The organism is Bacillus sp. AK128, assembly GCF_053903075.1.
Map to the genome: position 1 here is coordinate 4,437,647 of NZ_CP096379.1, position 115,343 is coordinate 4,552,989.

Here is a 115,343-nt window from a genome sequence, read left to right on the forward strand (position 1 = left end):
AAAAATCTATTCTTTACATGTCAATTGCCACTTATTCTAGATAACCTTTCTACTATATTTTAAACCTTTAACATACAATATGTAGAATACTTAGAGCAGCGCTTAAATAAATAATTACTTCATTTTCTTTAGTTTCTTTTATGAGCCTTCCAATCACCCATTCATCCCACCAAGTGGTATCGTTATTTAGTAAATGTAATTATATGATACAATACGGTTGGGAAATGTAAGCTAAAAGGAGAATTAACATTGGAGAAACGGCATTTTTATGTAGTTCTAACGTATATTATCATGCAGTTTTCTAGTTTATTAGGAGTTCCATTACTAGTACAGCTCGGAATCGCCCAAAGAGAAGTAGCTGTTGCCTACTGGCTAATCTTTAGTTTTTTTACCGCTCTAGTTATCATACTATTCCTCCTACGTGAGGATATGAGGATTACTACCCGAGAAGATCGGAGTTCGATACCTATTGCAGTATTCTGGTCCTTTGCCGGAGTATTTATGGCATTATTTGCTCAAGGAATAGCAGGCACGATTGAAAATAGAGTCTTTGGTATTGAGTTGGGCTCGGAAAACACTGAATTTCTTGTTGAGATTGCTTTAACTACCCCACTATTTATTGTAGTAACTTCTATAATTGGTCCAATCTTAGAGGAGATTATCTTTAGAAAAATATTATTTGGCACATTATATAAAAGATATAACTTTTTTATAGCTGCACTTTTAAGCTCAGTTATCTTCGCAATGGTACATATGGATTTCAAACACCTGTTAATATATTCTGCAATGGGCTTTACGTTTGCATTTTTATATGTAAGAACCAACCGAATCATTGTACCAATTATCGCACATGTTGCGATGAATACCTTTGTTGTACTAGTTCAGGTCGTGTTTAAGGACAAGATTGAGGAATATCAAGAGCAGGTTGAGTCCATGCAAGCTATGATTCATATGATTTGGATTCACTTTATGTAATTGGAGGCTTTAAGTAATATGCGAACATCACCCTTTTTAATGGGCATTCTATACTTTGGAATGGGGATTATTTTTACGGTTTTGGCCATTCAAAGTAAAACAGAGGATATATGGAGCTTCCCTACCATTCTCCTCATTGTTGTCGCAACATTCGATTTCGGTGTAGGAATCAGAATGTTTGCGTTAAATAAGAAAATAAAACAAATAAAAAAATAAGACTCAGGTTGCTGAGTCTTATTTTTTATTCTCCCTTATTCATCTCGGCTTCTGCCATCATTCTCTTTCTATATGCACTTCTTGAAATAAGAATGCTGATCTCATATAAAATAAATAACGGGATCGTCACCATCATATGTGATAGTAGTTCTGGTGGGGTAATGAAAGCCCCAATGACTAATAAAATGAAATAAGCATATTTTCGTACCTTTGACAAAAAGATTGGAGTCACAATCCCTAAACGTGTTAAGAACATAATCACCACTGGGAGCTGAAACAATAATCCAAACGGGAAAGTTAATTGAACGAGGAATTCAAAGTATTCGTTAATTCCAATCACTTGTTCAATATGCAACCGTTCAGACAGCCTTGTCATAAAGTCCACTACAAACGGAAATAAAATGAAGTAGGAAAAAGAAATTCCGGCAAGAAATAAGAATAAGGAGATCGGAATATAGCTTAAAGTGACTCTTCTTTCCTTTTCATATAAACCTGGACTAATAAATGCCCAAAGCTGAAATAAAATAATCGGGAAGGTCATAATAAACGCGATAATAAACGCAAATTCCATATATACTTTAATAGGGTCTGTCAGTCTAAAGGCATTCATTGTTAGCTCTTTAGCTTCATCGGCATTCTGTAAATAGACAATAAGAGGTTCGGCTAAAAAGAAGCTCCCTACCATTGCAAACATGAAGAAAACGACTACGATAATCAGTCGTTTTCTTAATTCACCGATATGATCATAGACAGACATTTCATTTTGATGACTCATCATATCTCATCCTTACCTTACTTGTTACCTTCTTTTTTCTTGTCGTCATCATCATCATCATCTGCTAAACCTTTTGTTGCATTTTTGAATTCACGTAATGTATTACCTGCAGCCTTACCTAGTTCAGGCAGCTTTCTTGGTCCAAAAATTAATAGTGCTACGAATACGATTAATAATAGGCTTCCAATTCCAACGTTTGGCACACCCATCACCTCCTTTTAGTCAAGTGGATATGTTTTTAAAAAGTAGATTAAAGATTGTAATTCGATCGACAAATCAATATGATGAATTCTCACCGTATCTGGAACGTTCAGTCGTGCAGGCGTGAAATTTAAGATTCCTTTTATTCCTTTTGCAACAAGGCGATCTGTGATCGGTTGAGCAACCGAAGCCGGAACGGTTAAAATCGCAACCGATACGTCTGGGCCAATCCGTTCTTCCAGCTCATCTAAATGGAAAATGGGTACACCACCAATTTCACTACCAACAAGCGTCTCTTCCACGTCAAATGCCATTTCAATTTTGGTACTATTATTTTTAAGGAAGTTATAATTCAAAAAGGCAGTCCCTAAATTCCCTACACCGATTAACATGACCTTCGTTAATTCATCTTGATCGAGTGTTTTTCGAAAGAAGGTTAATAAATACTGGATATTATAACCGTATCCCTTTTTTCCAAGTGCCCCAAAATAAGAAAAATCTCGGCGAATCGTTGCCGAATCCACCTTCACTGCTTCACTTAGTTCAGCCGATGAGACCCTTTGTTTTCCTGATAAATATAAATTCTTTAAAAAACGATAATATAACGGTAAACGTTTAGCCGTAGCTTGTGGTATTTTTGATTGTTCTTCGCTCAATAGTATCACCCATATATTCTACGATCTTTGATAATCCCCGCTTTTGCCTCCAGTTTTGGTCATTAAATAAGTCGGGCCAATAATCATTCCTTTATCGACTGCCTTACACATGTCATAAACAGTTAGAGCACAAGCAGAAACAGCTGTTAATGCCTCCATCTCCACACCAGTACTTCCCTTTGTTTTGACTTCACCTTCTATAAGCAATTCGTAAGCGTCTCCCTTTTGATTCCATGTAAATGATATATTAACACCTTTAATGGGAATGGGATGACACATTGGGATTAGATCGGGGGTTTTTTTAGCAGCCATAATTCCAGCTACCTGTGCAACCGCTAACACATCTCCCTTTTCAATTTCCGAATCAACTATTCTTTGATAGATCTCCTTGGAAACTTCAACACTAGTTCTGGCAACCGCAGTGCGGACTGTATCCGTCTTAGAAGTGATATCGACCATCTTTGCATGACCTTGATCATTAAAGTGGGTGAATTCTGCCATTCGTTAACTCCTCCAAAACTTGTATTCCTACCTATGACTATACACTATTTTATACTAGTTGTCGCATTCCTTTGTGAACAATTTATAACTTCTATCAGTGTTCATCTATTGCCCCTTATCCCAAAAATATATACACTATTAGTAGGAACTTGAGGTGAATACAATGATTGTATTGCAATTAAATCAAATTACAAAATTTTATGGCTCAGAGCCTATCTTATCGAATATAAAGCTAGAAGTACAATCGAAAGATCGAATCGCTCTTGTCGGTCGAAATGGTGCAGGTAAATCTACTCTTTTAAAGATCATAGCAGGCATCCATTCGCAGGATAGTGGAGAAATCATTAAGCCAAAGGATGTTACGATTGGATATTTAGAACAGCACTCTGGCTTAGAAACAACACTCTCCATTTGGGAAGAATTACTAACTGTATTCTCCCATTTAAAGAAACAGGAAAAAGAGCTCCGGCTTATGGAAGAAAAAATGGGAGATCCTGCTTTATTTCAAGACCAAGCGCGGTACGAACGGGTCTTAAAGGAATATGACTTATTACAGGAGCAATTTAAACAGCAGGGTGGCTATCAATATGAATCTGATATGAGATCCATTCTCCATGGTTTAGGTTTTGCCAATTTCGATATTGCTACACCTGTATCTAGTTTAAGTGGTGGCCAAAAAACAAGGCTAGCTCTTGGTAAATTATTACTATCGAGGCCAGCACTTCTCATCTTGGACGAGCCCACTAACCATTTAGATATGGAGACTCTCTCCTGGCTTGAGCAATATTTAAACTCTTACCCAGGTGCTATTTTAATTGTCTCCCATGATCGTTACTTTTTAGATAAGGTTGTAAGTCAGGTCTATGAGCTTGCTCGAACCTCTATGTCTAAATATCACGGTAATTATAGTCAATATCTCATTCAAAAAGCAGAAAACTATGAACGTGAGCTGAAGCAATACGAAAAACAGCAAGAAGAGGTCTCGAAGCTTAAAGACTTTATCCATCGTAATATCGCAAGAGCCTCGACAACCAAACGAGCACAAAGTAGAAGAAAACAGCTAGAACGAATGACCTTGATGGATCGCCCAAATGGTGATGAAAAATCTGCTTCATTCCGTTTTGATATTACTCGACAAAGTGGAAATATGGTGTTAAGGGTTGACGAGCTTGCCATCGCTTATGAAGATCACGATCCTACTATAAAAAATATTAGTTTTGCCCTTAACCGTGAGGATAGCGTTGCACTAATAGGTCCCAATGGAATAGGTAAATCTAGTTTACTAAAAGGTATTATAAATAAACTCACACCAAAAAAAGGTACCATCCAGTTTGGGTCAAATGTGACAATTGGTTACTATGACCAAGAACAAGCAAACTTGAAATCAAATAAACGCGTGTTAAATGAATTATGGGATGACTATCCACATATCCCTGAAAAGGAAATTCGAACAGTACTAGGTAATTTCCTATTTTCAGGTGATGATGTACTAAAAGAGGTTTCAAGTTTAAGTGGTGGAGAAAAGGCAAGGCTAGCTTTATCAAAGCTCATGATGCAAAAGGCAAATTTCTTAATTCTCGACGAACCTACTAACCATTTAGATCTAGACAGCAAGGAAATTCTTGAAAACGCCTTAATTGATTACCCTGGAACGATTCTATTTGTCTCACATGACCGTTATTTTATTAACAGAATAGCGTCCAAGGTTTTAGAGTTAGAACCAACTACGATTACTGAGTTTCTAGGTGACTACGATTATTTTATAGAAAAGAAGCAAATGCTTGCTGAACTAGAAGAGCTTGAAAAGAGTAGCGTTAAACAACCTGTTCAGGAAGCTAATAAGGTAGAGAAGCGTAGTTTTGAAGAGGAAAAAGAGCTTAAGAAGTTGGAGCGTCAACGTAAACGCCGTATTGAAGAAATTGAAAAGGAAATTGCCGAACTAGAAGAACTAATTTCAACCAATGACGAAAAGCTATGTGACCCTGAGGTTTATCAGGATCATGAAATTGTCCAAGAGCTCAATAACGAAAACGATCAGGCAAACGAGAAGCTAGAAAAACTAATGCTCGAATGGGAGCAATTATTAGAACAAACAAATTAACCAGTGAATTTTTTCACTGGTTTTTTTATTCACATATTCACAAGTTTATCCACATTATTAACACTTATATTCTCAAGGATTCTTTAACTTTTCCACATTATCCACTCAACATTACTAACATATCCACAATGTTATCCACAGAAAAAGTAAACTATATAAAAACCACTCGTTTCTTTGTGTACAACTACTCACTACTGGGTTTGTTCCTTATTGTTTATCAACATTTTTTCTGAAAACTCATATTTTTTCAAATGACTTATCCACAAAAATGTATTTAATTTATTTCTCTATCATAATATCCGGATTAAAAGGAACCGTGATGGGAGAATATGAAAGAAGTGAAGCGGCATAACTTATGAAAGCCAAAAAAGAAAAGCGTGTATTGATGAAGAATCATCAAAACACGCTTTAAAAAACCAAATTATTAATATGATATCAACTCTAACCCTGGATTGGCATTTAAGCTTAAAGGTGACCTTTTCCCCTTTGTAAAAGCAATACTGCCAGCCGCTGCAATCATCGCTGCATTATCCGTACATAATGAAAGAGGGGGGATGACTAGCTCCACTTCAGCTCTGTCCTGGAACTCTTGTTCAAGCTTAGCTCGTAACCCTTTATTAGCTGCCACTCCACCTGCCAGTAATACCTGCTTCACTTGGAAATGTTCTACTGCTTTTTTTGTCTTGGTAACCAGAACATCAATTACACTTTCTTGAAAGCTTGCTGCTAGATCTTCAGGCTTAATATCCTCTCCGCGCTGCTTCGCGTTATGTAAGGTATTAATGACAGCAGATTTTAATCCACTAAAGCTAAAATCGTAAGAATCTGGCTCAAGCCATGCTCTTGGCAAATCAATAGATGGTTGTCCTTCATGAGCTAGGCGGTCGATATGTGGACCACCTGGATAGGGAAGGTCTAGCGTTCTTGCCACCTTGTCATACGCTTCACCTGCTGCATCATCTCGAGTCTCACCAATTACCTCAAATGATCCGTGCTCCTTCATGTAAACAAGTTCAGTGTGACCACCAGAAACAACTAATGATAGTAACGGAAATGAAAATTCTGAAACAAAGCGATTGGCATAAATATGTCCTGCGATATGATGAACACCGACAAGTGGAATTGAATGAGCAAACGCAAGTGCTTTTGCTGCGTTCACCCCGATTAACAAAGCCCCTACAAGACCTGGCCCCTCCGTTACCGCAATCGCATCCAGATCCTTAAAGGTAACATCCGCCTGCTTCATCGCCTCCTCTAACACAATCGTTAGCTGTTCCACATGATGCCTTGAGGCTATTTCAGGTACGACCCCACCAAAGCGTTTATGACTTTCAATTTGAGAAGCTACTACATTCGATAAAATCTCATTTCCATTTTTAACGATTGCTACAGCTGTTTCATCACAGCTTGTTTCAATTCCTAGTATGATTTGCTGTTTCATATATATTCACCCACATCACTAAGGCATCTTCGCCATTATCAGTATAATAATTCTTTCTAATTCCACCGTCTTGAAATCCAAGCTTTCGATATAAGGACTGTGCAACATAATTGGTCACTCTTACTTCTAATGAAAGACGCTCTGCTCCTAATGCTTTAGAGAGTTCAATCCCTTGACTCAATAATGCTTCCCCTAGCTTTCTACCACGATATTCAGGTAAAACAGCTATATTGGTTACATGAGATTCCTCTAACACAATCCATAATCCACAATATCCAATAACCCTCTGTTGATCCAACATGACCACATAGCTTGCATAAGGATTACTCGTTAGTTCATTAAGAAACGCTTCCCGACTCCATGGTACCGTAAACGATAAATGTTCAATTACTAAAATTTGATCGATATCAGCTACTGTCATTAAACGAAACGAAATAGACTCATTCACCTTCACTACCTCCTTAACGAGACGTCTCATTAGACGCTAACCAATTAGCTTCTGCTTCTGCTAAACGAAGATAGCTGGGTACAAAGGTATGTAAATCTTCTGCTTCTTTTACTGATCCAATATGAGCTAATAGAGAGGGTCTCGGATTCCAATCTACAAACGAAGAGAATACAGCTTGATCACCAAGCTTATCCTTAATTACCTGCTGATGAATGGGAAGATCATTACCTAGAAGCAATACTCTCTCCTTCTGATCCTTCAGCTTCGTAAGCCAATCTTCTAACAAGATATTCTGATCTTCAATAATAGAATTCAGCATAGAGCCATCAGATTGATACAGCCCTGTAAACAATTGCTGTCTTCTCGCATCCATCAATGGACAAATAACCCCTTCAAACCCCTTGCCATTCCATGCTAATTGTTCAAGGCTAGACACACCAACTAACGGAATATCTAAGCTCCAGGCCAATGTTTTCGCAATAGAAACACCAATTCTTACCCCAGTATATGAACCCGGACCCTTTGCTACTACAATTTTATCTAGCATGCTTGGTGTCCAATCACAATCCTTCATTACTTGCTCAATAGCCGGCATTAGTCTAATCGAGTGGTTTTTCTTCACATTCGTTATATATTCCCCAACTACTTCCTCACCATTTGTTAAGGCAACCCCCATCACATAGGTCGAGGTATCAATTGCTAGTATTTTCATTTTCACTTAACTCCTTGCCCAATTGTACGTATCTTTCACCTACTGCCTGATAGACAACTTTGCGCTGATCGTCACCTTCTCTAGTTATGTTAATTAATGCATACTCTTTTGGTAATTGCTCATTAATCAAGTGAGCCCACTCTACTACCGTAACACCAGTACCATGGAAGTACTCGTCAAAACCTAAGTCTTCACATTCATCCTGAACACGGTACACATCCATATGATATAGAGGAATTCGACCCATATATTCTTTTATAATCGTAAAGGTAGGACTATTGACGTTCCGCTTAACACCTAAGCCCTCTGCCAAACCCTTCGTGAAAGTGGTTTTACCTGCTCCTAGATCTCCTTCAAGAAGAAAAACATCACCAGCTATTGCAAGTTGACCCACTCGATTTGCTAGACGTTTAGTTTCCATCTCACTAGTGGTTATCCAATTAAATTGTTCCATTATGATCACCTTGCTTAAAATGATTATATCCCTGTTTCCTTAACTCAACGACTGAGTCCTCTTTTTTTAGAAAGACTTTTCCCGTTCCGGCTTCAACTCTGCCAACCTTAGTTACCTTGATATTTTTTTCCATGAACTGTTCAACTAGTTTCGGCCAATTCTCTGGTGAAATGGTTCCTATTAATTCATAATCCTCTCCACCATATAAAGCCCACTGCAGAGCTTGTTCCCTTCCAAAAGTTATAACTTCTGTAGATAAAGGTAATAAGGACTCTAGTAGTTCAATGTTAACCCTACTCGCTTCAGCAATTTCAATAGCCTCACTGGCCACCCCATCACTTATATCATTAACAGCTGCTCGGTCAAAATAATGACTCAATAACTTACCTGCCTCAGCTTGAGGGGTTGGTTGCTGATGGCGCTCTATTAAATACTTATTACTATCTTTATCGTTAAGCATGATATGTAAACCTGCAGCAGAATCTCCAACGGTACCTGTGATGAATACAATATCCCCTGGAACTGCATCAGACCTCTTTAGACTCTTACCTTCTTCAACTCTTCCCAATACCGTCACACTCACAACAAGCGGTCCTCTAGTAGAAACCGTATCCCCACCAATTAAGATAGTATTATTAGCGGTTGCGATCGCATCCATTCCCTTATAAATCTCTTGTAACTCCTCTTCTGACCAATGAGGTGGTACAACTAGGGAAACGAGATAATAGGAAGAAGAACCACCCATAGCTGCAACATCACTTATATTCGCAGCCAATGCTTTATAGCCTATATGATAAGGACTCATCGTCTTTCTAGAAAAATGGACATCCTCTACCATTGTATCTGTGCAAGCAATAAGATCCATATTCAAAGATGGCCTAACAACCGCTGCATCATCACCTATCCCAACAATCACATCTGACCCTAGAGGCTGCTTTGGTGTAATCTTTTTAATAAATTCAAATTCATCATGGATACTCATCCTAACACCCACATTTTTATGAAATTAATACAAAAAACCTTAGGAGTTTATCCTAAGGTCCTATAGTTTTATTCTCTTATTATTAAGGTCAAAAAGCAAATAAAAATCAATAATGGCGGTCCCGACGGGAATCGAACCCGCGATCTCCTGCGTGACAGGCAGGCATGTTAACCGCTACACCACGGGACCACTTTGGTTGCGGGGGCAGGATTTGAACCTACGACCTTCGGGTTATGAGCCCGACGAGCTACCAGACTGCTCCACCCCGCGATAATATAAATAATTACTTTTATCTAATGCATGTCATATCTACTATTACAACCATCCCGATTTTGCATGATGTTAAATCAAGAAGAAAAAATCGGTATGCTGATGTGGAATCGATGAAGGTTATTCAGCGTGCTCCACCCCGCGAAGATATAAAATGTTTTCTATAAGTAAAAATGTCACAATAACTATAATATCACTTGATTCTAAAAAAAGCAATAAAAAGAGTCAAATTATTTCTTTGACTCTTTAATTGCTTCAGATAATGTCTCGAGTATATCCTGATCATCTTCAATACCAATAGAAATTCTGATTAATCCTTTTGTAATTCCTAACGCTTTTAATGCCTCTGCATCAAGGGCACGATGTGATGTCGCAATAGGATAGGAAACAGTTGTTTCAACTCCAGCCAATGTCGGGACTAACTTAATCCAACCGAGAGAACGAATAAATTTTTCAATATCACACTGTTCTTCATCCAGTTCAATCGAAACCATTGCTCCATTCCCTTTAGGTGATAAATTAGGTGGATAAAAAACCTTATTAACTCCAGTATGCTTTACCAATCCTTCTGCTACTTTTGCCGCATTACTGGATTGCTTCTCCATTCTTATACTCATTGTCTTTAATCCTCTACAAGCCAACCAACTTTCAAATGGACTTAAATTAGCTCCTAAATTCCCTAGTTTCTGGTTAACTTTTTTGATTAGTTCCTGACTGCCTACAACTACACCTGCTGTCACATCACTATGTCCCCCAATATACTTGGTAGCACTATGAATAACCAGATCAATTCCAAATTCATACGGCTTACACAAAAATGGAGTAGCAAACGTATTATCAATCATTGAGACAAGATTATATTCTTTTGCAACTGCAACAACCTGTTCAAGATCTTCGACTCTTAAAAAGGGGTTGGTTACAGATTCACTATATATTACTTTTGTATTAGGTTTTATGGCATTAATAATCGCTTCTTTATTAGTGAATGATACAAAAGAAGATTCTATCCCCACTTCTTTTAACTCTTTAGCTATTAATTGAAAGGTTCCACCATACAAATCGTCATTAGCAATTATATGGTCCCCTGCTGAAGCTACAGCCAAAATACCTACAAGAACTGCTGATAATCCTGAAGAGGTTGCTACACCAGCCTCAGCACCTTCTAATGCAGCAACAGCATGTCCTAACTCATCTGTGTTCGGATTCCCTACTCGTGAATACAGATAATTCCCATCACCTTCATAAAATGCTTCCAATTCTTGAAGTGATTTAAATGTAAAGGCGGAAGATTGATAGATTGGTGTTACTTTACTATGGATTGCATCCTTTTTCTTACTAGAGAAATGAACATTTTTCGTTTGAAATTTCATTTTTATCCCCTCAATGCTTTAATGTTATCCTTGACTTTACTCCTATCAATTATGGAAGTCAATATAATATTTTTTATAATTCAAATAATTTGGCTTTGCTAATCATATCACATTATTTTTCCTTTTAACTATTGTGTACTTACCTATTAAAAAACTCTCAAGATATTTGCATGTGTGGTATAAACGTGGCTTCTTGAATTCATTTAGACATCAATGACTCAACTTTAAGGGCTTAGGTCCCTTCAAAACCCAATTTAATAGCTATTATAATGATATTTGCTACTATAAATTAAATTCTTTTGTATGGATGTTTGTTTTAACGACCAAATATTCGTGTTTATCAACGGAATTTTAGCTTTATCAACGAAAATAAATCACTTATCAACGAAAATTATGTTTTATCGACGAACTCAACTCGTTTATCAACGAAATTCCTTTTTTTACAAATTAGCGAGCCATTTTGAAAAAACAAACAAAAAAAGCGCAGCTACAATAGCTACGCTTTTTAACATTGCTTGGCGACGTCCTACTCTCACAGGGGCAATGCCCTATCTAAAACTGGCGCTACAGTTTTACCTCTTATGAGATACAACTTGCGAATCTATAACGTTTAGATAATTCCACGAAAAACACATCTAATTCCGCAGTTTTTGTGTTAATTCCATGAAAAGAAACGTTAATTCCGCGATTTTTTCTTTTATTCCACGAATTCCTTTAATAATTCCGCAAAAACTGATTTTGGCTATTGTCCAAAATAGAAATTACTGTATGGCGCTCATTATTCTTACTTATGAACTATCAATAAATTTTATTTACTGATGACAGCCTTATGAACGTCTGGACCTTCTTTTTACATATATGCGAGTCATTTATAATAAAAAACAAAAAAAGCGCAGCTACAATAGCTACGCTTTTTAACATTGCTTGGCGACGTCCTACTCTCACAGGGGCAATGCCCCAACTACCATCGGCGCTGAAGAGCTTAACTTCCGTGTTCGGAATGGGAACGGGTGTATCCTCTTCGCCATCATCACCAGACAATAAGGGAATAATAATTGTTCCCTCAAAACTAGATAATATCGTATGCAAGAATGTCGTTTAAATATGGTTAAGTCCTCGACCTATTAGTATCTGTCAGCTCCACGTGTCGCCACGCTTCCACCTCAGACCTATCAACCTGATCGTCTTTCAGGGGTCTTACTTCAAAGAATGGGAAATCTCATCTTGAGGGGGGCTTCATGCTTAGATGCTTTCAGCACTTATCCCGTCCACACATAGCTACCCAGCGATGCCCTTGGCAGAACAACTGGTACACCAGCGGTGTGTCCATCCCGGTCCTCTCGTACTAAGGACAGCTCCTCTCAAATTTCCTACGCCCACGACGGATAGGGACCGAACTGTCTCACGACGTTCTGAACCCAGCTCGCGTACCGCTTTAATGGGCGAACAGCCCAACCCTTGGGACCGACTACAGCCCCAGGATGCGATGAGCCGACATCGAGGTGCCAAACCTCCCCGTCGATGTGGACTCTTGGGGGAGATAAGCCTGTTATCCCCGGGGTAGCTTTTATCCGTTGAGCGATGGCCCTTCCATGCGGAACCACCGGATCACTAAGCCCGACTTTCGTCCCTGCTCGACTTGTAGGTCTCGCAGTCAAGCTCCCTTGTGCCTTTACACTCTACGAATGATTTCCAACCATTCTGAGGGAACCTTTGGGCGCCTCCGTTACATTTTAGGAGGCGACCGCCCCAGTCAAACTGCCCACCTGACACTGTCTCCCAGCTCGATCAGAGCTGCGGGTTAGAATTTCAATACAGCCAGGGTAGTATCCCACCGACGCCTCCACCGAAGCTGGCGCTCCGGCTTCTCAGGCTCCTACCTATCCTGTACAAGCTGTACCAAAATTCAATATCAGGCTACAGTAAAGCTCCACGGGGTCTTTCCGTCCTGTCGCGGGTAACCTGCATCTTCACAGGTACTATAATTTCACCGAGTCTCTCGTTGAGACAGTGCCCAAATCGTTACACCTTTCGTGCGGGTCAGAACTTACCTGACAAGGAATTTCGCTACCTTAGGACCGTTATAGTTACGGCCGCCGTTTACTGGGGCTTCAATTCAAAGCTTCGCTTGCGCTAACCTCTCCTCTTAACCTTCCAGCACCGGGCAGGTGTCAGCCCCTATACTTCGCCTTGCGGCTTCGCAGAGACCTGTGTTTTTGCTAAACAGTCGCTTGGGCCTTTTCACTGCGGCTCTCTCGGGCTTTCACCCTACCAGAGCACCCCTTCTCCCGAAGTTACGGGGTCATTTTGCCGAGTTCCTTAACGAGAGTTCTCTCGATCACCTTAGGATTCTCTCCTCGCCTACCTGTGTCGGTTTGCGGTACAGGCACCTCTCACCTCGCTAGAGGCTTTTCTTGGCAGTGTGGAATCAAGAACTTCGGTACTATATTTCCCTCGCCATCACAGCTCAGCCTTTATGGTAAGCGGATTTGCCTACTTACCAGCCTAACTGCTTGGACGCGCACTTCCAATCGCGCGATTCTCTATCCTCCTGCGTCCCCCCATTGCTCAAACGGTGAGGAGGTGGTACAGGAATATCAACCTGTTGTCCATCGCCTACGCCTTTCGGCCTCGGCTTAGGTCCTGACTAACCCTGAGCGGACGAGCCTTCCTCAGGAAACCTTAGGCATTCGGTGGACAAGATTCTCACTTGTCTTTCGCTACTCATACCGGCATTCTCACTTCTAAGCGCTCCACCAGTCCTTACGGTCTAGCTTCAACGCCCTTAGAACGCTCTCCTACCAATGTCGTTAGACATTCCACAGCTTCGGTGATACGTTTAGCCCCGGTACATTTTCGGCGCAGAGTCACTCGACCAGTGAGCTATTACGCACTCTTTAAATGGTGGCTGCTTCTAAGCCAACATCCTGGTTGTCTGGGCAACTCCACATCCTTTTCCACTTAACGTATACTTTGGGACCTTAGCTGGTGGTCTGGGCTGTTTCCCTTTCGACTACGGATCTTATCACTCGCAGTCTGACTCCCGAGTATAAGTCTTTGGCATTCGGAGTTTGACTGAATTCGGTAACCCGATGAGGGCCCCTAGTCCAATCAGTGCTCTACCTCCAAGACTCTAAAAACTCGAGGCTAGCCCTAAAGCTATTTCGGAGAGAACCAGCTATCTCCAGGTTCGATTGGAATTTCTCCGCTACCCACACCTCATCCCCGCACTTTTCAACGTGCGTGGGTTCGGGCCTCCATTCAGTGTTACCTGAACTTCACCCTGGACATGGGTAGATCACCTGGTTTCGGGTCTACGACCACGTACTCAATCGCCCTATTCAGACTCGCTTTCGCTGCGGCTCCGTCTTCTCAACTTAACCTTGCACGGGATCGTAACTCGCCGGTTCATTCTACAAAAGGCACGCCATCACCCGTTAACGGGCTCTGACTACTTGTAGGCACACGGTTTCAGGATCTGTTTCACTCCCCTTCCGGGGTGCTTTTCACCTTTCCCTCACGGTACTGGTTCACTATCGGTCACTAGGGAGTATTTAGCCTTGGGAGATGGTCCTCCCTGCTTCCGACGGGATTTCTCGTGTCCCGCCGTACTCAGGATCCACTCAGGAGGGAACGAAGTTTCAGCTACAGGGCTGTTACCTTCTATGGCTGGCCTTTCCAGACCGCTTCACTTACCTCGTTCCTTTGTAACTCCATGTTGAGTGTCCTACAACCCCAAGAGGCAAGCCTCTTGGTTTGGGCTTCTTCCGTTTCGCTCGCCGCTACTCAGGAAATCGCGAATTGCTTTCTCTTCCTCCGGGTACTAAGATGTTTCAGTTCCCCGGGTCTGCCATCATCACCCTATGTATTCAGGTGAAGATACTACCCCATTACGAGCAGTGGGTTTCCCCATTCGGAAATCTCCGGATCAAAGCTTACTTACAGCTCCCCGAAGCATATCGTTGTTAGTCACGTCCTTCATCGGCTCCTAGTGCCAAGGCATCCACCGTGCGCCCTTAACAACTTAACCGTTGTTAAAGATCATTCGATCAATTTCTTGACTTTCTTACATACGAATTATTATCTAGTTTTCAAGGAACATGGCTACTGACTTCAATCACATCATGAATGAACTTCGTAGCATTACTTCATGCTGCCATGCGCTGAGGAATCAATCATCATTGATTAATCTTGCAGACGCAAGCGCAAGGTTAAATAATGAGTTTTTGCGTTAGCAAAAAGTTTCATTATCTAACTGAGAGACAATTCTCTCAAAACTAAACAAAACGTTCAAGCGCTATTTTATGGAAACGAAAGTTTCCAATTTTCCTTAGAAAGGAGGTGATCCAGCCGCACCTTCCGATACGGCTACCTTGTTACGACTTCACCCCAATCATCTGTCCCACCTTCGGCGGCTGGCCCCCTAAGGTTACCTCACCGACTTCGGGTGTTACAAACTCTCGTGGTGTGACGGGCGGTGTGTACAAGGCCCGGGAACGTATTCACCGCGGCATGCTGATCCGCGATTACTAGCGATTCCGGCTTCATGCAGGCGAGTTGCAGCCTGCAATCCGAACTGAGAATGGTTTTATGGGATTTGCTCAACCTCGCGGTTTTGCTGCCCTTTGTACCATCCATTGTAGCACGTGTGTAGCCCAGGTCATAAGGGGCATGATGATTTGACGTCATCCCCACCTTCCTCCGGTTTGTCACCGGCAGTCACCTTAGAGTGCCCAACTGAATGCTGGCAACTAAGATCAAGGGTTGCGCTCGTTGCGGGACTTAACCCAACATCTCACGACACGAGCTGACGACAACCATGCACCACCTGTCACCTTTGTCCCCGAAGGGAAATTCCTATCTCTAGGAAGGTCAAAGGGATGTCAAGACCTGGTAAGGTTCTTCGCGTTGCTTCGAATTAAACCACATGCTCCACCGCTTGTGCGGGCCCCCGTCAATTCCTTTGAGTTTCAGTCTTGCGACCGTACTCCCCAGGCGGAGTGCTTAATGCGTTAACTTCAGCACTAAAGGGCGGAAACCCTCTAACACTTAGCACTCATCGTTTACGGCGTGGACTACCAGGGTATCTAATCCTGTTTGCTCCCCACGCTTTCGCGCCTCAGCGTCAGTTACAGACCAGAAAGTCGCCTTCGCCACTGGTGTTCCTCCACATCTCTACGCATTTCACCGCTACACGTGGAATTCCACTTTCCTCTTCTGTACTCAAGTCCCCCAGTTTCCAATGACCCTCCACGGTTGAGCCGTGGGCTTTCACATCAGACTTAAAGGACCGCCTGCGCGCGCTTTACGCCCAATAATTCCGGACAACGCTTGCCACCTACGTATTACCGCGGCTGCTGGCACGTAGTTAGCCGTGGCTTTCTGGTTAGGTACCGTCAAGGTACCGCCCTATTCGAACGGTACTTGTTCTTCCCTAACAACAGAGCTTTACGACCCGAAGGCCTTCATCGCTCACGCGGCGTTGCTCCGTCAGACTTTCGTCCATTGCGGAAGATTCCCTACTGCTGCCTCCCGTAGGAGTCTGGGCCGTGTCTCAGTCCCAGTGTGGCCGATCACCCTCTCAGGTCGGCTACGCATCGTCGCCTTGGTGAGCCGTTACCTCACCAACTAGCTAATGCGCCGCGGGCCCATCTGTAAGTGATAGCCGAAGCCATCTTTTATTCAGTCACCAGGAGGTGTCTGAAATTATCCGGTATTAGCTCCGGTTTCCCGAAGTTATCCCAGTCTTACAGGCAGGTTGCCCACGTGTTACTCACCCGTCCGCCGCTAATCTCCGAAGAGATTCGCTCGACTTGCATGTATTAGGCACGCCGCCAGCGTTCGTCCTGAGCCAGGATCAAACTCTCCAATAAAGTGTTTGATTGCTCATTACACCGGCAATCTACTGAGTTACTTCACGTTAGCGAAAATAACTAATAGTAGATTTTAATAATTTATTACTTTGCGTTGGTTATAAAACCAACACGCTTGACGTTTTGTTTAGTTTTCAAAGAACTTGGTCTCATGACCGGAAATTAAATATACCATGAATAGTTAATATTATTCAATGCATAATTTTTTCCAGTTGGTTTTAATGGAGCGGGTGATGAGAATCGAACTCACGACATCAGCTTGGAAGGCTGAGGTTTTACCATTAAACTACACCCGCACAATACTTATATTAGATGGTCGGGAAGACAGGATTTGAACCTGCGACCCCCTGGTCCCAAACCAGGTGCTCTACCAAGCTGAGCCACTTCCCGTCTATGGCGCGCCCGAGAGGAGTCGAACCCCTAACCTTTTGATCCGTAGTCAAACGCTCTATCCAATTGAGCTACGGGCGCCTCTCTTCTATTGAAGAAGGTTATATTAAATTATCACGTTCGTTTCATCTCTGCAAGATACAAAGATTGGTGCGGCCGAGAGGACTTGAACCTCCACGGGGTTACCCCCACTAGGCCCTCAACCTAGCGCGTCTGCCGTTCCGCCACGACCGCATATGCAATTTAGGTTTAAATCTCAAAGAAAAATGGTGCGGATGAAGGGAGTCGAACCCCCACGCCTTACGGCGCCAGATCCTAAGTCTGGTGCGTCTGCCAATTCCGCCACATCCGCGTGGCTGGGCTAGCTGGATTCGAACCAACGCATGACGGAGTCAAAGTCCGTTGCCTTACCGCTTGGCTATAGCCCAATATTTAATTTAAGTGAATAATTATCATTTTTGAAAATAGATATAACTATATGGCGGTCCCGACGGGAATCGAACCCGCGATCTCCTGCGTGACAGGCAGGCATGTTAACCGCTACACCACGGGACCATATTTAAAATGTCTTTTAGGGAATAATGGAGAAAGAAACAATTGTTTCTCCCTCCATTATTAAAGTGACCCATACGGGATTCGAACCCGTGTTACCGCCGTGAAAGGGCGGTGTCTTAACCGCTTGACCAATGGGCCGTTATTAAAATTGTATGGCGGAGAAGGAGGGATTTGAACCCTCGCGCCGCGTTAACGACCTACACCCTTAGCAGGGGCGCCTCTTCAGCCACTTGAGTACTTCCCCGTTGGCTCCACCAGTAGGATTCGAACCTACGACCCTTCGGTTAACAGCCGAATGCTCTACCGCTGAGCTATGGTGGAATAACAACTATAATTAGTAATACATCATTAATTACTAATCTTTATCAATCTCGCTATTTAGTAGCGACTTGTATATAATATAACAGGTTTTTACTAATGTCAACTTGTTTAAGTTTGGTAATTTTCTTACTTAATTACCTCTTCTCAAGCGACCGTTTCTATAATTTATCACAACTAATTTGGACAGTCAATACTCATTTCCCATTAATAAGAACGAGCTTACCTCTACATTTTCCACAAACATACCTTTCCGTATTCACCCTTCGTTTTCTTCTATATGATTGAGAACACTTTGAACACTCATATTCTAAAAATGTAGCATTTCTAATTTGTTGAGTAGATTGTAGGGTAGAACAAAACCGAGGGGCCCCCACTAGCTTTAGTAGCTTTTTAAAATCTTCATCACGATGCTTGTATCCTTTTCCCATTAGATGAAGATGATAATGACAAAGCTCATGTTTGATAATTCCAACAAGCTCACCCATGCCCAACTCTTCAAAATACTTCGGGTTAATTTCGATATCGTGGGAACCTAATAAATAGCGTCCACCCGTTGTTTTCAGCCTTTTATTAAAACTCGCTCGGTGAATAAAGGGTCTTTTAAAATAAGTATCGGAAATTTCTACTACTAACATTTGCAGCTGATCATCTGTCATACATAATTCACTCCTGATATACGCACCTATTCACATCATTTTTCATAATTATGTAATACATCCTTCATTATAATGCCTAAGGAGGTATGAACAATGCCTATTTGGTTAAAAAATCAAATGACTCGAGCTTATTATGAAAAAAACAGATACCAAATTAAGCTATTAAACCAGTGTTGGTTCTTTTATAGAAAAAAGAATTTTACAGATTAGCCTTACTTAAATACTATAGAGAAGAAGCTAACCAACAATTGCTGATTAGCTTCTTTGTTAATCATATTAGATGTCTACTTAAAACTAAATTAATTTTCCTGTTCTTTTGGGGGAAGCATTGTTAGCGCTACTCGACCTTTCTTGGAATCTACATCCTCCACCCAAACGGTTACAACATCTCCGACTGAAACAACATCCAAAGGATTTTTTATGAATCCTTTACTTAATTTAGAGATATGAACCAAACCATCCTGTTTCACACCTATATCAACAAAAGCACCGAAATCCACTACATTTCTTACAGTTCCCTGAAGCTCTAATCCTTTTGTAAGATCCTCTAGCTTCAAGATATCTTTTTTCAATAAAGGCTTCGGTAGCTCATCACGAGGGTCTCTTTCCGGCCGTGCTAACGAATCTAAAATATCTCGAAGCGTAAGTTCTCCAATGCCTAGTTCTTTAGAAACAGAGACAACATCAATTTCCGCTAACTTCATTTTCATATCATCTGATCCTAGATCTGAGATGGATGAATTAAGCTGTTTAAGAAGGTCCTTCACCACTTGATAATTCTCGGGATGAATAGGAGTACGGTCGAGCAAATTATTTCCCTCTGGGATTCTTAAAAACCCAATACACTGTTCATATGTCTTGGCACCAAGTCTCGGAATTTTTTTTAACTCTTTTCGATCGGTAAACTTACCATTTTCTTCTCTCTGTTTGACAATATTATTAGCTACCGTTTTACTAAGTCCCGCTACATATTGTAGCAAAGAGGACGAGGCTGTATTTACATTAACACCAACTTGGTTTACTGCTGTCTCTACCACGAAGGAGAGGGAGTCACTTAGTTTCTTTTGTGCTACATCATGTTGATACTGTCCAACCCCTACAGACTTAGGATCAATTTTAACCAGTTCTGCTAGAGGATCCTGAAGTCGACGTGCTATTGAAACAGCACTTCTTTCCTCTACTTGAAAGTTAGGAAATTCTTCTCTGGCTATATCTGATGCGGAGTAAACACTAGCACCCGCTTCATTAACGATCATATAATATACATCCTTTTGACTCTCACGAATTAGCTCTGCGATAAACTGCTCTGTTTCACGAGAAGCTGTTCCATTACCTATCGCTATCATTTCAATTGGGTAGGAGTCTAAAATCTCAAGCATTTTCTTTTTAGCATCTGCTGCTTTTGATACAGGGGGATGCGGATAAATGACACCAATTTGCAGAACCTTCCCCGTTTCATCAATGGCAGCTAACTTACATCCCGTACGATACGCTGGGTCTACCCCCAGAATGGTCTTTCCCTTAAGTGGTGGCTGAAGTAATAGCTTCTTAAGGTTCTCAGAAAATATATGAATGGCACGTTCCTCAGCATGATCCGTGAGCTCTTTTCGAATTTCTCGTTCAATGGACGGCTGGATTAAACGCTTATACCCATCTTCAATTGCTTGGATGATCCATTCGTTTGAAGGTGAATGTACCTTTCCAATTACACGATCAATGATATGTTTAACAAGAAGATCAGCAGGTGCTTCAATAGAGACTTTTAAAACGTCTTCCTTTTCCCCACGATTAATAGCTAAGATACGATGCGGGGCAGCTTTTTGGACCGGCTCCTCGTATTCATAATACATCTCAAAAACCTTTTTTTCGTCCTTCTCTTCATCTTTTGAAGAGGTTACAATTTTACCTTTTTGATGTGTTGCATTCCTGATCCATTGGCGATAGGAAGCTTCGTCTGAGATCATTTCAGCTATGATATCTTGAGCACCTTGTAACGCCTCTTCTACTGATCCAACTCCGTGTTCCTCTGATATGTATGTAGATGCTTCATTATATACATCTTCTTTATTTTGCTGTAATAACCACAATGCTAAAGGCTCTAATCCTTTTTCCTTTGCAATGGTAGCCTTTGTTCTACGCTTTTGCTTATATGGTCTATATAGGTCTTCAACAGTCTGTAGTTTTTCTGCCTTTTTTATTGATTGGCGCAACTCGTCCGTTAATTTCCCTTGTTCATCTATTAAACGAATTACTTCATCCTTACGCTTTTGTAAGTTTTGAAGATAATGCCATTGCTCCATGATATCTTTAATCTGAACTTCATCTAGTGCACCTGTCATTTCTTTTCGATAACGAGCAATGAAAGGCACCGTATTATCCTGTTCTAAGAGTTCTATTACACTTTCAACTTGCTTGACCTTTAAACTTAGTGCAGTTGAGATATGTTTTATAATAAAAGATTGTTGATCAATGGCTGTTTCCAATTCATTCACTCCTGTAATAAATATAGTCGTGAATCTATTTTAACAAATTAACTGATCGAACTCATCTTTTCATTAGTCTCTTTTCTAAAACTTGTTGTTTTACCGACATTTAACTTTGGTGTACAACCAGTTTTAAAAGGAATTTGAGAAATGAATAGTAAAGAGCAGCTCTTTTCATGTATATCGACAGCTTGAAACTAAGGCAAAAATCCGGCGTTTGGGATTTTTACGCAAAGCAACAACCTATCTGAAAACAGCCTTTCATTATTTTATTTTTCCAACTAGTAAAGTTGCATCATCTGCTCTATCATTTTCCTCTTCCACACAATAAATTAGATCAGAGAGTGTGTGATAGAAACCTAAAAGATCTTTACTATTAATCATTTTTATTCCGTCGCTACTCATCATAAATAAGGAATTAGTTTCATATGAAAAACGTTGGATTTGAATGGGTATAGGCTTTCCTGAAAGGAATCCCATTTTAGGAAGGGGATACGTAGATTTTCCATTCGGAGATAGAAGGATGAATTTAATATTTCCTACACCTGCATAAACCACTTCGTTTAGTTGGTGATGAAATTTAACAATGGTTAAAGCTGCTCCTCGCTTTGATTTTAAAGACTGATTGCATCGATTGATGAGGGAGTGGATATCTTCATGGTGGTATTGTTTAATAATTTCTATAACTATATTTGAAGATTCTTTTGCTTGAACTCCACTCCCAAGTCCATCTGCTAATGCTAAAACTGCATAATCAGGTTCTGTAATGATGACATAACTATCTCCACAGCAGTCTTTACCTTTCTTTGACGCTTGATAAGTGAGGATTTCTAGATGGTTTGTTGATTGCTGTTCATTCATGTTATACACTCCGACTTTGTTGTATCTTCATCTGCAGCATTTCTTAATTTTTGTATTGCCCGTCTTTGTAACCGCGATACATGCATTTGAGAGATGCCAATTATTTCTCCAGCTTCTTTTTGACTTAAGTTTTCAAGGAAAGTATATTTTATAACTAACCGTTCTTTTTCAGTTAATACATTTAAAGAAGCTTCAAAATCCATCTTTTGATTAATTAATTCATAACCAGTATCTTGATCACCTACTAAATCTAATAAAGTAACCGTACTACCATCTGAGTCAGCTTCAATCTTATGATCAACAGATAAGGATTGGTAGCTTTTACCAACTTCCATTGTCTCTAATACTTCTTCCTCTGACACATCTAAATAATCGGCAATCTCCTCAATTTTTGGGGAACGCTGAAGGTCATTTGTTAATTTTTCAACTGTTCCTTTAATTTTCGGACCAAGTTCCTTTATTCTTCTCGGAACATGGATACTCCAAGTTTTATCACGTAAAAAGCGCTTGATCTCTCCGATTATCGTTGGGATTGCAAATGCTTCAAACCCTTTTCCTACGCTAGGGTCATATCTTCGGATTGCTCCTAATAAACCGAGCATACCAACCTGTACCAAATCCTCATGCATGTTCCTACCACGCGAATACTTACGTGCCATCGATTCAACAAGTGCTCTGTATCTTTCAACAATATAGAGTTGTATTTCTTCATCATTCGTTTGTTGGAATTTCTGTATTAGTTCAGTTATATCACTAGTCTGCTTGGTTGGTTGCGATTGACTCTTCATCGGTTCCCACCCGCTCTCTTTGAAGAAACTTTTTCATAAATACACTAACGCCAGCATCATTATTAATTTTAACGTCGTCCATTAATGTATCGATTAAATATAATCCTAAGCCACCCTCGTTCATTTCGTACACATTCGTCGAACTACTATAAGGACCTAAATCCTCTTTCATATGATTGATATCAAAGCTTTTCCCGCTATCTGATACCATGATTTGTAGATGGTCATTGAATAACCCAAACCCAATTACGATTTCGCCGCCTTCATCATCGTTATAAGCATGATGTACCGCATTTGTAATCGCTTCTGAGGTCGCAATTTTCAAATCCTCAATATCTTCATATGAATAGCCCATTCGACTCGCTATACCAGATAGGGTTAAGCGTACAACTCCTACGTATTCTGGTTTTGAAGGGATTTTCATTTCTATATAATCAAAAGGCTGATTCATTTTTACTCACCTCCAGAGATGTCAATAATTTCGTTTAAGCCAGTAATCGTAAACAAGCGTTTGACTCTGTCATTTAGTCCAACTAACTGTAATGTTCCTCCGAACTTCCGTGTAGATTTCAAAGCACCAATAAACACACCTAGACCCGTACTATCAATATAAGAAACGCCTGAGAGGTCTATTACGAGATTTACATCCTTCCCCTCAGCCAACGGAACTATTTCATCCTTCAATTTAGGAGCCGTATAAGCATCCACTTCTCCCTTAACAAAAACATGATGCGTTAAACCTTCTTGGTTAATTTCGACCTGTAGATTCACTTGATCCACTCCCTATACTTGAATCTATTTCATCTAACATTCAACTTTACGTACAAGCCTTTTGCTAGGCTACAAAAGATATTTACCCGCTTTTTATTAATCATAAACCTATTCTTTTTAATATTATTAAAGTAAAGTCGTCTTTTAACTGGAAGTCCTGAAGTTTCTCTAAGTCTTTATATATATTTTCTACAATTTCTTGGGCAGATAGGTGGTTATATTGACGAATAAGCCTTGTGATCTCATCCCTTTCAATAAATCCTTCTTTTGATCTCGACTCTGTTACTCCGTCAGATAGTAAGATAATCATGTCCCCTATGTCGATTTGATAACTATACTCTTTATATTTCATAGATTTATCAACACCTAAAACAAGACCAGAAGGATTAATATCCAAGAATGTTTCATCCTTGGAAGAATAGTAGAAGCCAGGTTCATGACCTGCAGAGGAATACGTAAATTGATTAGTTAATGGGTCAAAAATTCCATAGACCATTGTAATAAACATTGTTATATCTACATTCTGCTCAACTACTCTGTTTAAATTCTCCAGTACAAAGCTAGGATGGTTCCTTGATTCAGGTAAACTATCCATCGCATATTTAATCATGGACATACAAAGGGCTGCTGGGATTCCTTTCCCAATCACATCCGCGACTGCCATACTTATACTTCCTGATTCATCTTCTACAAAGTGGAAATAGTCTCCATTCATTTGCCTAGCTGGTACACTAATAGCCCCAATATCTAAACCTTTTACACGGGGCACCTTAGTACCTAACAAGGTTTGCTGAACATTCGCGGCTATTTCTATTTCACTTTTGATTTCCTCTTGCTGATCCCTTAGTAATTGATGCTCTTGATAAACAAGGCCATACCCAATCATAACCTCTAAAAGTAAATCAAAAGAATCAACAACCTTTTTTGGAATATCGGGATATAAATCCTGTAACACTGATTTATGAATGGCCACGATTTCCTCTGGAGTTATATTATTTTCAATAGATTGCCTACTAAGCCTTTGACCCTTGTATAATAGTTGCTCGTTTGAATCACGGAGATATTTTGTTAGTAGTTCTTCATACTTGCCTAACATTACCTGCTGATTTTCCAACCCCATCTCCCCTTTTGGTCAATTAATACCCATTAACCCCTAAGCCATTTTACCGTAATAATTTCTGTTCCTTTTCCCACAACCGAATCAATTGTGAACTCATCCATTAATCGTTTGACCCCTGGCAAGCCAGCTCCCAGACCTCCTGAAGAAGAGAATCCATCTTCCATGGCACGCCTTATATCCGAAATTCCAGGTCCTTCATCAATAGATGAGATTTTAATTCCTTTACGATCAGCTGTTAAGACTTCCTCAAAACAAATACACCCTTTTTGAGCATATAAATATATATTACGAGCCAGCTCAGAAATTGCTGTTGTAATTCTAGCCTGGTCCACTGTTCCAAACCCTAATTCCTTTGCAATATCTCTTCCCATCTGTCGAGCCGCAACGATGTCCCATTCCGAAATGATCTTTACGCAGGATTGGATTTCCATCCTTATTCCCCCAATTCTTGCTGAAGCTTCTCTAGTCCTTTTTCTAAGTCTATTGCAGTTGGAACATTATTTAAATGAATCCCCAAATCTACAAGGGTAATCGCAACAGCAGGCTGGATTCCTGTTAGAACAACTTTTGCACCCATTAGACTCGACATGCTAACAACGTCTCCAATGACTTTTGCAATGAAAGAATCTATGATATCTACAGAGGTTAAATCAATGACAATACCTTTCGCCCCTGTTTCATGTATCTTTTTTAATAGATCCTCTTGAAATTGAATAGCTGTTTGGTCGTCAAGCTCCCATTGTATTGTGACTAATAAATATTGGCGCAGTTTTAGAATTGGAATTCTCATCATTTCCCATCTCCTACCTTAGCGGTGACTATTGTTCGATCTGTCATGTTCAATGCTGACTCAAGTCCATTCTTTAAGGAGTTTTTAGTAATGATATGACTTAAATCTATGCCAAGATTTATAATCGTTTGAGCAATTTCTGGACGAATCCCTACAATTAAACATTTCGTCCCGACTAATCGAACCGCCTCGGCTGCTTGAATAATATGATGAGCCACCATTGTATCCACAACAGGAACACCCGTAATGTCGATTAGCACTACCTCTGAGCGATGTTTTACGACACCTTGCAACAGATTTTCCATAATTTTTCTCGCGCGGTCTGTATCGATTGTTCCTATTAACGGCATGATGGTGATATTTTCAAATACCGGAATAAGAGGTGCTGATAGCTCTTGTAAAGCCATCTTTTGCATCGTTACGGTATGTTCCCACGAACCTGAATAGTGGTTGACCATATGGTTAATGATCGGGTCAATCCAGTTATTTACCTCACTCATAATTCTTAACTGTCCCGCGGCATCCATTTCTCGTTCATGTAACCACACTTGTATTACTTTTCTAAACTGCTGAAGCCCTTCAGTTATGTAGCTTAAAGGCCAACCTAGTTTAATAATTCTTTCTGAGAAATCATTTAAGCTAACAGAGAGTTGTTCTTTTGTATGCTCAATATTTGTAATAATGAGATCAATGAATTCTCTACTAGTGTTAATAAATAATTGATCAGAAACAACTCGCAAACTTTTCTCATTTCCTAAGGTTTTTATTTCTTCTAGCCATTTTACAACGATTTCCTCCTGGTTTTCTCGAATGAGTGCCAGTAAAAACGTGTCCATCCATTACTCCCCCTAAGACATTTCCTATATTAAGTTGCTTTTCGAACCTTATTATATATATGTATCAAAGGTCCAAATATATAAATCTATTATTCCATTGATGCCACATAGTTTCAAATTTTTTATCCAAATTGGAATTTATTTTCTCAATTAATTAATGTTTAACATTTTCTTGGAGAAAGAATATAAAGTTAGTGGAGAAACTTTACTGAGAGGTGTTTTCATTGCTTTATACCTATCACAAGAACAAATACTCTAAAAATAAATAAAGCTGTTTAGAATAATTTTCTAAACAGCTTTATTATAAGAAGAGCCATATTAAAAATCGATGAGTCCGAGACTGATTTGTAAGCCTTCGTCCACTTTTTCCATCATTTCATCGTCTAAATGTGTGATTTTATCTGTCAATCGTTGCTTATCAATTGTTCTGATTTGTTCTAGTAAAATGACAGAATCACGCTCAAATCCATATCGTTTCGCATCTATCTCAACATGAGTAGGTAGCTTAGCTTTTTGAATTTGGGCAGTTATTGCAGCAACAATAACTGTGGGACTAAACCGATTCCCAATATCGTTTTGAAGAACAAGGACTGGACGAACGCCCCCTTGTTCAGAACCAACAACTGGGGAAAGGTCAGCAAAATAAACGTCACCACGTTTAACAATCAAAGGATTACCCCCCGCTTACTAGGCGTTCAACGGTGTGATCTGCTTCTTCTTCAGCTAGGAATGCTTCTGACGCAATATTCAAGTTAATTTTCGCCATTTCCATATAGCCTCTTCTCATAGACTCACGAATATGACGCTTTTTTCTTTCTCTTAAATACATCTTCGTTGCTTGATAAATGATGTCACTATGACTACCGTTTTCCTGTTTAATGATCCCATCTAATTCACTGATTAATTGTTGTGGTAAACGCACAATTATTTCAGTAGTTGTTGCACTAGAATCGGACACAAACATACACCTCCACCATCAACTACACACACATATTTTAATCCATTCTTAATCATATCACCTAATAGGCATTTTTGCAAAGTTCTTCTGTAAATCCTACCATATTATCTATTTACAGATATGAAATTATGCATCGTATTTAATATTTCTTCACCTATTCCGTTACCACATTTTGTAGGATGGGGTTTTTTACGCCGATTATCTCTTCATGATCCATCAATATTCTAGGTACACGATAGCTAATCATACAAGGTATTTCATAGTTAATGGTGTTGATCTCTTTTGCTATTTCATCAATTGAAATAAAGTCATTATCTTGAGTACCAATCAATGTTACCTTTGTGCCTACATCGACTTCCTTTTGTAAACGGATCATAAATTGATCCATACAAATCCTGCCTATGATTGGGGTCCGTCTTCCCTCAACTAGTACAACTCGATTTTTAAGGCATCTTAACCAGCCATCTGCATACCCAACTGGAACTGTTCCAATCCATTCATCTTGATTTGCCGTATAGGTGGAACCGTAGCTTACACTTTCACCCGCTTTAATTTTCTTTATATGACTGATTCGACTGTGCAAGGAAAATGCTTCTTTCAACTGAAAAGGCAATAAGCCCTTCATTTCCATTGAAGGAGATAATCCATACATGGAAATACCCATTCTTACTGCATTAAACATAATTGAAGGAAATCTTAAGCCAGCGGCACTATTGCCACAATGAATAATCGGAATTTGAATGGATAATGATTGTAGATAATCGACCGCTTCATGAAATCGTGTATGCTGAGCATCAAAATAGGTGGTTTCTACTTCATCAGCAGAAGCAAAATGAGTATATAACCCTTCTAGTGAAAGCGATTCGCTCTTCTGAATTGTCTCGACTAATTCTTGAAGTTCATCTAATGTTTTTGCACCTAATCGATTCATTCCAGTGTCATATTTAAGGTGTACCTTTAATGGTATTTGACCTAGAAAACCTTTAGCTTTCTCTAGCCATTCTTGTTGGAATACGGTGACAGAAATTTGCTTATTTGCTGCAAGTTCAGCATCTTCTGGACGGATTACACCTAAAACGAGGATAGGTTCACAGATCCCTCCCTTTCTTAATGCTAATGCTTCATCTAAAAAAGCAACAGCTAACATACTAGCCCCTGCCTTTATAGCCATCTTAGCAACTTCAAGATCACCATGACCATATGCGTTTGCTTTCACTACAGCTATAATACGAGTTGAGGGGTTAAGATATTCGCGCATATTTCGAACATTTTCATAAATATTACTTAATGAGACCTCAACCCACGTATCTCTATAATAAGGGGACATACTCAACCAAAACACTTCCTTACAGTTTACATATCTGTTTATTTATATTAAATTATTTAACACCTATACCTTAAAATGTCAAACAAGAAAATATCACCATGCAGATTGAGCTGAATTAAAATGTTCAAAACCAACAATTATTAAGATATAGCCTTAAAAATAAACTAGACCCAACAATTATGCTGGGTCTAAGCTTGAATGACTTATTTAATGGACTGACCTTGAACAGAGCCAGCTACCATCATTAATTCTTCTTGTGTAAGATCATTTGAAGCAATCATAAATTCTACTCCATTATGTGACCAAGTTAAAGAATTTTCAGTTAAGGCACCAACTGTAAAGCCAAGATCAACAGGCTCACCACTTACCATTGAAGTAGTTGTTACCGTTGCTACACTAGCGCGCTCTTGGATTAATGTAAATGATTTACCTTCTCCGCCATACGTTAGGATCAGTCGCTTTCCTTCTTCTGTTTCAATTTCCTTTTCCCCGATTAGCTTTACACCTTCAGGTAAGTCAAAAGGATATAAAACTTCAAACGGAGTGTTCTGCTCTTGACCAGCCATTGTCGGAACATCAATCTGAGCAGCTGTCATATTGCGGTTCATGTCAAATGCACCTTCATCGAAGCTTGCATTTAACTCAACACTAGAAAATTCAACTTGTAGTAAAGGGTTGCGGTCTGGATCCATAACTTTAACCATTACCGGAGTTAAATCTTTCTTGTTTAGAGTAATTTCTTGAACAGGAATCGCCTTGCTATTCTTGTAGTTGGTTTTTGTTTCAAATACGTAGTGATCACCCGTTGCGGTAAAGACCGCTTCCTTATCACCTAGAATGTCTTTTACTAAAGATTCATATAGGTAAGCTTGACTGCTGTTTAACGGCCAATCACTTTGGAAACGGAAACTCTTATTTAAAGCAGGAGTTAATACGAATACCCCTTCATCATTTCGAAGAATCATTTGACTTTGATCCTTTTGAACATTCTTTAAGTCCACCTTATAATAATGTGGCTTTGAATGCCAAATATCCACTTCGTATACCTGTTCCTCTGTTCCCGTTTGTAACGTCATCTTGGCTGTTGCTTTGTAACCTGAAATTTCCTCCATCTTAGTACCCAAAGCCTTCACTACATCCGCTTGACTCTTTTCTCCACACCCTGCTAAAGCAAGGAGAACTAGCATTGCTAGTAAAACGAAACCTAACTTCTTTCGCATAATAATTTCAGCCCCTTTGTCTCATACTAAAAAATTGATTCCCAATAGAATATATGAGACAAAGTATCACAATATGCAGACTAGCTTGACGAGCTTTCAATAATTACTTGGGCAACTGCATATTCCTTACTATGAGAAATGGATAAATGCACGCCACCCACAAAGGGTTTTGATATATATGGCTTACCTAATTGATCCTGTGAAATTTCTATATCAGTAAATTGCAAGCCCTTGCCAATACCTGTTCCCATTGCCTTTGAGAAAGCCTCTTTTGCTGCAAATCGACCCGCTAGAAACTCGTTTTTCCGCCTACCATTTAACAACGTAAAGGCTGCTTTTTCATTCTCTGTTAAAATTCGATTAGCAAATTTTTGATTCTTTTCTGAAAGCAATTCAATTCTATTGATTTCAATAATATCTATTCCGATACCCTTAATCATCTCGTCCTCTTTTCTATCCTATTATTTGAAAAGCTATCATGTAGGAGTGGTTTGTACTCATATGATAAAATATAAATAAGTCACTTATCAGAAAAGGAGTCGTTTTTTCATGTTTATACGTACGGAAAACTTTCAAACGTTCCTTCGTTTTTATCCTATTGTATCATTTTTAGTTGGATTTCATTTTCTTCTATGGATCTGGATCAGCTTCAACTTTCCTGGTGGACGCTACCTTCTTGAAACAATGGTAGGCTATAACATGTTCATTGAGCAAGGTGAATGGTGGAGACTCTTTACACCAATCGTTCTCCATGCAAGCTTCGGTCATGTATTATTCAATAACTTCTCATTGGTTCTTTTCGGACCAGCACTAGAAAGACTGTTAGGAAAGAGTAAATTTTTAATAGCCTACATTGGCGCGGCATTTATCGCCAATGTAGCTACCTATTTCTTGGAACCCTCCTATTTTAGTCACGTCGGTGCTTCTGGTGCAATTTATGGTCTATTCGGCATTTACTTGTATATGGTTTTCTTCCGAAATGACTTAATCGATCAAGCAAATTCACAAATTGTTCTAACTATCTTAGTAATCGGATTAATTATGACCTTTGTAGGAGGTAATATCAACGTTCTTGGCCATATTTTCGGTTTCATCGGGGGAGCCATCTTAGCTCCACTTGTATTACCAAAACGAAGAAGCTACCATTCTTACGCTTCCACAAAACCTTCTTTTTCTTTTAAACGGATCGCCGGAATGATGCCAAGAAGATTGGACAAAAGGACGGTCATTTGGATTGTATTAGCAATTCTTATCATTTTAGGAATGATTAATCGATAGTTAGTCATAGAAAAAAGCAACCAAACTTTATATTGGTTGCTTTTTTTCATAGGAATACCACTTATACAGTTCTGTAGCATCTTCTTCATCTACATCAACTAACTTAAAATGCTTTCCTGAAAGCTTTGATTGTGTAGAAACAATGATCGAGGCTAGCTTACTTTTCCTCTGAAAAAGCGAATGAGAAAAATGAAAAGCTTGGATGCGGGTCTTTCTAGCATAAATGGTATGTCGATTGATAAAACGGTATTTTAATAAAAGCCGATGATCGGAAAGAGACCAACCTGCCTCACGATACATACTTAGCCCTAGAAATATCGCGAGTGGTAGAAATACAATGCTTAAATAACCCCACGGATTAAGGAAGACACTTATGAGGATAATCACAGGTACAACTGGGAGTAAGAGGCGCAGGACGTATCGCTTCTTCGCTCTTTGTGGTAAGAGTTGAACATCTCCTTTTACATAAAAATCAGGTGTAAATCTGTCCAACACAGTAGCTATATCCTTCTTAGCAATGATTGGCAGTAAGAAAGTTGATAGATCCTCTTTTTTATCTAATGCTCCACCTGCCACTTCGATATAGACACTTGCAAAACCAAATAATTGACGAACGATATTCTCTTGTATCCGAACAGCTTGAATTCGTTTGATGGGAATCGTCATCTCCCTTTTTTCCAACACTCCTCTTGAAATAAACAGATTATCCCCTTTTTTTACGAGTCGATAATTACCAAACTTAATAAAAGCGCTGATTATTGACGCTAACCAGGCAAATAGAATAATAAAAACTATACCAACTGTTACAAGGATGACTCCTGATCCTACTACGCTTTTTGCAATCCCATAGGCAAAATCATAAGGAATAATATCCTCAAATTGTGTAAAGAAAGCAAGCAGTGCCGAAAGGATGACACCAATTCCACCAGATGTAGAGGCCATGATTAATAGGTCTTCTGTAGACAATCTGATTTCATCTGATTCTTCCTCTAGATGCAAATCCTCTTCGGTTACATCAGTTCTTTTTGAAAGTACGGCCTTTAGTTCTTCGGCATCTTCCTTTGTGACAGCAGATAAGACAGCTTCTGCATCATCCCCACCACCGGCTGTCTCAACCTGAACCTTTACAAGGCCAAATAAACGCTGAATTATTCCTGACGATACATCAATTGATTGAATCCGCTCTAGTGGTATATATCGTTTCTTTCTTACAATGACTCCAAATTCCATTCTTAGTTCATTATTTTCCACTCTATATGTAAATCGGAGCCAAGATAATATTCCAAAAACCAGCATACCTACAACAAGCGCAATAACTCCAGCAAGATAGAGGGAATCAAATATCCGTTCTCCTCCACCCCCAACAAAAATAAAAATGACAAGGGGGATTGCTAGCTCTCGAAGTGATCGAATAAACCGCAGAACAGCCGCAACGGGATGGAGCCTTTTAGAATTAATCATTGTCATCCACCACTCTTGCTAGAGTAGAGATTCTGTCTCTTAATTGCTCAGCCTCTTCTTCATCCAGAGCAGGAATTTCATGAACTGTAGCAGCAGTTGAGATTGTTACAGTAGCAAGTTTGTACTTTCTCAATAACGGACCCTGCTGGGTATCAACATGTTGAACTCGGACCATCGGGATTAGTGTTCGGTTAACAACAAAAACTCCATGTTGAATATCGATTTCTGCCTCATGAACCTCATACCTCCACCTTTTCCATTGGAGCTTAGGAAAAAGAACAACTGTAAAGATCGAGGTTAATAGTATGAGACCGATTACTGCAATTCCAATCCATAAGGGCCAATCGAAAATTAACGAGGTAATTAGAACGGCAACCCCTACTAATAAAAAAATAATCATCGTTATGATTGCTGATATTCTCCATACAACGAGTGCACGGTTACTTAATTGGTTTTCCGGTACCTTTCGCATTTAAAACGCTCCTTAAATATGGTCAATTTCACTTTACTATAATAAGGAACAAATTACCATGCTATGAATGAATCTTGAAGGTTGAGTCATTTATTTTTTCAATGGAGTTCTCCTTTAAGAGCTCTTTCATCAATCTAAACAAGGCATCATCTTTCATCTTCGCTTCAATCATACAATCTATATGCTCAACAGATCCTTTCACCTTATTTAAAAACCCTAAGAAATACTCGGGATCAATATAATCCGCATGAGCCCGATATTCCTTTTCATTTCTAGGACTACTAATATGCATTTTTAATGGCAGAGGAGAGTAGTCCCATGTTTTAACGACTCTTTCCCATTCTTGCTCCCAATGTTCATCCTGAAAATTAGCCAAATGATGGTGGTAATCAAACACTAAAGGAATACCAAGTTTTTCACATAAATATAAAGTATCGTGTAAATGGAAGGTAACATCATCATTTTCTAGCATGATCATCTTTTGTATACCCCTTGGTATATACTGCCAATTTTCAATAAACTGCTCTAATGCTTTCTCTTTATCCTTATAACCTCCACCAACATGAATGACACATCTATGCTCCCGGTCAATTTTCATACCTCTTAAAAGTGCTGCATGAAGCTTTAACGTTTTTATCGATGCGTTCAGTAGCTCAGTGTCTGGGGTATTTAAAATGACAAAATGATCCGGATGGAAATCTACTCGCATCTGATTCTTTTCTGCGAATTCTCCTAATTCCTTTAAATCATCAGTTAAGCTTTCAAGATAATCCCATTCGGGGAGTTCCTCATGGTTGGCAAGTGGAATTAATTTTGAACTTAGACGGAAAAAGCTTATATCATGTGCTAGATTATGTTTTAGAAGCCGAAGACAGTTTTGAAGGTTTGATTGAGCAATTCTTTCTAATTTCCGAATCGCCGCCTCTCTATTTTTTAATTTTTGAAATTGCGTAAACGTCATGGTTTGAGAGGGAGATGCATTTTGCAAGTATACACTCATTGCTACATACCCAAGTCTTACAATCGTCAAAGGAACACCTCATTTAAAGTCGTTTCTTATTAGCATTCCCTGCTACTTATAAAATTTGCAAGGCTCTTTTTATGTATTGCAAGTGCTTGATACTAAAGTAAAAATCCCGACTTTTGTGTTTTTTTCACCAAGCAACAATCTATACGAAAAAAGCTCGGACTCTTTTATCGAATCCGAACCTTAAGTTTTGACTTATTCCGAGAGCCTACTATAGGAGGTGCCTCGTCTAGGTATGTCGTGCAAAAAGGACATCGTTTAGCCAGTGTTGGAATACTTGTAAAACAATGCGGGCACTCCTTCTTCGTAATGGATTCAATCGGCGCCTTTTTCATTCGGTTAATTTGGCGGATAACAATATAGGTTGCAAAGGCCACGATGACAAAATGGATAATCGTGTTAACAAATAGCCCATAGTTAATCGTAGCGGCACCCGCTTCCTTAGCCTCTAATACAGAATGAACATCCTTGTTCGAAAGATTAATAAACAGATTTGAAAAATCCACTTTACCTAGCATGACTCCGATCGGTGGCATGATTATGTCCGTTACTAAGGAGTCTACAATTTTACCAAAGGCAGTCCCAATAATAACTCCAATTCCCATATCAATCACATTCCCACGTACAGCAAATTCTCTAAAATCCTGTAGAAACTTCATTACCTCAACCTCCTTACTTTATAAACGTATGTTAAAGGAGGTTCTATATGACTGCTTGACCTAAAACCAACCATTAAATTGGGCTATTTTCCAGGTTTATCTTAACCTGAAAATAAAAAAACGCAGTGTTATGTACACTACGTTTTTGGCTATTATGATTGTGGTTTTGAACCCGTACCTACACGACGATTTGTTCTACGACCACTGTTGCTTGCTGGTCTTCCACCTTTTGAGCGATTACGATCACGATCGCGATTACCGCCACCACCATCTCGATCTCTATTACCTTTGTAGCCGCCTTGACCACCGTACCCACCTTTTCCTTTAGGCTTACGGTCTTTCGCAACTACAGGTGGCTCTGAAGTAAGCTTAACTGGAGTACTATCCGGCTCTTTTGTCATTAACTTAAGAGCAGCTGCAATAATTGAAACTGAATCATGCTCTTCTAACAATTCTTCAGCAGTACGCTTATAGAAGGAAAGATTCCCTGTCTCCATTGTGCTAACAAGCTTTTCGATTGTCATTTTTTGCTGACCTTCTAGTGCCTCATCTAAAGTAGGTGCCTTCATTTTATCGATCTTACGTTTTGTTGTATTTTCGATATTCTTAAGCTGCCCCAATTCTCTTGATGAAACAAATAGCATAGCAAGCCCTGTTTTACCAGCTCTTCCTGTACGACCGATTCTGTGGACATAGGATTCTGGATCCTGAGGAATATCAAAGTTGTATACATGAGTTACACCTGAGATATCTAAACCACGTGCCGCTACATCTGTCGCAACAAGAATTTCGATTGTACCCTCTTTGAACTGACGAAGAACGGACATACGCTTAGCCTGAGTCATATCTCCATGAATTCCTTCAGCTGCATAACCACGTGTGTTTAGTGCTTCTGAAAGCTCATCAACTCTACGCTTCGTACGACCAAAGATAATTGCTAACTCCGGAGATTGAATATCCAATAAACGAGTTAATACATCAAATTTCGTCTTTTCATGAACCTCAACATAGTATTGCTGAATATTTGGAACCGTTACTTCTTTTGATTTCACTTTAACAATTTGAGGATTCCTCATAAATCGCTCTGCAATGCGTTGGATTGGTCCTGGCATTGTAGCTGAGAATAGTAAAGTTTGACGTTCAGCCGGCACTTCAGAAAGGATAGATTCGATATCCTCAATGAATCCCATGTTTAACATTTCATCTGCCTCATCAAGAACAACAGTTTGAATATTTTGTAATCGTAATGTTTTTCTATTAATATGGTCAATTAAACGACCAGGTGTACCCACAACAATATGAGGTGGCTTTGTTTTTAAAGAACGAATTTGACGGCTAATATCTTGACCACCGTAGATTGGTAATACGCGAACTCGCTTAGACGAACCTACTTTATAAAGTTCTTCTGAGACCTGAATAGCTAATTCTCTTGTTGGAGCAATTACTATTCCTTGAATCATATCTTTGCTAACATCAATTTTTTGAATTAACGGAATACCAAAAGCAGCAGTTTTACCAGTACCTGTCTGAGCTTGACCAATTACATCATGATTCTCTAATGCAAGAGGGATTGTTTGTGATTGAATAGGCGTTGCTTCTTCAAACCCCATTTTACTAATTGCGTTCATTAAATCCTGGCTGATTCCTAAATCTTGAAATTTACTCACTAACATTTCTCCTTTATCATTCTTTTACGTGTTTTAACGATTAAACGGAAGTTTACCCTTTACAAGCTCCGTATTCATTCATAAAATTTATATGATTAAGTAATACTACTACAGATGTATTTTGACCTATATAAAGAAAAAGCATTCCCACTTTGGAATGCTTGAAGCTGGAAATTGTAAAAAGTAGCATATTCCAAACACTAAACTTCATCATACCATTATTAAGAAGTAAATACAACTTTTAGCAATTATTTAACGGATGTTATTGAGATATGTTACTATTATAGAGAATTAGCTATATTAATTGAGTAGGTGGACTAATGAGTATTAAAATAATTACTGATAGCAGCTCAGATTTACCAAAGGATTTAATAGAAAAATATGACATTGAAATTGTTCCCCTTAACATTCAGTTTGGTGAAAAGCACTTTAAATCAGGAGTAACCATTGATAACGAAACCTTTTACAAAATGATGAAGGAATCAAAAGAGCTACCTAAGTCCGCATGCCCAGCTCCTTTTGACTTCTTAGAATCCTATAAAAAAACAGATGATGACTTAATCGTCCTGACCATTTCTAAAGCACTTAGTGCTACATATGAAAGCGCAGTTTTAGCAAAAAATATGCTTTTAGAAGAGCAACCTGATCGAAAAATTGAAGTCATTGACTCAAGTAATGGATCACCCGGAATGGTCATCCTACTTGTACAAGCTGCCAGAGATATTGAGTCTGGAAAGTCATTTGAAGAAGTAGTAGATGCACTTAAAGTGGCAATCCCTAAGACCAATACATTTATCCTACTCGAAACACTAGAAAATGTGATTAAGGGTGGAAGGCTCGACCGCTTTAAGGGTACAATTGCTAATGCCTTAAACATTAAAATTTCCCTTCGAGTAGATATTGAAGGAAAAATAGAAGTATTTGAGAAGGTAAGAGGCGATAAGAAGGCACTTAAACGTTTCATAGATACAATTGGTGAATATACGAAAGAATTTGAAGATAAGATTGTCTCTCTCTCCCACAGTAATTGTGAAGAAAAAGGAAGAGCAGTCTTAGATGAAATTATGAGCCGGTACCCATTTAAGGAGGGTATTCTCACTGAGATGGGACCATTAATAGGTACCTATGCAGGTGAAGGTGGATTAGTGTTCTCTTTCCAAGGAGCAGCTCGTAACCAAAAGGTGTAAGCTACAGAAAACTTGAACAATTATTAAAACCTACATTCGTCCAGGTAAACAACCTGAATAAAAATTGAACTGCACCCTAATTGTTGGACACTATCTAACAATTTGAGGTGCTTTTTTCTATGACTTTTGAAAAAAAGAACTTTTTGGATGGTATGGAAAGTTTTATCATTAGGAAATCGATCGGGACTTTCTAAGAATGCTTAAGAAAGGAGGGGGCATCCAGGTTATGAACGACCTTTCTTGCTTGATTTGCTTGTATAAGGGCGTTCATGCAGGCTATGAACGACCTTTCTTGCTTGATTTTCTTGTTAAAGGGCGTTCATCTAGGCTATGAACGACCTTTCTTGCTTGTTTTCCTTGTATAAGGGCGTTCATCTAGGCTATGAACAACCTTTCTTGCTTGTTTTCCTTGTTAAAGGTCGTTCATCTAGGCTATGAACAACCTTTCTTGCTTGATTTCCTTGAATAAGGGCGTTCATCCAGGCTATGAACGACCTTTCTTGCTTGATTTCCTTGTTAAAGGGCGTTCATCTAGGTTATGAACGACCTTTCTTGCTTGATTTCCTTGTTAAAGGGCGTTCATCCAGGTTATGAACGACCTTTCTTGCTTGTTTTCCTTGTTAAAGGGCGTTCATCGAGGCTATGAACGACTTTTCTTGCTTGATTTCCTTGTTAAAGGGCGTTCATCCAGGTTATGAACGACCTTTCTTGCTTGTTTTCCTTGTTAAAGGGCGTTCATCGAGGCTATGAACGAGCTTTCTAACGAAGTAATCATGCAAAAAGCTTAAATCCTAAATATCCAGTAACCTCTATTTAATATGAAAAAAACTAGAAACCTCTTCTGTAAGTTGATCGAAATCCGGACCATGACAAACATGGTGAGGTGAGGAAGATAAAAATACTAATTTCTTATCGTCCGATCCAAGCTTTTCAAAGATAAAATGGGCACTCTTTGTAGGAACAATCCCATCACATTCCCCCTGAATGATAAGGGTAGGGGTGTGAATTTCCCTAATGCAGGGCTTTATAAACTTCACTAACATCCGAAATTGCCTAGTTGCTGATACCGGAGTGTTCGTGATCTTTTTTCGATATCGCCGGTAAAGGATATTATCCGAGAGGTTTCCCCTTATCCCATCTAGGGCCATTTCCTTTATATCTTTAAATAATTGACGAACATTTACATAATAGGCAGCAGCACTTAACAGGACTAGCTTTTCAACAGGATATTTTTTAGCCAAATAGGCGGCTAACAATCCTCCCATAGAAAATCCAATCACATAAACGGTCTCACATTCATTTATTAATATTTGTATTTCTTTTTCTACTGCTTCGATCCAGTCTGGGTAAGTAATAGTAAGTAAGTCTTCATCATCACCATGACCTGGTAGGATCGGAGCAACAATCTTCCAATCTGTATGTTTCTTTAAAAAGGATACTAAAGGCTCCACTTCATAAGGAGCACCGGTAAATCCATGAATACAGAGACAACCAATCACAATGATCACCTTTTCTAGCTTATTAACCAGAAAACTCCCCTTACCGTCAGAGAGTTTTCGTTTCGGAACACCTGCTAACATTTATGCTTTTCTAGGTGTAAAACCCTATTCTTTTAAACCCTGAACAACTTCTTCCAGCCTCATTCCACGTGACGCCTTAACCAAAATGACATCCTTATCATCGATCTTTTTCCGCAAGTCTTCTAGTAGTTCCGTTTTATCTGTGAAGGAAAACACACGCTTTGGAGTGAAATTCTGGACCGCCCCATCCCCTATATATTTTCCTAACTCACCATAGGTATAAACATAATCAATCTTTGATGCATCAATGGAAGCCCCCACTTCTTGATGAAACTGCTTTTCTTGATCACCTAACTCTAGCATATCTCCTAATACAAGTATTTTTCGTTTATATCCCTCTAGCTCCTGCAAAAGAACAATAGCCGCTTTCATCGATGTAGGACTCGCATTATAGGCATCATTAATAACGGTAGATCCTTTCATCGCAGAACTAATTTCTGCTCTCATTTGAGTCATTTTCAATTGAGAGAGTCCCCGAATCGCATTTTCCCAAGACACATTTAATTCCTGAGCTACAGCAATCGCAGCAAGGGCATTATATACATTATGCCTACCTAAAATCGGAATAAAAAATGGTCTTGAGATCTTGTTACAAGTAAATGAGGTACCATTTGACTCCTGTTTAATCATCACTGGATAATATTCATTTGATTCTTCTGGACCAAAAGGAATCAGCTTAATATGATGGTAGCGACCCACGCGCTCCTGTAATAATGGCTCATCTCCCATGTAGATTAATGACCCATCCTGCTTAAGTCCGGCCGTGATTTCAAGCTTCGCTTCCGAAATCTCTTCTCGGGATCCAAGGTCTTGTAAATGAGATTCACCTATATTGGTAATGACTGCAACATTCGGCTCTGCAAGCTTCGACAAGAGCTCAATCTCACCACGAGCGCTCATTCCCATTTCTAGCACAAGAACATCGGTGTCCTCATCCGTTCTTAAAATAGTTAAGGGTAATCCATAGTGATTATTAAAATTCCCTTCTGTCTTATGGACCTTATACTCTGTCGATAAAACAGAGAAAATCATATCCTTTGTGGATGTTTTCCCATTACTACCGGTTACCCCAACTACCTTTAAATTTAATTCACGACGATAGTTTTGAGCTAGCTGCTGAAGGGCATCTAACGTGTCATCCACCAAAATTAATGGAATTCCAGCAGGTTGATTAGGCTCTTCTCTTCTCCACAAGCAAGCCACCGCACCTTTTTCAAAAGCCTCTTGGACAAATTCATGCCCGTTAAATCTTTCACCCTTTATTGGGATGAATAGCTTTTCGCTTAAATCCTCTCTTGAGTTGATTGAAACTCCCTTGATTACTAAATCAGCGTCTCCGATAACTTGAGAACCACTTATCATGCTGGCAATGTCAATTAATTTTCTGGTGATCATGACACCGACTCCTTTCTATCCTCTAGTCGTAAATAAACACCATTTTTTCAAATGGTGTTTACAATGATCTTTAAAAAGTGTGTTTAATACTTTGCTTTTCGTCATGGCGCTCAAGAGCTAGACTCACTAATTTTTCAATTAGCTCTGGGTAAGGAACTCCTGTGTGCTGCCACATCAGTGGAAACATACTAAACGGTGTAAATCCTGGCATTGTGTTGACTTCATTAATTAAAAATTCGCCTTCTGCTGTTAAAAAGAAGTCTGCCCTTACAAGTCCTGCACCATCAATTGCTTTGAAAGCACGGATGGCCTGTTCCTTTAAATCTTCATACTGATCATTTGTAATCTCAGCTGGAATAATTAAAGCTGTATCTCCGTCCTCATACTTTGCTTTATAATCATAAAAGTCTTTTTTAGGTGCAATTTCACCAGCAACAGAGCATTCGGGCTCATCATTTCCTAGAATTCCAATTTCTATTTCCCTACCAACAATACCTTCTTCAATAACTAGCTTACGATCGAATTGGAAGGCTTCAACACAAGCTACTTCTAATTCATCACGATTTCTACACTTACTAATCCCCACACTTGATCCTAAATTCGCAGGCTTGACGAAGCATGGATAACCTAGCTTTTCTTCAATATCATGGACTAGTTCATCTTTTTTCTGATGCCATTCTTTTTTAATAAATGACAGATACTTCGCTTGCTTTAAGCCCGCTTGTGCAAAAAGGTTTTTCATGATGACCTTATCCATTCCTGCCGATGAAGACAATACACCATTTCCGACATAAGGGATATTCATTAGTTCAAGTAACCCTTGAACCGTTCCATCTTCGCCATTAGGACCATGTAACAATGGGAAAATCACATCAACGGACTGATCCTGTCCTGTAGTCTTTGACGGAAATAATCCCTGATTAAGTGATACAGGAGATATCACATTTTCTTGATTAGAAAGCTCCAATGCCTTTACATCCTGTGCAGGCGCAGAAAGCTGTCCGCCCCTAATCCATTCTCCTGAATCCGTTATATAAATAGGGTGTACATCAAATTTATTCATATCTAACGCTTTTGTAACAGCCAATGCTGTTTGAAGCGACACTCTATGCTCTGCTGATTTTCCACCATATAAAAGTCCTAATTTCACCTTCACAATAGTACCCCCTTATAATAAAGCCCTATACCTATAACCTTATAGTGATGCCAGAATTGTGCCCACCGTCCTCTTACAACGCTTGCCAATCTGCACCCTGTTACTCCAACCCAATATGTTTAATCCCTTTGTTCACATCAAGAAGGGAAAAGGATGGCTGCTTATGTCATAAAAAACACATTATGATTATACATCTTTCTTAATACAATATATATGATTCTTACGGCTCGTTTCAACACCACCCATTTAGAAGAGGATGCCAGTACCACCTTTTATTAGCCTTTATTATTTTTTATCTGCGTATCTTTTTTTGAGATTTTTCATTCCTTGTTGAAAAGTTTTAAGCTCTTGCTCTGATATAGAAGAATAGCTGTATCTTGATTGCTGATAAATCTTAAGTATATCCGCTGCTACTGAATCTCTTAAACCGAGCCGTTCAAACCATTCCTCTACAGTCTCTGCCGGCTTTCTAGCTAAATCTCGTTTCTTCATAAAAATTTGAAATTTATTAAACTGAATCCTCACTTCATTTTTTCCGTATGGGCTATATAGTCCCTTTCCCATATCTTTTAATGATTGAAAAAAAGAAACTCCTTTTGAGTCAGGTGCTCCCACCTGAACTAGTCCTTCCTTTTCTTCCTCGAGGTTCATTAACTTTTTCCTCATTAGGTAAAGTAACAGCAGGACAGCCCCTATAATGATAATAAATATGATCGGTAAAATAATTTGTTCAATGGATGTCTCACCTGTTTGCGTGATTCTAGTTAATGGATCATCTTCGGCTAGCTCGCCTTCACTATTTGCGTCTTCCTCTCCAGAGCCATTTAAATCAATTTCAAGTTTATCCAGTAACCAGGTAAACGGATATCCCACAATAAAACCTATTACTCTTGCTACATGCGGCAGAATGGTATGTAGTAGATATAATCCACCTTGGAAAAGTAAAACTAGAATAGCAGAAACCCATAGAATGTGGAAAAACAGATGACGATAGCTTCCCTTTAGTAACACCCAGTTATTTTCCTTCACATGTAAAAGGATTCGGATGAATAAAAACAAAATAAGTAGAACTAAAAACCAACCAACATACTCTAGTAAAAAATCCCTATTCATGAACAGAACAGCAATCGTAGCTGCAAGCACGACTCCAAGCCATACGCCTTGTTGGTCAGGATATTGTTCTTTAATCAATATATACGTTCTCCAGCAGCTAAACAGGAGGACAAGAGCAATTACAATTAAACTATACCCGACCAAATAAACTCCTATTGCCTGTATGATTGGTACTGCCATATAAAGAGTGGAGGCATCATTTCCACTATTCATTTGAATCATCTTAACTACCGCAAATGGTATCAGATAAATGAGAATAAGCTCAGCTGGTTTTAACGAATCTGTTACAAATGTTGATAATAGATAAAAACTTATAATTTCAAACGCTACGATCGATAGATATAAGAAGTACGAATGCCAATCCTTATTTAACATCTTTGGATCGAACCTCCTGACTCCGTCGAATGCAATTCATAAATAGGCAGATGCTTCAAATAGCTACCTGATAAGGTTTGCATGACCTGTTGGTTGGATATACCGCAAAGAATTAAACTGGTTGACTGACGGAGACTTGGCTCAGCCACTTTTATCAGTCTATCAATTTTAACAGGAGCACTCATTTGGTCAATTCTAGCAAGCAGCTCTAATCCCTTTAACAGATGTTCTTTGCCACTTCCTTCTTCTAAATAGACGAGTCTTCGATTGTTTTTCGCAATGATATTAACATAAATCTCATAAGCGACCGCTTGCTTTTCTGCCATCTGTAGAAGATAGGCAACATGACTGATTCGATTTTCTAATTGTTTAGAAAAGTAATAAGAATAAGCCCCTCCCTCTTCCTCTTCACTTATATTGACTAAAAAAGTCCATTTTTGATGGAAGGTTTTCTCTAGTATTTTTGTTTGTAAGGATCCTGCCCTTGCCGTTGCCTTCCAATGGATCTGTTGAAAGGGATCACTTGGTGCATAATCACGAACTCCTGATATAAGAATAGGGTCCTGGTGATAGGAATAAACAGAAGGCTTATTCCCAAGCTCTCTAGAAATAACACTTTCCATACCTGTTACTGGCTTAATAGTTGGAAAAACAAGTAACTCTGTTTTATAAAAAGGATTGTAAGTAAAAATAGACTTCCCTAAAAAGAAAGGGTCAAACAGCTGTATTTCCATTTGGCGGAAAGCAGCTCTACCTCTGCGCTCAGCTTGGATCGTAAGGTCATACTTTTGTTGGCCACTAGAGATATTGACTAAATACTCTGTAGCTTCCTTCTTTTCCATTAATGCCTTCGCACTTTCAACCTTGATATTATTCGCTACCAGAAAGGTCAATTTTCCATAATATAAGGCGACAAGACTTCTCGCACCAAACTCTATAGAAACTTTAGTTGTTTCACCAGGAAATACCCTAATTGTCCTTTTCGTATTTTTCAAAGAAAGAACAAGGTATTTATGATAAAAATGCGAAAATAAAAAAATAACGATTAAACTAACTAGCATAATAGTTAAGGTAATTGATAATAGAAAGTAATTACAGATGGTTAAAAAAACAACGACTACTAGAAGTAACTTTGCTCGCTCTGAATGAAGTGCTTCCTTCCTCCAGTCCTTCACATTAAACGCCTTCCTCAACCGGTGCCTCTGTCACAGTAACAATCTCTTCAATAAGATCTCGCTTTGTTGATCGCAAGCTACCTTCCATCGTTAATTGAAGTCTGTGACTCAAGACATAAGGAGCGACTACTTTTACATCATCCGGAATAACATATTGTCTATTCTCTAGTAGAGCTTTAGCTTGTACAGCTTTCATAAAGGCAAGTGTCCCACGAGGGCTAACACCTGCTGATATAAATTCATGTTGTCTGGTACGATGTATGATCGTTAATAAATATTTTTCGATGTCTGCAGATATATGGATATCTTTCACCTTATTCTGAAGCTCAGCAAACTCCTCCACAGAACCAAAATAAGACTCAATTTCCTCTAATGGCTCTTGATCACGGTATATTCTCATCATTTGTTGTTCTTCTTCAAAGCTCGGGTACCCCATCGCAATACTCATAAAGAATCGATCTAATTGAGCATCTGGTAACGGAAAGGTTCCTTGTGACTCTAGTGGATTCTGTGTAGCTAGTACAAAAAATGGAACTGGAAGCTTAACCGTCTCATTTCCAATTGTTACTTGACGTTCTTCCATCACCTCAAGCAAACTAGATTGAGTTCTAGGTGTCGCTCGATTTACTTCATCAACTAATAGTACATTCGTCATTACAGGACCCATTCGAACCTCAAACTCCTGTTCCTTTGGATTAAAAAATTCAACACCCGTAACATCACTTGGTAGAACATCAGGAGTAAACTGCAGTCTTCTGAATTGTCCCCCCACTAATTTTGAAATGGTTTTAGCCAGCATCGTCTTACCCGTTCCAGGAACGTCCTCAAGCAAAACATGCCCTTTACAAAGCATGGAAATTAAAATAAGTTCAGTTATTTCTTGTTTTCCAAGGACAACCTTATTTACAGCCTGTATTACATCATTTTTGATCGTTGAAATAGTCAAATCTTCTTCCCCCGTTCCATTAAGTTCACCCTATTATATTACCATATCCACATATGCTGGAAATAATTTTACACTTATCTCCCCCATTCATTTCTTGGCTATATTGGTTAAGCTCTCATATGAAAAGTTAATAGAACGTTTGTAACATTTTAGTTATGGTAACGACTAATAGGGTAGAACCGAAAAAAAAATCTTTAGGATGGTGTTAGCTTTGAAAAATAAAGTAATCATATTTTTGTCTGTGCTATTTTTGGCAGCCTGCGGAACAGGAAATTCTGAACAGACTCAAGGACAAAATGTAGATACAAATGAAAACGGAATTGTAGCAGGTGATATGGTGCCAAGTCTAGTTGAAAAGAGTCCCCTTATCTATGAATATATGGTTAAAAACCAAACCGAAAATGACGTAACACTTGAATTTACAAGCTCCCAGCGCTATGACTTTTCAGTAGTGAATGACAATGGTGAGGAAATTTATTTATTCTCTAGTGTCGCTTCCTTCCTTCAATCCTTAGGAGAAGAAACCCTTAAACCTGGCGAAGAGCTTGTATATGAAATTAATCTACAAGACCTTCAACTTGAAAAAGGAAATTATACTCTTAATGCTTGGATGACACCTAAAGAAGGTAAAAAGTTTGAAGTAAAAAAGGAATTTACAGTAGAGTAACTAAAAAGCAAGCAACGTATAAGCTGTTGCTTGCGTTTTACTATTTTATCTTTCCTTTTTGTTGATTATAGTTACGATGTACCATCCCTGTTGCTTTCTTCAAATTGAATCTCTCATAGTTTCCCTGAAGGTTTTCGTCATAAATTAAGTCTACCATGTATAGGTCAGAAAGCTCTTCTAGCATTCTGTTCATTAGTTCATTACCAATTCAACTACTTGTATCCCTTATCTCCCTCTAATAACCTCTTTCACCTTTTCTGCTATCAGTTCTGAAAGAATTTCATACCCTACCTTTCCGAAATGCAGACCATCGTTCTCTTGACCCTTTAATATTTGTTGGTAATCGTCCCTTGAAAGCAGGCTGTTGAAAAAATCAATATAATGACTACCTGTCTCTAATGACACCTCTTCCACTACAGCAGCATACTTACGCAAGACTAGATTTGATCTAGCATTCTGACGCAGTTCATCAACAGGCGCTGCTGATAGAAGAATGGTTTTATTCGATCCAAGTTTGGAGATCATCTCCACTAGATTATTTTTATAAAGCTCTAATTCTATGGTTTTATGAAAAGCTGCATCATTTGCCCCAAATAACACGGTGACTAAATCAGGCTGATGAATTAATACGTCACTATCTATACGCTCGAGTGCATCTATCGTATTATCACCTGGTACTCCAGCATTTACCACTTTAAAACCTGTTAATTGTTCAGACAGCATAGAAGTTAGCAAAGGAGTTTTACTTCCTTCCTTTCGAGCGGTAATACTGTCCCCAAAACAGACCAATTTCAGCACGGTTCACCTTCTCTTATATATGCCTTGTTAAAATCTATTTGTTTATGCTTAGCTTGAATTAGAAAAAGCCTTATCTCTTTTAAAGTAGGCTATGTTAAAGTAGAGTGTTGATTATTAGCAGAGTTGATTGAAGTGGAAGGATGCGAGACTCCTGCGGGAGAAGCGTGGTGAAGGAGACCCCGCAGGCGTGAGCGCCGAGGAGGCTCCCGAACCCGCCCGCGGAAAGCGAGTATCCTGGAACGGAAATCAACAACAAACTTTAAAAGAGCCTTAAAGTAAGACCTTGATTTATATTCTCCACATAGCAATTTTATCCTTCAATTTCCATCTATATAATTGATTCATTTAAGAGGTGCAAACTTACTTTATATAATATTGATTAGAAATGTAAAAAGGCAGTCTAAACTTTTGTTTAGACTGCCTTTTTATGGATTATTCAATACTCAAAGTAAAAGGATAGATATGCACTTCACCATCAATTTGGAACTCTCCCCATACTTTATAAATACCTGGTTCTGGGAACATTGTTTCAAATCTAGTTTCATCATGATTAAGCGGATGGACATGGATATAATTCGTAGCTGTTTCATTAAGAATGACCACATGTCCTAGAGCTCCTAAATAAGGCTGAAGCTCTATATCATTAGGAAATGTATAGGTGATGGTTATATCCTCATTTGCTTTCATTGAGGAAAGCTCGATTTTAGCCGTGACACCGTTTATCGTTTTTTCCATTTCTTGATCAACTTCAAGTGAGCCATGATGATGACCTTCTCCTGTTTCATCAATGGTAAATTCCAAAGGCTCTACCACATAAGCCAACCCTTTAGGTTTAATATCGACAAATGCTTTGTAATTACCCTGCTCAAGCTCATGCTGAACCATGTAAACGCCTGGCTCTTCTTCTTCAGGATGAAGATGGTAATATTGATCAAGATGCTCATCTACAATGATGAGATGAAGTAGCTTTTCATGATTAATTTCAAGCTCCTCAACAGGCTGATCTTCGTGATCTGTTAATTCAATCTGTAATTGGTTTTCAATCACGTCAATCTCTACATTCACTTCACTCTCAGTAACTCCCCCATGTCCATCGTGTTCTCCGTGAGCATCTGAACTACTTTCATGTGCATGCCCGTCAGAAGATTTCTCAATATCTTGTGAAAAGAAGGATGTGTAAATGCTATATCCTGCTATGACAACAAGTAGATACCCCACCGCTGCCAAAATCCACTTTTTCATCATGCTTCTCTCCTTTAAAGTTTCACCTTTTGCAATCTTAATGCATTTAAAACGACTGAAACGGAGCTAAATGCCATCGCTGCTCCTGCTAACCAAGGAGCTAAAAACCCTAGCGCTGCAATTGGTATCCCCAATGTATTATAACCAAAGGCCCAAAATAGGTTTTGTCTTATATTCGTCATGGTCTTTTTACTCATCAGTATTGCATCCGCAATCGACTGTAGGTCTCCTCGTATTAACGTAATATCAGCTGCTTCCATTGCGACGTCTGTTCCTGTTCCAATCGCCATTCCGATATCAGCAAGTGCTAGAGCAGGAGCATCATTGATCCCATCACCAACCATTGCCACCTTCTTACCTTCACGCTGGAGCTTCTTCACTTCTTCAGCCTTACCTTCTGGCAATACCTCCGCAATAAAACGGTCTACCCCTACTTCATCAGCAATTGCCTTCGCAGTCCGTTCATTGTCACCAGTCATCATGATGACTTCTAAGCCCATCCTTTGAAGACGTGAAATAGCTTCTTTAGAAGTCTCCTTAATCGTATCTGCTACTGCAATAACACCTGCCAGCTTTCCATCTACCGCTACAAGTATAGCTGTTTTACCATGTCTCTCTAATTCCTCCATCTTTGAAGTGGCTTCTCCAAAGATGATGTCATGTTGAGCTAAAAGTTTTCGTGTTCCGACTAGAACGGTTTGCCCGTTCACTTCACCTTTAATTCCGTAGCCAGGAATAGCTTCGAAATTGACAGCCTCACTAAGATCTAGTCCTCTTGCCTTAATCCCTTCAACAATTGCGAGTGCAAGGGGATGCTCTGAGTTTCTTTCTACTGAACCCGCTAGCTTTAAGAAAGCCCCTTCCTCAAAGTCACCAAATGGGAGTGTGTCTGTTAATTCAGGTGTCCCTTTCGTGATTGTTCCGGTCTTATCTAACACAACTGTTTCGATTGTGTGAGTCATTTCTAAATGCTCTCCACCTTTAAAAAGAATACCAAGCTCTGCCGCTCGACCTGAACCCGCCATAATGGAGGTTGGCGTAGCAAGCCCAAGTGCACATGGACAAGCAATCACTAACACAGCAATCAACTTTTCAAGAGCCTCTGCAAAATCTCCTGGAGTCACCCAAATAATCCAAACAAGGAACGTAATAAATGCAATGACTACTACAATCGGAACAAAAATACCTGAAATTTGATCGGCTAAACGTTGAATCGGTGCTTTTGATCCCTGAGCCTGCTCAACCACTTTTATTATTTGAGCTAATGCGGTGTCCTTGCCAATTTTAGTCGCTTTCATTTTTATAAAGCCGTTTTTATTAATAGTGGATCCGATTACCTTATCTCCAGTCGTTTTGTCAACAGGGACACTTTCTCCCGTTAACATCGATTCATCAAATGCCGAGTAACCCTCAACAATCTCTCCATCAACAGGAACCTTCTCCCCTGGCTTTACATGGATGATATCTCCGACTACAACTTCCTCTAATGATAATTCAAGTTCCTCTCCATTTCGGAACACTAAAGCAGTCTTAGCCTGTAATCCCATCAACTTCTTAATCGCTTCTGATGAGCGGCCCTTTGCTTTTGCTTCAAATAGTTTTCCAAGCAGGATCAGTGTAATCAGGATTGCACTTGTTTCAAAGTAAAGGGCAACCATATGTTGGTCACTTCCAATAGAAGCGATTGATAAATAAATACTATAGAAATAAGCAGCTGATGTTCCTAAGGCAACTAGCACATCCATATTTGCACTTCCGTTACGTAAAGCTTTAAAAGCCCCTACATAGAATTGCTTACCTACTATAAATTGAACCGGAGTGGCTAAAGCAAGCTGTACCCAAGGGTTCATAAATAAATCCGGTAAGTAAATCCATGTTGTAAACTCAAAATGGCTAACCATTGCCCATAATAATGGGAAAGACAGAATCGCAGAAAAAAGAAATTTCCCAGTTTGCTTTTCAATTTCAGCCTGTCGGTGATCCACTTGTTCTGTTGAGTACTCTTCCTTTAACTTTGCACCATAACCCAGCTTCTCTACTCTTGCCTGAATATCAGTAGGGGACAATTCAGATGGATTATACTCTACCGTTGCTGTTTCAAGAGCTAAGTTCACGCTTGCGTTTTTAATTCCTTCTAGTTTATTTAATCCTTTTTCTACCCTGGTTGAACAGGCAGCACACGTCATGCCCGTTATGTTAAATTCTTTTCGCTCCGTGACAACCCCATATCCTAGATCGGTAATCTTCTTTTGTAAAGACTCGACATTTGTTACTGCCGGATTATACTTAATTGTCGATTTTTCTAACGCGAGGTTAACATTTGCATCCTGAACTCCATCCAGTTTTTTTAACCCTTTTTCAATTCGAGTTGAACAGGCAGCACATGTCATTCCAGTAATTTGAAGAGTGGTTTCTTTTAATGATTCACTCATTATAAATCTCTCCTCCATATACCTAATAGGGGTATATTTTTTTCTAAAAAGAAGGCTCTGTTAAAGTTAGTTGTTGATTTCCGTTCCAGGACACTCGCTTTCCGTGGGCGGGTTCGGGAGCCTCCTCGGCGTTACCGCCTGCGGGGTCTCCTTCACCACGCTTCTCCCACAGGAGTCTCGCGTCCTTCCACTTCAATCAACTCTGCTAAAAATCAACACTGTACTTTAACACAGCTAAAAAGAAAGTGCTTTTCAGCACTTGTTTTATGCTACATCGTAGCCTTGATCATCAATTGTTTCTTTTATTTTTTCTAATGATACTTCTGTTGCATTATATTCAACATTAACTGTACCATCTTCAAGATTAACTTTTACTTCATTAACTCCAGATAATTGCCCTACGCTACCTTCAACCGCCTTCACACAATGCCCACAAGACATACCTGTTACATTTAAAATGATCTTTTCCATATATATAGCCTCCTATTTCTTCATTAATCGTTGGATCGTGACAAGGAATTCATCAATTACTTCATCGTCACCGTCTTGTATTCTTTCAACCACACAGCTTTTTAGATGCCCTTCTAATAGCATTTTTCCAACCCCATTTAGAGCAGACTGAATGGCTGAAATTTGAGTAATAACATCATCGCAATAGGTGTCCTTTTCGATGAGTCCTTTTACACCTCTTATTTGTCCTTCAATTCGATTTAGTCGATTTATTAAATTTCGTTTTGTTTGTTCTGAATGGTGACTTTTTCGAGAGCTTATCTCTGATGAACAGCTTTCATCCGCATTGTTATGATTAGCCATCCTATAACCTCCCCTTCACACAAAATATACCACAGGGGGGTACATTAAGCAAGAGCTACTTACTCAAATTCCCATTTTTATTTTAACCTGTTGTGATTTATCCCATTCTTTCCTCTATTAGGCAATCTCTCCGCTAGTAGTTGTTCGTTTTAAGAAATTGTTTATCTTTTCCATATGTTTCCGATCATGATCAATGTGAGCCGAGAAATATTCTTGAACTTTCATCTCAGTCGACCCTAGTTTAATCACACGGCCAAATCTTTCTTCTGGCCATTCTTCCATAACGGATAATAACAACCCTCTTGTTTGATTATGTTCTTCAATTAACTGATTTTTAGTAATGCCTGAGCGAGCGTATACTGATGCTGTTCTGTTTACATGATCAACATTCACATCTAGTTTAGGGAACGGAAGTGCTCTATCCATAAAGGGCATTCGATACTCCATACAAAAGCGATCCCATGAAATAAAATGAGAGATGACATCTGCTATTGCCCATTTCCCTTCACCGATTGGCTGGAACCAAAGCTGTTCATCGATATCTTCCAAATCTTTAACCCAATCGAGAATCTCCCTTTTGCCTTTTAATAGTTCTTGCATATTCATTCGCCCGTCACACCCTTTGGTTTTTTTACCATTATAAGTACATTCACCAAGTATATCTAGTATTCGGCCTTATTATGATTCGTTGTATAGAAGATAGCTTTATTTAAACTGTTGGATTGTTCCAAATCCATACTTTGTGAACACCTTTGCTGAAGCTTCACTTTTTAGATATTCATAAAATAAAGACGCTTCAGCCCCATGCTTCGTATCTTTAATAATACCAAGTGGATACAAAATGGGAGTATGAGCCGCTTTATTTATTACCTCCACAATCTCCACTTCCTTTGAAAACATAGCATCCGTATTATAGACCAACCCCGCATCAACATTTTCTGTTTCCACATAGGTTAGTACCTGCCTAACATCCTTTGCATACACTATTTTCTCTTGAAGTGTCTCCCACAAGTCCATAAATTCAAATGTTTCCTTAGCATATTTCCCTGCAGGTACAGATTCTGGTATTCCTATTGATATTCTTTCCGCATGATTTACTATATCTTCAAAAGTTGAGAAATCCGTTTTATCCTTCGGCTTGATTAAAACCAATTTATTTGTCAGTAGAAGAGTAGATTCTTTCTGATCCACAATACCTTCCTCCACTAAACTGCTAAACTTATCCTCAGCAGCTGAAAAAAATAAATCAACAGGAGCCCCCTGTGATATTTGCTCCTGCAAAGAACCAGATGATCCAAAACTATAGTTTATCTTGATATTGTTATGCTCTTTCTCAAAGTTATCTTTCACTTCCTGCAGTGCATCCGCAAGGCTAGCTGCAGCTGAGATGGTTAATTCCGTTTGCTGGGTCTCTCCGTTTCCTATACAACCACTACCCATGAATAGGGTAGACATAATAAGTAGGAAAGAGTAAATATTTCGTTTTAAAATAATGGTCACTCCTTGATTATAAAAGCTCAATTTCAATTGAGTTTACTTCTTTTAAAAATTTAAGATCTTCATATACATCGGATGTGTACCTACCTTGGTCAATCGTAACGACAAGATCAACGAGACGACACTCCTTGGCTATATCATCTTTAATTTTCACACGTTCAATCTTAATATCTAAATCTCTAACATGCTGAAAGGTCTCCTTTAAAGATATATCTCTTTTGACCTCTAACTTTAACCTAATTTCCTTCTGTCTAAGTGTCTTCGGGCCAATTTTCTTAAGAAGCGGACTTAGCATCTCTACTGAAACTAACATAATAACAGTTGCAAGAATGGCTTCTATAAAAAATCCAGCCCCAACCGTAATCCCGATCCCAGCCGCTGCCCATATCATTGCTGCCGTCGTTAACCCGCTAATCACATCGTTATTCCGTCTGAGGATTGCCCCTGCACCTAAAAAGCCTACTCCTGAGATGATTTGGGCTGCGAGTCGTAAAGGATCCATTGGCTTCTCGTAAGGTGCGGCGTAGTAATTTGCTGCTTCAATGGAAACAATCGTCAACAAGCAAGAGCTTACTGATATGATAATCGTTGTTTTTAAACCAAGCGGCTTCTTCTTTAACTCACGCTCTAATCCTACCGAAGCTCCAAGTACTAAGGACAAAACTAACTTTTGTATTAATACATAATCGAGACCCACCTTTATTCACTCCTCCAAAAATTCACTTTTCTCTCTCTCTCAAAAAATTGATATAGTTACTATTCTACTGAAAGCTATAACCACTCTACAATATAAATTTTTCCAAATTCCGAATAGTCTCTTTTTTGTTTGGTTATAAATGTTTTTATGTTTATGTAGTAGATACAAGATGGACAATGTTACTCTATATATAAGGTTGTCATGCGAATATGGTGTTTTCAGTTAGAAAAACTTCCACTTTCCGTCAAGGACGCTCACACAATACCCATTAAGCCAGAAATTGGAGTGGATTACGATTAAACGATTTTTATTTATCTTACAGTATCTCTTTCGGCCAAGAACGGTCGGTTCTATTACACCTAGCTCTCAATTCTTAACAAAATTGATGATGAAGCAAATTGACTTTAAACAAGCCGAGTATATCGTTGAATACGGACCTGGAACTGGTGTCTTTACCAAGCATCTCGTTAAAAACAGAAAGCAAGAGACAGTTATCATTATTATTGAGAGCAATGAAACCTTCTACCATTATGTTTTGGACCAATTTAAAGATGAGCCTAACCTTTATGTGATCAATGATTCTGCCGAAAATATTGATAAGATTCTTAAAGATTTATCCATTCCTACTGTCAATTACGTCGTGTCCGGTCTACCCTTTGCTAGCTTACCAAGAAAGGTTTCACATAGCATACTTGCCAAGACAAATAACTTATTGTCTCAACAAGGTCGGTTTATTACCTTTCAATATAGCCATGTTAATAAGGGATTATTTCCTGAATATTTTCAGCATGTGGAAGTTAAAAGAGAACTACGGAATATTCCACCTGCTTATGTATATAGCTGTAAAAAATAAAGACCTTGCTTAGGTCTTTATTTTTTTGTCATATTCCTTCTTTTTAAATCTAGAAAGATTGAGGAGATAATCCTCAATCTTTTTTAATATCCAGACGTAATAATTGGTGTTCCAATTGCTATATCCAATTTATTTGTCTCTACATTTTCTCGAACACCTACCTGGAGATTAAACGTTTCATTCCCTCTGGTTGGCATCTTAAACTTCCAATCTTCTTTATGAGCGGATATTGAAATAAAATGCTCCTCTTTGATTTCCTCAACTGTTTTAGCAGCAAAGTGGTTGACTAGTTGATTGGCCTCTTTTTCAATTCCAATTTCTTCACGAATTGTCTTAGAGCCATATATCGTATAAAATACCTTTTGTTCTTTCAGCTTTTGTTGATAAGCGGATTGGAGATATTCCCATGTTTTAGTGTTCCATTTCTTACCTGTAATCTCATAAGCAAGAGAAATTCGTTTTGATTCCTTTTCTTCATATACGGTAATAATTGCTTGCTCATTCATTAACTTATGCCCTGTAGATTTCTTGCCAATTAGTTTATAGTGACTCTCGTTTTCATTTTGCTCTTTATGAAACTTATAATCTTTTAAATTAGCCTTTAGCTTGTTTATCTCTTGATCTGCGATTTCAGTTGTTAAAGTGTTTATAGCCTCTTCTTGCATATATATTTTCCAGCTATCCAGTTTGATTTCTTCCTCTTTTGATATCTTCACCATTTCTACCATTGGATTCTGAGTTTCTCCATAAGGAAGTATATTTAAAAATACAAAAATACTGATTACCATTCCGATTAATTTCACCTTACTCACCTCTAAAAATAGGATAGCCAAAAATTAGCGTGAGTATACTAAGCTATGATATTAAAAATCTATTATTTGTTAATCAACATAAAAACAGCACATCCAGAGATTTCTACTTGATAACTACTCTTTACCATTACCACTACTATCCATACTTAATTCCATTCACCTAATAAATTATATTTCTCATTGAGATAAAAAATCCTGCTAGCCAATAACTTTATGCTAGCAGGTAGTATATCTTGAAAATCATCTCTATTGCAGAGTACATATTACCCTAGTTATTATTTTAATGGAATATCGATGATTTGATTATAAGTTTTTTGGTAGTGAATTCCTCCAATTATTAGCTCTTCCGGCTGCTCAGTTGTCTTAAATAGTAAGGTTCTCTCTTTTATGATTTGTCCACTTGGTTCCTTCACATACTCCTGCCTAATCGTAGTTTGAAGTTCTATTTGGCCGCTCTTATTCTTAATAAAAACTTTGTCTAGTAAAACAGATTCATCTGTTCCGATCCTTATTTCAAAGCCATCAGGACTTTCCTTTATTTCCTTAATCCATAGCAAAGCTTCCTCTGATAATTTTATAGGTTCCTGTGCTTTTTCCTTTAATGGAATTGTTGCATCAATCTCTTTATAGCCTACAAATTCTTTGACATTGAGCTGAAGGGTATCAAGCTTTGCTGGTAATGCGTCATAATCGATCTCAAAATTACTTCCTCCAATTAATGAGCTTGAACTCCCACTTCCCATGATTGGTATGGATTTCCCATTTGCTATCAATTCAATTCCATGCAGACCTAAATGAATCCGGTCAAAATTTTCTACATTTAATTTACCTGAAACAACCGTTACAGTTGGAGAGGCTACAATATCATCAAAATGGATTTTCCCTTTATCAACCTGTATTGTTTTATTAACAACTTTCTTAACCTCTGCTTTCATGGCTTGATTCGGATCATAAGGGATTGATATCACGTGTTCCTTCAACTGACCATTATCTTGGTATTCCCAATACTCAAGTGATAATTTTTTTGAAAATGGACTAGGTGGTTCAAATTCCATTGAACCTTTAAATTCCGTTCCATCCTCGTTCATAATTCCCTGTCCACCCTCATAATTTGCATGTGTCAAGAACCCAGTAATTTTATGAGGCTGAAATAAAGTACTATAGGTTTCTTCTACTTCTCCATTGGGATTACTTAATGTATAGTAAATAATCATTCGATTCACATCCGTCATCAATGCATTAATAGTAAGAACTGTTCCATCATCAAGAGTAAACTGCTGATCAATGATTTGTCCTTTTCCCGCTTCATTAAGCTCTTTTAGAGTCCCGTTAAATACTTCATCAAATCCTAATAGCTTCTTTCCATAGTAAGCTAGGGCATGATAGTTATAGCCCGCAAACATAAACATGATCAAAGCAGCAGCAATAGAGATCCATAAAGCAGACAGCCTCCGTCTTGGCCTTCTATTAGTAGATTCCAACGCCATCTTTAACCGTTCCTCTAGCTCTGGTGGGGCTTCTAAGTTATTGACACGCTCTTTCTCTTCTGTCAGTAGCTTTTCAATATCACTCAACGCTTCCACCTCCATATTGATTCTTCATTTTTCTTAACCCTTGGAAAATCCTGGACTTCACTGTTCCAATCGACACCTTCGTGATGTTTGAAATAGATTGATAATCTAAATCATGGAAATACTTTAGCTTGATCGCTTCAGCCTGATGTTTATTTAAACTGAGCAAAAGCTGTTGAATATCGATTTGCTGGTCACTTGTTTGATAGGGATCTGCTATGGCGTATGACTCAGTATTACTTTCCATTTGTCCATTCCACTCATCCATTAATACGGTCTTCTTTTTCTTTTTCAGTGTATCTTTACATTTATTGACTAAAATAGTCTTACTCCAGCTGTAAAAGGAATCTTCCTTTTTTAATTGAGTAATCTTTTCGTAGAGTATGACAATCATTTCTTCCATTACATCTAATGAATCATGCTTATTTGCCATATAGGAATAGGCGAGTCGATAATAATCATCTTGTTGATCCATCACTAATTGAAGCAAAGCCTCTTTATTTCCCCTTTTTGCTTCTTGAACCTTTTGCGTCACATCCATGCCTTCACCTCTCTCCTTATATGAGTCCTATGTATAATAAAAAGTTCATTTAATTTTAGAATTAATCATTATTTTCTTCCTCATTTATATTACCAACAAAAAACAACGTTTGAACATGCTATCATAAACATAAAAAATATAAGGAGAAAGTGGAAAATGAATAGATCAAGAGCTTTTGCTGCGATTATAAAAAATGACCTGATTCTCATGGTAGAGGAAAGTTATCCTAATCACACATTCTGGACTTTACCAGGTGGCGGGCTAGAGAAAGGAGAAAGCTTTGAAGAAGCTGTAGTTAGAGAGGTAAAAGAAGAAGTAAATCTTGACGTAAGAGTTATTAAATTTCTTTTCTCTAATCAATATGAGCTTGGAGAAGAAAGATGCTATCTCGTCGAACTCGTTGATGATCAAGAACCTATTCTCGGTTATGACCCAGAAGCTGGCTCTAACCAAACCCTTTCCGATGTAAAATGGCATTCATTAAAATCTATGAAATATGACCTTCATGTATCAAAGGTTTTACAATCTTTAAAGATAAGCATATAAAAGGTACCCTCATCTGGGGTACCTTTTCCACTTACATATGTCGATTACGATACAATAAGTAAATAAAGAACGGTGCACCAATTCCCGCAGTAAACACACCCGCTGGTATATCGAGGGGTAAAAACGCGGTACGGGCTATGATATCTGCCACCATGACAATGATTCCACCTAATAATGCCGATACAGGAATGAGTGCTGCAAATGAGCGACCTATCAGCATTCTCCCTATATGTGGGGCGATTAAACCAACAAATTCAATCCCTCCAGCAAAAGCAACGGAGGAACCAGCTAGTGCTACACTTATAAAGAGAAGCATAAATCGCTGAATTTGGACATTAATTCCAAGCCCAGTGGCAATGTCATCGCCAAGCTCTTTTACATTAATTGTTCTAGCTAAAAGGAAAGTTAATGGAATGAAAACTAATATCCACGGTAGCATCGAATAGACATCGATCCAATTTGCACCATATATACTACCTGTTAACCATAAATAGGCCTTTGTGGTAACAGCTGTTTCACTTACTACTAATAGAAAGGTCACAATCGCCTTCATGGCTGCTGCTACCCCAATCCCAATTAACACCAGTCGTATCGGTTTAATACCTTGCTTCCAAGATAGTATATAGATCACAATCGAAACGAGTAAAGCTCCGGTTAGTGCAGCTAAAGGTAACCACACTATACTAACTGTGCCCATTAGAAAAACAATGAACAGGATAGCCCCAACCGATCCGCCAGCCGTAATACCAATAATATCAGGAGAGGCTAATGGATTTCTAACAATTCCTTGCAAAATTAAGCCTGATACGCCAAGTGCTGCTCCTACCATAAACGCTAATAATACTCTCGGTAATCTTAACGTATCGATAGTAAAGTCGTGGTCACCATTTCCAAGCCCAAGTAAATGTCTGATTACTTCCATGGGCCCTATAAAGCTGCTACCAGCTGATAATCCTAATATAAAAAGCATACATGCACAAAGGAATAGTACCGTTACAACCATGATTGTTTTTTTGGAAATTTGAAAGGATACTGCTCCTGACTTATTCCTCAACGTAAAATACCTAGTCATTTTTAGTCACTCCCTTCCGTGCAATGTAAATAAAGAACGGAGTCCCTATAACTGCTGTCATGACACCAATTGGAATTTCTCTCGGCATAATAACAAGTCTTGCTACTATATCAGCTAATAGCAATAAGGTTCCTCCTGTGATTGCACTAAAAGGAATTAACCAGCGATAATCTGGACCTGTCACCCCTCTAACCATATGTGGAACCATCAGCCCGATAAAGCCGATTGAACCAGCTACCGCAACAGAACCACCTGCTAAGAAAATAACAACGATTCCAATCATAAGCTTTAATAACACAGTCCGTTGTCCCAAGCTTTTTGCTATATCTTCTCCTGTTAATAATACATTAATCGACCTTCCTAAAAACAAAGCAATAAATGTTGCCGTCAGCATGAATGGAAGAACTGGCAAGAGCATATCCATGTCTCTACCTGCCACTGAGCCAGCAAGCCAGAATAAAATACTTTGGATTCCTTGTTCATCAATTACTAACAGTCCTTGAGTAAACGAAACAAATAGGGCTGTAATTGCCGCACCTGCTAACACAATTTTAATTGGTGATAGGCCGTCTCTTCCTAAAGACCCTAGGAAGTATACGAGTACACCGGCAACCCCTGCACCTAAAAAGCCGATCCACATATACCCTGATAATGATTCTACTGAAAAAAAGGTGGCTGAAAGTACAATGAAAAATAGAGCCCCCGAATTAATACCAAAAATATCTGGTGCAGCAAGTGGATTCCTTGTTAACGCTTGCATTAGTGCCCCAGCAATCGCAAGACTTGATCCAATCACTGCAGCAATGACGGCTCTTGATAATCTAGACGTGGTGACAATAACATGCTCGGTAACCGTTTCATCATAATGAAAAATGGCATTCAATGTTGTGTGAAATGGAATGGGCGTCTGCCCTAAGGATAGACTTAAGATGAAGGCCAAACAAAATATAACCAGACTGATCAAAAGCATAAGAACCTTGGTTGATGTTCGAGTAAATATCGTTTTCATAAGAAACCTCTTTCGCTAACCAATACTAGGGGATAGCACTATAATATATAAACTATAAATCTACTAATAGTAATTATATATGCTAAACTAAGAGTTTTAAATAAAATAGGAGAAAGATTAAGATCTCCCTCCTATCACAACTTATTATTTCTCTAGCTCAAAGCGATCATAAAGATCATCTAATAAAAGATTAGCAGCTTGAATTCCACCAGCCATATTCCAAATAACTTCATCTACTAAATAAACTTGGTCATTTTGCACAGCATCAAGATTTGCCCATAAAGGATGATTCGTCCACTCTTCATAGCTTTTCGCTACTTCAGGAGTATCTTCATTAAAGATATAGAATACATCTGCATTCATCTCAGTAATAGATTCTTTATCTGTTAACTGGATTCCCCAATCTTCACTTTGTTGATTTTCAGGACGAGTGAATCCAAGCTCAGCTAAGATAGATCCTGCGAAACCAGTATAATAGATACGAGCATGATCTGCTCTAAAGTTTAAAATGGATACATTTAGTGGCCACTCTTCACCTAATTTAGCAGCAATCTTTGTTTTGAAATCAGCCACACGCGCATCCCAAGCAGCGATAATTTCATTAGCTTTTTCTTCTTGATTCATTGCTTGCCCCATTAATTCAACAGTTCCTTTATATTCAAACACTGTTTCATGAGCAACAGTTGGTGCAATCTCAGATAATTGTTCATATACTTCTTCATGACGTAGCTTAGAAGCAATAATTAAGTCAGGCTTAAGCTTTGCAATTTCTTCAAGGTTTGGTTGTGTTTCTTGACCCACAATTGGAGTTCCTTCTAAATCTGCTCTTAAATATTCATAAATAGGCGTCTGTACCCAAGATTCTACTATTCCAACTGGTTTCACTCCAAATGCTACTGCAGCATCTGTAGCTCCTTGGTATAAAGTTACAATCTTTTGAGGAGTTCCTTCGATTGGAGTTGTACCCATTGCATGTGTAATTTCGCGAACATCATTTGTTTCTGTTTCTTCTGAAGCTTGTTCTTCACTTTGTGTTTCTGTCTCTGGCTTTTCTTCTGTAGCCTCATCTTGGCTGCCACACCCAGCTAAAAAGATACTGAAACAAAGTAAAAGAGCAAGTAGTGAAAATAGTTTTTTCTTTCCTAAAGAATATGTACTTGACGACATGTTACTTCCCCCTAAATGGTAATGATAATTATTATCAACAATTGGATTATATACCATAAACTTTTTGTAAGCAATACCTAATTGAGAATAAATTTCATTATCATCATTTTTTGGAATGTTAAAAAAAGACCAGGATTGGCCTTTTAAATGAGTGTTTCGTAAACTTTGTTGCTTCTTGAAAGAAGTTGAATTTGTATTAGTGGCCGTTGATTTAACTAACAAAGCTATGCAATAGTAACCAAGCTTTACGAGAATTCAAATTAATGCTTCATTTTATAATAAGTTAACGCTAAGGCAAATGCTAATACCATTCCTTTGACGATATCCATGGAGTAATAGGGAACGGACATCATAACTAGACCATTTTGTAGGATTCCAATTAACACCGCTCCTACAAAAGTTCCGATTGCGTTGGGTTTCCCTGCTCCGAGAACAGAAAAGCCGATAAATGCTGCCGCAACAGAATCCATTAAATAGGGATTCCCTGCGTTAATTTCAGCTGTCATAACACGAGATGCTAGGATGATTCCGCCAATTGCTGCAAATAGCGCTGACAACAGATAGGCAAAAACGATATATCGATTAACCGCGATACCTGAAAGTCGAGCTGCTTCCTTATTTCCGCCGATCATATACATATATCTGCCATGCTTTGTATAGGTCAAAAAGATATGAACAATAACAACAACAATCAGCATAATAATGATAATCCAAGGAACCTGTCCTATTTTACTGAATAAAGGGCTAATCAAACCTTCGGCAAAGGTACCATCTGCCATAACCATATTTTGTGAAATCGTTGCACCCTTCGTATAGGTTAGGGCCACACCTTGGATAATAAACATTGTTGCCAAAGTTAATAGCATATCTGGTATTTTGACCTTCACAATGAAAAAGGCATTAAAGGCACCTACCAATAAAGCTGCTGCAATTGCTGATAAAATGGCAATCAGTGTATTTTGAGAAAACCAAACAAACATTGATATAACGATCGCATTGGATAATGATGCAACGGAGCCAACTGATAAATCAAATCCACTAACCGATAAAGATATCGTAATACCCACGGCAATGATCGTTACAATAGAGATCGAACGTAAAATATTAATGATATTATTGGATTGGATAAAGGCCGGATTTGATAAAGAAAACACAATAACTAACACGACAATCGTTAAAATCGTTCCATATTTATATAAAAAGTCAAAAAGCTCAAACTTCTTAGCTTTGGAGGCACTAGTTCCATTCATTTTTTTACTTCCCTCCTGTTGAGTAATAAAGGATTTCTTCTTCTGACGTATCCTTCGTAGTTAATTCCTTCACTACTTTTCCGTCATACATCACATACATTCGACTTGTAATACCAAGAATTTCTGATAACTCTGAAGAGGCGTAAACAATCGCCTTTCCTCTTTTCGCTAAGCTTACCATCAGTTCAAAGATATCCTTCTTAGCACCAACATCTACACCTTTGGTTGGTTCATCAAAGATATAAACCTCCGCATCAGCAACAAGCCATTTTCCAATAGCAATTTTTTGTTGATTTCCACCCGATAAATTTTCAACCAAGGTACTTTCGTTTGGTGTCTTAACTCCTAAACTAGTAATCATTTCAATGGAAGACAGTGCTTCTTGTTTCTGATCGACAAAACCTAATAGTTTAGTGAATTTTGACAAGTTTGAAATGGATAAATTCCTTTTTACCGATTCATGAACAAAAATCCCTTCTTTTCTTCTTTCCTCAGGAACTAAGGCAATCCCAGCCTTTACAGCATCAAAAGGGCTATTTAACTTTACATTCTTCCCTTTAATAGAAATTTCTCCAGATTTCATTTTTGAGTGTCCAAATAATACCTTACAAAGCTCTGTTTTCCCTGCACCAACTAATCCAGCAATACCCACAATTTCACCAGATCTCACCTCAAGGCTAATTGCTTCAAGCTTATCCGTATCACTTACATTTTTAACAGAGAAAGCACTCTCACCTATAATCGTTTCATATGAAGGAAATTGTTCTTCTAAGGATTTCCCAAGCATCTGTTCAACCACTTTGTGCTGAGTCGTATCTGCTATTAATTCCTTTGATACATTTCTACCATTTCTCATGACTGTGATCACATCACAAACATTGAATATTTCTGGCAAACGATGTGAGATAAAGATAATCCCTACCCCTTTTTCTTTTAGCTCGGAAATAATTCGAAATAGCTCTTTTGTTTCAGAATAACTCAAGGGCGCTGTTGGTTCATCCAAAATTAAAAACTTACAATCTGTAGAAATAGCTCTAGCAATCAATACCATCTGCTTCTCTGCTAAAGTAAGCTCACTCACTAGTCGCTTGGAAGAAATATGAACGTTCATACTTTCAAGAATTTGAGTAGCCTTTTGATGGAGCCTTTTCCAATTAACAAAAACCTTCTTACCCATGGAGTGAACCGTTTCATTTAGTAATATATTTTCACCTACTGTCAGGTTGGGAATCAGAGCCGTATCTACTTCCTGGTAAACAATTTGAATCCCAGCTTGCTGTGATTCTTTTGGTGATTTAATTTGAATATTCTCTCCATCTAGTAATATCTCACCAGTGTAGTGTGTATATGCTCCGGAAAGAACCTTCATTAATGTAGATTTCCCCGCTCCATTAGCTCCAATTAAAGCCTGAACACTCCTTGTATCTGCAGTAAAAATAACCTGATCCAGCGCTTTAACGCCAGGAAACTCAATTGAAATATCCCTCATTTGTAAGGTTGTGTGTACCATCTCTTTCCTCCCTTCCTGTTCAAAGGAAACACTCTCTAAGAAAAAATTAGAGAGTGTTTTATTATTTGCCCATTAATTATTTACTATAATGTTCCTTTAACACCTTCATCCAATCCTCTTCAAAGGCCGTGGATTGTCCCCATCCTTCTACTACTTCTGCAAGGTTCACCATATTAACTGGCTCAGATGACTGTAATAATTGTTCTTGTGAAATTAACGAAGCTTCTAAGTTATATGTTTGTGGAGTTTCTTCTCCTGCAATCTTCTTAGCTAGTAATCTTACATTTACAGCTCCAATTAATTTTGGATCAACAGCTGCTGTATACTGCCAAGGATTACCTTCCGTTTGTATTTCTTGAAGGTCCGCATTTGAAACGTCTATTCCATAAATCTTGATTTCTTCTCTTCCCGCTTCCTTTAGTGCACGAGCAGCTCCAATTGCGAATGCATCCCATGTTGCGAAGATTGCATCGATCTCACCTTTTGGATACTTAGTAAGCATTGCAGCTACAGCATTTTGTGTTTGTACTGAAGTATCAGCAGCTGCTACACCAAAGCGCTCTAACTCCTTCAACCCAGCGTTTTGCTCAAGTGTTGCTGTATACACATTATTACGTCTAACCATTGGAGGAAAACCATCTACCCATAGATACACAATGTTTGCATCCCCGTTAAAATCCTTAACCAGCTGATCAAGCGCTAATTTTGCTAATGCTTCATCATCTTGTGAAGTTAATGTGACGCCTTCAACATTAGCTATATCACCGTGTGAGTCAAAGGTCACTACTTCGATTCCGGCTTCACGAAGCTTCTCTGCTTGTTCCACAGTCGCTTCATCATCACCATGAGATAGAATAATACCATCATAATCTTCTTCTAGGGTTTGGGCGATTGCATCATGGAATTTTGCTGTGTCCCCATTTGCCGTAAACACATCTACTTCAAACCCAAGTGCCTCCCCTTCCTCTTTTGCTCCTGCTAAAAACTGTGCAGTATGATCATCTCCACCAATCTTACGGATTACTTTAATCTTTGCTCCTTGCCCCTCTGCAAAACGATCAGGAACGTTCTCAAAACTTACCTTTTCATTTGTATTAGCTGACTCTCCAGAATTTCCTCCAGTTCCACAGCCAGTTAAAAGAAGTGTTGCGGATAATGCGGTCACAAGTAGACCTTTTACTGATTTTCTCATTCTATGAACCTCCTATTATTTTTCCGATAATCTGATGATGAGTATAGGGTGTCTCATATCTTTTAAAATATAAAAAGCCTCTCCATAAAGAGAGGCTTCTACATGTATAATAGAATTTACCTCTCTTATCTGTCAGAATACGTGAAGTATTCTGCAGGATTTAGCACCAATTCATATAGAACGGTTGCCGGGCGTCATAGGGCCAGTCCCTCTGCCACTCTTGATAAGAGAACATTTTAATTTTAAGTTTATATATCGGTTTGAAAAGCTAAGTTAAACTTTACTCTCTAACTCTATGAAAGTCAACAGATTATTCTGTGGTTTTATTTTACAATTTTTCTATAGTACCGCTGAATACAAAAACCACCTTTTATTTTATCATAGAACCCTATTATCGTTTTTATAGGTATGGGGATTCATATTTCCTAAATAGAAATTATTTCCCGAAAAATTATTTGTTTATAAGCTCCAATCATGTTCTTCTCTCATACACTAATTTCATATTAATTCTTATTAATGATATACTATAGGAAATGATACTTGAAAGGGGTTACGTTATGACTCAAGAAATGATTTTATGTACAAATGATGATCACCAAAGGATTATGTTAAACATTCAGGGTCTTTATCAATTTCAAGGGTATCAAGTAGTGGAAGCTTTCACTGTTCAAAAAGACGAATGTTATTATCTTTTCTTTTATAAAAATAAGTTCCTTACTGGAAAAAAGACCATCAAGCTTAAACGAACATCCACTCTTGCAAATGTTTTAACTAAAGGAATCTACCTCTCTAGCCCACATCCAATTATTCAATCTTTAGTAAGCTCTCACTCTCATTATTCATTACCTAAAATAAATAAAACCTGGAAGTCCATTAAGAAGGAATACGACCCTATTGAAGCTGCGCATATTTTAACTATTTTTGACTCTTATTTAAAAAAGGAAACCGTTATTTCATCATTAAAGGAAATATGTCTACAATTCCGTAGAGATGGAAAATTCCTCATGGCGTTCCGATTACTTCAACTAATTTTACAAAAATACCCTAAAAATGAGTGGGCTCAGTCACTCATCTCTCATCTCGATTATCAAAAGTATACCTTTCGTTACCAATCAGAACTAGTAACATTACTTCAATTTGATTCGTTATATGTAGAAAATCAGCTTTATCTAAAGTTGGATGAAGTAAAATCATTCAACCTCCTCCAAGCACAGCTACGTAAATATTCCCGTCATCTAGAAAGTCTCACCCTATACAACCATCGTCTAACCCACTATACAGAAAACTTTGAAGAACAACTGTCGGATTTACTAAAATACTCACTCGAACGGCCAAACATAGACCTTTCTTCATATCTTTTTTCCATTTACAACCAAACCAAACGCACCGAAAACAAAGAAAAACTTCAACATTTTTTACTATCTCAACTTATAAACCACAATCAATATGAAGATGCCTTCCAACTATTAACGGATTATAAAAATCCATTTTCGGAAACACAATTGGAATTCCTTATCACAATTGTTGAAAATCTAGACTCTACCTACATTTTACCTTTTGACCAATTCTCCTCTCAAAACCTTGTTGATGCTAACACTAAACAATTAGATCTCTTGCTACAAGCCTTACTGCCTAGATTATTTAAGCAGCATGATATAAACTTTGTTTATCAGTGGCTTCAACCATTATTCCATATCCCATTGCACATGATTAGCAAAATTAAGAAGATGTATAGTATTAAAGAGGACCCTGAACAGCAGCATGTAATGGGTGAATTGTATTATGAAATCCACCAAATTCCTCAGGCGATTGAGTGTTTCCTTTGGGACGTGGAGTTAAACCCAACAAATCCTCATTCTATAAGCTGGCTCACCAAACTGTATCACGAGTTAGGTATGTTCGATGAATCAAAGTCTTATCAGTATTTATATAAACAAATTCAAAAAAGCTCATAAATTCTAATCTGTATTTATTCTATTAAAATTAAAAAAGATTCTAGTTAGCCTAGAATCTTTTTTAAAGAAATTGATAGCGTTTGGATTGATAAAATAGTTATCTTAGTGCCTAATCAGTAAGTCCAATGATCATTACTCCTACGAGAGGATTCTCCAGTTTTTATACTAGTACCACCATCTTACCTCTTCAACTAGTACCGTCATCTTATCATAACTTATTATGTTAATCCTAAATGTTCACGGAAGGTATGACCTTCATATTTTTCTCTGAAAATACCTCTTTTTTGCATTTCAGGAACAATTAGTTCAACAAAGTCTTCTAAACTACCTGGTAATGTAGGAGGCATAAGATTAAATCCGTCAGCCACCCCTGCTTCAAACCAGACTTCCATCTGATCGACAATTTCATCCGGAGTACCTATCAGCGTGTGATGACCACCACCTGCATTAAGATATCCTAATAGTTCTCTTACCGTAGGTTGTTTATCACTAATAATTTCTAGTATCGTTTCGTAACGTCCAACTGGACCAGAAAATTCTTCTACTGGGGGTAATGGAGGTACTTCTTTATCAATTTCCCAGTTAGAACAGTCTTGTCGAATAAAGTAACTCAACTGCTTTAGAGCTGTTTCAAGAGGTAATTGCTCATCTAATGCAGCTTTTTTGGCTAAAGCTTCCTCATGAGTATGACCTACATAGGTTACTAAGCCTGGAAATACTTTAATATGTCTATTGCTGTTTTCGCTTTGTTTAACTTGTTCATCTAATTTTTGACGAAATTTTTTTGCTTGTTTTAAGTTCCACGACACTGAATAGACTGCATCAGCATATTTTGCGGCTAATGCAATGCCTTGTTTAGATGCCCCTGCTTGCATGGAGACTGGTTTACCTTGCGGACTTTTTGGCGTAGTGGATGGGCCACATACTTTAAAATAGGTACCTTCGTGATTAAAAGACTTAATGTTTAAAGGATTTATCAATTTTCTTTCTTCTCGATCATGTAGAAACTCCTTACTGTCCCATGAAAGAAATAACTTACTCATTAAAGCAGCGAATTCATCTGCCTTCTCATAACGTTTGTCATGAGGAGGCAGTTCTTCCATACTATGATTTAACGCCTCTAAATCAGTCATTGACGTAACAAGATTCCAACCAACACGTCCTTTTGTAATATGATCTAAACTTAATAGCTGCCGTGAAGCGGTGAAAGGATTAGAAAAAGTACTTGAGATGGTTGAAACTAATCCCACATGATTTGTTACTTGAGATATAGCAGTTAAATTAACTATTGGATCCAACCAAAATGCAGGCATATCACTAAAATTTTTAGCTTGGAAAGATTGATTATCAGCAAAGAATACGGCATCAAAGTAACCTTTTTCCGCTAACTGCGCTAAAGATTGGTAGTAAGAAATGTCACCAATACGTTCAACGCTTGAGTCAGGCATTAACCAAGCAGCTTGATGGTGTCCACAACCATACAGCAAAACACCTAAGTGTAGTTGTTTTTCTATAGTTTTTGTCATTTGTTTACACCTCAAAATAGATCATTAATAATTGTCATGGATACTCCTTCTTTTGGAGGTTATCCATGATCATTTAAGCATTAGTTCATTGTCAAACCGCCATCGATTGTAAAATTTTGACCTGTAATACCGTTCGCTTCTTCCGAAGATAAATAAGCAACCATATTTGCTACATCCTGAGGTGTGGTCACCTTTTTCAATGGTGTTGATTGTGCAATTAAATCAAATACTTCTGGTGTTGTAACAGCACTGGCGTCAGTCGTTTTTAATAATCCGCCTGAAACTACATTCGCTCTTATACCATATACGCCTAATTCAGCAGCGATATTACGTGTAAAACCTATTAATCCAGCTTTAGCTGTTGTATATTCATGATAAGGTACAACAGGATTTTGAAATAAGTTAGTACCTATGCCTATAATACTTCCATTTTTTCGTTCCATAAATTGAGGTAGGACACTTTGAATTACATTAAATGCTGCTTTTAAAGTACCATCAAGTTGTTTTTGATAATCATCCCAAGTGAGTTCTGTGAAGGTTTTTTGTTTGGTTGGATCAAATTTGAAATCTACTAAAGCATTGTTGACTACAACATCTATTTGACCAAAATATTCCGTTGCTTCTTTGATCAAGTTATCTACTTCTTTACGATTTGTTACATCAGCTTGAATTGCAATAGCATTCTTCTCACCAATCTCTGAAACTAGCTTCTCAGCAGCATCTTTGCTTTTATAGTAATTGATAACCACTTTAAATCCTCTTTCCGCCAATGTCTTTACAATAGTTGCTCCTAAACCTCTACTACTACCTGTTACTAATACTGTTCTAGTCATCCTAACAACTCCTATTTTAAATTTGATATTACTTAACTAATAATGATAGATAGATAGATAAATAAAAAAATACGCAACTCTCCCATAGGAAAATTGCGTAAAAACAAATAACTACATATTAAAAATAAGGCACAATCGCTCTATAAATATGTATAAGAGTTTACACTTTCCTACGCTAGTTTCACCTAGTTCAGGTTCAAAGGGTTTGAGGTAATTCTCATCTCAGTTAAATAACACCCCTAGTGCATATATTCAAGTTATCTTCAATGTTATAGTTTTAGGAAATATATGTCAAGGAAGAACCTTCCACCACATTGGTGTCAGTGTAGTTTTATCTATTAAAGCTTTTACTTTACAATCAACACCGGACAATTTGCATGTTTAGCAACCTTATGACTAACGCTACCTAGAACAAACTCTTGTAACGTATTCAGACCTCTACTACCAATCACAACAATGTCCGTATTCGACTTATTTACATATTCCACGATTGCTGGACCAGGCTCACCGTGTAATACCTTGACCTCAAAGTTAACCCCAGCTTCTAAAGCCTTCTTTTCAACATCCTTCATTCTTTCTTTTCTTGAGTCATTAATCTCAATTGAATTCCAGCTAGCTAACACATCCGACTTTGCTCGATCTGCATTTACAACATAAATGACTTCGATTTTCGAGTTTTCTGTACATGTTGCAATATGAATGGCATTTTCAGCAGCTCGCTTTGAATGCTCTGAACCATCTGTTGCTAAAACAATCTTTTTATACACTCAGCATCACCTCTTTTAATGAGAACTCAATTTATTTGCTAGCTTTTCTACCAGTTCCGTACTATCCTCATTTAACCCCGTTACCTCTACTTGGATACCGTTCGATTTAAATTTTGAAACAACCTTATCTACGGCTGCAACAGCAGATTCATCCCAAATATGCGAACGACTTAAATTAATTTCTACAACTTTCATCTCTTCTTTGTAATTAAACTTAGTTAAAAGTTCTGTAACAGAGGCAAAAAAGAGCTCTCCTTTAACTTCATATATTCTTGTATTCCCCTCCACCTTACTATTTACACGGACTCTTGATATTTTAGACACAAAGAAAATGGCACTTAATAAGATACCAGTGAATACCCCAATAGCTAAGTTATGGGTTAAAACAACTGCTAAAACAGTAATCACCATCACAATCGCATCACTTCTAGGCACTAAATGTAAGGTTCGAAGTGAGTTCCAATCAAAAGTACTTATTGATACCATGATCATCACCCCAGCTAGAGCCGCCATCGGTATTTGGACTACAATATCACCAAGTACGACAATTAAAAACATTAAGAAAACACCTGCTACTAGGGCAGATAGCCTTCCTCTTCCACCAGATTTAACATTTATTACTGATTGACCAATCATCGCACATCCTGCCATACCTCCAAAAAATCCTGTCACAATATTCGCTATACCTTGACCTCTACTTTCAACATTTTTATTACTATCAGAGTCTGTCATATCATCGACAATCGTGGCTGTTAATAACGATTCTAATAAACCAACAACAGCAAGGGCCAAAGAATAAGGAAAGATAATCATAAGGGTATCGATTGACAAAGGGATGTTTGGAATGAAGAATTCTGGCAACGTCTGAGTGATTGTTCCCATATCTCCTACAGTTCTAACTCCATAGTTCATGAAAATGGATAAAGCAGTGATGACTACAATGGCAACTAATGTAGAAGGAACTGCTTTTATAAGATATGGAAATAAATAAATAATCGCTAAGGTTAGTCCAACCAGAGCATACATAATCCACTGTTCCCCTACAAAGTGCTGAAGCTGAGAGGTGAAAATCATAATGGCAAGCGCATTGACGAATCCTACCATCACAGACCTCGGGATAAACTTCATATATCTAGCTAATTTAAAGACTCCAAATAGTATTTGAATAATTCCTGTTAAAATTGTCGCAGCTAGAAGATATTGGATTCCATGTTCAGCAACCAAATCAATAAATAATAAGGCCATCGCACCTGTAGCTGCTGAAATCATTCCCGGCCTACCACCAACAAAAGCAATCACTACTGCAATAGTGAACGAAGCATATAATCCAACCATCGGATCAACACCTGCAATGATAGAGAAGGCAATCGCTTCAGGTATCAATGCAAGTGCTACGACTATTCCAGATAGGATATCTCCTCTTACATTTCCGAACCAAGATTGTTTATATGTTAATGTCTCCATACTACGCCTCCTTTCTTTGTAGTATGAGCTAATGGCTTAAAACTAATTAATTCGATTTTGTTTCCTACATAAGCTAATGAGCTAGATTCCTATTACCTAAGAAACACCGTTATTACTTTATCGCAACATAAGATGTGACTTTATTATGACGATACTCACTTCAGTACTGTGACTTTTTTACATTATGATCAAAGTATCATAAAAACCCGCATGAAAATACGGGATGAGAAAAGAGGAAGATACCAAATGACAGGAATTGTTCAGATACAAAATGTAACAAAAAAAATTAAAGGGAAAACCATCATTGATTCTCTAAATTTTGAAGTAAACAAAGGAGAGGTCTTCGGCTTTCTAGGACCAAATGGAGCTGGTAAAACAACTACTATTCGAATGATGGTCGGTCTGATGGGAATCACTTCTGGTGACATTAAGATATCTGGCTTTAGTGTAAGGAAGGACTTTGAAAAAGCAGTAAGGAATGTCGGGGCAATTGTTGAAAACCCAGAAATGTATAAGTTCTTAAGTGGTTACGATAACCTACTCCATTTTGCCAGAATGTCTAAGGGAATAGAGAAGGAGAAGATTGATGAAGTCGTAGATTTTGTCGGCTTAACAAATCGAATTCACGATAAGGTCAAAACCTATTCGCTCGGAATGAGACAAAGGCTTGGTCTTGCCCAATCACTATTACACGATCCAAAGGTACTCATCTTAGATGAACCTACTAACGGTTTAGATCCTGCCGGAATTAGAGAAATCAGAGATCATTTACGCAAGCTTGCTCGAGAAAGAGATATCGCCGTTATTGTTTCAAGTCATATGTTATCAGAAATTGAAATGATGTGTGACCGAATCGGAATTATTGAAAATGGTCAATTAGTCGATGTCCAGCTAGTACAGGAATTTGTTCAAAGTGCTGACAAATACTATCAACTTCAAGTATCAGCTATTGATGATGCTGTTGATGTTATACAAAAATTGTTTCCACCCCTTTCGATTAATGCTAGTGAAAACTATGTAAGTTTCAAGCTAACGAAAGAAGAAATACCTTTAATCATTGAAGAACTAGTTCGTTCAAACATTAAAATCTATGAAGTAAAGGAAATGGCAAAAACACTAGAGGAACGTTTCTTAGAAGTAACCGGAAAGAAGGAGGAGTTATTACATGCTTAACTTGATAAGAAATGAATGGATGAAAATCTTCAAACGAGCAGGAACATTTGTCATGATTGGACTGATTGTCCTAGTCCTTACAACTGCAGGTCTAATAGTTAAAAATATAGAAGAGGCACCTGCTTTTGATGAAAACTGGAAACAAAGTCTACAATTAAAAAACGAAGAAACGAAACAATTAATTCAAGATTTAAAATCATCAGCTGCACCCTCTAGCCAAGTTAATAGCCTTGAACGGGAGATTGCTTTAAACGAATATCGTATAGAGCATGATCTCTCACCAAATCAAAACTATTCTGTATGGGGCTTTGTTAAGGATTCTTCTGTTATCCTTCAGATTATTGGATTGATTGTGATTATTGTAGCGGCAGGAAGTGTAGCCTCAGAGTTTAATTGGGGAACAATTAAGCTAGTATTAATTAAACCCATTCGCCGATCAAAAATTCTGATGTCAAAATATATTACCGTGATCTCATTTTCTTTATTACTAATAGCATTTTCATTTGTATATTCAACGATACTAGGGATCATTTTGTTTGGAATGCCTGAATCCGATATACCGTATCTGAGTTATTTTAATGGCACCATCACTGAACAGAGCATGGTGTTTCATCTGATCACTTATTATTTCTATAAATCTATCCCCTTGCTTATGCTTGGAACTTTAGCCTTTATGATGTCAGCTGTATTTAGAAATAGTTCTCTTACCATTGGCTTATGTATCTTCCTTTTGCTTGGAGGAAGCCAAATTACTGGAATGATTGCGTCAAAGTATGAGTGGGCGAAATATCTATTATTTGCTAATACCGACTTAACTCAATACTACGAAGGCTTTCCAATGGTTGAGGGAATGAATATTACCTTCTCTGTAGTTATGCTCATCATATATATGATTATCTTCCAGGGTCTTACTCATTATATTTTCAACAAAAGAGATGTGGCTGCTTAAAGGGGAAATAACCTTGTCTTAAAAAGAGAATAAAAAAATGAATGCAAAGGAAGGAAACTAAACATGAAAAAACTAATAGCAGGTTCTATTTTATTACTGACAATTTTACTAACTGGATGCTCCATTGAAATTGACACTACTTCAGGGAAGGATGAATTTTCACAGGAGGCCGAGAAACTTGAGGAAACTTTTACAGATGTTTTTGATAGCCTTGAGAGATTATCGGAAAAAGAAACATTATCGTCTGAAGACCAAGCCATTGCTTTACAGTCACTAGAGCAATTACTAGATCAAATCGAGTCATTTAAGGAAGCCGAAACAGAATCATTTATGACAAAGGTTCCAAAAAAGATAGCAGTGGGCGTACTGGAAAAAAGAGAAGAGAATATAAAAGCTATTCATGAAAGGGCTGTAGCAGGCGAGTTACAAACAAAAGATATTACAGAAGCGATTGACTTACTTTCTGAGGAGTTTCAGATTAGCCTCTTTAAATAAATATTTCATAATAACATGAAAACCGCTCAGTTTGAGCGGTTTTTCCCATTTATATCTTTTGCTGCTTTCGCAAACATTTTTGCTTTTTCATTGTCTCTATTAAAGTTTGTTGTTTGTTGATTTACGTTCCATACAGCTTTTAGTAGAGGATCTTTTATTCATACCTTCCTGTAGTAAACGGGGATTTCCGATTAGGACTCTACCATTCAAAAGTTTAGTAGTTTATGGAGAATAAGAAGTGCTTAGGGAAACTATCATTCCGTTACGGAATGCTGCATATCCGTCTCCTTATTTTTTTCTAATTGAAGTCCACTTTAATGATATTCGTGGTTAATGTGCTTTCTGGTATGGAGCAAGATCTATTTTAAAAGTTTCCACCTGGCAATGTTAATTAGAAAAAGGCTTAAAATAAAAAGCCCTAATCCATTATTGGACTAAGACTCATAGACATTCTGCTTATTCTATATTTTTTATTTACTATGTTGATTTTCGCTTCCTGCAATAAACACTATTCTAATTGATCCATATCCTTTTTCACATTTGCATTATCTTCTTGTTGGATTTTACATGGTAATAACTTATGCCAGAAAAGATCATCACTGCGATTATTAATATTGGAGTGAAAAGTAAACTTGATTCGAGTCCATGTGTACTTCCATTCCAAATTGTTTTTACATCATAGGTTAAGTTGTAAAGGGAAGCTACTTCCTTACCACCGTTTACAAAACCGAACACTGTTGATTGTAAGAAGTTTAACAAAAGATGCATGCCAATCGGCATCCAGAGGCTACCGGTTAATGCACGTGCTTGTGACAGAAGGATCGACATTAAAAATATGTTAACCATCTCGATTCCAATAAACTCTAGCGGTCGACCAAACGCTTCGGGATTAAGCAAATGGACGGCTGTAAATACAATGGAGTTTACAATAATAGCAAACCTCATACCTACTACTTCTTTGTACACCCCAAAGAGATAACCTCTGAAAAACCATTCTTCTCCAATGGAGATGGATAGAAACAGCACCACTTGTATAATTAACACACTTGATTGCAAACTGTTAGATTCTAAAGTAACTGTACCTGTTATTAACACCAATGAAACACTTACTGCAATAATAATAGAGGCTATGATAGATCCAGTTAAGGTATTTCCAGCCGCACGACCATCTCTCCAACCAATAATCCAACCATTTCTTTTCTCAAACCATGCATACATAATGTATGCCGATAACATTAATCCAATAGGAGTAGCAAATAAATAAAAGTCAAATCCTTTAGAAAACAATTGAAAAAGAATAGTAAACAACATAATACTTGCAAAAACTATTATAAGACTCAACACGGTCTTGCCTATTAAGACCATCACTTTGTTTTTCATCTTCTTGATCCTCTCTCTTTGTATTAATTTTAATTAGGTTTAGAATACAAAGAAACAGTCATATCTCGTTAGTACGGAAAAGTCATATAAAAGTCATAAAAAAACGACCTTCTGTAAGGTCGTTCTTACCCCATCATAATAATTTTTCATTACGAGCTTTACGTATTGCTTCCGTTCGATTGGCCACATCAAGCTTTGAATACAAGTTTGAAATATAGTTTTTTACTGTTCCTATAGAAAGGTATAATTTTTCTGCTATTAGCGAATTCGTTAAACCATCAGCTAAACACTTCAATATCTCTACTTCTCGATTACTTAACATATATTGATCTTCTGTTTTCTCTATTGAAGCCCCACTTTGGATATGCTCCATAAATAATGCTTTTGCAACTTCTTGAGTAATGAGTGTTCCTCCATGAGCCACAATTCGAATGCCTGCAATTAGGTCTTTCGTATCGATCGCTTTTAACAAATACCCTTCTGCACCTGCATGTAAGGCAGCAATAACATAATCCATTTCCTGAAAAGTCGTTAACACAATAATTTTTATATTTGGATCGTATTCCTTAATTTTCTTCGTCGCCTCAATACCATCCATAATTGGCATATTAATGTCCATTAATATAATAGTTGGTTGTAGTTCACCACATAATGCTACTGCTCTTTCTCCATTCTCTGCAACTGCTACAACCTCAAGATCCTCTTCTATTCCCAAAACAATTTCTAAACTTGAACGAATCAACTCTTGATCCTCTGCTATTAATATCCGAATCTTCTCCAACTCTTTATACCCCCAGAGGAACTGAGCATGATACAGCAGTTCCTTTCCCTAATTTTGAAGTGATATGAAATCCTCCACGGAGGGTCTCAATTCTCTCCCTCATCCCTTCAATACCGAAGCCATCTTCGACATGATCAGATCCAGAGCCATTATCTTGAACTGTTAGAATTAAAAAATTTTCTTTTATTTTAAGCTCAATAAATACCTCAGATGCATTTCCATGTTTTTTTGCATTTGTCAATGATTCCTGCATGCACCGAAGCAGTGCAAGCTTCACCGACTCAGGTATATATGACGTAACAGATTCAGTACTTACCGTTACACTTGTTCCAGTTTGATTTGAAAATTCTTCTGCAGTTTGTTGTAATAGTTGTTCTAGTGAAAGCTTCAGCTCATTCATTGCCATATCATGAACAGTTTGACGAAATTTATCTAAGTTACTTCGACTATAATTTATTAACTCACTAAGCCGCTGATTTGCCGCTTCTAAATCTCGATTCAAAAGCGTCTGAACAGCTTCCATTGCGACTATTGAAGCTGTCAAAGAATGTCCAACAGTATCATGCAGCTCTCTAGACATTCTATTTCTTTCTTCTAAAAGAGTAACCCGTTCTACTTGACCTATATAATGTTCTAATTCACGGTTTTTCTCTTCAAGTGTAGTAAGCACAACACTAAGCTTGTTTTTTTGCCTCAAGAATACTCCGAAACTGTAACCGAACACTCCAAACATTGCTAAATTAATAACAAGATTCACGTGGTACATCGTGTCAAGATCTAAGAGGTATGTTACTGCAATCGGAAAAATCCCTAGACAAATAGGAATGACCCAGTACAAGCTTTTCTTAGTAGATACATAACCTATTACTAATATCGGGATATAAAAATAACTAACTCCATTTAAGTCATTCTGAAAGTAGATAATTAAGAAAAGTGTATATCCACCACTAAGTAAAATTTCCGTTATTATAAATAATCTTGGTCGAATATGATTCGGTAAATAAAACAGTTGTGGAACTGCATAAGCGAGAATTGACAGAGTAATAACTAACCCAAGCAAACTTTCTTCAGTATATTTATAAATGTATAGATTACCTATTAAAAATGTAAAAAAGAACCTTAATCCTACTACAAACCAATCAGTCCATCCCCATAAGCTGTTTACTTTAATTTCCCCCATGGTACTCGCACCCCCGATGCACTGATTTTTTTATAGCTTATATAATTAGATTTATTTGTTAATATCATTTTACAATTAAAGTAATTATTAGACAAAATTAGGAATATACCAAAAAGATATCATGCAAAGTGAATATTGGTAAAGTTAATTTTCAATATACGGTACTAATATTTCAAAAAGTACTTTTAATTAGTATGTATTAAGAATGAAATAGAAAAAAGCCCGAAAATTGGGCTCATAAAACTAATCCATATATGATTCCATATAAGAAAATATGTGAGGACATATGCGAAATCATTCCATAGATTAACCCCTGTTTCCAATACAAGTAACCATAGAACATCCCAAGTAACCCATTCATAACAAGAACCCTTACAACTACAATTGGTGTTAACTCACCAACTAATAAAGCGTTAGCTGGTAAATGTGCTGCAGTGAATATTACACTTGATAAGATAATTCCAACGATATAGTAGCCGGTGGGTATATTTTTACGTTTTGTGATTTTAATTAATATCCAAATAATAAGTGACATCAAAAATAAACGTAATAGAACCTCTTCAAATATTCCACCGTACAATACACCATTAAGCAACCCTTTCCACCAAGTGACATCTGTATTTCCGATTTCAGGAATTTGTGGAAGAAACACATAGAGATCCATGAGTAAAATAATTCCCATACCACCCATGCCACCTCCAACTGCTAGTAAGATCCATAATTTAGAAAAGTGAAAGCCAAGTTGTAAGTTTACCTTCTTTGAAACAACCAGTCCGATAAAGCTTGAAATAAATGATATTAGTGCAATTTGTCCTCCCGTTAGAATTATCAATAGGGGTAAAGAGGGCGGTTTAACTCCTTGCTCTGTAAGGATGCTCTCAAACATTTCTGATTGTACCGGAATTAATGAAACACCTGCAATAAAGCCTAAAAGAGCAAATATTAGTGATTTTTTAAAGATAGACATTTTAGATTTCCCCCTCATATTTTATAACTTCATCGTACAACCAAAAGGTCATAAGTAATTAGTGTTAGAAGTCATACGAAAGTCATAATTTATGAAAGGCTAATTTCCATATTAACACCAAAATACCCTAAAAAGGGCTCTAGTGCTATTACAACACTAGAGCCTAAAAAGGTTTGAATGAATCATATTAATTTTTTTTGAAAATGTTTCTAATCTATTCTACCGTTACACTCTTCGCTAGGTTTCTTGGCTTATCTACATCGCATTCTCTGTGAAGAGCAGCATAGTATGAAATCAACTGAACCGGAATAACGGATAGCAGAGGTGTAAATAGCTCATGAACGTCTGCTGGAATTACATAACGATCGTCTGATTCTTCTAAGCCCTTAATGGAAATAATGCATGGGTTTGCTCCACGAGCCACTACCTCTTTCACATTTCCGCGAATACCTAGGTTAACAATTTCTTGAGTGGCAAGTGCAATAATTGGAGTCCCCTCTTCAATTAATGCAATCGTACCATGCTTTAATTCTCCACCTGCAAATCCTTCTGCTTGAATGTAGGAGATTTCTTTAAGCTTAAGTGCTCCTTCCATCCCTACATAATAATCAATACCACGGCCAATGAAGAAGCAGTTACGAGTTGTTGCTAAATACTCACGAGCGATTTGTTCCATTTCCTCTTTATCATCACATAATGTTTCCATCGCACTTGCAACAATACCTAGTTCCTTACTTAAATCAAAGTTTACATCAATTCCTTTAGCTCTAGCAGTATCACGAGCAAGGATTGATAATACCGCCACTTGAGCTGTATATGCCTTTGTAGATGCCACAGCAATCTCAGGTCCTGCATGTAAAAGAAGCGTAAAGTCTGCTTCACGAGATAGGGTAGATCCTTGAACATTTGTAACTGTTAATGCTTTATGACCCATTTCCTTAATTTGTACTAATACTGCACGGCTATCTGCTGTTTCCCCACTTTGAGAAATGAAAATAAAAAGTGGCTTACTTGATAGTAATGGCATATTGTACGAAAACTCACTTGAGATATGAACCTCAACAGGAATCTGGGCAATCTTTTCAATATATTGCTTTCCTAATAATCCTGCGTGATAACTAGTACCCGCTGCAATGATATAAACGCGATCTGAATCTACCATTGCTTGACGGATATCAGCATCCACTGTTAATTCTCCGTCCTCATTGCGATAATTACCAATAATCTTACGTAGAACAGCTGGCTGCTCATCAATTTCTTTTAACATGTAGTGAGGGTATGTTCCCTTTTCGATATCACTTGCATCTAACTCTGCAGTATAAGGTGCACGCTCAACTACACGTCCCTCTAGGGTCTTAATAGTAACGGATTCACGAGTTACAATAACAGTCTCTTTATCCATTAATTCTACATACTGGTTTGTTACTTGAAGCATAGCCATTGCATCACTTGCAATAACATTAAAGTTTTCACCTAAACCAACTAATAATGGACTTTTATTTTTAGCAACATAAATGGTTTCCTTATTCTGGTTATCTAATAGAGCAATTGCATACGAACCTTTAAGAAGCTTTAGTGTTTCTCTAAATGCATCCTCTACTTCATGTCCTTTGTTTACCAGTTGATCAATCAACTGAACAACGACTTCCGTATCCGTATCACTTACGAAGGTAACACCTTCTAAGTAATCACGCTTTAAATGGTTATAGTTTTCAATTACTCCATTATGAACTAGCGTAAAGCGCTCTGTACCACTCTGATGTGGGTGAGCATTTACTCTACTTGGAACTCCATGAGTAGCCCAACGTGTATGCCCAATTCCTGCTGGAGCACTTACCGTTTCATCCACTACTTCACGTAATGTTGCAATCCGACCTTTTTCCTTGAAAACGTGAACACCCTCTTCGTTAACGACTGCGATTCCCGCTGAATCATAACCACGGTATTCTAACTTTTCAAGTCCTCGTAATAAAATCTCTTTTGAATCCTGTTTACCAATATATCCTACTATTCCGCACATATTGTACTTCCTCCCTAGAGGGGCATGGAAGTGGGGCCCCATGCCCCTTAATTATGATTTATTTTTATACGTTATCTATCTTCGTCAAACCCTTACACTTGTTCAGAAAGTCACCTCTCTGTTTTTAAGTAAAGATTTTCGGCTGTGACATCAGCCGGGAGGTATCCGCCGAAACTTCGATAACCCTCCTCCTCGTCAACTAAACCATCTCTCATTAGGTTTAGTTCAGGCGCTTTTAATTGTTAGTAACCTCACAATCCACCTTTCTATATTCTGAATCAAAATATACAAAAATAATCATACACAGAAATCACAGTATCGTCAATCAAAATCCAGTATTTTACTTCTCTAATAGAAATACGCATGAGGGAGGCTTCTTACATCCACTCATGCATACTTTAGTTTATGATACTTTATTCAATTCCCATTTCTTTTGTGACTACTGCAGCGATTCGATCAACAATTTGACGGCACTCTTCTTCAGTTGGAGCTTCTGCCATCACACGAACAAGTGATTCTGTACCTGAAGGACGGACTAAAATACGACCATTACCATTCATACTTGTCTCTACTTCTTTAATCGTGTTGACGATTTCTTCATTTTCCATGACCTTATGCTTATCTCTAACTTTAACATTAACTAATATCTGCGGAAACTTAACCATTTCACCTGCTAGCTGAGATAAAGTTTTCTTTGTCATCTTTAGAATATTTACTAGCTGTATAGCTGAGAGCATTCCATCACCAGTCGTATTATAATCTAAAAAGATAATATGACCGGATTGCTCTCCACCTAGATTAAATCCGTTCTTTCTCATTTCCTCTACCACATATCGGTCTCCAACTGATGTTTGGATACTTTTCACTTCTACTTCCTCTAATCCTTTATAGAAGCCTAGATTACTCATTACTGTGGAAACAACTGTTTGATGTTTTAATTTCCCTTGTGTGTTCATATACTTAGCACATATGAACATAATTTGATCGCCATCTACAATTTGTCCTTTTTCATCTATAGCAATTAGTCGATCTCCATCTCCATCAAAAGCAAGACCAATATCAGCACCTTTTTCGATAACTAAACTCGCTAATTTTTCCGGATGAGTTGAACCAACACCTTCGTTGATATTTAGCCCATTTGGTGAATTACCAATCGTTGAAATATTATCTGCATCTAAATCTGCAAATAAATGCATAGCAAGCGATGAAGTAGCTCCGTGAGCACAATCTAATGCAACATGAAGACCAGAAAAGTCATCATCTACTGTTTGCTTCAAGTATTGCAAATACTTCTGACCACCCTCAAAATAATCATTTACTTGCCCTAAATCAGCACCTGTAGGTCTTGGCAGTGTATCTACTGTTTGGTCGAGCAGCTCTTCAATTTCCTTTTCTTGATCATCAGAAAGCTTAAAACCGTCTGCCCCAAAGAACTTAATTCCGTTATCCTGAACTGGATTGTGGGAGGCCGATATCATTACACCTGCTTGGGCACCTAGTGCTTTTGTTAAATAGGCAACACCAGGCGTTGAAATGACACCAAGGCGCATGACTTCTGCCCCAATAGATAATAGACCTGCTACTAGAGCACCTTCTAGCATATGTCCAGAAATACGTGTATCTCTCCCTATTAAAACCTTTGGGCGTTGTTTATCCTTTGTTAACACATATCCACCAAATCGTCCTACCTTAAAGGCAAGTTCAGGAGTTAGCTCACTATTTGCAATTCCTCTTACTCCATCAGTACCAAAATATTTACCCATTATCTATTCGCTCCTTCATGGACTATCTTCATTCATTATTAGTTATTTCTATAGTTGCCTTATTACTTGAAAGATTCCATTTTACATTATCAGGTCCATTAACCAATATATCTACATCATGCTGTCCGCTAGTAAGATTAGTGACATCAATATATATATCAAGGTCGGTTTCATCAATTTCTTTTAGAATAGATGGAGCACCTATTAATTCTATATCAAGCATACCGCCTTCAGGAGTTATAAAATCTGCCTTTAATGACGTAGGGACACCGATAACTTTTACAGGAAAATCCGTTAATGGTCTAATTTCATTCCTCTCTACTTTTACGATTACAGGAACTGTTAAAGGAACGATATCATCTAAACCTTCTGGAGTTGGTATTTCCACATTCAGTGTCGTTTCTCCTGCTAATCCCTCTACATCAACCTCAATATTGTCAATTGATTCAATTTGGTCAATGACATCCTTTGGTCCAAAAATAGTGAGCTCTTTAATTGGGGTCTCTAAATCAACCAAGCTATAACCATCTTCAACGTTTCCTTTTGTAATGAAAGAGATTGGTACAACCTTATTAGGACTTAAAATATTTACCTCTACATTGACGACCTCAGGTTCTACCTCGACCGCTAATCTATTACCATCACTATCATAAACCGCTACTGTGGCCTCATTATCTATTTTTACTTTTGCATCAGCTAAATCTACAATTGCTTTTACTAATGCAATTCGATCCACCTGATCCTTTGCTCCTACTACCTTAACGTTTTTAGGACTTATGATAGGTTCATCTAGTGTATATCCTTCTTCTAAGTCATTTATGAAGTCTACTTCCACTGAAAATTCCTTTTCTACCTTTTCATGGATCGTTACGGTGACAAAAGTTGGATTAATGGAAACCTCAACAGTATCACTTATATCGCTATACTGAACCTGTACCTGATGAGTACCTGATTCGAGATTTTCTAAATTAACAAACACTTCTATTGAACGCTGCAGTTTAATTGGTTGAACTGCACTTCTTGGCCCCTTTAAAGTAACCGATACAACCTGCGGCAAGCCCGTTACAACATAATTCTCTTCATCATAATAAGCTTCCAATGGTAAATCCGTGAGTGTTTCGGTTTCAGTTGTTACAACAGGAAAAGAAAAAGGTTCGGTTTGCTGTGTTTGTGTTTCAATATTTACAGAGGTGTATAGCATTAACGCTAGCATTAACGCAATAATTCTCATTACCCAATGGTTATTCATTAACTTATCCATTTTTCTTCACCCTCCAAGTCCAAAGAGGTGATGAAGTCGTTTTTGAAGCTGATAAGAATTCTCTTGTTAACATTTCTTTCATCGAATCTTGAGTAAGATCCCTATGCAATTCACCGTTTTTGGTTAATGAAACACTTCCAGTCTCCTCTGATACCACAATGGTTAAACTGTCTGTTACCTCACTAATTCCAAGCGCTGCACGGTGTCTTGTCCCTAGCTCCTTCGAAATAAAAGGACTTTCAGAAAGTGGTAAATAACAAGCAGCTGCGGCAATTTGTTGCTTTTGGATGATGACAGCTCCATCATGTAAAGGCGTATTAGGAATAAAGATATTAATCAAAAGTTCTGATGTTACATTTGCATTTAAGGATATACCTGTTTCAATATAGTCCCCCATACCTGTTTCACGCTCAATCGATAGTAATGCACCGATACGGCGCTTAGCCATATAAAAGGTTGCTTTTATAATCGCATCAATTTGTTGGGTTTGTTCCTCTTCTTCATCAATTGAACTTCTCGTGAAGAACTTACCACGCCCAAGTTGTTCCAAGGCACGTCTAAGCTCTGGTTGAAAAATGATGATAATGGCCAAAAACCCCCATGTTAGAGCTTGATCCATCAGCCATTGTAAAGTATGTAATCCGAGGAAGCTACTAAGAATCCTAACAACAATAATAACTGTTATTCCTTTTAATAGCTGTACAGCTTTTGTGCCCCTTACAACCATAATAAGCTTATATATGACAAACCAGACAAGGAGAATGTCAATGATGTTACCTAAGTAATTTAGGATTGGGAATTCTCCTAGTGACATTCTTACACTTCCTTCGTAGTTATTTAAAAATCCCCCGTTAATATTATTTTCCAATATATTATACCATATTAGTATTGTAAGACATAAGAATAGCCATCCCATTCGGGTGGCTATTCTTAATCTGAATTTGTGAATACACTAAAGGTTTTCTTCGTACCCATTTTTATATGATGCCAAACCCATTCAAACATTTGATCGATCTCTTTAACTTCACCTGTTACGTTCCCGGCTGATGCTAAGTATTTTGTACCATTAATAACAGTAACGTTCCCTTTTATTTCTCCCTCTATTTTTATATCTCCATTTTTCACGACCAAATCGCCCTCTATAACAGTACCCTTTGGCACTATGACGGTATTCTCCTCAATCCTTATATTCGGATGCTTAGAAACAACAAGCTCTTGGCCACCATTCCACATTGAAAATAGACTGCCTACCATGAGTATTAAAAATACAGCTGCTGCAGTAAAAAGAGGATGTACCTTTAGCCATCTTTTCACCTTAACCGCTTTTTTCTCTTGTGGTAATCTTGCCATTATCTTTTCAGTGAAATCAGACGGAGCTTGTATATGAGATGTACTTTGGACAAGTGCTAATGCTTTCTTTAATTCATGGAAATGCTGGGTACAAACCTGACAGCTGGATAAATGATCCCGAAGCTCTTGCTCATGCTCTCTTGTTAAGTCTTCATCTAAAAAATCATGCATATATTCTACATATTTTGTATCACACTTCATATCTACGCTCACCTCACTCTATACATCCTTTAGTTGTTTTCTCAATGCTTCTCTTCCTCGATGCATTCTAGTTTTGATTGTACTGATAGGTAAATCTAAAATATCGCTAATTTCCTTTAAGGATAACTCCTCAATGTATTTTAGAACAATAACCGCCCTATATTTATCAGGAAGCTTTGAAATTTCTTTCTGTACAGTCTGCTGAAGCTCTAAACTCTCCACTTCCTCCTCAGGTGTACTCACATCTGCCGCAATCTGTGAATACATAGTTAGGCCATCTGTACCAGTTACTTCAGCATCTAAAAACGCATCAGGCTTTTTCTTCCTTATTCGATCAATGGATAGGTTCGTGGCAATTCGATAGAGCCATGTTGAGAACTTCTTATCAATATGGTAGCTATCGATATTAACATATGCTCGAATAAAAGCTTCCTGGGCTAAATCCTCAGCTTCATGACTATTACCTATCATTCGATAACAAATTTGAAAGACTTTATCTTTATAAATTTCAACAATCTCACCAAAAGCACTTTGGTCCCCATTTTTTACCTGTTTAATTCTATTTTTTATAAGTGTCTCCATTTCATACCCCCGCGCTCACTGCGGCTCCCTTTTCTATACGAAATAAATAAAAAAAGGTTTCAAGTTTTTTTTTCTTTTTTTATTTTATCAAAAAAATAGGGAGTAAATGTTTAAAACTTCAAAATAATGGTTAAATAGAAAAAGAAACTATTAATTAAGGAAAGGGTTGAGGGTCATGGAAACAGAAACAGCAATCAGTAGACGTATCGAAGATTCCCGAAAGGAACTGTTTGATTTAGCATCAAAATCAGCTCTATCTTCACCTGAAGTACTTAAGGCAAGCATATCACTGGATCAACTTCTAAATAAATATGAGAACTTTAAAAATATAAAAAACAGTAACCATTAATTGGTTTACTGTTTTTTACTGACTTTTTATTTTAATTTTTCCCCGAATAATGAGCCCATCAAGGCAACGGCAACAGATGCTGTTTTATTTTTGTCATCTAGAATTGGATTTACCTCTACAAATTCCGCTGATGTAATGAGCTTCGATTCCTCTAACATTTCCATGGCTAAGTGACTCTCTCTATAGCTAATACCGCCGATTACTGGAGTTCCAACTCCCGGGGCATCATGAGGGTCTAAGCCATCTAAATCTAGTGATAAATGTACACCATCAGTACGTTCTGATAGATACTTTATCGTTTCTTCCATAACAGCTGTCATACCCATTCTGTCAATCTCATGCATCGTATAAACCTTGATACCCTTTTCTTTGATTAGTACCTTCTCACCATCATCCAATGATCTAGCACCAATGATTACGATATTCTCCGGTTTAACTTTTGGTATATAACCACCTATGTTTGTTAAAGTGGGATGCCCAATACCGAGACTTACAGCTAGTGGCATACCATGAATATTTCCTGAAGGTGAGGTATCTGCAGTATTGAGATCTCCATGAGCGTCATACCAAATGACACCTAAATTTTTATAATTCTTCGCAACACCTGCTAAGGTTCCGATTGAGATACTATGGTCTCCACCTAACACAAGTGGAAAACGATCATTTGCAATAATTTCATCCACCGTATTACCTAGTGTTTCACTTGCCTCAGCCACTGCTTTTAAATTTCTTAAATTATCAACAGATTTGACCGACAATCTTTCTGGTCGACCAATTTGGATATCTCCTAAGTCATCAATGTCATAGTTTAATTCCTCTAATCGCTCTACAACACCTGCATATCGTATTCCGCTTGGTCCCATATCAACTCCGCGACGGGCTTGACCTAAATCCATTGGAACCCCAACAATTGAAATTCTCTTCCTCTCCATCTTCATTCCTCCAATCTATTTATACTTATATTTTATCTATAAATATAGGAATGACTCAACTCGACATAATTATGTATATATATTCGTTAGCTTGGAATGGAAAATTCCATAATTATAGCTAAACTATTTTTATAAAAGGTATTTAAATACAAAAAAAGCAAGAAATAAATTCTTGCTTTTACTGATGAGCCATGAAGGACTCGAACCTTCGACCCTCTGATTAAAAGTCAGATGCTCTACCGACTGAGCTAATGGCTCGTAAAAAAGGTATTTGTTCGAGCTAAGGTTTACCTTAGCTAAAGACGTCCCAATCACAGATTGGTACGCTGATGATAGATCACTGAAGATGATTCGACCGTGCTCTACCGACTGAGCTAATGGCTCATATATATGTTTGAAAAATGGCTGGGCTAGCTGGATTCGAACCAACGCATGACGGAGTCAAAGTCCGTTGCCTTACCGCTTGGCTATAGCCCAATAGGAATAAATATGTATCTTTATTTTCACTGTCGTGAAAAATCTATGGTGGAGGATGACGGGATCGAACCGCCGACCCCCTGCTTGTAAGGCAGGTGCTCTCCCAGCTGAGCTAATCCTCCATCAAAGGAAAGAGAGAGGTAAAAGTGTGCTATAGACACAAACTTTTACATCTCCCAACGTGATGACCCATACGGGATTCGAACCCGTGTTACCGCCGTGAAAGGGCGGTGTCTTAACCGCTTGACCAATGGGCCTCAACCAAAGTCTGGAGCTTCCAACCGGGCTCGAACCGGTGACCTCTTCCTTACCATGGAAGTGCTCTACCTGACTGAGCTATGGAAGCATGGCTCCACCAGTAGGATTCGAACCTACGACCCTTCGGTTAACAGCCGAATGCTCTACCGCTGAGCTATGGTGGAATAACAATAATATTTGTTCCGCATTTAGCTTGTAATGGCACGAACGTCCTGATCTCAGTGTGTTAAGCCAAGATGTTGCTCAATCGGTACGCTGATGCGTATTCGATGAAGCATATTCAGACGTGCTCTACCGCTGAGCTATGGTGGAATAAATAAAAAAATTTCAATATGCTACCTGTAGCTATTTGAAATTAGATTGGCTTGGCGACGTCCTACTCTCACAGGGGCAATGCCCCAACTACCATCGGCGCTGAAGAGCTTAACTTCCGTGTTCGGAATGGGAACGGGTGTATCCTCTTCGCCATCACCACCAAACCAATAAGGGATTGTTCCCTCAAAACTAGATAATATCGTATGCAAGAATGTCGTTTAAATATGGTTAAGTCCTCGACCTATTAGTATCTGTCAGCTCCACGTGTCGCCACGCTTCCACCTCAGACCTATCAACCTGATCGTCTTTCAGGGGTCTTACTTCAAAGAATGGGAAATCTCATCTTGAGGGGGGCTTCATGCTTAGATGCTTTCAGCACTTATCCCGTCCACACATAGCTACCCAGCGATGCCCTTGGCAGAACAACTGGTACACCAGCGGTGTGTCCATCCCGGTCCTCTCGTACTAAGGACAGCTCCTCTCAAATTTCCTACGCCCACGACGGATAGGGACCGAACTGTCTCACGACGTTCTGAACCCAGCTCGCGTACCGCTTTAATGGGCGAACAGCCCAACCCTTGGGACCGACTACAGCCCCAGGATGCGATGAGCCGACATCGAGGTGCCAAACCTCCCCGTCGATGTGGACTCTTGGGGGAGATAAGCCTGTTATCCCCGGGGTAGCTTTTATCCGTTGAGCGATGGCCCTTCCATGCGGAACCACCGGATCACTAAGCCCGACTTTCGTCCCTGCTCGACTTGTAGGTCTCGCAGTCAAGCTCCCTTGTGCCTTTACACTCTACGAATGATTTCCAACCATTCTGAGGGAACCTTTGGGCGCCTCCGTTACATTTTAGGAGGCGACCGCCCCAGTCAAACTGCCCACCTGACACTGTCTCCCAGCTCGATCAGAGCTGCGGGTTAGAATTTCAATACAGCCAGGGTAGTATCCCACCGACGCCTCCACCGAAGCTGGCGCTCCGGCTTCTCAGGCTCCTACCTATCCTGTACAAGCTGTACCAAAATTCAATATCAGGCTACAGTAAAGCTCCACGGGGTCTTTCCGTCCTGTCGCGGGTAACCTGCATCTTCACAGGTACTATAATTTCACCGAGTCTCTCGTTGAGACAGTGCCCAAATCGTTACACCTTTCGTGCGGGTCAGAACTTACCTGACAAGGAATTTCGCTACCTTAGGACCGTTATAGTTACGGCCGCCGTTTACTGGGGCTTCAATTCAAAGCTTCGCTTGCGCTAACCTCTCCTCTTAACCTTCCAGCACCGGGCAGGTGTCAGCCCCTATACTTCGCCTTGCGGCTTCGCAGAGACCTGTGTTTTTGCTAAACAGTCGCTTGGGCCTTTTCACTGCGGCTCTCTCGGGCTTTCACCCTACCAGAGCACCCCTTCTCCCGAAGTTACGGGGTCATTTTGCCGAGTTCCTTAACGAGAGTTCTCTCGATCACCTTAGGATTCTCTCCTCGCCTACCTGTGTCGGTTTGCGGTACAGGCACCTCTCACCTCGCTAGAGGCTTTTCTTGGCAGTGTGGAATCAAGAACTTCGGTACTATATTTCCCTCGCCATCACAGCTCAGCCTTTATGGTAAGCGGATTTGCCTACTTACCAGCCTAACTGCTTGGACGCGCACTTCCAATCGCGCGATTCTCTATCCTCCTGCGTCCCCCCATTGCTCAAACGGTGAGGAGGTGGTACAGGAATATCAACCTGTTGTCCATCGCCTACGCCTTTCGGCCTCGGCTTAGGTCCTGACTAACCCTGAGCGGACGAGCCTTCCTCAGGAAACCTTAGGCATTCGGTGGACAAGATTCTCACTTGTCTTTCGCTACTCATACCGGCATTCTCACTTCTAAGCGCTCCACCAGTCCTTACGGTCTAGCTTCAACGCCCTTAGAACGCTCTCCTACCAATGTCGTTAGACATTCCACAGCTTCGGTGATACGTTTAGCCCCGGTACATTTTCGGCGCAGAGTCACTCGACCAGTGAGCTATTACGCACTCTTTAAATGGTGGCTGCTTCTAAGCCAACATCCTGGTTGTCTGGGCAACTCCACATCCTTTTCCACTTAACGTATACTTTGGGACCTTAGCTGGTGGTCTGGGCTGTTTCCCTTTCGACTACGGATCTTATCACTCGCAGTCTGACTCCCGAGTATAAGTCTTTGGCATTCGGAGTTTGACTGAATTCGGTAACCCGATGAGGGCCCCTAGTCCAATCAGTGCTCTACCTCCAAGACTCTCAAACTCGAGGCTAGCCCTAAAGCTATTTCGGAGAGAACCAGCTATCTCCAGGTTCGATTGGAATTTCTCCGCTACCCACACCTCATCCCCGCACTTTTCAACGTGCGTGGGTTCGGGCCTCCATTCAGTGTTACCTGAACTTCACCCTGGACATGGGTAGATCACCTGGTTTCGGGTCTACGACCACGTACTCAATCGCCCTATTCAGACTCGCTTTCGCTGCGGCTCCGTCTTCTCAACTTAACCTTGCACGGGATCGTAACTCGCCGGTTCATTCTACAAAAGGCACGCCATCACCCGTTAACGGGCTCTGACTACTTGTAGGCACACGGTTTCAGGATCTGTTTCACTCCCCTTCCGGGGTGCTTTTCACCTTTCCCTCACGGTACTGGTTCACTATCGGTCACTAGGGAGTATTTAGCCTTGGGAGATGGTCCTCCCTGCTTCCGACGGGATTTCTCGTGTCCCGCCGTACTCAGGATCCACTCAGGAGGGAACGAAGTTTCAGCTACAGGGCTGTTACCTTCTATGGCTGGCCTTTCCAGACCGCTTCACTTACCTCGTTCCTTTGTAACTCCATGTTGAGTGTCCTACAACCCCAAGAGGCAAGCCTCTTGGTTTGGGCTTCTTCCGTTTCGCTCGCCGCTACTCAGGAAATCGCGAATTGCTTTCTCTTCCTCCGGGTACTAAGATGTTTCAGTTCCCCGGGTCTGCCATCATCACCCTATGTATTCAGGTGAAGATACTACCCCATTACGAGCAGTGGGTTTCCCCATTCGGAAATCTCCGGATCAAAGCTTACTTACAGCTCCCCGAAGCATATCGTTGTTAGTCACGTCCTTCATCGGCTCCTAGTGCCAAGGCATCCACCGTGCGCCCTTAACAACTTAACCGTTGTTAAAGATCATTCGATCAATTTCTTGACTTTCTTACATACAAATTATTATCTAGTTTTCAAGGAACATGGCTACTGACTTCAATCACATCATGAATGAACTTCGTAGCATTACTTCATGCTGCCATGCGCTGAGGAATCAATCATCATTGATTAATCTTGCAGACGCAAGCGCAAGTTAAATAATGAGTTTTTGCGTTAGCAAAAAGTTTCATTATCTAACTGAGAGACAATTCTCTCAAAACTAAACAAAACGTTCAAGCGCTATTTTATGGAAACGAAAGTTTCCACTTATCCTTAGAAAGGAGGTGATCCAGCCGCACCTTCCGATACGGCTACCTTGTTACGACTTCACCCCAATCATCTGTCCCACCTTCGGCGGCTGGCCCCCTAAGGTTACCTCACCGACTTCGGGTGTTACAAACTCTCGTGGTGTGACGGGCGGTGTGTACAAGGCCCGGGAACGTATTCACCGCGGCATGCTGATCCGCGATTACTAGCGATTCCGGCTTCATGCAGGCGAGTTGCAGCCTGCAATCCGAACTGAGAATGGTTTTATGGGATTTGCTCAACCTCGCGGTTTTGCTGCCCTTTGTACCATCCATTGTAGCACGTGTGTAGCCCAGGTCATAAGGGGCATGATGATTTGACGTCATCCCCACCTTCCTCCGGTTTGTCACCGGCAGTCACCTTAGAGTGCCCAACTGAATGCTGGCAACTAAGATCAAGGGTTGCGCTCGTTGCGGGACTTAACCCAACATCTCACGACACGAGCTGACGACAACCATGCACCACCTGTCACCTTTGTCCCCGAAGGGAAATTCCTATCTCTAGGAAGGTCAAAGGGATGTCAAGACCTGGTAAGGTTCTTCGCGTTGCTTCGAATTAAACCACATGCTCCACCGCTTGTGCGGGCCCCCGTCAATTCCTTTGAGTTTCAGTCTTGCGACCGTACTCCCCAGGCGGAGTGCTTAATGCGTTAACTTCAGCACTAAAGGGCGGAAACCCTCTAACACTTAGCACTCATCGTTTACGGCGTGGACTACCAGGGTATCTAATCCTGTTTGCTCCCCACGCTTTCGCGCCTCAGCGTCAGTTACAGACCAGAAAGTCGCCTTCGCCACTGGTGTTCCTCCACATCTCTACGCATTTCACCGCTACACGTGGAATTCCACTTTCCTCTTCTGTACTCAAGTCCCCCAGTTTCCAATGACCCTCCACGGTTGAGCCGTGGGCTTTCACATCAGACTTAAAGGACCGCCTGCGCGCGCTTTACGCCCAATAATTCCGGACAACGCTTGCCACCTACGTATTACCGCGGCTGCTGGCACGTAGTTAGCCGTGGCTTTCTGGTTAGGTACCGTCAAGGTACCGCCCTATTCGAACGGTACTTGTTCTTCCCTAACAACAGAGCTTTACGACCCGAAGGCCTTCATCGCTCACGCGGCGTTGCTCCGTCAGACTTTCGTCCATTGCGGAAGATTCCCTACTGCTGCCTCCCGTAGGAGTCTGGGCCGTGTCTCAGTCCCAGTGTGGCCGATCACCCTCTCAGGTCGGCTACGCATCGTCGCCTTGGTGAGCCGTTACCTCACCAACTAGCTAATGCGCCGCGGGCCCATCTGTAAGTGATAGCTAAAAGCCATCTTTTATTCAGTCACCAGGAGGTGTCTGAAATTATCCGGTATTAGCTCCGGTTTCCCGAAGTTATCCCAGTCTTACAGGCAAGTTGCCCACGTGTTACTCACCCGTCCGCCGCTAATCTCCGAAGAGATTCGCTCGACTTGCATGTATTAGGCACGCCGCCAGCGTTCGTCCTGAGCCAGGATCAAACTCTCCAATAAAGTGTTTGATTGCTCATTACACCGGCAATCTACTGAGTTACTTCACGTTAGCGAAAATAACTAATAGTAGATTTTAATAATCTATTACTTTGCGTTGGTTATAAAACCAACACGCTTGACGTTTTGTTTAGTTTTCAAAGAACTTTTTTTATTTGAATCGCTCATAAGCGACTTTATTAATTTAACATATATCATCTCGTGATGTCAATAGGTAAGTTTAATTTATTTTTTCACCGGTTGGCCTCATTCCGAAGCGACAAAAAGTAATATACCATAATTAAATAGTAAGAGTCAACACTTCTTACAATAAAAATCAGTTTAGTCTTTTATTCTACTCATACTGCTTGATCTGCTTTGAACGAATATATTTTGAACAATCGTAAGGAGTAGCTATTCTTCTAAATAGTTTAAATAGAATTTGATATCTTTCTTCCATTGCTCTTTTTACTATATGATCAATTCTATGATCTTGAAAGTCATGCAAGATTTCATCCATTTCCCTTTTTAAAAGGTACTCTAGTTCCTTTTGTTCTATTTTATTTAACATAAAGCCTAACATATTTTCACCCTCTTAGTTAATTTAGTCTAGTTATTTCCATAACCCTGTTTTTTATGAAAGATTTCTTTTCTTTTGCTCATAATTCGTACAAGTTTGCATAAATATTTCTCAAGAGACTTGTACGAGGGAGGGTTTACTATGAATTTTTTCTTTATATTAAACGGAAAAAAGATTAAGCATTCATTAATTATCGTTATTGCGGCCTTTTTCACTGCAGGGATCCTATATATTGAGGGCTCCTTTAATGAACCTGTTTTCTCATCAAAAGAAGGTCCAAGAGCTATCTATAAAGGTGAAGGGAAAGATAAGAAGGTGGCTTTAACCTTCGATATTAGTTGGGGTGATGAACAAGCACTTCCAATCCTTGATTCTTTAAAGACTCACAATATAAAGGGAGTTACCTTTTTTCTATCAGCCGCATGGGCAGAAACCCATCCTGATGTAGTAAAGAGAATCATAGAAGATGGTCATGAAATTGGTAGTATGGGCTATCAATGGAAAAACTACACATCAATGGATGAGCAAAAGATTAAACGGGATATCTTGCAAGCCGAGGAAGTTTTCAAAACATTAGGGCTTAAAGAAATCACCCTGCTACGACCACCTAGTGGGAAATTTAACGAAAAAGTATTAAAGGTGGCAGATAATATTGGATATACGGTTGTCCATTGGAGTGTTAATTCTCAGGATTGGACCAATCCAGGTACAGAGGCAATCTTAAAGAATGTTAAAGAAATGAAGGCAGGAGACATTGTTCTTCTTCACGCATCGGACTCAGCGCAGCAAACAGAAAAAGTAATTCCTGAAATTGCGAAGCTGTTAAATCAAAAAGGCTATAAAAACTATTCAATTTCCGAACTTATTGATAATACAGAAGCTAAAACAACTGAAGTGAAATAGGTTTTTTAACGATAATAAAAATAACCTTCAATTACCAGTCTGAGGAAAGCGAGTGTACTGAACGAAAATTAATATCAACTTTAACAGCGCAATATAATAAAAAAAGCTGACATCAATAGATGTTAGCTTTTTTTAATTAGTCTATGAAGAATTAATAATTGATAGCTATTACAAATAAGTAGAGGTAGAAGCATTAAGCTTAGCCAGCTTTCTTCGTTAGCTCTTAAGGCCGGTACCCACTCAAGTGTTGTCACAACAATCATGAAAAATAGTGCAGGAATAAAAGCTTGGTTGTTGGTTTGCTTCGCCTTTACATAAGCTGTAAAAAGAGAAATGACAAATATAACAATTGGATATATAAAGAAACCAACTAAACGATCATGTTCCTCAGCAAACCACTGATAACGGAAATAAACTAAATCAAATAATACAAACGCAATAATTATTATTTGGACAGGCTTCCATAAGCTTTTAAAGATTCCTAATCCGAATCTATGGACGGTTAAGTACGCGAAAAATCCCATCTGACTTATCACACTGAATATAAAACCAACGCCGAGAAGCCAAAACGTAACGGATAAGATTTCTCCTATTTGTACATCTATAAATAACGATTGATATTCAGACCATCTAATCATAAATCCTAAAATTACAGTACTAATTCCTCCGACCAATAATGTAGATATAAATAATCGGACCCAATCACGGCTTTTCACATTACTTCCTCCATTCTTACTCCATTTATGATTTTACCAACGGTCTTTGGAAAATGCCAGTAAATCTCATCACTCTATGCATATTTTAACGAATTTTATTCATATTAAAAGTAGGATTATTTAGAAGGGAGCAATATCATGGGCTATCATAAGCTAATCCTCCTAATCTTTTGCTTGTTTACCCTAGCTGCGTGTACGGGTGGCGGAGAACAGGGTGGGGAACAAGCTAATTATGAAGAAATCAAGAAAATGGTTGTAGATATTCTAAAAACAGATGAGGGTAAGACTGCTATCCAAGAGGTAATGGCTGATGATAAAATGAAGCAAGCTCTTGTAATGGATCAAGCCATTGTAACCGAAACGATTCAACAGACCTTAACATCTGAGGAAGGCGCTTCTTTTTGGAAGAAGACCTTTGAAGATCCAAAGTTTGCAGAGACTTTTGCGAAGAGTATGCAAACAGAGCATGAAAAGATTATTAAAGGGTTAATGAAGGACCCGGACTATCAAAAAATGCTCCTTGAATTATTTCAAAATCCTGAAGCAGAGGAACAAGTCCTAACTGTTTTGAAAAGTGCGGAGTATCGCGCTCATCTTCAAACAGTAATAACCGAAACCTTTGAAAGCCCCTTATTTAAAACAAAACTCGTGGACGTTATTATAAAATCTGCTGAGCAACTCCAAGAAGAAGCTGCTAAGAAAAAAGAAGAAGAAGGCGGCGGTGGAGAAGGCGAAAGCTAATGATGAATTTTTCGGAATCCTAAAAGCAAAAGCGCCCCCTCTTTATCAGAGGGGGCGCTTTTAACTTATCTATGAATAAGATTAGTGATCTTTTCAGCAATTTCTAAATATATCTTACCTAATCGATGGTCTTCTGCATATACAGAAGGCGCAAAATCTTCATCGTTCCAGTCTGGCTGTTGGAGCGGAAGTTGGCCTAGTAGCTCAGTTTGAAGCTCATCTGCTAGCTTTTCCCCTCCACCTTTACCAAAGACATACTCTTTTTCACCAGTAACCTTACTTTCAAAATAAGACATATTTTCAATAACACCAAGCACCTCATGCTCAGTTCGAAGCGCCATTGCCCCTGCTCTTGCGGCAACAAACGCGGCAGTTGGATGAGGCGTAGTAACAATCACTTCTTTACAGGCAGGTAGCATTGTATGAATATCAAGAGCAACGTCTCCAGTACCAGGTGGTAAATCTAGTAATAAGTAATCAAGATCTCCCCACTCGACATCACCAAAGAAATTATGAAGCATCTTTCCAAGCATTGGTCCTCTCCATATAACCGGTGCATTATCCTCAACAAAGAACCCCATAGAAATAACTTTAACTCCAAATCGCTCCACTGGGATAATCATTTCACCTCTTACAACTGGACGCTTGGTGATTCCCATCATATCTGGAACACTAAACCCATATATATCCGCATCAATGATTCCCACTTTTTTACCAAGTCTGGCAAGTGCAACAGCCAAGTTAACAGAAACGGTAGACTTACCAACGCCTCCTTTACCACTAGCAATGGCAATAAAAGTCGTTTTACTACCAGGAGAGAGCAATGATTGGTTGGTCTGGCTTTCATTTGAGGCATGTTTAGCTAGCTCTTCCTCTGGTAAGTCGGTAAAACGCAACCCCACTGAATCTGCTCCTGCTCCTTTCAGGGCTTGTACAATTGTGCCTTGTAGCTGCATCTGTTCAGCAGTCCCCGTTTTAGCAATCGCAATTTTAACGCTTACATGTTGCTTATCTTCTTTAACCTTAATTTCTTGAATTCCATTTGTTTCTTCTAATGTCTTATGTAAAAAAGGATCCACCATCTTATTAAGAATGGACCTAACTCTTGCTTCAGTTAACATTTTGCCACTCCTTAGTACTCTTTTTTCGTTAGTATACCATAACTTAGGCATATTATCTGAGATCATGCCCTGTTTAGAGCAAAATAAATCCCCCTATTAAGGGAGATCCGGTTCATTCGTATAATATCGCAATATCCCATTATAAATAGAAGCTGCCATCTTCTCCTGATATTCTTCTGTTTTCAGAAGGTTTCTCTCATGCGGGTTTGATAAGAATCCAACCTCAACTAGCGCTCCTGGTATTTGAGCCTTTTTTAATAGATATATGCCGCTGATAGGTTTGGCAGATCGATTTGTATTTTCAAGATTACGCTTTATTTCGGTTTGAACAAAGGTAGCTAACCGTTTATTTTCTTCAAGTGATCCAAAATAAAAGGTTTGTGCACCTCTCCACTTCTCGGAGGGTATGGCATTAAGATGAATGGTAATAAAACTACTTGCGTCCGAGTTGTTAATAAACTCTACTCTCTTTTTTAAATCTTCTACTTTTCGATTACGAACTCCCTTTGTACTTTTATCTGCAAGGTCATTATGGTCCTCTCTTGTTAAGAGAACGATTGCCCCCTGCTCCTGAAGATAATCCTTTACCTTTTGCGCAATCGTGAGTGCAATATCACGCTCGAACACTTCACCACCATATGAAGCCCCACCATCAAGTCCACCATGACCAGGATCTAGGATAATAATCTCTCCACTAAGCGGAAGATTCCACGAGTTCCAAGAATCATTACTCGTTAATTGATTCTGTATAATAAGGATAAATGCAAGGATTCCAACGCCAATCCCTATAATTTTTGCTTTTTTCTTCCCCATCTTCCTTTGCTCCTCCCTGATTGTCCCTAGTAGTAAACTATATGGGACAAGAGGAGAAAATATGATTTAATGGGGCTGTTTTCGTATAGTTTGTTGCTTTGTGTAAAAATCCCAAAAACCGGATTTCCCCTTAGTATTAAGGTCTTACTATACATAAAGAGAGTTTCTCTTTTCTAATCTATACTCAATTTGCTTATATAACTGGTTGTTTAACCAAACTAAATGTCACAAAAGCAACAAAGTTTTAGAAAAGAGCCCACTAATGAAGACGAAGTTTATACCTCATGATTCCTTTATCAAAACCTTCCTGAATCCACCTTGAGACATATTGCTCACATGCTAAATATAAGGATTCACTGATAAAATCATTATCGCTAAGATTTCCCCAATACTGAAGGTAATCATATAAAGTATCAATTAAATATTTTTCCTCTGCATAGCATTTCCTTTTAATGGTATCAAAGGACTCTCCGTAATGCCCTACCCGTCCAAAGCTTGCACCAAGAAGGTAAGCTTCGATCGCAACATCCACACTACCATCTTCAATTGCTTGAGAAAATTTTGCATTCTTGAAGAAGGGTTGAAAAAAGCCATGTACTTCCTTCATCAGCTTTTCTAAACTTAGCTCTCTTAAAAGCTTTCGTTCAAACTTCACTTGTTTTTCTTTTCGTTTTTCTTTAAAAGATGTAATTACTGTCATAATAATCTGCACCCTTCCTTTACGACTGATTTAAAAGTAGAGATACTTTTATATTCGATTGAAGGTTTATACCCTTAGGATGCACGAAATAACGGAAGGCTTGAATGGCAATTTTATCACATACAACCAACTATAATTTTTTTATGAAAAACTTAATTACTTGTTGATTTTGAACGCGAATAAAAGATTATCTCTTATTTATGCCTTCAGCAATCGTAGACCATTTAAAATAACTAAGATTGTGCTTCCTTCATGACCTATAACACCGAATGGTAGATCAATTACTTGGAAGAAATTACTGAAAATTAATACAGCAATTACAGCAATTGAGAAACACACATTTTGCTTAATAATTCGATTCATCTTTTTTGATAAGTGTATGGTTTCTCTAATTTTAGATAAGTCATTTTTCATTAAAATAATATCGGCAGTTTCTAATGCTACATCTGTTCCTTCACCCATTGAAATTCCAATATTGGCTGTTGCTAGAGCAGGTGCATCATTTATTCCATCACCAGTCATAGCAATAGTGCCATACTTCTTTTGAAGCGTTTTTATATGCTTAACCTTGTCTTCTGGTAAGCAATCGGCAATATATTCATCAACCTGAGCAAGTTCAGCAATCGTATTGGCGGTCCGTTCATTATCACCGGTGATCATAACTGTATGAATTCCTTCTTGTTTAAGCTCTTGAATGGCCTGCTTAGTTGTGTCTCTCACAGAGTCAATTAGACCTAAGAAGCAAACAACCTCGTCATCCTTTTTGAGGTAGACAATTGTTTTCCCCTCAGAAGAAAGCCTTTCTCCTTTAACTAAAAGTTCCTCATCTGTATGGTCTTTATGGACATAGTCTAACTTTCCAATTTTCCATGTAGAACCATTAGCTAATCCTGTTATTCCTAGTCCTGGCGTCTCTTCAATATGAGTGATAGGAAGTCTTTTTGTTTCTTCACTTAAAAGATAACGAACAATCGATTGTGCGAGTGGATGATTAGATTTCTCCTCAACTGAGAGAATAATGGACTTAATCTCCTCTTGATCTACATCTTCTTTCATTACAAAATCAGTTACAACTGGCTTTCCCCTAGTTAGAGTACCTGTTTTATCAAGAGCAATGATTTTGGTATGTGATAGTCTCTCAAGGTGAACTCCACCTTTTATTAGGACACCCTTTCTTGCACTCTGAGAAATAGCAGATAATGTTGCTGGCATGATGGAAGCAACTAGGGCACAAGGTGAGGCAACAACCATCAGTACCATTGCTCTATAAAAGGACTCAGACCAACTCCAACCAAACAATAACACCGGTGCAAGCATCGTAAGTAATACAGCGAATAGAACTAGCTTCACATAAAGCCCTTCAAACCTTTCAATAAATAATTGAGATGGTGACTTTTCACTTTCAGCCTGCTGAACCAATTGAATAATCTTACTAAAAAGAGTGTCACTAGAAAGCTTGGATACTCTAACTTGAATCACTCCATTATGATTAACAGTTCCTGCAAATACTTCATCTTGGGCGATCTTTATTACAGGAAGCGACTCTCCAGTTATTGCTGATTGATCAACTGATGTTCTTCCATTGGTGATGATGCCGTCAGCCGGAATTCTCTCTCCTGCTTTTACTACAACTAGATCTCCTATTTGTAGAAGGCTAACTTTGACTTTTTGCTCATCCCCGTTAACTATGACAACCGCCTCTTCCGGCTGCAGGTTCATAAGTAATGATAGCTCTCGTTTACTCTTGTTCATCGTGTATGTCTCAAGTGCTCCGCTCAATGAAAAGATGAAAATGAGCAAGGCTCCCTCCATCCAGTATCCAATACAGGCAGAGCCTATTGCTGCAAAAATCATCAATAATTCTACATTTAATTCTCGGTCCTTTATTGAATCAATGATTCCTTCCTTAGCCTTTGCGAATCCACCAATGACAAAAGCTAGTAAGTAACATATAACTGAGGTTAGATGATCCTCATTTGCTGAGAGCCATCCTACGACAATAAAACCCCCACTTAGTAAAGCAGCAAATAATTCAAGATGCTTAATAATGAAGGATTCCTTTTCGTCTTGTGATTGATATAGCTCATTTCTACTAGCCTTAATATTTGCTTCCACTCTACTCTCCCTCACCCTCGTATAAGTTCATTATTCTGATCTATTAAAGAGATAAGACACCGCTCAAGGTAGTCATTTTCTAAGCTACTACATACTCTATAGCTATATTTTATGTAAGGGGAGAGTAAAGGGTCAACACTTATTTATAATAATTATAAAATAATACTAATTATAAATAATGATAATCATTCTTAATGGAATCCTAACTATAGATTAATAACGGTGACAGTTTCATTAAAGGAGGTAAACATTACATCTTAACTTCTAAAAAATACCGACGAATGGTTAACTTGCGATAAAGCCATTAGACAAACTATTGAACACAAAAAAAGACCCCTAACCCAAATGGTTAAGAGTCTTGAATGTTTATTTCATACCAGATTGCATAAAGCTATTTAAAAATTGACGTTGGAATAATAGGAAAGCAAGTAGTAATGGGGTAATGACTAACATCGTAGCTGCAGTTGTTTCTGCAAATTGAGTACCTGTTTCAAAGCTCGATGCGAACAAAGCTAACCCTACAGAAATCGGTCTACTTTCGATGGAATTCGTTACGATGAGTGGCCATAAAAAATTATTCCAATGGTGACTAACTGATACTAGCCCAAACGCTATAAACGTCGGTCTAGCTAAAGGAACATATACATGCCAAAGAATTTGAAAAAGGTTACACCCATCTAATCTGGCTGCTTCCTCCAACTCTGCAGGTACTTGTTTAAAGGTTTGTCTTAATAGAAAGATACCAAACGCCGAGGTAAAGTATGGAATCATAATCGATAGTTTTTGATCGATTAGTCCCATTCCAGCCACTATTTTATAATTCGGAAAAATTAGTGCTTCAGCAGGAATCATAATTTGTACTAAGAATAAGATAAAGATAAAATTCTTCAGCTTAAAATTTAGTCTGGCAAATGCATAGGCGGCAAGAGTGGTAGTGATTAGTTGGACAATTAAGATCCCAAATACAATGAGCAGTGTATTCACATAATATTGAGTAAAAGGCGCTTTATTCCAAGCATTAATATAATTTTCTAAAGTAAAGGTAGTACCCCAAAAATTTCCTGAAAGAATTTGATCCTTTGGTCGAAAGGATGTATAAACGACCCAAACGAGTGGAATCACCCAAATAATTGCTAATACATACATTGAAATCTTACTGAGTTTATCCATGTTTACTACACCCTATCTATAATGAATTTTCTTTTCCATCCCAAAGAATTGAATGGAGGCTACGATTAATAAGATAAGTAAAAAGATAACCGTTAAAGTTGCAGCTCTTCCCTCATCCCAGAACTTAAAGGCTGTTTCATATATGTAATATAAAAGTAAGTTACTTGCATTGTTCGGACCACCCTGAGTCATCACAACGAGATGATCAACTAGCTTAAACGAGTGAGTAGAAGCGATGATAAATACAAATAATGTACTTGGCATTAGTAGCGGGAATGTAACTCTTCTAAATAACTGCCATGAAGAGGCTCCATCTATCTTAGCAGCTTCATATAATTCCTTAGAGATGTTTTGCAATCCCGCTAAATAGAAAATCATATAAAAACCTGCTTCTTTCCAAACTGCCATCACCATAGTTGCTCCTAAAACCGTTTCTTGACTACCTAACCAGTTAATTTGATTTAAATTTAGCCAGCCTAAAATCTGGCCAAGTAAACCATACTCAGGTGTATAAATGAATAGCCAAATATTTGCTATAGCAATTGCAGGTACAACTGTCGGGTAAAAAAACATCGTTTTTAACCATTGACTTCCCCTTAGGACATGATTGACGAAGACTGCCATCGCAAGAGCTAAAATCATACTAATTGGGACTGTCCCCAAAACAAAAATGATTGTATTTTTTGTCACCTTCCAAAACACTTCATCTTCCATTAGCTTTTGATAGTTTGACAACCCAACAAAAAACGGTTCAGGGACCCCTAAGTTTGATTGAAACAAGCTTAATATGACTGTTTGACCCATTGGATAAAAGGTAAACAAGACTAGGAAGATGAGAGCAGGAAGGAGAAGAGCATATGCCGTTACATTTTCTTTCAGTTGGCTGTTAAACATTCGCTTCTCCATCCTCTACATCCAATTTCTATATTTATTCTAGAGATTAATTAAATGGAACTAATAGCTCTGTTGCCATATCTTGAGCCTTTTTTAATGCTTCAGCAGGTGTTAGTTCACCAGTTAACACTGCTTGAATTTGATCTTGTAGAATTTTTTGTACTTCGCCGTTGTTATGTGTTGAGATCGAAGCAGAAGCATATTCTAGTTGATCACGCGCTATGGCTGCTTGAGGGAATTCCTCTAAATAGGTTTTCATTGTATCTACCTCATAGGCAGACTTTCTTGTTGCGATATATCCGGTATCGATACTCCACTGAGCTGTAATCTCTGGCTTTGTTACATATTGAATAAATTCAATTGCTGCTTGTTGTTTTTCTTCTCCCATACCCTTAAACATAAATAGGTTTCCACCACCAACCGGAGTCCCATGACCCTTCTTACCAGCTGGTAAATATGCAGTACCAAATTCAAAGGTAGCATTGTCACGAATATTAGCAAGATTACCTGTTGTATGAATCATCATGGCTGTTTTTCCTTCTAGGAAATCAGAAGGTGTTGTAGCCCAATCAACTAGACCTTCTGGCATTACCTTGTGCTTTTTACTAAGGTCTAGCCAAAGCTGTAATGCCTCAACATTTTCAGGTGTGTCAAAATACACTTCTGTTCCATCTGTGTTCATGAGATTTTTTCCATTTTGTAAGGCAAAACCTTGGAATAACCAAGCACCATAACCAGTTGCAGGAACCTCAATTCCCCATTGACCATCTTTCGTTAAAGCTTTTGAATACTCAATTACTTCATCCCAGTTTTGTGGTGCTTTTTCTGGATCTAATCCCGCTTCTTTAAATGCATCCTTATTGTAGTATAGAATTTGTGTGCTTCTAGCAAAAGGGATACTCCAAAGCTTATCGTTCGCAAGTCCATTTTCTAAAAATCCGTAGTAGAAATCATCAATATACTCTTGCTCAACCTTATCATCAAAGCTTTCAATCATATCCATATCAAGTAAAGTAAATAAATCCGTTGAGGAAAGTACCGCTAGATCAGGCGGAGTTCCTCCTTTGAACGCGGTTTGTGCTTTAACCATCGTATCAGCGTAACTACCTGTATAAACTGGCTTTACTGTAATATGCGGATTTTCCTTGTTGAAGTCTGTGGCCATTTTATCAATTAATTCCGTGATCGGACCGCCAACTGCTACCGGATAGTACATTGTTAATTCCACTGGTTCTTTCGTTTCTTCTTCTTTCTCAGTAGTAGTTTGATTTGACCCATTGCTATTGCTCGTTTCCGTTTTCGTACTTACAGTAGAGTTACACGCAACTAAAGCAAAAGACATTAAAACCAATAGAAAAATACTAAATAGTTTTTTCATTTTACACTCTCCCTTTTTAGTGAATATTACAGAATGTTCATTTCCGTTTTATATAAATTTAATAAATCACTTATATCATGAGCTGTCAGACTCGGACTGAAATCCACTGAATTTTCCTTGAAGAGATCCACCTGATTTCCTTTTAACCAAATCGTATGAAGACCCGCTTTATATCCTCCTAAAATATCTGTGTGAGGATTATCCCCAATCATTAAGCATTCATGAGGCTGATAGTTTAACTTATCTAAAGCAAATTTAAAGATATATGGCTCAGGCTTTCCAACAGATTTTATCTTTTTCCTCGTGATTGCCTCAATTGCTGCAACAAGCGAACCTGTCTCTGGAACAAGCTCATGTTTTCCACCCAAATGATATTCATCTGGATTTGTACTGATGGGCTTTGCACCTTTTGTAATTTCATTTACGGTATACTGTAAGGTCATATAATGAAAAGTGGTATCTCTTCCAATCACCATATAATCGGCTCTTTCAGATTGTTCTAAATCTAATACTTGATGCCCTTGCTTTCTCAATGTTTCTTTTAATGAATGACTACCAGCAACCTTTACTTTCACAGACCCATATCGTGCATAAAGATAAAGTCCTACACATTCTGTTGCTGTCACAACTTCATTAGCCTCCACAGATAAACCCATAGATTTTAATTTTGCAGAAACCTCATAAGCCGTTTCAGTAGAGTTATTTGTCACAAATAAAATATCTTTTTGATCTTCTTTAAGTTGTCTCAGCAGCTCAAGTGAACCAGGAGCAGGTAAGTTGCCAAAATAAATACAACCATCTAGGTCGAATAAATATGCTTTAGATTTATGTAAAAGAGAGTGATGTGTTGTTGTCATAAATGTATAAACTCCCTTACATACTCAGCGTATCTTGCTTTATAAAAATTTCATTTAGGATTTTACCATCGACATCACTAAGCTCTTCTTCAAAAATCCTCGCAATGGTAGGAGCTACATCCACTACCTTTACTTCTTCGATCTGCTTCCCTTTTTGAATGCCTTTACCGCTTGCGACGAACACTGCCTTCAGCTCTTCTCTTGTTGGCAAAAATCCATGCATGCCTCGAAATTTCGTTCTATTCTCGATTACCTGTTCACCAGTATGGTCAAAGTGAACAAAGCAATTTATTTCTGATTCAAAGATTAAATCTGGGCAATGAGCCTCAACTTCACCTACTCCAGGAAGTCCTAATGAAGGAAATTGATCCTTCTCAAATATTTCCCCTACACCTTCTGTTACTTTTAAAAGATTTAATACTTCCTTATAAAGTTGTTTCTTTTTAATTGGATCTTCCTCTAGTACATAGACAAATCCAGATCCACCATTAGATACCGCCATAACCTTGCTCTCCTGTGGCTTTTCATCATTAAACCAGCCTGCTTGTTTAAATAGTCGATTGGGGTATAAGGTTCGAATCGTGTCTATAAATCCATGATCAGAAACCACGAACATAGTAGTGTCTTCATAAAGCCCCGCTGACTTTAGTTGAGTAATAATCTTACCAATCTGTTCATCAATATATTCTAGAGACCAATAGACTTCTTGTGAACGAGTTCCATAATCATGCTGATAGCTATCAGGAAGTAAAAAGTGCAACATCAGAAGATCAGGCCGCTTATTTTCAATAAGATAGTTAGCGATTTCTGTTGTTAAGTAATCCTGCATTTGTCCTCTTGCATGATCTGTACTCCATTCACCATAAGCGTCTACTGGAAAACCTTTCTCTTTTAATTCCTTCCAAAAAGATGGAGTACTATATCTTTCAAAGAGCTCCTGATCATAAAATTCTGGTATATTATAATCAATGGATTGTGCACCTCTTGTGACTGGCCAGCAGATGGAAGCTGTCTTCTTTCCTTTTGAATGAAGAATGTCATAAAGGGTATCACCTAAGACAATTTCATCTTTATCCCATGTACGGTCTCCAAAATGCTCTCCTACTTTTTTGTTTTTTCGATCAATGACCCAATTCCCTAATACTCCGTGATGTCTAGGATATTTACCGGTTATCATGCTCGTGTGAATGGCCCACGTTGCAGTCGGAAATACACTCTCCATACTTTTCGCTGATGTACCTTCACTTATTAACTGACGAAGATTTGGCATTTTGACATTTGGATCTGTTAGATAGTAATTTGCCATGCCATCAATACTAATTAACACTACATATTGCTCTTCATTTACCCTCAATGTTCAGCCTCCTTTACAACATAAAAAAGAGAGAAAACCGTAACAATAGTTAGTTCGCCCATAACAAAGACGCCTACTATTGTTCAGAGTTTTTCTCTCATCACTTACTCTAAACTTATAGTTTATAAATATATAAAGTTAACTTCTTTTGCTTACTCTCTTACTATAAAATAGTATTGTTAATCTAATGTGAGAAGATTGTAAATAAATGGTTAACATTCTATTTGATCTATTAGAATACTTCACTAAAAGTCAAAGACCACAGATCACGATTACTAACTGATAATGCTGTCGCGCCTGCCTGAAGACTTTGGGTTACTTCTTCTTTTGAATGAATTAACCCGCTCCCTATGATCGGGATATTCTCAAACTGATCAGCAAACTCTTCAATTACCTTATGTAATAGACCTGGCATAATTTCAACTGCATCAGGTTCCACATTTTTGACCATTTTAATCCCATTCTCTACAGCTAAAGTATCAATTGCGAATAAATGAAGGACACTGAATAGATTCAATTTATTAGCTTCTTTGATTAAATGACTTTTGGGAGTTACAATCCCATCCGCGCCAACATAATCAGCAATAAAAGAAACCGCTTCTTTATCTGTACTTGATAATCCCCTTACTAGATCAACATGTACAAAGCTTCCTACCTTTGCTTCCTTACACAATGCCACCATTTCAATAATTTCAGTTATATTTCCTCCCATAAAGAAAATATTATCAACCTTACTGTTCAAAGCCTCCTCAAAATACTCCGGCTTCCTTAACGCTGCAATGATTGGTTTATTACCGATTAAGTGTAATAGTGACATGTAAACAGTCCTTTTTTGTCATTTTCTTTCATTTTAGTTTAACTAGTCATGATATTCTATTAAATATGCCAAGCTTTACAAACTCTTTACACTTGGTTGATCAAAAGCAGCACCCTCGTTTATATATTCAGAAGTTGTTAACATAAAAAGCTATCAACATGAATCTATTGATAGCTTTTTATGTTTAAACAGATATGTTATCTAACAGTAGGACTGCTTCAATTCCATCCTTGATTGATAGGGGTTCGAGTATTTTATATATACTCGTTAACTCCTTATCGAGAAGATGGTTTAATACAGAGGAGAGAGGTACCGTCCCATCTCCTATTCTATTATGCTCATCTTCTGTTCCATAATTGTCGCTGATATGAAGACCAAATAAATGGGCATGAATAGTTTCTAAACCTCTCATTACCTCGTTTTTACCCAGTAGATTAGCATGCCCCACGTCATACATGATTCCAACTTGACCATCGCCGAAATATGAGCACACCTTTAATAGTTCCTCTGTCTTTGTCCCCACTAAATTAGGCTTAGGTGGAACATTTTCAATGACTAGCCTTGTTGATGGAGGGATAAATGATTGAACCTCCTCAATAAACCGGATACTGTTTTCTAAGCCCTGGTCCACCTGTTCGTTCTCACCTAAGTGAAGTAATACATAAGGTGCATTCAGAAACTCTGCTAGCTTTAAGCAATCCTTAAACAGTTGAACAGACCTTTCGCGTACCTCTACCTGTTCACTTGCTGGATTGCAAAGTAGAAATGGAGCATGAATGGATAAAGTAACACCTTCTCGCTTCATTAAGCGTGACAGTTCATCTAGTTTTTCTGGCGACCAGGTTAAACATTCTAAGCCGTTTTCTTCACACATGATTTCAATTAATTTAAATCCTGCTTTAACGAGTTTTTGTATTCCCTCGAATAAAGGTATATCATAGACAGCAAACGTGGAAATTCCTAACTTATTCACTCTCGCTACCTCCTCGCTCGTGAACGAACTCACCTATTTTTTAAAAGGTGCTAACAATTCCTCTGCTTGCTCTTGCGCCTTCTTCAGTGCCTCTGCTGGTGTAGCAGTTCCTGTTACAACCGCTTGTAACTGATCATTAAATACCTTCGAGACTTGACCATTATTATGAGTAGATAGCTCTGCTTGGGCATATTTTAATTGATCTCTTGCCACTGCAGCTTGAGGGAAGCTTTCAACATACTCCTTCATAGCAGCTGTTTCATAAGCCGCTGGACTAACTGCAATATACCCTGTATCAATACTCCACTGTGCAGCTTGTTCAGGTTGTGTTGCCCACTTTATGAATTTCCATGCTGCTTCCTGCTTCTCTTTTTCTGTATCCTTAAATAAATAGAAGTTTCCTCCACCTGTTGGAGTACCGTGGTCTTTTCCGCCTGCAGGTAAATATGCAACACCGAAATCAAAGCTAGCATTAGTCTTTACGTTTGTTAAGTTACCCGTAGTATGATACATCATCGCTGTTTTACCTTCTAAGAAATTAGACGGAACCGTTGCCCAGTCAATTACTCCTTCAGGCATTACTTTATGTTTTTTAGCTAGATCTAGCCATAATTGTAGTGCTTCTACGTTTTCCTTTGTGTCAAAATACACTTCTTTTCCATCACTAGACATTAAATTCTTACCGTTTTGAAGTGCAAAAGCTTGGAATAACCAATACGGGAAGCCTGAAGTTGGAATCTCAACTCCATATTGAGTTGTTTGCCCATTTTCTACCTTTGTTAATTTTTTCGAGTACTCTACTAACTCTTCCCAGTTTTTCGGCGGTGAATTTGGATCTAAGCCAGCTTCCTTAAAGGCATCTTTATTATAATAAAGCACAATTGTACTTCTTTGGAATGGAATTCCCCATGTACTTCCTTCTGTTTGAGCATTTTCCATAAATCCAGGATAAAAACTATCTACATATTCCTCTCCACCATCTTGAGCAATATAATCATCTAATGAAATAATTGCATCCATATCTTTTAATGTGAAAAGCTCTGTCGATAAAAGTACTGCCAAATCAGGTGGTGTTTTTGATTGTACGGCTGTTTGCGTTTTAACCATTGTATCTTGATAACTACCTGTATATACTGGCTTGACAATAATATCAGGATTTTCTTTATGAAAATCGGCTGCCATCTTTTCTACGATTTCTGTAAGAGGTCCTCCAACTGCAATCGGGTAATACATCGTAATCTCAAGTGGTTCCTTTTCTTTTTCCTTTACACTTTCTGTTGAATTATTTTCTGTAGTCGAAGAACCTGTTGAGGTTGACTCATTTGCTGTTTTCGTTGTAGAACATGCTACTAACAACATCATCGCCATAAAAACTAAGGCTATTGTTTTTACCGTTTTCATTATTCCACTCTCCTCTTTCACATCGTATTGTCAAAACTTTTATAAGAAATAGGTTATAGAATACTGTGATAGAGGGCTTTATAAGCAAAAAAATTGCCACCCCCTGAATTCTAAGGATAATTGAGGTTACGACACTCTCAACAACCTTAGAAAGGAAGCGACAATTTGTACCCTCAAATTATAACCTATTTATTAACTTTTATAAACTACCAAGAACAAATTATTCGAACATTACTAACCTTACTTATTGGAAAAAATATGTTTGATAAACCGACTGAACAGCCTATAAATAAACCTTATCGTAAACTCCAGGTTGATGATCTGCCGATCATTGAAATTCCAGAAAAACAAGATTATCAAGTTCTCCTCAGGGAATACGTAGAGAAAAATGGTAAACCCTTGAAACCTGTACGCAGGCATAAGAACACAAAGGTTACGGTACCAAAATCTACGATCTGTCCAAAGTGTGGTGCTCCATCTACTTACCTTTATACCAATAATGGAGATAAAGGGCAGTATCAGTGTAAGGTCTGTTCCTGTCTGTTCAGTGATAAAAACCGTTTTTCAAAAGAAGCCGTATTAAAGTGCCCGCATTGTTCCAAAAATCTTGAAAAGATCAAAGAAAGAAAAGACTTTCACGTGTTCAAATGCAAGAACGATGAGTGTCCGTATTATCAAAAAAAGTTAAACGCGATTTCATCTAAAGAGAGAAATCAATTTAAAAAACATCCTCAGGCATTTAAATTAAGATACATTTTCCGTCAGTTTCACATTGAATTTCAACCACTGTCGAAGGATTCTCCAAAGAGACCAAAGGTTGATTTATCTAGGCTTCATGCTTCGCCACATACATTAGGACTGATATTAACCTATCATGTCAACTATGGCCTTTCGGCCCGTAAAACAGCTGCCATTATGCAGGATGTTCATGGTGTGCTTATTTCACACCAGACCATATTGAACTACGAAAACAGCGTGTCATTAATGCTTAAGCCTTATGTGGATCATTATCCATATGAACTATCTGATCAATTCTGTGGTGATGAAACCTACATCAGAGTAAACGGCCGATGGCACTACCTTTTCTTTTTCTTTGACGCGGTGAAAAAGATCATCCTTTCCTATCCAGTGTCAGCAAACCGAGATACAACGTCTGCCATTCGTGCAATTGATGAAGTGTTGTTAAAAATGAAAGACATTCCTGAGAACCTTACATTCGTGGTAGATGGTAATCCCATCTATCTACTAGCACAACACTTTTTCGCTCAGCACGGAATCTCATTTGATGTCACACAAGTTATTGGGCTAACCAATGAGGATGAAGTATCAAAGGAGTTCCGACCATTGAAACAAATTATTGAGAGACTTAATCGCACTTTTAAGAGCAATTATCGATCTACTCACGGGTTTGGATCGGAACATGGATCAGTATCCTATGTCACCTTATTTGTGGCTTATTTTAACTTTCTAAGACCACATGCTTCTTTGGAAGGAAAGGTGCCAGTCGTTAATCCAGAACTATTAGGGCTTCCTAATATGCCTGCACGGTGGACAAAATTGATTGAGTTAGCACAACATTGGATTGTAGAACAGACTGCCTAACTTTTTGTTTAGCAGAGCCCTAATTCAGCAATCGGCGGAGCGAACTCTTGACAAACCGAACTTGCCAATGGTTTAAAATGGAAATAACCAAGGGCTATTTGGCTTGCCATCTTTTTGTCCCCTTCGCCCTTGTTAAACTACCATCAAACCATTGGCGTGTTTGTCAAGAGCGGTTGCGTGGCCCTCCATCCCAATAACTAGGAGAGGGTTTAAATCTTCAGGTAGTTTTCATAGAACTTTTGACACTACCTTTCACATTTCCTATAATATTTCGTGTTCAAAATCAGGATAACTTACATGTAGAACTTTTAAATTTCCCCCTCCTTATAGAAGTAAAAAAAACCCAGTGAACGTCCATACAAAAATAATCGTCAATGAAGTCAATGCTTCAACGATTGCATGGTCGCTCTCAAGGTTTTTCCACTCTTCTCTTACCTAGAGAAACATATTCATATTACAGAAGTTATCTTAACAGTCAATTATTGAGAGTTTATGATGTAAAGGTAAATATTTTGTGAAAATATTTACGATAAACTTGGTGAAAGGTTATTTATCCGAAGAACAAAAGGTGCAAGCGCCCCGTTTAGCCTCAGGCATAGTAAATGTTCTAAAGAGAAAAAATGTTGCTCTTTCCATTTTATTCTCTTCAGATTATTTAACCTCGAGGGGCTGGGCTCTGGAGCTAGATTGAAATGCACAGAGTTGAGTTACCTATAAATGATACATTTTATAATTTCCTAAGCTATAAAAAAACCCCCAACCATTTGGTTGAGAGTTTTGAAAGCGAAAATTAACGCTTTGAGAACTGAGGTGCACGACGAGCGCCTTTAAGACCGTATTTCTTACGTTCTTTCATACGAGCGTCACGAGTTAAGAATCCAGCGCGCTTTAATGTAGTACGGAATTCAGGGTCAGCTTGTAGTAAAGCACGAGAGATTCCGTGACGGATTGCTCCTGCTTGACCAGTGTAGCCTCCACCTTTAACACTTACAAGAACATCATAGCTTCCAAGTGTTTCTGTAGCTACAAGAGGTTGCTTAACAACTTCTCTTAAAGCTGGTAGTGGTAAATAGTTTTCAAATTCACGTTCATTGATTAATACACGACCGTTACCAGGAACTAAACGTACGCGAGCTACGGAGCTCTTACGACGTCCTGTACCGTAATATTGTACCTGAGCCAATATAATAACCTCCTTAGATTATCCGCGAAGTTCGTAAACTTCTGGTTTTTGTGCTTGATGTGGATGTTCGCTTCCTGCATAAACGAAAAGCTTCTTACCTTGTTGACGTCCTAGAGGACCTTTTGGAAGCATTCCTTTGATTGCAAGTTCTAACATTTGAACTGGATAGTTTGTACGCATTTCAAGAGCAGTTCTTGATTTTAAACCACCTGGATGCATGCTGTGACGGTAGTAGATCTTGTCAGTTAATTTCTTACCAGTTAATTCAATCTTATCAGCATTGATGATGATTACATTGTCACCAGTGTCGATATGTGGTGTAAACGTTGGCTTGTGCTTACCACGTAGAATAGATGCTACTTCTGTAGATAGACGACCAAGAGTCTTACCTTCAGCGTCCACTACGAACCATTTACGTTCAACTTCACTTGGCTTTGCCATATAAGTAGTACGCATATTTTTTCCCTCCATTACGAATCATTAAATAATATTAAATTTTTTAAAGCTATTTTTATTTCATCAAATAAGTTCCGGGGCTTATTTGTGGGTTTTAAAAATAGTACCATATGCAATAATATATCCTGCAGGAGCGAATGTCAAGAAAATGTTACACCAGGATTAGTTGTCATAATGAACTTTCCATAAATATAACCCATTTCCAGGTGCTGTTTTCCCTGCTTTCGTACGATCACGAACCTCTAATATAGAAATAATTTCCTCAGGCTTCCGATAGCCTTGACCTACCTCTAGTATAGTTCCTACCATAATTCTTACCATATTATATAAAAAGCCATTTCCAACAAATCGGAAAGTGAGCAAGTCATCAACTTCAAAAAACTCAATTTCATAGATGGTCCGCTTCTTATCCTCAACTTCTGTTTTCGCAGAACAAAAAGACGTGAAATCATGTGTACCAATCAGGTATTTAATGGCTTCCTTCATGGCAATATAATCTAATTGATATGGATAATGGTAATGATAGTGTCTCATAAATACATCTCTATCTTTTTTTAAGCTGACCTTATAACGATATTCCTTACTTTTCACGTCAAATCTAGCATGGAAGTCCTGAGGGACCCTTCGAACATGAGTCACTGAGATTTCTTCAGGAAGTAACGAATTAAAAGCCATCTTCCACTTATTTAATGGAATGCTTAAATGCGTGTCAAAGTGAATACTTTGTCCAATTGAATGGACATTTGCATCCGTTCTCCCTGATGCAATTACGCGGATATCTGTCCCTTTATGCATCTTTTTTAAAACTGTCTCTATTTCTGCCTGTACAGTTCGCTGATTGGGTTGAATTTGATAACCTGCAAATGCAGATCCATCATAAGTTATCAAACAATTTAGTCTTTGCATATCATCACCATGCTCGAATATATAATAAGATTGTTGTAATCACTACAGTACTTGATAGAAGAATGGTATCCGTAACTTTCCATTTTAACTCCCGAAGCTTTGTTCTTCCTTCTCCGCCTCGATATCCTCTTGCCTCCATAGCATTTGCTAGTTCATCTGCTCGCCTAAACGAGTTGATAAACAAAGGAACTAATAAAGGAATAATTGCTTTCACCCTTTCCTTCATGGGACCAGACGAAAATTCGACACCTCTAGCAGCCTGTGCTTTCATGATCTTCTCTGTCTCTTGCATTAAGGTCGGGATAAAACGCAGGGAAATAGACATCATTAAGGCTAGCTCATGAACGGGTAGCTTAAAGCGTTTAAATGGATGTAAAAGACTCTCCATTCCATCTGTTACCTCTATAGGCGTTGTAGTCAGCGTTAAGAGCGACGTCATTACAATAAGTAAAAAGAAACGGATTGAGATGAAGATACCTTGTCTTAGGCCTTCCTCATAGATACTAATCCATCCCCATTCAAAGAGTAATGGCCCTTCCTTTGTCATAAAGATATGTAGTAGAAACGTAAATAATATAATCCAAATGACAGGTTTTAAGCCCTTTAGAACAAACGCAAGGGGGATTTTTGTCAATTGATGAATTATCAGTGTATAAGCAATCAACAGGCCATAGCTGATAGCATTATTGGCTAGGAAGATAACTAAGACAAAAATAAAGATAAGTAAGAGCTTGGATCTCGGATCCATCCGATGGATAATGGAGTTAGTTGGAACATATTTTCCAATAATAATATTTTCCATCATGCTCATGATATGGTCTCCTTTGTTAAATGCCGATATAATGCCTCAGCCAGTTCGTCAATTGTTAAAAAACTTCCTTCAATCTTATGTCCAGTTAGCTTTTCAACCTCTTCAATAAATTGATAGGTTTTAGGAACATCCAAGCCCATTTGTGAAAGTGTTTCTCTTTTTGCAAATATTTCACTCGGTGCTCCTTCCATAAGGATTTTCCCCTGCTCCATGACGACAATTTTATCAGAGTATGCCGCAGCGTCCTCCATATTATGGGTGATCATGATGGTGGTCAGGCTTCTATCTCGATGAAGGGCTGCAAAAAGCTCCATCATTTCTTTTCGACCTCTTGGATCTAGACCAGCTGTTGGCTCATCTAATACTAAGACTTCTGGATTCATCGCAAGAACACCAGCAATAGCCACTCGTCTCATCTGCCCTCCACTTAAATCAAAAGGAGACCGCTCTAGATAGCTATCACGTAATCCAACGAGCTTTAATGCCTCTTTTGCTCTTACTCTTGCATGTTCCTCACTCAACCCGAAATTCATCGGACCAAAGCAAATATCTTTCTCTACCGTTTCCTCAAACAACTGATTTTCTGGAAACTGAAACACCATTCCAACTTTCTTACGTAAAGATTTTAGCTCTCGGTCCTTCTTTTTAGAAGTGATCGTATGTTGTCCAACCGTCACAGTACCTGAGGCTGGCTT

105 protein-coding genes, 18 tRNA genes, 6 rRNA genes and 2 riboswitches (1 of these 131 cut by a window edge) are annotated in these 115,343 nt (G+C 38.5%); of the genes, 17 read left to right on the plus strand and 112 right to left on the minus strand.

From position 1 onward, the window contains the following. Positions 1-249 precede the first annotated feature (249 nt). Complete coding sequence (locus tag M1D60_RS22115; protein ID WP_456276962.1) at positions 250-975, plus strand: CPBP family intramembrane glutamic endopeptidase; 726 nt, start codon at positions 250-252, stop codon at positions 973-975. An 18-nt stretch (positions 976-993) separates the two neighbouring features. Further along, entirely contained in the window at positions 994-1,191 is a 198-nt protein-coding gene (locus M1D60_RS22120) for a YdiK family protein (RefSeq protein ID WP_456276963.1), read from the plus strand. A gap of 25 nt (positions 1,192-1,216) precedes the next feature. Here the strand turns inward: M1D60_RS22120 and tatC are convergent, their stop codons facing one another. From tatC to moaC, 4 genes are read right to left on the minus strand one after another with little or no spacing between them, the layout of a single operon-like run. Then, the gene (gene tatC / locus M1D60_RS22125; RefSeq protein WP_456279520.1) at positions 1,217-1,966 is read right to left on the minus strand and encodes a twin-arginine translocase subunit TatC; all 750 of its coding nucleotides are present in this window, start codon (positions 1,964-1,966) and stop codon (positions 1,217-1,219) included. Positions 1,967-1,983: 17 nt separating this feature from the next. After that, positions 1,984-2,175 (minus strand): twin-arginine translocase TatA/TatE family subunit, encoded by a 192-nt coding sequence (locus tag M1D60_RS22130; protein WP_456276964.1) that lies wholly within the window; start codon positions 2,173-2,175, stop codon positions 1,984-1,986. A 9-nt stretch (positions 2,176-2,184) separates the two neighbouring features. Continuing rightward, positions 2,185-2,823 (minus strand): redox-sensing transcriptional repressor Rex, encoded by a 639-nt coding sequence (locus tag M1D60_RS22135; RefSeq protein WP_456276965.1) that lies wholly within the window; start codon positions 2,821-2,823, stop codon positions 2,185-2,187. An 18-nt stretch (positions 2,824-2,841) separates the two neighbouring features. Then, positions 2,842-3,324: a cyclic pyranopterin monophosphate synthase MoaC gene (moaC, locus tag M1D60_RS22140; protein WP_456276966.1), complete on the minus strand. Its 483-nt coding sequence runs from the start codon at positions 3,322-3,324 to the stop codon at positions 2,842-2,844. Positions 3,325-3,487: 163 nt separating this feature from the next. Between moaC and M1D60_RS22145 the strand changes: the two genes are divergently transcribed. Beyond that, positions 3,488-5,425 carry an ABC-F family ATP-binding cassette domain-containing protein gene (locus M1D60_RS22145; protein WP_456276967.1) on the plus strand — a complete coding sequence of 646 codons (1,938 nt, stop codon included), beginning with the start codon at positions 3,488-3,490 and terminating at the stop codon, positions 5,423-5,425. Positions 5,426-5,849: 424 nt separating this feature from the next. On the opposite strand, the gene tsaD is transcribed toward M1D60_RS22145, so the two are convergent. The 22 genes from tsaD to M1D60_RS22255 form a co-directional block, all read right to left on the minus strand. Further along, a complete protein-coding gene (gene tsaD / locus M1D60_RS22150; protein WP_456276968.1) occupies positions 5,850-6,866 on the minus strand; it encodes a tRNA (adenosine(37)-N6)-threonylcarbamoyltransferase complex transferase subunit TsaD in 1,017 nt (338 codons plus the stop codon). Beyond that, complete coding sequence (rimI, locus tag M1D60_RS22155) at positions 6,838-7,314, minus strand: ribosomal protein S18-alanine N-acetyltransferase (protein WP_456276969.1); 477 nt, start codon at positions 7,312-7,314, stop codon at positions 6,838-6,840. The genes tsaD and rimI overlap by 29 nt, the downstream gene beginning before the upstream one ends. Positions 7,315-7,327: 13 nt before the next feature. Continuing rightward, complete coding sequence (gene tsaB / locus M1D60_RS22160) at positions 7,328-8,026, minus strand: tRNA (adenosine(37)-N6)-threonylcarbamoyltransferase complex dimerization subunit type 1 TsaB (protein WP_456276970.1); 699 nt, start codon at positions 8,024-8,026, stop codon at positions 7,328-7,330. Beyond that, on the minus strand, positions 8,007-8,480 hold the full coding sequence (gene tsaE / locus M1D60_RS22165; RefSeq protein ID WP_456276971.1) for a tRNA (adenosine(37)-N6)-threonylcarbamoyltransferase complex ATPase subunit type 1 TsaE: 474 nt from the start codon (positions 8,478-8,480) through the stop codon (positions 8,007-8,009). Before tsaE ends, tsaB begins: the two co-directional genes overlap by 20 nt. Further along, positions 8,467-9,462, minus strand: coding sequence for a thiamine-phosphate kinase (gene thiL / locus M1D60_RS22170; protein ID WP_456276972.1), 996 nt, complete (start codon positions 9,460-9,462; stop codon positions 8,467-8,469). The genes tsaE and thiL overlap by 14 nt, the downstream gene beginning before the upstream one ends. 113 nt (positions 9,463-9,575) lie before the next feature. After that, a tRNA-Asp gene (locus M1D60_RS22175) sits at positions 9,576-9,651 on the minus strand. Between the two features lie 4 nt (positions 9,652-9,655). After that, positions 9,656-9,732, minus strand: a tRNA-Met gene (locus tag M1D60_RS22180). A 230-nt stretch (positions 9,733-9,962) separates the two neighbouring features. Next, on the minus strand, positions 9,963-11,102 hold the full coding sequence (locus tag M1D60_RS22185) for a trans-sulfuration enzyme family protein (RefSeq protein ID WP_456276973.1): 1,140 nt from the start codon (positions 11,100-11,102) through the stop codon (positions 9,963-9,965). A 922-nt stretch (positions 11,103-12,024) separates the two neighbouring features. Further along, positions 12,025-12,140: ribosomal RNA gene (gene rrf / locus M1D60_RS22190) — 5S ribosomal RNA — on the minus strand. Positions 12,141-12,206: 66 nt separating this feature from the next. Then, positions 12,207-15,132, minus strand: a 23S ribosomal RNA gene (locus tag M1D60_RS22195). 304 nt (positions 15,133-15,436) lie between these two features. Continuing rightward, a 16S ribosomal RNA gene (locus tag M1D60_RS22200) occupies positions 15,437-16,975 on the minus strand. The 16S, 23S and 5S rRNA genes sit together here with 10 tRNA genes alongside, the layout of an rRNA operon. A 222-nt stretch (positions 16,976-17,197) precedes the next feature. Further along, positions 17,198-17,271 (minus strand) — tRNA-Gly (locus tag M1D60_RS22205). A 17-nt stretch (positions 17,272-17,288) separates the two neighbouring features. Then, a tRNA-Pro gene (locus M1D60_RS22210) sits at positions 17,289-17,365 on the minus strand. A 4-nt stretch (positions 17,366-17,369) separates the two neighbouring features. Beyond that, positions 17,370-17,446, minus strand: a tRNA-Arg gene (locus M1D60_RS22215). A gap of 67 nt (positions 17,447-17,513) precedes the next feature. After that, positions 17,514-17,599 (minus strand) — tRNA-Leu (locus tag M1D60_RS22220). 33 nt (positions 17,600-17,632) lie between these two features. Continuing rightward, a tRNA-Leu gene (locus M1D60_RS22225) sits at positions 17,633-17,717 on the minus strand. 1 nt (position 17,718) lies between these two features. Beyond that, a tRNA-Gln gene (locus tag M1D60_RS22230) sits at positions 17,719-17,793 on the minus strand. A 51-nt stretch (positions 17,794-17,844) separates the two neighbouring features. Further along, a tRNA-Asp gene (locus M1D60_RS22235) sits at positions 17,845-17,920 on the minus strand. Positions 17,921-17,986: 66 nt separating this feature from the next. Beyond that, positions 17,987-18,058 (minus strand) — tRNA-Glu (locus M1D60_RS22240). 15 nt (positions 18,059-18,073) lie between these two features. Then, a tRNA-Ser gene (locus M1D60_RS22245) sits at positions 18,074-18,164 on the minus strand. Between the two features lie 2 nt (positions 18,165-18,166). Continuing rightward, positions 18,167-18,241, minus strand: a tRNA-Asn gene (locus M1D60_RS22250). Between the two features lie 194 nt (positions 18,242-18,435). After that, the gene (locus M1D60_RS22255) at positions 18,436-18,897 is read right to left on the minus strand and encodes a SprT family protein (protein WP_456276974.1); all 462 of its coding nucleotides are present in this window, start codon (positions 18,895-18,897) and stop codon (positions 18,436-18,438) included. Between the two features lie 93 nt (positions 18,898-18,990). Here M1D60_RS22255 and cmpA point away from each other — a divergent pair, with 93 nt between their 5' ends. Then, positions 18,991-19,107, plus strand: coding sequence for a cortex morphogenetic protein CmpA (gene cmpA, locus M1D60_RS22260; protein WP_456276975.1), 117 nt, complete (start codon positions 18,991-18,993; stop codon positions 19,105-19,107). An 89-nt stretch (positions 19,108-19,196) separates the two neighbouring features. On the opposite strand, the gene M1D60_RS22265 is transcribed toward cmpA, so the two are convergent. The 14 genes from M1D60_RS22265 to acpS form a co-directional block, all read right to left on the minus strand. Beyond that, a complete protein-coding gene (locus M1D60_RS22265; RefSeq protein ID WP_456276976.1) occupies positions 19,197-21,380 on the minus strand; it encodes a Tex family protein in 2,184 nt (727 codons plus the stop codon). Positions 21,381-21,644: 264 nt separating this feature from the next. Further along, positions 21,645-22,241, minus strand: a complete 597-nt coding sequence (locus M1D60_RS22270; protein ID WP_456276977.1) for a PP2C family serine/threonine-protein phosphatase — start codon at positions 22,239-22,241, stop codon at positions 21,645-21,647. Next, positions 22,238-23,029, minus strand: coding sequence for an RNA polymerase sigma factor SigB (sigB, locus tag M1D60_RS22275; RefSeq protein WP_456276978.1), 792 nt, complete (start codon positions 23,027-23,029; stop codon positions 22,238-22,240). The genes M1D60_RS22270 and sigB overlap by 4 nt, the downstream gene beginning before the upstream one ends. Then, positions 22,995-23,480, minus strand: coding sequence for an anti-sigma B factor RsbW (gene rsbW, locus M1D60_RS22280; RefSeq protein WP_456276979.1), 486 nt, complete (start codon positions 23,478-23,480; stop codon positions 22,995-22,997). The genes sigB and rsbW overlap by 35 nt, the downstream gene beginning before the upstream one ends. A gap of 2 nt (positions 23,481-23,482) precedes the next feature. Next, on the minus strand, positions 23,483-23,800 hold the full coding sequence (locus M1D60_RS22285) for an STAS domain-containing protein (RefSeq protein ID WP_456276980.1): 318 nt from the start codon (positions 23,798-23,800) through the stop codon (positions 23,483-23,485). 100 nt (positions 23,801-23,900) lie between these two features. After that, entirely contained in the window at positions 23,901-24,914 is a 1,014-nt protein-coding gene (locus M1D60_RS22290; protein ID WP_456276981.1) for a SpoIIE family protein phosphatase, read from the minus strand. 32 nt (positions 24,915-24,946) lie between these two features. After that, positions 24,947-25,351: an anti-sigma regulatory factor gene (locus M1D60_RS22295; protein WP_456276982.1), complete on the minus strand. Its 405-nt coding sequence runs from the start codon at positions 25,349-25,351 to the stop codon at positions 24,947-24,949. Positions 25,352-25,353: 2 nt separating this feature from the next. Continuing rightward, positions 25,354-25,710: an STAS domain-containing protein gene (locus tag M1D60_RS22300; RefSeq protein WP_456279521.1), complete on the minus strand. Its 357-nt coding sequence runs from the start codon at positions 25,708-25,710 to the stop codon at positions 25,354-25,356. Beyond that, positions 25,710-26,546 (minus strand): RsbT co-antagonist protein RsbRA, encoded by an 837-nt coding sequence (locus M1D60_RS22305; protein WP_456276983.1) that lies wholly within the window; start codon positions 26,544-26,546, stop codon positions 25,710-25,712. Before M1D60_RS22305 ends, M1D60_RS22300 begins: the two co-directional genes overlap by 1 nt. A gap of 318 nt (positions 26,547-26,864) precedes the next feature. Next, positions 26,865-27,215, minus strand: coding sequence for a type II toxin-antitoxin system endoribonuclease NdoA (gene ndoA / locus M1D60_RS22310; RefSeq protein WP_246945312.1), 351 nt, complete (start codon positions 27,213-27,215; stop codon positions 26,865-26,867). A 4-nt stretch (positions 27,216-27,219) separates the two neighbouring features. Then, complete coding sequence (locus M1D60_RS22315; protein WP_205603915.1) at positions 27,220-27,510, minus strand: CopG family ribbon-helix-helix protein; 291 nt, start codon at positions 27,508-27,510, stop codon at positions 27,220-27,222. A 148-nt stretch (positions 27,511-27,658) separates the two neighbouring features. Beyond that, positions 27,659-28,831, minus strand: coding sequence for an alanine racemase (alr, locus tag M1D60_RS22320; RefSeq protein WP_456279522.1), 1,173 nt, complete (start codon positions 28,829-28,831; stop codon positions 27,659-27,661). Positions 28,832-29,034: 203 nt separating this feature from the next. Next, a complete protein-coding gene (locus tag M1D60_RS22325) occupies positions 29,035-30,051 on the minus strand; it encodes a LolA family protein (RefSeq protein ID WP_456276984.1) in 1,017 nt (338 codons plus the stop codon). A gap of 80 nt (positions 30,052-30,131) precedes the next feature. After that, positions 30,132-30,491: a holo-ACP synthase gene (gene acpS / locus M1D60_RS22330; protein WP_456276985.1), complete on the minus strand. Its 360-nt coding sequence runs from the start codon at positions 30,489-30,491 to the stop codon at positions 30,132-30,134. 109 nt (positions 30,492-30,600) lie between these two features. Between acpS and M1D60_RS22335 the strand changes: the two genes are divergently transcribed. Continuing rightward, entirely contained in the window at positions 30,601-31,329 is a 729-nt protein-coding gene (locus tag M1D60_RS22335) for a rhomboid family intramembrane serine protease (RefSeq protein WP_456276986.1), read from the plus strand. A 27-nt stretch (positions 31,330-31,356) separates the two neighbouring features. Here the strand turns inward: M1D60_RS22335 and M1D60_RS22340 are convergent, their stop codons facing one another. From M1D60_RS22340 to M1D60_RS22360, 5 genes are all read right to left on the minus strand, one after another. Further along, positions 31,357-32,790 carry a PH domain-containing protein gene (locus M1D60_RS22340; RefSeq protein WP_456276987.1) on the minus strand — a complete coding sequence of 478 codons (1,434 nt, stop codon included), beginning with the start codon at positions 32,788-32,790 and terminating at the stop codon, positions 31,357-31,359. After that, entirely contained in the window at positions 32,783-33,262 is a 480-nt protein-coding gene (locus M1D60_RS22345) for a PH domain-containing protein (protein WP_456276988.1), read from the minus strand. Before M1D60_RS22345 ends, M1D60_RS22340 begins: the two co-directional genes overlap by 8 nt. A gap of 61 nt (positions 33,263-33,323) precedes the next feature. Then, positions 33,324-34,292, minus strand: coding sequence for a UV DNA damage repair endonuclease UvsE (uvsE, locus tag M1D60_RS22350; RefSeq protein ID WP_456276989.1), 969 nt, complete (start codon positions 34,290-34,292; stop codon positions 33,324-33,326). Between the two features lie 164 nt (positions 34,293-34,456). Continuing rightward, on the minus strand, positions 34,457-34,948 hold the full coding sequence (gene mscL, locus M1D60_RS22355; RefSeq protein ID WP_456276990.1) for a large-conductance mechanosensitive channel protein MscL: 492 nt from the start codon (positions 34,946-34,948) through the stop codon (positions 34,457-34,459). A 152-nt stretch (positions 34,949-35,100) separates the two neighbouring features. Further along, positions 35,101-36,615 (minus strand): DEAD/DEAH box helicase, encoded by a 1,515-nt coding sequence (locus tag M1D60_RS22360; protein ID WP_456276991.1) that lies wholly within the window; start codon positions 36,613-36,615, stop codon positions 35,101-35,103. A gap of 320 nt (positions 36,616-36,935) precedes the next feature. Between M1D60_RS22360 and M1D60_RS22365 the strand changes: the two genes are divergently transcribed. Further along, positions 36,936-37,802 (plus strand): DegV family protein, encoded by an 867-nt coding sequence (locus M1D60_RS22365; RefSeq protein ID WP_456276992.1) that lies wholly within the window; start codon positions 36,936-36,938, stop codon positions 37,800-37,802. 809 nt (positions 37,803-38,611) lie between these two features. On the opposite strand, the gene M1D60_RS22370 is transcribed toward M1D60_RS22365, so the two are convergent. The 6 genes from M1D60_RS22370 to M1D60_RS22395 form a co-directional block, all read right to left on the minus strand. Further along, positions 38,612-39,382 carry an alpha/beta hydrolase gene (locus M1D60_RS22370; protein WP_456276993.1) on the minus strand — a complete coding sequence of 257 codons (771 nt, stop codon included), beginning with the start codon at positions 39,380-39,382 and terminating at the stop codon, positions 38,612-38,614. A 24-nt stretch (positions 39,383-39,406) separates the two neighbouring features. Next, positions 39,407-40,777 (minus strand): UDP-N-acetylmuramoyl-tripeptide--D-alanyl-D-alanine ligase, encoded by a 1,371-nt coding sequence (locus M1D60_RS22375; protein ID WP_456276994.1) that lies wholly within the window; start codon positions 40,775-40,777, stop codon positions 39,407-39,409. A gap of 70 nt (positions 40,778-40,847) precedes the next feature. Further along, on the minus strand, positions 40,848-41,933 hold the full coding sequence (locus M1D60_RS22380; RefSeq protein ID WP_456276995.1) for a D-alanine--D-alanine ligase: 1,086 nt from the start codon (positions 41,931-41,933) through the stop codon (positions 40,848-40,850). Positions 41,934-42,218: 285 nt separating this feature from the next. Further along, entirely contained in the window at positions 42,219-43,421 is a 1,203-nt protein-coding gene (locus M1D60_RS22385) for a DUF4129 domain-containing protein (RefSeq protein WP_456276996.1), read from the minus strand. Beyond that, complete coding sequence (locus M1D60_RS22390) at positions 43,415-44,596, minus strand: DUF58 domain-containing protein (RefSeq protein ID WP_456276997.1); 1,182 nt, start codon at positions 44,594-44,596, stop codon at positions 43,415-43,417. The genes M1D60_RS22385 and M1D60_RS22390 overlap by 7 nt, the downstream gene beginning before the upstream one ends. Before the next feature lies 1 nt (position 44,597). Then, complete coding sequence (locus tag M1D60_RS22395) at positions 44,598-45,542, minus strand: AAA family ATPase (RefSeq protein WP_456276998.1); 945 nt, start codon at positions 45,540-45,542, stop codon at positions 44,598-44,600. A gap of 211 nt (positions 45,543-45,753) precedes the next feature. Here M1D60_RS22395 and M1D60_RS22400 point away from each other — a divergent pair, with 211 nt between their 5' ends. Next, positions 45,754-46,209: a BsuPI-related putative proteinase inhibitor gene (locus M1D60_RS22400; protein ID WP_456276999.1), complete on the plus strand. Its 456-nt coding sequence runs from the start codon at positions 45,754-45,756 to the stop codon at positions 46,207-46,209. Positions 46,210-46,249: 40 nt separating this feature from the next. Here the strand turns inward: M1D60_RS22400 and M1D60_RS22405 are convergent, their stop codons facing one another. The 9 genes from M1D60_RS22405 to M1D60_RS22445 form a co-directional block, all read right to left on the minus strand. Next, positions 46,250-46,402: a hypothetical protein gene (locus M1D60_RS22405; RefSeq protein WP_456277000.1), complete on the minus strand. Its 153-nt coding sequence runs from the start codon at positions 46,400-46,402 to the stop codon at positions 46,250-46,252. A gap of 32 nt (positions 46,403-46,434) precedes the next feature. Beyond that, positions 46,435-47,007 (minus strand): GDSL-type esterase/lipase family protein, encoded by a 573-nt coding sequence (locus M1D60_RS22410; protein WP_456277001.1) that lies wholly within the window; start codon positions 47,005-47,007, stop codon positions 46,435-46,437. 432 nt (positions 47,008-47,439) lie between these two features. Then, positions 47,440-48,252 carry a hypothetical protein gene (locus M1D60_RS22415; RefSeq protein ID WP_456277002.1) on the minus strand — a complete coding sequence of 271 codons (813 nt, stop codon included), beginning with the start codon at positions 48,250-48,252 and terminating at the stop codon, positions 47,440-47,442. An 11-nt stretch (positions 48,253-48,263) separates the two neighbouring features. Then, positions 48,264-50,681, minus strand: coding sequence for a heavy metal translocating P-type ATPase (locus M1D60_RS22420; protein WP_456277003.1), 2,418 nt, complete (start codon positions 50,679-50,681; stop codon positions 48,264-48,266). Between the two features lie 264 nt (positions 50,682-50,945). Beyond that, complete coding sequence (gene copZ / locus M1D60_RS22425) at positions 50,946-51,152, minus strand: copper chaperone CopZ (RefSeq protein ID WP_456277004.1); 207 nt, start codon at positions 51,150-51,152, stop codon at positions 50,946-50,948. A 12-nt stretch (positions 51,153-51,164) separates the two neighbouring features. After that, a complete protein-coding gene (locus tag M1D60_RS22430) occupies positions 51,165-51,494 on the minus strand; it encodes a metal-sensitive transcriptional regulator (protein WP_456277005.1) in 330 nt (109 codons plus the stop codon). A gap of 117 nt (positions 51,495-51,611) precedes the next feature. Then, complete coding sequence (locus M1D60_RS22435; RefSeq protein WP_456277006.1) at positions 51,612-52,100, minus strand: DinB family protein; 489 nt, start codon at positions 52,098-52,100, stop codon at positions 51,612-51,614. A 99-nt stretch (positions 52,101-52,199) separates the two neighbouring features. Beyond that, the gene (modA, locus tag M1D60_RS22440) at positions 52,200-52,949 is read right to left on the minus strand and encodes a molybdate ABC transporter substrate-binding protein (RefSeq protein ID WP_456279523.1); all 750 of its coding nucleotides are present in this window, start codon (positions 52,947-52,949) and stop codon (positions 52,200-52,202) included. A 52-nt stretch (positions 52,950-53,001) separates the two neighbouring features. After that, complete coding sequence (locus M1D60_RS22445; protein WP_456277007.1) at positions 53,002-53,688, minus strand: MgtC/SapB family protein; 687 nt, start codon at positions 53,686-53,688, stop codon at positions 53,002-53,004. Positions 53,689-53,968: 280 nt separating this feature from the next. Between M1D60_RS22445 and M1D60_RS22450 the strand changes: the two genes are divergently transcribed. Next, positions 53,969-54,541 carry a class I SAM-dependent methyltransferase gene (locus tag M1D60_RS22450; protein ID WP_456277008.1) on the plus strand — a complete coding sequence of 191 codons (573 nt, stop codon included), beginning with the start codon at positions 53,969-53,971 and terminating at the stop codon, positions 54,539-54,541. An 83-nt stretch (positions 54,542-54,624) separates the two neighbouring features. On the opposite strand, the gene M1D60_RS22455 is transcribed toward M1D60_RS22450, so the two are convergent. From M1D60_RS22455 to M1D60_RS22465, 3 genes are all read right to left on the minus strand, one after another. Then, positions 54,625-55,344 (minus strand): YwmB family TATA-box binding protein, encoded by a 720-nt coding sequence (locus tag M1D60_RS22455; RefSeq protein WP_456277009.1) that lies wholly within the window; start codon positions 55,342-55,344, stop codon positions 54,625-54,627. A gap of 284 nt (positions 55,345-55,628) precedes the next feature. Then, entirely contained in the window at positions 55,629-56,927 is a 1,299-nt protein-coding gene (locus M1D60_RS22460) for a DUF4179 domain-containing protein (protein ID WP_456277010.1), read from the minus strand. After that, the gene (locus M1D60_RS22465; RefSeq protein ID WP_456277011.1) at positions 56,920-57,465 is read right to left on the minus strand and encodes a sigma-70 family RNA polymerase sigma factor; all 546 of its coding nucleotides are present in this window, start codon (positions 57,463-57,465) and stop codon (positions 56,920-56,922) included. Before M1D60_RS22465 ends, M1D60_RS22460 begins: the two co-directional genes overlap by 8 nt. 156 nt (positions 57,466-57,621) lie before the next feature. Between M1D60_RS22465 and M1D60_RS22470 the strand changes: the two genes are divergently transcribed. Continuing rightward, positions 57,622-58,011: an NUDIX domain-containing protein gene (locus tag M1D60_RS22470; RefSeq protein ID WP_456277012.1), complete on the plus strand. Its 390-nt coding sequence runs from the start codon at positions 57,622-57,624 to the stop codon at positions 58,009-58,011. A gap of 31 nt (positions 58,012-58,042) precedes the next feature. On the opposite strand, the gene M1D60_RS22475 is transcribed toward M1D60_RS22470, so the two are convergent. The 6 genes from M1D60_RS22475 to M1D60_RS22500 all read right to left on the minus strand — a co-directional run bounded on the left by M1D60_RS22475 (position 58,043) and on the right by M1D60_RS22500 (position 65,211). Continuing rightward, the gene (locus M1D60_RS22475) at positions 58,043-59,083 is read right to left on the minus strand and encodes a FecCD family ABC transporter permease (RefSeq protein WP_456277013.1); all 1,041 of its coding nucleotides are present in this window, start codon (positions 59,081-59,083) and stop codon (positions 58,043-58,045) included. Next, a complete protein-coding gene (locus M1D60_RS22480) occupies positions 59,076-60,092 on the minus strand; it encodes a FecCD family ABC transporter permease (RefSeq protein ID WP_456277014.1) in 1,017 nt (338 codons plus the stop codon). The genes M1D60_RS22475 and M1D60_RS22480 overlap by 8 nt, the downstream gene beginning before the upstream one ends. Positions 60,093-60,236: 144 nt before the next feature. Beyond that, on the minus strand, positions 60,237-61,259 hold the full coding sequence (locus tag M1D60_RS22485; protein ID WP_456277015.1) for an ABC transporter substrate-binding protein: 1,023 nt from the start codon (positions 61,257-61,259) through the stop codon (positions 60,237-60,239). 260 nt (positions 61,260-61,519) lie between these two features. Then, on the minus strand, positions 61,520-62,509 hold the full coding sequence (locus tag M1D60_RS22490; protein WP_456277016.1) for an ABC transporter permease: 990 nt from the start codon (positions 62,507-62,509) through the stop codon (positions 61,520-61,522). A gap of 4 nt (positions 62,510-62,513) precedes the next feature. Continuing rightward, the gene (locus M1D60_RS22495; protein WP_456277017.1) at positions 62,514-64,019 is read right to left on the minus strand and encodes a sugar ABC transporter ATP-binding protein; all 1,506 of its coding nucleotides are present in this window, start codon (positions 64,017-64,019) and stop codon (positions 62,514-62,516) included. A 76-nt stretch (positions 64,020-64,095) separates the two neighbouring features. Continuing rightward, positions 64,096-65,211, minus strand: coding sequence for a sugar ABC transporter substrate-binding protein (locus M1D60_RS22500; RefSeq protein ID WP_456277018.1), 1,116 nt, complete (start codon positions 65,209-65,211; stop codon positions 64,096-64,098). 122 nt (positions 65,212-65,333) lie between these two features. After that, positions 65,334-65,441: riboswitch (SAM riboswitch) on the minus strand. Between the two features lie 327 nt (positions 65,442-65,768). Here M1D60_RS22500 and M1D60_RS22505 point away from each other — a divergent pair. Next, complete coding sequence (locus M1D60_RS22505) at positions 65,769-67,166, plus strand: hypothetical protein (protein ID WP_456277019.1); 1,398 nt, start codon at positions 65,769-65,771, stop codon at positions 67,164-67,166. A 218-nt stretch (positions 67,167-67,384) separates the two neighbouring features. Here M1D60_RS22505 and M1D60_RS22510 read toward each other — a convergent pair whose 3' ends face one another. The 4 genes from M1D60_RS22510 to M1D60_RS22525 form a co-directional block, all read right to left on the minus strand. Next, complete coding sequence (locus M1D60_RS22510; RefSeq protein ID WP_456277020.1) at positions 67,385-68,692, minus strand: LLM class flavin-dependent oxidoreductase; 1,308 nt, start codon at positions 68,690-68,692, stop codon at positions 67,385-67,387. 80 nt (positions 68,693-68,772) lie between these two features. Further along, positions 68,773-69,525 (minus strand): 3-oxoacyl-ACP reductase, encoded by a 753-nt coding sequence (locus tag M1D60_RS22515; protein ID WP_456277021.1) that lies wholly within the window; start codon positions 69,523-69,525, stop codon positions 68,773-68,775. A 150-nt stretch (positions 69,526-69,675) separates the two neighbouring features. Beyond that, positions 69,676-69,776, minus strand: a riboswitch (TPP riboswitch). 96 nt (positions 69,777-69,872) lie between these two features. After that, positions 69,873-70,292: a universal stress protein gene (locus M1D60_RS22520; RefSeq protein WP_456277022.1), complete on the minus strand. Its 420-nt coding sequence runs from the start codon at positions 70,290-70,292 to the stop codon at positions 69,873-69,875. Positions 70,293-70,307: 15 nt separating this feature from the next. After that, a complete protein-coding gene (locus M1D60_RS22525) occupies positions 70,308-71,756 on the minus strand; it encodes a SulP family inorganic anion transporter (RefSeq protein ID WP_456277023.1) in 1,449 nt (482 codons plus the stop codon). A gap of 246 nt (positions 71,757-72,002) precedes the next feature. On the opposite strand from M1D60_RS22525, the gene M1D60_RS22530 reads away from it, so the two are divergent. The 3 genes from M1D60_RS22530 to M1D60_RS22540 all read left to right on the plus strand — a co-directional run bounded on the left by M1D60_RS22530 (position 72,003) and on the right by M1D60_RS22540 (position 74,373). After that, positions 72,003-72,929 carry an ABC transporter ATP-binding protein gene (locus M1D60_RS22530; RefSeq protein WP_456277024.1) on the plus strand — a complete coding sequence of 309 codons (927 nt, stop codon included), beginning with the start codon at positions 72,003-72,005 and terminating at the stop codon, positions 72,927-72,929. Next, a complete protein-coding gene (locus tag M1D60_RS22535) occupies positions 72,922-73,878 on the plus strand; it encodes an ABC transporter permease (protein ID WP_456277025.1) in 957 nt (318 codons plus the stop codon). Before M1D60_RS22530 ends, M1D60_RS22535 begins: the two co-directional genes overlap by 8 nt. Positions 73,879-73,941: 63 nt before the next feature. Then, entirely contained in the window at positions 73,942-74,373 is a 432-nt protein-coding gene (locus M1D60_RS22540; RefSeq protein ID WP_456277026.1) for a hypothetical protein, read from the plus strand. A 534-nt stretch (positions 74,374-74,907) separates the two neighbouring features. Here the strand turns inward: M1D60_RS22540 and M1D60_RS22545 are convergent. From M1D60_RS22545 to sigW, 10 genes are all read right to left on the minus strand, one after another. Continuing rightward, positions 74,908-75,753 (minus strand): CPBP family intramembrane glutamic endopeptidase, encoded by an 846-nt coding sequence (locus M1D60_RS22545; protein WP_456277027.1) that lies wholly within the window; start codon positions 75,751-75,753, stop codon positions 74,908-74,910. Between the two features lie 133 nt (positions 75,754-75,886). Then, a complete protein-coding gene (locus M1D60_RS22550) occupies positions 75,887-76,534 on the minus strand; it encodes a response regulator transcription factor (protein ID WP_456277028.1) in 648 nt (215 codons plus the stop codon). 4 nt (positions 76,535-76,538) lie between these two features. Further along, the gene (locus M1D60_RS22555; protein ID WP_456277029.1) at positions 76,539-77,714 is read right to left on the minus strand and encodes a sensor histidine kinase; all 1,176 of its coding nucleotides are present in this window, start codon (positions 77,712-77,714) and stop codon (positions 76,539-76,541) included. A 235-nt stretch (positions 77,715-77,949) separates the two neighbouring features. Beyond that, a complete protein-coding gene (locus tag M1D60_RS22560; RefSeq protein WP_456277030.1) occupies positions 77,950-78,681 on the minus strand; it encodes a CPBP family glutamic-type intramembrane protease in 732 nt (243 codons plus the stop codon). Between the two features lie 214 nt (positions 78,682-78,895). Beyond that, positions 78,896-80,701, minus strand: a complete 1,806-nt coding sequence (glmS, locus tag M1D60_RS22565; protein WP_456277031.1) for a glutamine--fructose-6-phosphate transaminase (isomerizing) — start codon at positions 80,699-80,701, stop codon at positions 78,896-78,898. Positions 80,702-81,114: 413 nt separating this feature from the next. Further along, a complete protein-coding gene (glmM, locus tag M1D60_RS22570) occupies positions 81,115-82,464 on the minus strand; it encodes a phosphoglucosamine mutase (protein ID WP_456277032.1) in 1,350 nt (449 codons plus the stop codon). Between the two features lie 28 nt (positions 82,465-82,492). Then, a complete protein-coding gene (locus M1D60_RS22575) occupies positions 82,493-83,725 on the minus strand; it encodes a CdaR family protein (protein ID WP_456277033.1) in 1,233 nt (410 codons plus the stop codon). Further along, positions 83,718-84,539 (minus strand): diadenylate cyclase CdaA, encoded by an 822-nt coding sequence (gene cdaA / locus M1D60_RS22580; RefSeq protein WP_456277034.1) that lies wholly within the window; start codon positions 84,537-84,539, stop codon positions 83,718-83,720. The genes M1D60_RS22575 and cdaA overlap by 8 nt, the downstream gene beginning before the upstream one ends. Before the next feature lie 116 nt (positions 84,540-84,655). After that, a complete protein-coding gene (locus M1D60_RS22585) occupies positions 84,656-85,276 on the minus strand; it encodes a zf-HC2 domain-containing protein (RefSeq protein WP_456277035.1) in 621 nt (206 codons plus the stop codon). A gap of 18 nt (positions 85,277-85,294) precedes the next feature. Next, complete coding sequence (sigW, locus tag M1D60_RS22590; RefSeq protein ID WP_456277036.1) at positions 85,295-85,858, minus strand: RNA polymerase sigma factor SigW; 564 nt, start codon at positions 85,856-85,858, stop codon at positions 85,295-85,297. A 175-nt stretch (positions 85,859-86,033) separates the two neighbouring features. On the opposite strand from sigW, the gene M1D60_RS22595 reads away from it, so the two are divergent. Beyond that, entirely contained in the window at positions 86,034-86,207 is a 174-nt protein-coding gene (locus M1D60_RS22595; protein ID WP_456277037.1) for an aspartyl-phosphate phosphatase Spo0E family protein, read from the plus strand. Positions 86,208-86,233: 26 nt separating this feature from the next. Here the strand turns inward: M1D60_RS22595 and rocF are convergent, their stop codons facing one another. The 11 genes from rocF to M1D60_RS22650 all read right to left on the minus strand — a co-directional run bounded on the left by rocF (position 86,234) and on the right by M1D60_RS22650 (position 93,740). Continuing rightward, positions 86,234-87,139: an arginase gene (rocF, locus tag M1D60_RS22600; protein WP_456277038.1), complete on the minus strand. Its 906-nt coding sequence runs from the start codon at positions 87,137-87,139 to the stop codon at positions 86,234-86,236. Between the two features lie 185 nt (positions 87,140-87,324). Continuing rightward, positions 87,325-87,397: transfer RNA gene (locus tag M1D60_RS22605), tRNA-Lys, on the minus strand. Positions 87,398-87,541: 144 nt separating this feature from the next. Then, positions 87,542-87,616, minus strand: a tRNA-Gln gene (locus M1D60_RS22610). 46 nt (positions 87,617-87,662) lie between these two features. Further along, positions 87,663-87,738: transfer RNA gene (locus M1D60_RS22615), tRNA-Val, on the minus strand. A gap of 63 nt (positions 87,739-87,801) precedes the next feature. Beyond that, positions 87,802-87,873: transfer RNA gene (locus M1D60_RS22620), tRNA-Glu, on the minus strand. A 12-nt stretch (positions 87,874-87,885) separates the two neighbouring features. Further along, positions 87,886-87,962 (minus strand) — tRNA-Thr (locus M1D60_RS22625). A 1-nt stretch (position 87,963) separates the two neighbouring features. Further along, a tRNA-Asn gene (locus tag M1D60_RS22630) sits at positions 87,964-88,038 on the minus strand. A gap of 199 nt (positions 88,039-88,237) precedes the next feature. Further along, positions 88,238-88,353 (minus strand): 5S ribosomal RNA (gene rrf, locus M1D60_RS22635). A 60-nt stretch (positions 88,354-88,413) separates the two neighbouring features. Further along, a 23S ribosomal RNA gene (locus M1D60_RS22640) occupies positions 88,414-91,338 on the minus strand. Positions 91,339-91,641: 303 nt separating this feature from the next. Next, positions 91,642-93,181, minus strand: a 16S ribosomal RNA gene (locus M1D60_RS22645). 331 nt (positions 93,182-93,512) lie between these two features. After that, complete coding sequence (locus M1D60_RS22650) at positions 93,513-93,740, minus strand: hypothetical protein (RefSeq protein ID WP_456277039.1); 228 nt, start codon at positions 93,738-93,740, stop codon at positions 93,513-93,515. A gap of 138 nt (positions 93,741-93,878) precedes the next feature. Here M1D60_RS22650 and pdaB point away from each other — a divergent pair, with 138 nt between their 5' ends. Then, on the plus strand, positions 93,879-94,640 hold the full coding sequence (gene pdaB, locus M1D60_RS22655) for a polysaccharide deacetylase family sporulation protein PdaB (RefSeq protein WP_456277040.1): 762 nt from the start codon (positions 93,879-93,881) through the stop codon (positions 94,638-94,640). Between the two features lie 122 nt (positions 94,641-94,762). Here pdaB and M1D60_RS22660 read toward each other — a convergent pair whose 3' ends face one another. Beyond that, complete coding sequence (locus M1D60_RS22660) at positions 94,763-95,356, minus strand: KinB-signaling pathway activation protein (RefSeq protein WP_456277041.1); 594 nt, start codon at positions 95,354-95,356, stop codon at positions 94,763-94,765. Positions 95,357-95,494: 138 nt separating this feature from the next. Here M1D60_RS22660 and gerD point away from each other — a divergent pair, with 138 nt between their 5' ends. Next, positions 95,495-96,097 (plus strand): spore germination lipoprotein GerD, encoded by a 603-nt coding sequence (gene gerD, locus M1D60_RS22665; RefSeq protein WP_456277042.1) that lies wholly within the window; start codon positions 95,495-95,497, stop codon positions 96,095-96,097. A gap of 65 nt (positions 96,098-96,162) precedes the next feature. On the opposite strand, the gene M1D60_RS22670 is transcribed toward gerD, so the two are convergent. The 12 genes from M1D60_RS22670 to M1D60_RS22725 all read right to left on the minus strand — a co-directional run bounded on the left by M1D60_RS22670 (position 96,163) and on the right by M1D60_RS22725 (position 109,690). Further along, positions 96,163-97,218: a P-loop NTPase gene (locus tag M1D60_RS22670; protein WP_456277043.1), complete on the minus strand. Its 1,056-nt coding sequence runs from the start codon at positions 97,216-97,218 to the stop codon at positions 96,163-96,165. 96 nt (positions 97,219-97,314) lie between these two features. Next, positions 97,315-98,031, minus strand: a complete 717-nt coding sequence (cwlD, locus tag M1D60_RS22675; protein ID WP_456277044.1) for an N-acetylmuramoyl-L-alanine amidase CwlD — start codon at positions 98,029-98,031, stop codon at positions 97,315-97,317. Between the two features lie 259 nt (positions 98,032-98,290). Next, positions 98,291-98,731 carry a DUF2521 family protein gene (locus tag M1D60_RS22680; protein WP_456277045.1) on the minus strand — a complete coding sequence of 147 codons (441 nt, stop codon included), beginning with the start codon at positions 98,729-98,731 and terminating at the stop codon, positions 98,291-98,293. Between the two features lie 198 nt (positions 98,732-98,929). Further along, on the minus strand, positions 98,930-100,846 hold the full coding sequence (locus M1D60_RS22685) for a heavy metal translocating P-type ATPase (protein ID WP_456277046.1): 1,917 nt from the start codon (positions 100,844-100,846) through the stop codon (positions 98,930-98,932). A gap of 366 nt (positions 100,847-101,212) precedes the next feature. Beyond that, positions 101,213-102,016, minus strand: coding sequence for a carbohydrate ABC transporter permease (locus M1D60_RS22690; RefSeq protein ID WP_456277047.1), 804 nt, complete (start codon positions 102,014-102,016; stop codon positions 101,213-101,215). Between the two features lie 12 nt (positions 102,017-102,028). Further along, on the minus strand, positions 102,029-102,922 hold the full coding sequence (locus M1D60_RS22695) for a carbohydrate ABC transporter permease (protein ID WP_456277048.1): 894 nt from the start codon (positions 102,920-102,922) through the stop codon (positions 102,029-102,031). Positions 102,923-102,956: 34 nt separating this feature from the next. Next, positions 102,957-104,288: an extracellular solute-binding protein gene (locus tag M1D60_RS22700; protein WP_456277049.1), complete on the minus strand. Its 1,332-nt coding sequence runs from the start codon at positions 104,286-104,288 to the stop codon at positions 102,957-102,959. A gap of 26 nt (positions 104,289-104,314) precedes the next feature. Further along, positions 104,315-105,145, minus strand: a complete 831-nt coding sequence (locus M1D60_RS22705; RefSeq protein WP_456277050.1) for an HAD-IIA family hydrolase — start codon at positions 105,143-105,145, stop codon at positions 104,315-104,317. A 16-nt stretch (positions 105,146-105,161) separates the two neighbouring features. Further along, positions 105,162-106,499, minus strand: a complete 1,338-nt coding sequence (locus tag M1D60_RS22710) for an alkaline phosphatase family protein (RefSeq protein WP_456277051.1) — start codon at positions 106,497-106,499, stop codon at positions 105,162-105,164. A 232-nt stretch (positions 106,500-106,731) separates the two neighbouring features. Next, positions 106,732-107,316, minus strand: coding sequence for a glycerol-3-phosphate responsive antiterminator (locus tag M1D60_RS22715; RefSeq protein WP_456277052.1), 585 nt, complete (start codon positions 107,314-107,316; stop codon positions 106,732-106,734). Between the two features lie 184 nt (positions 107,317-107,500). Further along, positions 107,501-108,289, minus strand: a complete 789-nt coding sequence (locus M1D60_RS22720; protein ID WP_456277053.1) for a sugar phosphate isomerase/epimerase family protein — start codon at positions 108,287-108,289, stop codon at positions 107,501-107,503. Between the two features lie 33 nt (positions 108,290-108,322). Beyond that, positions 108,323-109,690 (minus strand): ABC transporter substrate-binding protein, encoded by a 1,368-nt coding sequence (locus M1D60_RS22725; protein ID WP_456277054.1) that lies wholly within the window; start codon positions 109,688-109,690, stop codon positions 108,323-108,325. 165 nt (positions 109,691-109,855) lie between these two features. Between M1D60_RS22725 and M1D60_RS22730 the strand changes: the two genes are divergently transcribed. Then, positions 109,856-111,292, plus strand: a complete 1,437-nt coding sequence (locus tag M1D60_RS22730) for a DDE-type integrase/transposase/recombinase (RefSeq protein ID WP_456277055.1) — start codon at positions 109,856-109,858, stop codon at positions 111,290-111,292. A gap of 790 nt (positions 111,293-112,082) precedes the next feature. Here M1D60_RS22730 and rpsI read toward each other — a convergent pair. The 5 genes from rpsI to M1D60_RS22755 form a co-directional block, all read right to left on the minus strand. Next, entirely contained in the window at positions 112,083-112,475 is a 393-nt protein-coding gene (gene rpsI / locus M1D60_RS22735; protein ID WP_456277056.1) for a 30S ribosomal protein S9, read from the minus strand. An 18-nt stretch (positions 112,476-112,493) separates the two neighbouring features. Further along, on the minus strand, positions 112,494-112,931 hold the full coding sequence (gene rplM, locus M1D60_RS22740; RefSeq protein WP_456277057.1) for a 50S ribosomal protein L13: 438 nt from the start codon (positions 112,929-112,931) through the stop codon (positions 112,494-112,496). A gap of 162 nt (positions 112,932-113,093) precedes the next feature. Further along, positions 113,094-113,837: a tRNA pseudouridine(38-40) synthase TruA gene (truA, locus tag M1D60_RS22745; protein WP_456277058.1), complete on the minus strand. Its 744-nt coding sequence runs from the start codon at positions 113,835-113,837 to the stop codon at positions 113,094-113,096. 4 nt (positions 113,838-113,841) lie between these two features. Next, positions 113,842-114,642, minus strand: a complete 801-nt coding sequence (locus M1D60_RS22750) for an energy-coupling factor transporter transmembrane component T family protein (protein WP_456279524.1) — start codon at positions 114,640-114,642, stop codon at positions 113,842-113,844. 2 nt (positions 114,643-114,644) lie between these two features. Continuing rightward, positions 114,645-115,343: the 3' portion of an energy-coupling factor ABC transporter ATP-binding protein gene (locus tag M1D60_RS22755; RefSeq protein ID WP_456277059.1), read on the minus strand. It continues 171 nt past the right edge of the window; the window shows 699 of its 870 coding nt (coding positions 172-870); its start codon lies off the right edge, out of view; its stop codon occupies positions 114,645-114,647.

Coding starts and splice junctions, on each gene's coding strand:
- M1D60_RS22120 (WP_456276963.1), top strand. CDS start 994: ATGCGAACATCACCCTTTTTAATGGGCATTCTATACTTTGGAATGGGG.
- tatC (WP_456279520.1), bottom strand. CDS start 1,966: ATGAGTCATCAAAATGAAATGTCTGTCTATGATCATATCGGTGAATTA.
- M1D60_RS22130 (WP_456276964.1), bottom strand. CDS start 2,175: ATGGGTGTGCCAAACGTTGGAATTGGAAGCCTATTATTAATCGTATTC.
- moaC (WP_456276966.1), bottom strand. CDS start 3,324: ATGGCAGAATTCACCCACTTTAATGATCAAGGTCATGCAAAGATGGTC.
- M1D60_RS22145 (WP_456276967.1), top strand. CDS start 3,488: ATGATTGTATTGCAATTAAATCAAATTACAAAATTTTATGGCTCAGAG.
- tsaD (WP_456276968.1), bottom strand. CDS start 6,866: ATGAAACAGCAAATCATACTAGGAATTGAAACAAGCTGTGATGAAACA.
- tsaB (WP_456276970.1), bottom strand. CDS start 8,026: ATGAAAATACTAGCAATTGATACCTCGACCTATGTGATGGGGGTTGCC.
- tsaE (WP_456276971.1), bottom strand. CDS start 8,480: ATGGAACAATTTAATTGGATAACCACTAGTGAGATGGAAACTAAACGT.
- thiL (WP_456276972.1), bottom strand. CDS start 9,462: ATGAGTATCCATGATGAATTTGAATTTATTAAAAAGATTACACCAAAG.
- M1D60_RS22185 (WP_456276973.1), bottom strand. CDS start 11,102: ATGAAATTTCAAACGAAAAATGTTCATTTCTCTAGTAAGAAAAAGGAT.
- M1D60_RS22255 (WP_456276974.1), bottom strand. CDS start 18,897: ATGACAGATGATCAGCTGCAAATGTTAGTAGTAGAAATTTCCGATACT.
- cmpA (WP_456276975.1), top strand. CDS start 18,991: ATGCCTATTTGGTTAAAAAATCAAATGACTCGAGCTTATTATGAAAAA.
- M1D60_RS22270 (WP_456276977.1), bottom strand. CDS start 22,241: ATGAATGAACAGCAATCAACAAACCATCTAGAAATCCTCACTTATCAA.
- sigB (WP_456276978.1), bottom strand. CDS start 23,029: ATGAAGAGTCAATCGCAACCAACCAAGCAGACTAGTGATATAACTGAA.
- rsbW (WP_456276979.1), bottom strand. CDS start 23,480: ATGAATCAGCCTTTTGATTATATAGAAATGAAAATCCCTTCAAAACCA.
- M1D60_RS22295 (WP_456276982.1), bottom strand. CDS start 25,351: ATGGAAATCCAATCCTGCGTAAAGATCATTTCGGAATGGGACATCGTT.
- M1D60_RS22300 (WP_456279521.1), bottom strand. CDS start 25,710: ATGAGAATTCCAATTCTAAAACTGCGCCAATATTTATTAGTCACAATA.
- M1D60_RS22305 (WP_456276983.1), bottom strand. CDS start 26,546: ATGGACACGTTTTTACTGGCACTCATTCGAGAAAACCAGGAGGAAATC.
- M1D60_RS22315 (WP_205603915.1), bottom strand. CDS start 27,510: ATGTTTGTGTCCGATTCTAGTGCAACAACTACTGAAATAATTGTGCGT.
- alr (WP_456279522.1), bottom strand. CDS start 28,831: ATGTCCCCTTATTATAGAGATACGTGGGTTGAGGTCTCATTAAGTAAT.
- M1D60_RS22325 (WP_456276984.1), bottom strand. CDS start 30,051: ATGCGAAAGAAGTTAGGTTTCGTTTTACTAGCAATGCTAGTTCTCCTT.
- acpS (WP_456276985.1), bottom strand. CDS start 30,491: ATGATTAAGGGTATCGGAATAGATATTATTGAAATCAATAGAATTGAA.
- M1D60_RS22335 (WP_456276986.1), top strand. CDS start 30,601: ATGTTTATACGTACGGAAAACTTTCAAACGTTCCTTCGTTTTTATCCT.
- M1D60_RS22340 (WP_456276987.1), bottom strand. CDS start 32,790: ATGATTAATTCTAAAAGGCTCCATCCCGTTGCGGCTGTTCTGCGGTTT.
- M1D60_RS22345 (WP_456276988.1), bottom strand. CDS start 33,262: ATGCGAAAGGTACCGGAAAACCAATTAAGTAACCGTGCACTCGTTGTA.
- mscL (WP_456276990.1), bottom strand. CDS start 34,948: ATGAAGTTTCTACAGGATTTTAGAGAATTTGCTGTACGTGGGAATGTG.
- M1D60_RS22365 (WP_456276992.1), top strand. CDS start 36,936: ATGAGTATTAAAATAATTACTGATAGCAGCTCAGATTTACCAAAGGAT.
- M1D60_RS22370 (WP_456276993.1), bottom strand. CDS start 39,382: ATGTTAGCAGGTGTTCCGAAACGAAAACTCTCTGACGGTAAGGGGAGT.
- M1D60_RS22375 (WP_456276994.1), bottom strand. CDS start 40,777: ATGATCACCAGAAAATTAATTGACATTGCCAGCATGATAAGTGGTTCT.
- M1D60_RS22385 (WP_456276996.1), bottom strand. CDS start 43,421: ATGTTAAATAAGGATTGGCATTCGTACTTCTTATATCTATCGATCGTA.
- M1D60_RS22405 (WP_456277000.1), bottom strand. CDS start 46,402: ATGAACAGAATGCTAGAAGAGCTTTCTGACCTATACATGGTAGACTTA.
- M1D60_RS22415 (WP_456277002.1), bottom strand. CDS start 48,252: ATGATGAAAAAGTGGATTTTGGCAGCGGTGGGGTATCTACTTGTTGTC.
- M1D60_RS22420 (WP_456277003.1), bottom strand. CDS start 50,681: ATGAGTGAATCATTAAAAGAAACCACTCTTCAAATTACTGGAATGACA.
- copZ (WP_456277004.1), bottom strand. CDS start 51,152: ATGGAAAAGATCATTTTAAATGTAACAGGTATGTCTTGTGGGCATTGT.
- M1D60_RS22430 (WP_456277005.1), bottom strand. CDS start 51,494: ATGGCTAATCATAACAATGCGGATGAAAGCTGTTCATCAGAGATAAGC.
- M1D60_RS22435 (WP_456277006.1), bottom strand. CDS start 52,100: ATGAATATGCAAGAACTATTAAAAGGCAAAAGGGAGATTCTCGATTGG.
- modA (WP_456279523.1), bottom strand. CDS start 52,949: ATGTCTACCCTATTCATGGGTAGTGGTTGTATAGGAAACGGAGAGACC.
- M1D60_RS22465 (WP_456277011.1), bottom strand. CDS start 57,465: ATGGATGTGACGCAAAAGGTTCAAGAAGCAAAAAGGGGAAATAAAGAG.
- M1D60_RS22470 (WP_456277012.1), top strand. CDS start 57,622: ATGAATAGATCAAGAGCTTTTGCTGCGATTATAAAAAATGACCTGATT.
- M1D60_RS22475 (WP_456277013.1), bottom strand. CDS start 59,083: ATGACTAGGTATTTTACGTTGAGGAATAAGTCAGGAGCAGTATCCTTT.
- M1D60_RS22480 (WP_456277014.1), bottom strand. CDS start 60,092: ATGAAAACGATATTTACTCGAACATCAACCAAGGTTCTTATGCTTTTG.
- M1D60_RS22485 (WP_456277015.1), bottom strand. CDS start 61,259: ATGTCGTCAAGTACATATTCTTTAGGAAAGAAAAAACTATTTTCACTA.
- M1D60_RS22490 (WP_456277016.1), bottom strand. CDS start 62,509: ATGAATGGAACTAGTGCCTCCAAAGCTAAGAAGTTTGAGCTTTTTGAC.
- M1D60_RS22495 (WP_456277017.1), bottom strand. CDS start 64,019: ATGGTACACACAACCTTACAAATGAGGGATATTTCAATTGAGTTTCCT.
- M1D60_RS22500 (WP_456277018.1), bottom strand. CDS start 65,211: ATGAGAAAATCAGTAAAAGGTCTACTTGTGACCGCATTATCCGCAACA.
- M1D60_RS22505 (WP_456277019.1), top strand. CDS start 65,769: ATGACTCAAGAAATGATTTTATGTACAAATGATGATCACCAAAGGATT.
- M1D60_RS22510 (WP_456277020.1), bottom strand. CDS start 68,692: ATGACAAAAACTATAGAAAAACAACTACACTTAGGTGTTTTGCTGTAT.
- M1D60_RS22515 (WP_456277021.1), bottom strand. CDS start 69,525: ATGACTAGAACAGTATTAGTAACAGGTAGTAGTAGAGGTTTAGGAGCA.
- M1D60_RS22525 (WP_456277023.1), bottom strand. CDS start 71,756: ATGGAGACATTAACATATAAACAATCTTGGTTCGGAAATGTAAGAGGA.
- M1D60_RS22530 (WP_456277024.1), top strand. CDS start 72,003: ATGACAGGAATTGTTCAGATACAAAATGTAACAAAAAAAATTAAAGGG.
- M1D60_RS22535 (WP_456277025.1), top strand. CDS start 72,922: ATGCTTAACTTGATAAGAAATGAATGGATGAAAATCTTCAAACGAGCA.
- M1D60_RS22540 (WP_456277026.1), top strand. CDS start 73,942: ATGAAAAAACTAATAGCAGGTTCTATTTTATTACTGACAATTTTACTA.
- M1D60_RS22545 (WP_456277027.1), bottom strand. CDS start 75,753: ATGAAAAACAAAGTGATGGTCTTAATAGGCAAGACCGTGTTGAGTCTT.
- M1D60_RS22555 (WP_456277029.1), bottom strand. CDS start 77,714: ATGGGGGAAATTAAAGTAAACAGCTTATGGGGATGGACTGATTGGTTT.
- M1D60_RS22560 (WP_456277030.1), bottom strand. CDS start 78,681: ATGTCTATCTTTAAAAAATCACTAATATTTGCTCTTTTAGGCTTTATT.
- glmS (WP_456277031.1), bottom strand. CDS start 80,701: ATGTGCGGAATAGTAGGATATATTGGTAAACAGGATTCAAAAGAGATT.
- glmM (WP_456277032.1), bottom strand. CDS start 82,464: ATGGGTAAATATTTTGGTACTGATGGAGTAAGAGGAATTGCAAATAGT.
- M1D60_RS22575 (WP_456277033.1), bottom strand. CDS start 83,725: ATGGATAAGTTAATGAATAACCATTGGGTAATGAGAATTATTGCGTTA.
- cdaA (WP_456277034.1), bottom strand. CDS start 84,539: ATGTCACTAGGAGAATTCCCAATCCTAAATTACTTAGGTAACATCATT.
- M1D60_RS22585 (WP_456277035.1), bottom strand. CDS start 85,276: ATGAAGTGTGATACAAAATATGTAGAATATATGCATGATTTTTTAGAT.
- sigW (WP_456277036.1), bottom strand. CDS start 85,858: ATGGAGACACTTATAAAAAATAGAATTAAACAGGTAAAAAATGGGGAC.
- M1D60_RS22595 (WP_456277037.1), top strand. CDS start 86,034: ATGGAAACAGAAACAGCAATCAGTAGACGTATCGAAGATTCCCGAAAG.
- rocF (WP_456277038.1), bottom strand. CDS start 87,139: ATGGAGAGGAAGAGAATTTCAATTGTTGGGGTTCCAATGGATTTAGGT.
- M1D60_RS22650 (WP_456277039.1), bottom strand. CDS start 93,740: ATGTTAGGCTTTATGTTAAATAAAATAGAACAAAAGGAACTAGAGTAC.
- pdaB (WP_456277040.1), top strand. CDS start 93,879: ATGAATTTTTTCTTTATATTAAACGGAAAAAAGATTAAGCATTCATTA.
- gerD (WP_456277042.1), top strand. CDS start 95,495: ATGGGCTATCATAAGCTAATCCTCCTAATCTTTTGCTTGTTTACCCTA.
- M1D60_RS22670 (WP_456277043.1), bottom strand. CDS start 97,218: ATGTTAACTGAAGCAAGAGTTAGGTCCATTCTTAATAAGATGGTGGAT.
- cwlD (WP_456277044.1), bottom strand. CDS start 98,031: ATGGGGAAGAAAAAAGCAAAAATTATAGGGATTGGCGTTGGAATCCTT.
- M1D60_RS22680 (WP_456277045.1), bottom strand. CDS start 98,731: ATGACAGTAATTACATCTTTTAAAGAAAAACGAAAAGAAAAACAAGTG.
- M1D60_RS22690 (WP_456277047.1), bottom strand. CDS start 102,016: ATGGATAAACTCAGTAAGATTTCAATGTATGTATTAGCAATTATTTGG.
- M1D60_RS22695 (WP_456277048.1), bottom strand. CDS start 102,922: ATGGAGAAGCGAATGTTTAACAGCCAACTGAAAGAAAATGTAACGGCA.
- M1D60_RS22700 (WP_456277049.1), bottom strand. CDS start 104,288: ATGAAAAAACTATTTAGTATTTTTCTATTGGTTTTAATGTCTTTTGCT.
- M1D60_RS22705 (WP_456277050.1), bottom strand. CDS start 105,145: ATGACAACAACACATCACTCTCTTTTACATAAATCTAAAGCATATTTA.
- M1D60_RS22715 (WP_456277052.1), bottom strand. CDS start 107,316: ATGTCACTATTACACTTAATCGGTAATAAACCAATCATTGCAGCGTTA.
- M1D60_RS22725 (WP_456277054.1), bottom strand. CDS start 109,690: ATGAAAACGGTAAAAACAATAGCCTTAGTTTTTATGGCGATGATGTTG.
- rplM (WP_456277057.1), bottom strand. CDS start 112,931: ATGCGTACTACTTATATGGCAAAGCCAAGTGAAGTTGAACGTAAATGG.
- truA (WP_456277058.1), bottom strand. CDS start 113,837: ATGCAAAGACTAAATTGTTTGATAACTTATGATGGATCTGCATTTGCA.
- M1D60_RS22750 (WP_456279524.1), bottom strand. CDS start 114,642: ATGATGGAAAATATTATTATTGGAAAATATGTTCCAACTAACTCCATT.